The following is a 115,343-nucleotide window of genomic DNA, read 5'->3' as shown; positions in this document are numbered from 1 at the left end:
GAACTGCTCGAAAAGGCAAACAGCCGAAAGCGGTTTTGCAGCGAACGATGAAATGGCTATATATGCGTGCTGCAAAAGAGCACGGTATCAATATCCCCGAAGATATGAAGCTAGTCGGTTTTGACGATATACATATGGCTGAATTGATGATTCCTAGGTTAACGACCATCTCCCATCAGAAAACAGGTATGGGTGAGTTAGCTGCACAAACATTGATTGATGCACTTAACGGTGAAAAGACCTGGAAGAATTACGCATCCACCAACTAAGCTGATCTCGAGGGAAACTTTGTAGGGTGATCATGAAGAAATGGTTAATCGGGTGCGCTTGCCTTAGCTATCAAACCGCGCGGCGGCTGCCACCAAGTTAGAGGTGATGACGCCTGCAGGTAACTATATGAACTTCGTTCGTCAGGAAGTGATTCCTGAATTTAATAAACGCTTTCCTGACGTGAAAGTGGTGGTATCGAACGATGAAAACCTAGAGACACGTATGGTTGCCGGTGACTTGCCAAACCTCTATGCAGGGTGTTTGGTTACCAACCGGCTATGCCAAGATGGGGAAATTGGCATATTTTGATCAATTCGAAGGTTATCAAGAATTGGTTGAGCGTATTGATCCGGTATTTATGCGCAAAATTTTGTCGCAGCTACTACATTCCATGGAATGTGACCACCCAGCTAATGATTTACAACAAAGAGCTATTTCGTGAAGCGGGATTAGACCCGAACAACCGCCTAAAACTTGGGATGAGTTTTGTTGCGGCGAATAAAATAAACCAACTGCCGCCAAGAGCCGATGGCAGCCCAGTCTATGGGACAGTGCTATGGAATGACGTCCTATCGACGGGAGCTGGTATTGGGGATGCTTGCTCAGTTGTATTACAACTTCAACGGTGGTGAATATACCTTGTTAAACCGTTTTGGTACTCATCCCATTTTCGATAAGCAAGACGCCAATATGGCGACGTTTCTCTCGACTATGCAGCGAGTACAGCAGTATGCCCCACTTACTATGGAGAAGAGCTTTTCTCAAGAAACATTGGTATGTGGCCACAGTTTGGTTTCGGTTGGAAAGCCAACTTGGCGGAAGCTGCAAAAGCCAATGGTGATTGGTGAAGATGTTGGGTTAGCGCCGATTCCAACTCTAAACAAAGGTGATCAATCTTATTCGACGTTAGATGGTCGCGCACTGATGATCTTTAAAAGTGATCAAGAACTAGAGCAGTTGAGCTGGCAGTTTGTCCAAGTCTTGATGGATGACGAGCTAAACCACAAAGCGAACATGACGCTTGGTCAGCTTCCAGCGTTGGTATCGTTGAAAGAGCGCCCTATTACAAGAGTGTTGAGGCAAAACCGTTTGTGGAGCAACTTCCTATACCATCATGAGTGAACCATTTGCACAGTCGGCAGATGTGGCCAATATCATTTTGCAGCAATACTCCAAAGTAGTGTTGAAAGAAGTGACACTCAACAAGCTGTCGATGCAGCAAGTCAACAGGCTAAAGATATATTTAAGCAATAATATATCAACGGATTAGTGTGGTAAAAATATGAAAAGAAATAATCTCATTATGGGATATGTATCTTGGTAACCTTGGATTATATATTTCACTGTTTTCTTTTGATGTATCCATCTTCCTTTCTTTCTTTGAAAGTAGTTTTTGAATGTGAATATTTTGCTTCCGGAAAACACTAAGTTTGTTGGTTTGGCAAACTGGATTTCTGTTGTAACAGATACGTTATTTGGAAGTCACTATTTAACGTGTTATTTAACCAGGTTATATTTGTATTTCTGAGCTTTATTATTGGCTTGGGTTTAGCTTTGCTGTTAAATGAATTAAATTTATGGCAAGTTTCTTCCGAACCATTATGTTTATACCAGTCATTACTTCGATCACGGTTGCGATGGTGATCTTGATTTTGTTTCTGGACCATCTGGTCCAGTAAAGCGATGGTCGAATCATCTATGTTAAGCGAGCCTGTTTTTGAAGTTTGAGCAATGGTTGCCAATGCCTGTGATTGCAGTGTTCAGCGCCTGGAAGTGGTTTGGTGTTCAGATGATCATTTTCCCTTGGCGGTATTGCAAGTATTGATCGTTCTTTGTTTGAAGCTGCTGATATCGATGGCGCTTCGTGGTGGCGTAAAACGAGCAAAATCACACCGCCACGATCATGCCGCAAATCATCTTTGTTATGACCATGAATATTAACGGTTTAAAATGTTCATTGAAGTCTTTATGAACTTTGATTTAAGTGGTGGTCCACTAATCAGCAGCACGCCGGTTTTATATCTCTATCAAACAGGTTTTGAGTAGATGAAGATGGTGAGGCGTCAACGATAGGCTTGATGCTTGCTGCTGCTATTTACTTGTTAACCATGATGCAGTTGAAGATCACTAGTAAGCGAAGATTAACGATGGAAAAGAATAAAAATAAAACCATATTAATTCTATGGCACTTTTGGTACTCCGTTTCTATATTGGTGATGTATCCATTCTTTTATATGATTATTAACTCATTCAAGACTGGTCCAGAAAGTATTTACCCGGAACAGTCTACCAAAAGAGTGGTCATTCAAAGGCTATATTGAAGTATTTGAGCCAGTGAATTTGTTTCATGGTTCTTTAATACTATTTTCATCTCAGTTTCTGTTACTGCACTAAATACTTTGTTCTCTCAATGGTTTGTATGCCATCGTCAAACTAATCTTCCAGGACGAGTTTTGTTAAAAGTTATTTTGGGTTCGATGATGATTCCAGCCGTACTTTTACCATTCCGACTTACATGATGATGTATGAGTGGAACTGATTAATACACACCGAGTGTTGATTATTCCAGGCTCGATCAGTGCGTATAACATCTTCTTTGTTGGTTCAGTTTATGGCGAGATTGACAACGCTTACCTTGGAAGCGGCACGCATTGATGGCGCAAGTGAATTCTGCATCTTTAGAAAGATTGTCTGCCAATGCTACGCCCAGCACTGGCTACTGTAGGTATTTGACCTTCATGGGGCGTGGAATGACTTTATGGGACCGCTACTGTACGTTCGTGATGAGTCATTAATGACGCTGCAATTAGCCTTGTATAACTTCCAAACTGAAGTTCCGGGAACGAACTTGGAGCAGTTATGGGCGATGACAACCATGATAGCGGTCCGGTATATTGTTTTCTTCTGTTTGCAAAAGAACTTCATTAAAGCGTTTACCGGGGTAGGTGAAGTGATGAACACAATCTGATCAAGTGGGCGCTTTGGCGGCACTGGTGCTGGTGGCGTATAGCGTGGCATGGCTTAAAACCTATAACCTTTCTCAGCAATACTGAGTTTGCAACTGAGCAACAAACAGCAAGGTAACGATTATTGCCTTAAAGGATGAACAAACCGGAGCTGCGCCGAGGTGATGAGTATTTAGGTGGCTATCAACAAGTTATCGAAACCTGAAGGGCGGTGCTCGGTCCTAAGCCTAACTATTACTACCAAGCCTTAGTGAAGCCAAACGAGATTATTAATCAGTTGAGTGCGAAGCAACTAGAAGAGTTTATTCAGATTTATGTCGAACTAGATTCTCGCTATACCAGAAGCGGCGGATCAACTTCAACAGGTAGCAAGTGATTCAGGTAACGTGCAACTTGCCAGCGAAATGAGAGAGTTTCTGACAGAAGCCTTCCTTACTACAACGCCAGGAGCAATATGGAGTAACCAATGGAAAGTATCAAGATGCGTCACTACCTCATCATGAGCGTAGAAGATCTCTTAGCGAAAATGACTGTTGGTGGAGAAAATTGGTCAACTTTGCCAGTCCCCGATGTTGGAATACGCTGACAACCGTGAGGTTTATTTAGCTAAAGTCAGCCGAGGTGAATGGGGCTCGCGTATTCTTGCCGATACCGCTTTGGGAATGCGCCAGGCGAAACGGTTGACCCAAATCAATTGAATGAAATCCAAACAGCGGCGGTTGAAGGCAGTCGACTTGGGATCCCAATTATTTTGCTCGTGATGTGATTTACGGGCAAAAACCGTGCTGCCAATCCCGTTAGCTCAATCATGTTCATGGAACCCTGAATTGGTTGAAAAGTTTATCGCTGTATTGCAGCGGAAGCGGCATCCTTAGGCATTAATTGACTTTGCCCGATGCTCGACATTTGTGCGCGATCCTCGTTGGGGTCGAGTTATTGAAAGTTCAGGTGAAGATCCGTTTTAACCAGCCAAATGGCAAAGCAGTCGTAAAGGTTTCAAGGCGACGATCCTGCCTGCGGCTGACAGTTTAGTGGCATGCGCTAAGCATTTTGTCGGTTATGGCGCTTCTGAAGGTGGCGTGACTATGATACCACCGAGATCTCTGCTAACACTTTTACATAACGTTTATCTGCCACCATTTAAAGCAGCAATTGAGGTGGTGTCGCAACGTGATGTCAGGTTTTAATGATCTTGGTGGCACGCCAGTGACAGGCTCTAAAGCGCTGGTTCAAGGTTGGTTAAAACAACAACAAAGATTTTCTGGCATGGTTGTTAGCGATTGGGGCTCAATTTCTGATCTGAGTACTTTGGCGTCGCAAAAATGGCACAGAAGCGGCGGTTAAAGCACTTCAAGCCGGCATTGATATGGCGATGACCCATGAAGCTTATGAGGATTTTGTCGCATCAGCGTTAGAGAAAAACTGAGTTGATGAACTATGTTGATGACTCTGTACGCCGTGTTTTGCTAACTAAGTTCCGAGCCGGGCTATTTGAAAACCCCTTATGTAGATCCTGAATCTCACAAACAGATGTTGGGTAAATCTTCCCACAGCGAGATGGCGCTTAAGCTTGCCGAGCAATGCTTGGTGATGCTGAAAACAACAAGGCATATTTACCGCTACAAGACAGCGGTTTGACAGTAGCCGTTATTGGTCCGCATGCTGACCAAAACGCCAGCATCTTGGTTCTGGTGTCTTGATGGTAAAGCCGATGATGTGGTCTCTATTATTGAAGGTATTAAACAACTGAGTAATGCGAAACACGGTCATCACCGATGATTGTGCATTTAGTGATGAGATGGTTGAGTGTGCGCATCGTGCTGATATTGTGGTGCTGTGTTGGAGAAAGCCACCGCAGAACGGGTGAAGCAAGAAATATTGCTGAGCTTACCTTACCCGCAGGTCAAGAGCAGATGATTGAAGCGATTGGTAGAACGGGTAAACCGTTAATCATCGTGCAATGTACTGGGCGTCCAGTGCCGTCTGCTGCGATTGAGCGTTATGCAGATGCCCAATCTATGCTTGCAAAGTGGCACTCAAACGGGCAATGCGGTAGCTCGAACACTCTATGGTATTAATAATCCGTCAGGTAAACTGACCATGACGGTACCAAGATCAACTGGTCAAATTCCAATTTACTATGCGCGTAAAGAGTTGGGTAGATGAGGGCGTTCAGGAGCGTATAAAGACCTCAGCATACGCCATTGTATCCGTTTGGCATGGGCTTAGCTTCAGTCAATCTGAATATTCCAATTTAGTTGTGAATTCAGAGCGCTATTCAGTGGGTGATGATATTGAAGTTGCTGTTGATGTACGCAATAGTTCAGCAGTCGATGGTTACGAAGTTGTTCAATGCCACATTTCGCAAACGGGCACTTCAACGACACGACCTAAGCGCGAGCTCAAAGGCTTTGCAAAACAGTTTATCGCAGCAGGTGAGGAAACTAAGGTTTGCTTTACCATTAAGGCAGATGAACTAGCGTTTTACGGGAATCAATGATCGTTTTGAGCAAGAAGCAACACAATTACAGATCTTTGTCGGTACCGACTCCAACACGAGTATGAGGATGTGAAGTAAGTACTAACAATTAGTCTGAATAGAAACCATATCCAATAGGGTAGCTGAGGTCACAAAGGGTGGATAGCCATGATCAGCCATATTGACCATATCGTGCTTACTGTTGCTGATATCGAACGGTCGGTCAGCTTTTATCAGCGGGTGTTATGCATGGAAGCGGTGACGTTTGCTAATGGCCGCCGAGCGTTAAAATTTGGTCAGCAGAAGATCAATTTGCAGCTTTTGGGGCAAGAGCCGAGAAATATTGCCAATGTAGGCTCAGGCGATGTGTGCTTAATCACCAATTGGCCGCTGGCTGACGTTATTGAGCATCTACAGAAAGAAAAGGTTGAGATTATCGAAGGGCCAGTAGAAAAGTCGGGGCTGTTGGTGCAATTCACCGGTATATTTGTTGATCCGACAAAATCTGATTGAGATCAGCGTTCATCCTAGTTGAGAATATCGATCATATAGAAAGCCCTGCTTACACAGCAAGGGCTTGTTTATAGAATGGGTATATTAGTTACCCACTTTGCTGAGTTTCAACCAAGTATCAATCACTGTGTCTGGATTAAGTGATACTGAGCTGATGCCTTGTTCCATTAACCACTGAGCGAGATCGTCATGATCCGATGGGCCTTGGCCGCAAATACCAACGTATTTACCTGCCTTGGTGGCCGCTTCGATCGCCATTTTCAACATCGCTTTTACCGCAGGATTGCGCTCATCAAACAGATATGCCACATCGCCAGAATCGCGGTCTAGGCCGAGCGTTAACTGGGTCATGTCGTTTGAGCCGATTGAGAAGCCATCAAAGTGCTTGAGGAACTCCTCGGCTACCACTGCATTGGATGGTAATTCGCACATCATGATCACTTTAAGGCCCTGTTCCCCACGGCGCAGGTCAAATTTTGCCAAGAGATCAATCACTGCTGCGGCTTCATCGGTGGTGCGAACAAATGGGATCATGATTTCTACGTTTTTCAGCCCCATCTCATTACGCACACGTTTAATGGCTTGGGTTTCAAGCCCAAAACAAGGCTCAAAGTCGGCCGCAATGTAGCGAGAAGCGCCACGGAAACCAAGCATTGGGTTCTCTTCATGTGGCTCGTAAGCTTTACCGCCAATCAGATTGGCATATTCATTGGATTTAAAGTCAGACATGCGCACAATGACACGTTTTGGCCAGAATGCGGCGGCGATAGTGGCAATTCCTTCGGTCAGCTTGCTGACGTAAAACTCGACGGGGTCTTTATAGCCACGAATATGTTGCTTGATTTGGGCTTTAAGTTCATCCGATTGAGCCTCGAAGTTAAGCAGGGCTTTAGGGTGAATGCCAATCATTTTGTTGATGATAAATTCAAGTCTTGCCAGACCGACCCCTTCGTTTGGGATTTGGGCGAAATCAAACGCGCGATCTGGGTTACCGACGTTCATCATCACTTTGGTAGGGAGGAGCGGCAGCTCATCGACCGCAGAGCGTTTTACTTCAAAATCGAGCTCACCTTTATACACATAGCCGGTTTCGCCTTCAGCACAAGAAACGGTCACCGTGCCACCGTCAGCCAGTGCCTCAGTTGCATTACCACAACCGACGATCGCAGGAATACCAAGTTCACGTGCGATGATGGCTGCATGACAAGTTCGGCCACCGCGGTTAGTCACAATGGCTGAGGCTTTTTTCATGACTGGTTCCCAGTCTGGGTCCGTCATGTCAGTGACGAGCACATCACCATCTTGCACCAGTGACATTTGATCGAGTGAGTCGACCAAACGCACCGGACCTGTTCCGATACGTTGACCAATCGCGCGGCCTTCAAGCAAAACTTCCGCTTTATTGTTCAACTCGTAGCGTTCGATGACGTTTTGCTGGCTTTGCGAACATACCGTTTCTGGGCGTGCTTGTACGATGTATAGCTGCCCATCAATGCCATCTTTTGCCCATTCAATGTCCATCGGGCGCTGATAGTGTTTTTCAATGATCAGCGCTTGTTTGGCCAATTCTTCGATTTCGGCATCGTTGAGTGAAAACTGGTTACGTTCATGCTCATCGGTATCAATAATTTCAACTTGTTTGCCAATCTCTGGATTTGGTGAGTAGATCATTTTGATCTGTTTTGAGCCAAAGGTCTTTTTAACGATCGAATGGTGACCCGCTTCCAGCATTGGTTTGTGGACGTAGAATTCGTCTGGGTTGACCGCCCCTTGCACCACCATTTCGCCTAAGCCCCAAGAAGAGGTAATAAAGACCACTTGGTCAAAGCCGGACTCGGTATCAAGGGTAAACATGACGCCAGAAGAGGCTTTGTCAGAGCGCACCATGCATTGAATCCCTGCCGATAATGAGATGCCACGGTGGTTAAAGCCTTGGTGTACACGGTAGGAAATTGCACGGTCATTAAATAGTGAAGCGTAGACATGTTTGGTTGCTTCGAGCACCGCATCGATGCCTTTGACGTTAAGAAATGTTTCTTGTTGGCCTGCAAAAGAAGCATCAGGAAGGTCTTCAGCCGTGGCAGAAGAGCGAACTGCCACCGACATTTCAGGCTTGCCGGCAGTCAGTTCGGCGTAATTATCACGAATATCTTGTTCTAAATCTGTGGGGAAAGGCGCATCTAGTACCCATTGACGAATTTGTGCGCCAGTTTTGCGCAGTGCGTCAACGTCTTCAACATTGAGTTGGTCAAGAAGTTGATGGATTCGTTCATCAAGTCCGTCATGATCGAGAAATTGGTTAAAGGCATAAGAGGTCGTAGCAAAACCGTTAGGCACGGAGACTCCGGCTTTGGCAAGGTTGGAAACCATTTCACCGAGTGAGGCATTTTTACCACCGACCTTATCAACATCTTCCATGGATAGGCCATTGAACCATAGGGTATTGTTTTGCATATCTTTCTCCAGATTGCAGCATTTAGCGTAGGGTTTTATATGGCAAACGTTTGGCTGAAAATTGAAAAATTTTTTAACATTTTTTTCAAAGCTGTGCTCAGCGTTATAGTCTGTTCGAGTTATTTATTTGTATTATGGAGTCATCCTAATCAAATAAATTTTAAAGCTTAAATAAAACATGCAAAACAATAGTCAAAGACGTGATGTATTCTACGTTTCTGATGGTACAGCCATAACATGTGAAACTTTAGGGCACGTTGTTCTGGGTCAATTTTCTTTCACGCCAAATGAAAAAACCTTTCCCTTTGTGGAAAGTGAGGAAAAGTTGAACAATGTGTTAAAAGAGCTGCATGTGTCTTATGCGCGTAGTGGGGAAAAGCCTTTAGTGTTTTTCTCTATTGTGGTGCCCGAATTAAAGACATTGCTACTGGAGGCTCCGGCTCATTGTTACGATGTTCTTGAGAGTGTGGTGCAAAAAGTTGAGCGAGATACGCAATTAACGCCGGTGCCAAAAATGCAGCGCTCACGTAGTGTGGGTAAAGATTCTGATAGCTATTTTGATCGCATAGCAGCCATTGAATATACCTTGGCTCATGATGACGGCATTACCCTCAAAGGGCTGGAAAAAGCCGACATCATTTTGCTTGGTGTGTCACGCAGCGGAAAAACACCGACCAGTCTCTACATGGCGATGCAGTTTGGTTTAAGGGTGGTGAATTACCCGTTTATTGAAGAAGACATTCAGCGTTTACGACTGTTGCCGGAGTTTGAGATTCATCGCCACAAGCTATTCGGGCTCACCATTGATGCAGAGCGTTTAACTGAGATTCGCGAGAGTCGATTGGCGGGGAGTGACTATGCAAGTACAGAGCAATGCTTGGCTGAGCTGGCCGGGGTTGAAGCGTTATTTCGCCGTGAAGCTATTCCCTATATCAATACCAGTCGTTTATCGGTGGAAGAGATCTCGACGCGAATTTTGGAAAAATCAGGCTTGAGACGGCGTTTACTCTGAACGAAGATAGGTTGGTATATAATTTAGAGTAGTTTGGGATGTAGGTATGAGTGAAATGGAAAAGGTCGTCGATCTCAATCGCTGGCAAAAGGCCCACGTAAAATCGCAAGCAGAGCTCAAAACATTGTTTGAAGAACTCGGTGCGCTTTATCAGACGGAGCCTTTTGCTGATGTGAACAAGCGTCTTGCGAGATTGGAGCAACTAAAACTGGCGTTGTTGCGCCATCAAGCTGATTTAGAGAAAGCCCTTAGCGAAGATTTTGGTTATCGCTCCGAGTTCGATAGCGTGATTTGTGATTTGTTGCCTGCCATCGAGCATATCAATTATACCGCGAAACATTTGAGCAAATGGATGAAGCCCTCTGGACGCCGAGCCGGTTTAATGCTCAGCCCGTCAAAACTTGAAGTGGTGTATCAGCCACTGGGTGTGATCGGGGTGATTGTGCCATGGAATTTTCCAATATTTCTTAGCATAGGGCCAATCGCAACGGCCATTGCAGCGGGTAACCGAGTGATGGTGAAGTTGAGTGAGTATACACCTGCTACCAATCAAATCTTAAGCCAAATTCTGGCAACGCTTGAATCCCACGTATTTGTTGTTGAAGGTGAAGTGGACATTGCGCAGTACTTCTCTCAACTGCCATTTGATCATTTATTGTTTACTGGGTCGACAACAGTCGGTCGCTTGGTTGCACAACAGGCGGCGAAGAACCTGACACCAGTCACGCTTGAATTAGGCGGTAAATCACCGGTGATCATCGCGCCAGATGCGAATTTAAGCAAAGCTGTTGATACAATTTTAATGGCAAAATCGCTGAATGCGGGGCAAATCTGTGTAGCACCTGACTATGTGCTGTTGCCAGAAACGTTGCAGCAGGAGTTTATTGACCTCTATTTAGAGCGGTTTAAGCAGCTCTTTTTAACGACTTCGCGCCCAATGACAAGCATCATTAATCAACGCCAGTATGACCGTTTACAAGGATATATCGAGGAAGCCAAGGAAAAAGGGGCGACCATCCATACACTTGATTGGTTAACGGAGGAGCGAGTAATGCTCCCGCACTTGATTACTAACTTAAGTGATGGGATGGCGGTGATGAATGAAGAGATTTTCGGACCGATATTGCCCATCGTCGGTTATCGTCATATTCATCAAGTGTTCGAATATATCGAGAATAAGCCAAGACCATTAGCGATGTACCTGATGAGTCAAGACAAAGCATTGATTGAACAAGTACGTAATCAAACCCACAGCGGCGGTCTATGTATTAACGATGCGCTAATGCATGTGTCTGCGAAGGATGCGCCATTTGGCGGTATCGGACAATCGGGTATGGGGCACTATCATGGCATTGAAGGTTTTCGCACCTTTTCTAAAGCCAAAACCGTATTGACCACGCCATATTGGTTACCTCGCAGTCGTTACTTGATGGAATATCAAGACAAGTTTAAGCACCTGCTTTCTCGTTTCTTGCTGCGTTAATTGGCAGATCTCGGGATAAAAAAAGCCCCAACCTAGGTAACGGGATTGGGGCAAATAAACGCACTTTATTGTTATATTTGAGCTGATTTACTTTCTATTAATTCAATGGCTAAGGTGCATCAGAAATCACTTCTGGTGCGTAGTGCTGAGGACCTAGTTTTGCCACTTCAGGAATAATGGTGGCGATAGTCATGGTTGACCAAGTACCTGCCACAATACCGATAAACATGGTGACTGAGAAACCGTATAGTGGTTCACCACCAAGTAGCCATAGCGATACGACAGAAATCAATGTTGTGCCAGAGGTGATTAATGTACGTGATAGCGTATTAAGAATCGCCTGGTTGTTTAGCTCAGCAATTGGCAGTTTCACATTGGCTTTAAGCAACTCACGAATACGGTCAGAGATGATGATCGAGTCATTGAGCGAGTAACCCAGCACCGCCAACAGTGCCGCCAATACGGTTAGGTTGAACTCCAAACCAGTAAAAGCGAAGAAACCAAGCAAAATGAATACGTCATGTAGCAGTGCCAGCAAAGCACCTGATGCTAAACGCCATTCAAAGCGGAAGCTTAGGTAAGCCAGAATCACCATTAGGGTGATAAGTACCGCCAAGCCACCTTGCTCAGCTAATTCTTGGCCTACCTGTGGACCCACTAAACTAACGTTAATCATTTCAACGTGTTTAGAAAAGCTCTCGAGTAGTGGCTTGATCTCAGGTTGCTGTTGTAGGTTTTCCGGTGCCGCGTAGCGAAGCATCCATTGGCCTTGATCACCAGTCGATACGACCGATACCGGTTGGTGTAGCGCCGCTTCCAATTTTGCTTGAATTTGTGGGCCTGTCAGTGTCTGGTCGAGGCGTACTTCGCTGATCATACCGCCGGTAAAATCTAGACCATAGTTAAGGCCTTTGGTCGCCAGCATGAAGATCGATGCAATAATAAAAAAGCACGATAGCAGAGTGCCGGCATGACGCCATTTAGTTAGTTTGCTCATTTTAGTCATTGTTATACCCTCACACCACGACGTGAATCTTTACCCCAAAAAATATTGATCACCGCACGGGAAGCGAAAATGCCGGTGAACATACTGGTCAATAGACCAAGACCCAGAGTTAAGGCAAAGCCTTGGATTGGGCCATTACCAATCGCATACAGCGTTGCTGCAGAGATTAGGGTAGTGATGTTTGAGTCAAGAATAGTGGCAAAAGCGCTGCTAAAGCCAAGGTCAATGGATTGCGCCATACTGCGACCTTCGCGAAGTTTTTCTTTAATTCGTTCAAAGATAAGCACGTTGGTATCGACCGCCATACCGATGGTCAGTACCAAACCTGCAATGCCTGGTAAGGTCAGTACCGCTCCTGGTAGCAGAGCAATGAGACCCAATAGCATCACCATGTTGATCACGAGAGCAAGGTTTGCCACCCAACCTAGTTTGCGATACCACACCGCCATAAATAGCAGCGTTAAGCTCAAACCTAGTGCCAGTGCTTCAAAACCATTTTTGATGTTTTCAGCACCAAGAGATGGGCCAATGGTACGTTCTTCAACGATAGTCACTGGCGCAGTGAGTGAGCCTGCGCGAAGTAACAACGCAAGATTTTGCGCATCAGCAAGTTGACCAACACCTGTAATTCTAAAGCGGTTGCCCAACTGAGATTGGATAGTTGCAACACTAATGATGGTATTAGATTGTTCAACATGGCCTTTCGCATCGCGGCTGTATTCGCTATAGCCAGTCGCCATTGGTTTACCGATGTGTTTACCTGAGAAGTCAGACATCATTTTGCCGCCAGCAGAATCCAGCGTGATGTTAACCTCAGGCATACCCATTTCACCCATTCCAGCTCGAGCATCAACGATGTGCTCACCACTTAGAACTGGTTTACGCACTACGTGGATAGGGCGACCATCTTGGTCAGGAATGGTAATCGTACCGACAGAACGCTCTGGTTTTACTTCGTAGAACGCAAGGCTTGCTGTCGCACCAATCACATTTTTCGCTGCTGCTGGATCTTGCACACCTGGTAGCTCAATACGAATACGGTGCTGACCTTGACGTTGTACCGCAGCTTCGGTGATGCCTAGTTCTTCAATACGGCTACGCATGGTTTGCAAGTTTTGCTGTACAGTGAGGCTTGTTAGTGTGTTTTCTTCATTTTCAGATAGCGCCATGGTGAGGTTAAGATCGCCGTCACCTCGTACAACCCATTGTGGAAATTGTTCACGCACATATTGACGAATTTCTGCCACAGCGTCTTCGCTTGGTGCTTTGATCTCAAGGATTGAGTCGTGACTGACGTCAACACGCACACCACGAATACGTTCTTCTCGTGCAAAGTTTTTGATTGAGTCTTGGGCTTGCTCGGCATGCGAATGGAACACCTCATTCATATCTACATCAAGCAAGAACTGCACGCCACCACGTAAATCTAGACCAAGTTTGATTGGTTTAAAGCCCATTTCCAGTAGCCATTTAGGCGCAGCTGGAACCATAGCTAATGTCACGATGTCGTTTTCAGGCACCAGATTGGAGATCAGCTCTTTGGCATGGTTTTGATCGGTCGCATTGGCGAGAACAATGGTCGTATGACCATCTTGTTGTGAAACACGAGCGACGCTCATGCCCTCAGATTCAAGTTTTTGTTTGATGGTTACAACAGACAGAGGGGCGTCTTTTTGATCAACGATAACCGCTGGGTCTTCACCAAACCAAGACGGTAAGGCGCTTAACAACATGATGATGACTGTGGCGACGAGTACCACATATTTCCATGCTGAATAATGGTTCAGCACGGTTCGATTGGTTTTCTTTTTATGCATAACATTCTTCTCTTTGGCTCAGGCCAATAGGAGTGCAATATCAAGTTCCATCACTCGGCCTAAGCGATATACGCGTAATACGAGGCGGGATGGAAATTCAAATAGCGCATCTGCTCAATCACAAGCATGATCGATAGATGTGCGAGTTCGCAGCTGCTTTAACACAGCGAAGAAGGTTAGGCGTCGGCTTGGGCGATAAACCGATAGATGATATTGGACTCTTTCCATCCGGCGATCCGGTGGAGAGTGGAAGGAGGGTTCAATGTCCAATCGTGCCAATGGTCAAGTGCGAGGTATACTCGCCAAACCAATGCAGAAGTAACAGACTGACTAAAATCAAACACCAATTCATAAGTTGGTTCTGCTTCGTGCAAACGTTCCGGAACAAACGAACCATTGCGCAAGATAGAAGCGAGACTTGGTGCTAAGGATTTTGCGGGCGCACGCTGCTCAACGTCAAATCGTCGAGATTCAGGTGAAGAATCTCTATTTTCAGCTGGTGGTGCTTGGGTATCATTTAAGTGGTTATCACTTATAAATGTATCAGTGAAGGCTGGAGAAAAAGAGATTGATGGGGCATGATTTGCACTGGCGATACCCGCGAATAAACAGGCGAGCAGAAGGCTAAGCATAACGCTTATCATTCGGCCTTGTTTAATCCACAGTCGGTTCATACCAATTCTCTATTCACTGATCGTCGCTATCATAAGCGCGGAATTGGAATTCAACAAGTGGCTAAATGGCATATAAATGCATTAATTTTTAACCGCAAACGTTATCGTTGCGTTGCACGACAAAGGTAGCCGAATGTAAATAAGGAAAATACGGATAACGTCGCAAAAAATTGCTCCGCCTTTTGGGGTTTACTTTGCACGGGAGTTGGCGCAATCTGCGGTCTTCTATACTTAAGTCCAATTAGCCAAAAAACGTAATTCAAATGTCTCTACATTCAATCAAATTTATCGCTTCAGATATGGACGGCACACTGCTTGATGCCTCTTCTCAGCTCAATCCAGAGTTTTACGATGTTTACCAGCAGTTAAGCGAGCAAGGCATCATCTTTGCAGCCGCTTCTGGTCGTCAATTCGCTAGCCTTGAGCAAACTTTTGCGCCAATTAAAGATCAAATGATGTTTATCGCTGAAAATGGCACGGTGGTAATGCATCAAGGTAAAGAGCTATATAGTTGCGCGCTAGGAGAGGGCGTTGCCCACGCCGTGATTCGCGTTACACGAGAGATTGAAGGCGCTTATATTGTTCTGTGCGGTAAGCGAACGGCCTATATTGAGACGCAAGACCCTCGAGCATTGGCGGAGATTTCTAAGTATTACCACGAGTGTCAGTACGTAGAAGATTTACTGCAAGTCGACGATGAGTTCATCAAAATTGCGATTTGCCATTTTGATGGTACTGAGGCCTTAGTTTATCCGAGCCTAAATGAACATTTTGGTGCGGATAATCAAGTGGTAGTGAGCGCTCACATTTGGTTGGATGTAATGCATGCAGACGCGTCTAAAGGCGCTGCAATCGAACATTTGCAGAAAACATTGGGCTTCACCCATGAGCAAACCATGAGTTTTGGTGACTACTTTAATGATGTGGAAATGCTGAAATCGAGTTACCACTCATATGCAATGGAAAATGCACACCCAGAAGTGAAAAAACTCGCTCGCTATAGTGCCCCAAGTAATACCGATAACGGTGTTCTTACCGTGATTAAGCAAAAGGTGCTTAATGTCGAGTAAGGCTTCAAAAATAAAAAGCCCCCGCCAGTATCGCGGGGCTTTTTTTATCCAATTTTCGTCATTTCATGCACGACAAAACTTTCAACCGCACCATCGGTGGCAGCGAGGTAACGTTCAATGTGTGAATTCGCCATATGCTGTTGCCATAAATCACGATCTACCCAGTTTTCATAAAACAAAAATATAGCTGGGTTGGTATTGTCTTGATGCAAATCGTAGTTAACACACCCCTCTTCATTACGAGTGAATTCAATTAAGTTCAACAGCTCTTGTTTGACCAAATCGATTTGGTCTGGTTTTGATACGATGTGAGCGACGATAGTTAAGTAAGCCATAATTGTCCTTTTGCTATTCGATGTTTAAGAGATAAGGCTTTTAATCATGTGTAAGTCTAGATGATGAAATGATAATTGAGAGCCAAATTACTCGCGAAACTGGATGCGATATTGTGTAGGAGATATGCCAACAATTCGCCTAAAGTGATGGCGCATGCTCACGACATTGTTAAAGCCTACTTTTCTTGCCTACTAAGACTATGCGCAGAGTTTAATCTGACTGTAATCGTCATGCATAAAATGCATAGTTAACCTGACAAAATGTCATTGGATGTTTTGTTTTTGCAACCATACACTCCGCGCTCTTTTAACTTCAGGACTCAGTATGTTCTCTCAATCTTTGGCTGCTCAGCTAACCCGAATGGCGTTACTGCTTGGTATTACGCTGGTTGCGGTTCATCACTGCGAACCTTTGCTTGAGCTACTCGCTCAACAAGCGGTTGATATGGGCTGCCATCAAAGCAGTTCAGAAGGACACTCTTCTCATTCTCATCATCATTAAGGTTGTCATGAGTATTTTTCGTTTTCCACTATTAGTGTGGTTAGGGATCGGTATTCTGATCACTAGCCTAGGTATCCGACAGTCATTTGGTATTTTCATGATGCCAATTTCAGAGCACTTTGGTACCGGCCGTGAATTTTTTAGCTTTGCTATCGCACTGCAAAATCTTTTGTTTGGTGTTTTCCAACCATTTATTGGTATGGCGGCAGATAAGTTCGGATCGAAACGCATTATCTTTTTAGGTGCACTTTCTTATGCGTTAGGTTTGTACTTCACATCGATTACGGCTGAATCCAGCATGTTATACCTGACTTTAGGGGCATTAGTTGGTTTGGGTCTAAGTGCGACAAGTTACGTGATTGTGCTTGGTGCAGTCGCTAAAGTCGTACCCGCAGAGCATGCGGCAAAAGCATTTGGTTTAACCACCGCAGCGGGATCATTTGGCATGTTCGCGATGATCCCAGGCGCGCAATACCTGTTGAATGATTTTGGTTGGCAACACGCGCTGCAAGTGTTTGCAATGTTATGTACCGTGATGATGGCACTGAGCATGTTTATGAAAACGGCCAAGCCAGCGGGCGTACAAGCGACGACTCAAGCAGCCAATGACATCACTCTTTCTCAAGCAATAAAAGAGGCGTTTAGCCACCGCGGCTACTGGTTGATTCATGCGGGTTTCTTTGTTTGTGGCTTCCACGTGATGTTTATTGCCACCCATTTGCCAAGCTATTTAGCCGATAAACACCTCCCAGCGTCGAGTGCGGCAATGGCACTTGCCTATGTTGGTATCTTTAACATCTTCGGCTCTTACTTTTGGGGCGTGATGGGTGACAAATTCAATAAGCGTTACGTTATGTCTGCGCTTTATTTGATGCGTACAGTCGTGATTGCTGGATTTGTATCACTACCAATTACTGAGCACACCGCTGCTATTTTTGGTGGGGCAATTGGCTTTTGTTGGTTGGGTACCGTGCCACTGACTTCAGGTCTAGTTCGTCAGATTTTTGGTGCTCGTTACCTGTCAACCTTGTATGGTTTAGTGTTCTTTACTCACCAAGTTGGCAGCTTCTTGGGCGCTTGGGCGGGTGGCCGAATTTATGACTATTACGGCAGTTACGAGCCAATTTGGTGGTCAACCGTGGTATTGGCATTTGTAGCAGCACTGCTGCATATTCCAATCAACGATAAACCAGTTGCGCGTCTGGCTGCGGCTTGATAGCAAAGCTGGTCTGAAGACGATATGCGTTTGATTAAAAGCGCATAATTATTAAGCGTAATAAAGAGAGCTGGGTTATACTCAGCTCTCTTTCCTTTTCTTGTAGAATTCATCGATGATTTCTGAGTGGTTCACGTCAGAAGCGCTTTTGGCTGCGTTTCTTATTTTCGTTGGCGCTTTTGTACAAACCTCAATTGGTTTTGGGCTTGCTATTGTTGCCGCACCGCTACTTTTCTTAGTTTCTCCTGATTATGTGCCGGCACCTATCGTATGGCGCTTTTCATCTCTATTCTTAATGCCATGAAATATCGCAGCAATATCGAAATTGGCGGGCTTAAAATTGCGTTAATGGGACGTATTCCGGGCTCTATTGCTGGTGGTTTGTTGCTGCTGTATGTGTCTGGTGATGTCTTGGCATTGTGGCTAGGCGTATTAGTGCTGCTTGCGGTTGTTATTAGCCTGATGCCGTTTCGTATTGAACCAACGCCAACACGTATGGGCATTGCGGGTTTTCTTTCTGGATTCTTCGGCACCAGCTCGGCGATCGGTGGCCCGCCAATGGCGCTACTGTTGCAGCACCAAGATGCGGATAAATTGCGCGGAAATCTATCGGCATTTTTTGTCTTTAGTTCTATGATTTCGCTTGCTGTTCAAGCTCCCGTTGGTTTTCTAACTTTGCATCACTTATGGATCACGATTCCACTTATTCCGGCGGGTTGGGCCGGGTATCAATTAGCTCGCATGACAACTGGCTCCTTACCCAAAGAAAAGATTCGTTTAGGGGCATTGATGCTATGCTCAATAAGCGGAGCAACTGCGGTTTGGCAGGGTATTGCGGCGATGTGATTCATGTTAGGTTCATGAACACTATGAATACTGGTTGGCTGAGTATAACCACTAAAGTAAGAAACAAAGAGGCAATTTACATGCGTACACTAGGTAACATCATTTGGTTTATTTGTGGTGGTGTAGTGATGGGCTTAGCATGGTGGCTAGTAAGTTTGATCGCGTTCATCAGTATTATTGGCATTCCATGGGGCAGGGCTTGTTTTGTCATCGGTAAGTTCTCTTTCTTCCCATTTGGCCAAGAAGCGATTTCGCGCAATGAGTTAACCAATGAGATAGATATTGGTACCAGTCCATTCGGTATTGTCGGTAACATCATTTGGTTCTTCGTAGCCGGTATTTGGTTGGCAATAGGCCATATTCTGTCTGCGGTAGCGTGTTTCGTTACTATCATCGGTATTCCATTTGCGCTGCAACACTTGAAACTTGCGGTGATTTCATTGGCACCCATTGGTCAGACAATCGTTTCTAAAGAAGAAGCAGCGGCAGCCCGCTACTCACTAAGAAAGTAATCTAGCGCCATTTACTGAATACAAACTGAAAAACGCCACGTTGAGTGGCGTTTTTTATTGTCATGTACAGCATCGAATCAGGTAATGGGCATCACTTACTTGTTGTTGAACTGTCGATTTGGTTAGTAAGCATGAATGCCATATTCACGTAAGCGGCTTGGTAGAATCTGATCGAGTTTATCTATCTCATCAACAAACAGTTCAATTAAGGAAAATTGGTATTGTTGGTAGATTTGGCGTACGCGATCGATCTCGTTGTCAGACAATGGGCCATGCTCGTCACCCCAATACTGAATATACACTTTTCCGCTCGGCAGATAGAAATCACTGAGTTGATCTTGTTCGATAGGGAGTTGTCGATCGTAGGCATGCACAATGCCGTTCATATATAGCCAGTTATCGATAATTAATTCGGCTTGAGTGCGAACATAATGCCCATCTAACGTGCGATGTTTAGCCGCGAATTTGTGCTGAAAACTAGCAAAAGATTTATCTGTCGCATTGGCGTCAGCATCTTGCCCCCGATATTCAACCACACTTTGTCTGAGACGTTTATTGCGTACGATGGTTTCATGCCAAGTGACAAAATGCTGCTCACTCTCACTATCCACTTTTTGCTGCGCACCATGTGTCAGCCCTGTTGGAGTGACCATCCAGCCTTGTTCGGTTTTTTGTATCCACCCGAGTTCACTTAATAGCTGATTGATACGTTTAGCGCTAAGGTTAAGCCGTTGACCTAATTGAGTGGCAGAGAGGTGCTTACTACTACTCAGTTGCTCGTCAATTAACAGATTGGCAGGCCAAACAATAAACTGACCAAACTTGCTATGTTGAACGTACTCACCACCAAATTTAGCGCCGATTTCAGTCAATACCCAACTCTCATCGCTGCGATTGATGTATCCCGCTCGCTTTAATTGATTAAACAGCTCTTTCGCGCTGCACTCTCTCAGCTTTGCGAGCTGTGAGGTGGAAATTTTAGATTCACTCATCGTCTTTCCTTAAGAGTTGGGCAAGCTATATTCTCGCAGTCCATGCTTGCGATACCTAATGAATTTTTCTTTCAGGGTGAGGTTATGAGGCTAGTATCACCACGATGGATCGCGGGGTTAAAAAAAAGAAGGCAGAGCCTTCTTTCATTGATTGAGAGTCACTACATAGCAAAAGCGCTAAAACTCACCTGATTACGACCTGCGCCTTTGGCTTTATACAAAGCTCTCTCGGTGTAGCAGAGTGTTTCTTGATGGGTGTTTTCAACCAAACCACCGCCAATACTTACGGTATAAGGGACGGTGAGTTCGCCAATTCTTACTGGGTTTTTCTCAATGAGCTGGCGCAATTCGTCACATTTGGTCAGTGCATCGGCTTTATCATGTGCATGAAACAGCAAACTGAATTTATTAATACCATCTCGAGCTAAGCTGATCGCCCTCGGTTTAGGGAAACAGGTTTGCATCAACTCGGCAGTCGAAATAATAATTTTGTCGGCACATTGAGAACCATGATGATTCAGGATTTGCTCGAAAAAGTCGATCTCCAGTTGCGCGAAATAGATGTTTTCAGAATGTTGGTGACAATCAATAGAAGCATTCATGGTGTGCTGACTATCGAGTTTGGTCATCACATCTTTACTCATTAGGCTCTTGTGTAATAACAGGTTACAAAGCGCTACTTCACTGTAACCGCGGATCATGTGAATAATCGTGCTGCTGCATGGAAACCAAGTTTGAATATAGATGACGCCAACTAATTCGGTGTTATTACGCAGTGGAATGGCGTAGTGATTGCTGCGAATTTGCAATTTAGCCGCGAGTGGATCAGCCAATTTTTTACTGATCATGTGAATTTTGCTGTAAACCAATTGCTGCGCAAGTTGCTTGTCACACAGCACCACTCGATTGTTTCCATGGAAATCCACTACCGAGAATTGACCGTGTTGCTCACTGTATAAACAAAGCTGCACGCCTTTATGTGGAATAAAACGGTCAATGACAGAACGCAACTGGCGTTTAAAACCTGTGATATCACTCTGTCCATTTAATGTTGAGAGCGAGCGACCGAGTTGTTTAGACAAATAGCCTAGTGCGCCAGCAATGTAGAGTAACGACAGAATAAACAACGCAGTGAGTGCGAATTGAGAAGACGCAGTGAAAAACTCTGAGCGGTTTGTGCCTGCGATAAATACCCAATCAAACTCATTGTTGGCATCAAATATCGATACTTTATGTTCCGAGCGGTATAAGTACTCGTGCTCTGCAAAGCTAATCCCCGAATCAAGCATGCCATCGATGCCACTTTCATAGCTTAAAGAAGGCGTGCCAATGCGGTTCGGATCCGGGTGGAAAACCAATCGACCTGTATGGCGATCAACCACAAACACGTAGCCACTGTCTAGCGTACGTAATCCACGTAGGCTTTGTGTGGTGTGTTTTAGATCGAACTCTAGCCAGATCTGTTGAATTGCGTTTGGTGTGTATCTTACGGCAAACACCCAATTTCCTGGTGACTTTTCATAAAGAGATGAAATCGCGACATTCGCCGAGAAAGCGATTAATGGCGTCCAAAGAATGTGCGAGTTTTTCTCTGTATTCGTAGGCAGCATTTGTGCCGAGCGGTATTGTCCAGTCTCTTGGTTTACGTGAATGATATCTGCGTAGATAGGGGAGTGTTTTAGAATTTCGCGCGCAGTAATATCAAACTCTTTGATTGATTTTGCATTGTCGAGCAAGAATAGTTTGCTCGATGCGGCTTCTACTTGAGCGGAAACAAGATGAGCGGCCGTGTTCAAATTCGCAATAGATTGAGATTGAGCATTGTGCTCAGAATGCTTCATTTGTTGATATGCAAGATAAAGCATACATAGTGATAGAAGGATTACGTACGGTTTGATGCTTCTTGTGACGAACTTAGGTAAAGCCATGATGTGAATTGCTAAAATATGACTAAATATTGTGATTTATGTCGTATTTTAAATTGATCTATTCAAATTAGCAATCCGTGCTACAGGCACAAGGACATAAGAATTAAGCATCAAGCTGTATCGATTTATATACAACTTGATGCTTTTTAGTTTATAGCTTGGCTGCTGTTGCTGATGAGAAAAAAATCGCGATTGAAACTGGCTCTAAAACGATACTCTTTTTATCCACGGCCTTATGCATACTCGTACCACTTGTGTTGCATATCATGGTCCATTTTTGCCCGGTTTTATTCGGTAAACTAAACCTGGCGGGAGCATCGGTTTGGTTTATCGCGTAGAACAGCTCATCACCATCGTCATCAATTCCCATATGTAAGCCCACAGCCGTCACTTTGTTCCAATCTTCATGACTGAGAGCATTGCCGTCGAGCTGGCGCCAATAGACTCGGTTATCGTTGCGTGTCTCTCCGCTAAATGCATCGATAAACGGCAGCATATATTGCTCCCGCGCGGCAGCCATTTTGGCTAACCAATCTCGGAATGATTGCTTACGATCGTCGAGTTGCCAGTCAAGCCAACTCGTCGGATTGTCTTGGCAGTAGGCGTTGTTATTGCCCTTTTGGGTGTGAGATAGCACATCAGCAAATAATATGTGCGGAATACCAAAGGAAAACAGCAAAGTCGCCATAAAATTACGCTTTTGCTTTTCACGTAGCTCGATGATCAACGGGTCGTCAGTTTCCCCTTCCTTGCCATAATTGGCGGAACGGTTATCGCCATGACCATCCCGGTTTTGCTCACCATTACTCTCATTGTGCTTAGACTTGTAAGAGACTAAATCTTGCAAACAAAATCCATCATGATAAGTGATGTAGTTAACGGTAAGGCGATAAGGCCAATTAGCTGCACTATAAAAATCTCTCGAGCCCATCATGCGGGTCGCCAGTTCAGTGAGAAAGCCCTGGTCGCCACGCCAGAAGCTGCGGCTAATATCACGTAGGCGATCATTACATTCACTCCAACCAAATGGGAAATTACCTACTTGATAACCGTTAGGACCAATATCCCAAGGCTCGGCAATCAGTTTGACCTGTTTAAGAATCGGGTCTTGTGCCACTGCCTTAAAAAAGGCGCTATTGGGGTTAAATTGATCGCCTTCTCGGCCTAATGTCGCGGCGAGATCAAAGCGGAAGCCATCAATGTGAAATTCATTCACCCAGTATCGCAGGGTGTCCATGACGAGGTTTAAAGCCGGTTGATAAGTAAGGTCAACGGTGTTGCCACAACCGGTATAGTTAGCCAAGTGCTGACCATGGGTTAAGTAGTAATGTTTATCTAAGCCGCGCAAATTAAAGGTAGGGCCATCTTGACCGCCTTCTGCGGTATGGTTGTAGACCACATCTAATATGACTTCGATACCTTGTCTATGCAGTTCTCGCACCGCAGTTTTCAGTTCTTGAACGGCGTCTTTTGCTGCGTAGCGAGGATCGGGTGCCATAAACAAATAAGGGTTGTAGCCCCAATAATTTACTTTTCCCATATCAAGCAAATGGGGTTCATGCATACAGACGGCAATGGGCAAAAGCTGCAAGGTATTAATGTTTTGCTGCTGGTAGAAGTTCAACATCGCTTCGCTAACCAAGCCGAGATAAGTACCTTGTTGTTCGATTGGCACTTCAGGATTGAGTTTAGTGACGCCTTTTACGTGAGTCTCATAGATCACCATTTCTTGCTTTGGTCGTTTAGGCGAACAAACGCCTTGCCAGTCAAATTGGTCACTGGTCACGACACATTTGGCAAGTTGAAAACTTTTACGAGCATTAAAAGGAGGAGTGTAATGCAAAGGCTGATCGATCGCCTTGGCATAAGGATCGGCTAAGTAGTGCTCCTGTCCTTTGATGATGGTGATGTACCCATAACGTTGCCCTGCTTGTATATCAGGGACGAATGTATGTTTTATTCCCGCGTATTCGTGTTTGAGCGGGTAGGTTTGACGCTGTCCTTGATGGTCAAAAAGGGCAAGTCGAATATCATCACAATCAGGTGCATAGATTGAAAAATTACAACCCTGTGGAGCTAAAGTTGCACCGAGAGGATATGGGCTAGAAACGGCTGTTGTCATAGTTATCATTGGTTACCAATGCAGTACAAGCGCGAATTGCTGTGACTTTTCTCGTTCTATTTTTATAGTCGCTAACAATGGGTGCTTATCGTTATTATCATTGTGCTTACGTCGTTGTAAATGAGAGCGCTTTTGGTCGTTCTCATCCATATATTCATAATAGTGAACTATAGGACATTAGCTTTGACAAAAATTTGTTCATTCCCCAAGAAATACGTTTATAAACAGTGATCCACCTCCAATAATTTAGGTTTTTAGAGAGACAAATTCGCTGGGATAGATCGTTGCAGGTGGTGAAAAAATATTCGCGAATTGAGTGCAAACTATACGTGGTGGCGTAATTAAAAACAAAAGCAAAATTTTGTGTGGAAAAGTCATTAAAGATAAAACAATAAAAAACAGCGTGTTAAATGGATTTGTTGCTGGTAATGATTCTCAACATTACTCTAACGCTTTGACTCTTTTAGTCCGTTATCTACGCTTAAAAGTAACGTTAAGCCAAATGAAAGGAGAACATAATGGCGACTTTTAAGCAGGATATCCCAAATCGAGTCACGGTTTACCATGATGATATCGAGCAAGAGAAAGCACTGAAAAACGCATTAGCACCAGAAAAACCTCGTTACTTCAACGGCTCACCTACTTATCAGGCAGAAAGCGTCGATGCTTTTAAGCAACGCCTTGAAGACATTGGAATGTCGATTGAAAAATAAAGCTTAGCACCCGGGCCACTATTTCTTTAGTGGCCTTTTTGTTTGACAGAATCCCATCCTTTCAGTACCAATAAACCTAGGTGTTAGTCAAAGCAGTGGTATATATGGAATTGTCAGTTGGGGAAGTTGCGAAGCGAACGGGTGTGAAGGTTTCCGCATTACACTTTTACGAGCAAAAAGGCCTCATATACAGTTGGCGTAATGAGGGTAACCAAAGACGTTATGATCGCAGCGTGATACGTCGTGTGTCGGTAATCAAAGCAGCGCAACAAGTGGGTCTATCACTGGAGGAGATCGCTAGCGCGTTTGAATCTTTACCTAAACACAAGGCACCTTCCAATAAGGAGTGGCGTGAGATGGCTACTGCTTGGCGCGATCAACTTGAGCATCGCATCAATCAGTTGAAAGCACTGCAAAGTGACCTTGATGGGTGCATCGGTTGTGGTTGTTTATCACTTGATAGTTGTAATCTTAGAAACCCAGACGATGAGCGAGCGAAAGCGCACATTGGTGAGTCGCTGCTAACCAATCCTGAAGATCCTCTTTAACTCATTGATATGTTGAAAGCAAACGCACACGACAAAACCTATATGCTCAGTAGGCGTAACTCGAATAGGAAGACGAATTTTTGCTATCGAGTCGAGTGTAAGTTCTGCTAATGTAGCGCAATCGAATTGGGATGGAAAAGGCAAGTATGAACACGGTTGATCAAGTTGGTCGCTCGGCTTTAATTGTTGAAGGCGGAGCGATGCGTGGTGTATTTTCCTGTGGAGTTTTGGACCATTTTTTAGCGGAAAACTTCTCTCCATTCGATAGCTTTTGGGGTGTCTCTGCTGGTGCTAGTAATTTAGCCGCTTATCTGGCAAAAATGCCTAAGCGCAACCTCAAGATCTATCTTGATTACAGCCGCAGAAAAGAATTTCTCAGTCTACGCCAATATTTGCGTGGTGGTGATTTTATGGATCTCGATTGGATGTGGAAAATCACGCTTGAAGAGTTGGGGATCGACAAACAGGCTCTGCAGGCAGATTCACGTCCGTTTTTTATGGTCGTGACCGATCGTAACTCTGGTAAAGCTTGTTATCCCACACCAAACGTTGAGATTTTAGCGGACACGATGAAAGCATCGAGCGCATTACCCATACTATATCGCCATGGTGTTGAACTCGACGGTCAGCGCTATGTTGATGGTGGTGTTGCTGACGCTTTACCCGTCGCTGAAGCGATTCGTCGAGGGGCGAAAAAGATCATGTTACTGCGTAGCCGTCCGCAGAGTTATCGTAAAGGGGCGGATAAACATAAAGCGTTACTAAAATATTTGTTGCGTGATACTCCTGATTTGATACCTGCGATGCTGACGCGTTCTGAACGTTACAATCAGAGTTTGGAACTGATTGCCAACCCTCCGCAAGGGGTGGAGATCATCCAAATTTGCCCACCAGAAGAGTTTAAACTTAAGCGCTTAAGCCAAGATTGTCGTTCATTAGAGCAAGCATACGAGTTAGGTTTAACGACAGGTAAAGCTGCGATTACTCGTTGGCAGCAAGGTTAACGTTGATGAGCCTTTAGCAGTTGGAGCAATTCTTCGATACTTTCTTGAATTGACTTACCTGCAGTGTCGATTTTAACCAAATTGATGCTGTTTGAGTTCCAAGGATGGTATTCACGATCAACTACCTGTTGCCAACTGGGTAGTATAAGATTGGTCACTTCACTGACGCGTTCTTCTACCCTCTGTTTGTGCTCGGTTTTATCACTACAGCGTACTTCGATATTGATAAATTGGGCGTTTAGATTGTTTGCAACGTCTTGCCATTCTTCGCGAGTTAACTCGATCGGATTGCAGCTGTCGGCAATCACACTGTTGCCCAGTTCGAGATTGTCACTGGCGACACGATAACTGAGCCGATAGCCTTCACCTTCTACTTTAAACTGACATAAGTCACGGATGCCCTGTTCGACCGTGTCGATACGCAGGTAGCTAGCCTTGGTTACTCGGGCTAGGGCTTTAGCCAATGTTGATTTTCCGCTGCCCGGCAAACCAGAGAAAATGTACAAAATAGGTGAGGTCATTTCAGTTGCTCCGCCGCAATTTTTTCCAACAAAAAGTCGATTAATACACGGACTCGTTTGGCTTTTTGCGCGTCTTTATGGAAGTAAACATACAGGCCAACGTAATCGTACCAATAGGACTCAAGTATAGGGACTAACGCGCCTGTTTCTAGGTGTTTTGCTACTATAGGCTCGATAATTCGGCATAAGCCGATGCCATTTAGTGCTGCGTCAATGAGAAGATCGGTGTCATTGACTATCAGAGCTGTATTGGTGGCAACAGTGACGGTTTCACCCTCCACATTTAAGCGTAGTGGGGCTAATTGATGGGAAGTAATAAACCGGTATTGAATAAACTTATGTTGACGCAGTTCATCCACGTTGGTGGGAACGCCGTGTTGAGCAAGGTAACGTGGTGAGGCAAATAGCGCTTCAGGCTGATTGGCTGTGAGTGGGCGCGCAATCATGCCATCTTCAACTTTGTCACCAAAGCGAATTCCGACATCAAAACCCTCAGTAAGAATGTCTACAGTGGCATCAGAAACCGAGATCTCAAGTTCTATTTCTGGATAGCGTTGGCAAAATTCGCTGTAGATTGGTGCTATGTAAATTTGGTAAGCAAAACGCGGCATAGTAATGCGCAGTTTGCCCGATGGTACTTTGCTTAGGTCACTCACGCTTTCAAGCGCTAAACTCAGTTCATCCATTGAATCTTTGGTGCGCTCAAACAGTTGTTGCCCTGCTTGGGTCAATTCGATGCGACGGGTGGTACGAGTAAATAGTGGTAGTCCGAGGCTCTCCTCCAATGACTTTAACGCTTGGCTGACCGACGGTGGTGCAATCTCTAGTTTGCGTGCAGCACCCGAAATACTGCCTTCACCAACGATGGTGTGAAACATCATAAGCTGATTATAAGTGGTACCGTTCATTTGCAGATAACTCGCCTTTTAGAGGTTATTGTTAGTCTATAGCTAATAATTATTTAAGCAAACAACATCTAAAACTAATAACGAGAGGGTATGCTTTGTTCATCGCTTAGCAGCCACTTTTTTGAGGACAGAGTTATGAGCCAAGTATTAGTTATTTCAGGTCATCCAGATTTAGATTCTTCTTACACGAACAGTGTGGTGTTGCAGCAAGTTTCTGAGCAATTGGATAATGTGTCAGTGCGCCGTCTCGATGAGCTTTACCCAGATTATCAAATTGATGTGGCTGCCGAGCAGCAAGCATTGATCGCTGCTGATGTCGTGATTCTGCAGTTTCCTTTTTATTGGTATTCAGTCCCCGCGTTACTGAAAAAATGGATCGATGATGTCTTTAGTTTCAATTTTGCTTACGGCACGCATGGCGACAAGTTAAAAGGTAAAGACTTAATTTTGTCGTTTACCATTGGTGGCCCGGCCGAGTCGTATGAACCACTTGGTTATAACCACTTTACGATTGAGCAATTGATTCACCCACTTCAGCAAACAAGTTATTTAGCGGGTATGAATTTTCAAAAGCCAATCTATAGTCATCGAATGGTTTACATTCCTAGCGTGTATAACGAATTGGAAGACGTACAGGCTCGAGCAACTGAACATGCACAGCGTCTCATTACCAGTGTGCGCCACTTAACGGAGTCGCCAGAAGCCAAAATTACCGCTCTAGTTAAGCAGTGGTTTGCTCAATTTGATCAGTTAGCAGAGGATACCGCGCAATATACACGCTACTTGGCTTCTGATGTGCAATGGCAATCGCCAGAAGGTATTTTTGTTGGGCATCAAGGTTTCAATGATTGGTATGGTGTTGCGCGCGCAACATTCAAACCAAATTGTCAGCATAATGTGCATCAACTCAGCATTAAAGAATTGGGTGATCAGTATCAAGTTGATTTACATATTCGTCTTATTGCCGAAACTTACCCAGAGTCGATGATGCAAGGTCAACCGGTTGATATGGCCGTTGATGAAACATGGTTAATGAGTCTTGATGATAACGGAACACCAATGATTCATAGCTATGATGTGCGTCCAGTTGTCGAGCAATAATCATAGCTGTCATCAATGAAAAGCAGAGCTAAGCCTCTGCTTTTTGCATTTTTTGAATGTTGGCCTTGGGTGTTTGGTTTTGCACTGCGTTTTGGATTGAAGCTAACACATGAGAAGAAAGAAATGAGCGCTAGGTTATAAGTTTTGCTCAAACTGCTTGGATATTGTCCTGTTTTAAGGCTTATTGATAACTAATCAAATAAATTAACTTATAGGGCTAGTCATGTACAAACTTGTGTGTGGAATCTGCGCATTAGTGATTGGCTTACTGCTTTTTGGTGCCTATAGCGCAGTGTTTGCGAGCGCATGGTATGCCAATTATTCTGAGCAACTGCTGCAAGGTTGTTTAAATCTTTTCCCTTCATTCCAGCAGCACTTAAACAGTAATCATTGGATTGACATGACTATGCTGATTAGTCTGTGTCAGTCGGTCGTGCTGAGTGTGGTTTTTGCCATGACATTTGGCGTGATATTGGGAGTGTTTACTGGCCTGATTAGCGTCGCTCAATACGCTTTACTCGGAGCGTTATTCGGTTTTTTGTATGTGGTCGCTCCATCATTGATGGTGTTTGTTGATGAGCAATTATTTGCCGGAACACTAAACTTACCGATATTATCCCAACACCAGTTAGTGGAAGTCTTAACTTGGTATTTACCGCTGATGATAGGGTTCTTTTATATCGTGGCATCAAAACGTAAAAAGCATGCTCGCACTGAGCGGTTTTGGTTTCGAGAATCAATCTAGTAAAAAAAGAGGCGTTATCGCCTCTTTTTTTAATTACTCAACAGACACGAGCTCATAGCTGATCATGTACAGTTCATTCAAATTTGGGTAAATCTCAGCAATCAGACGTTTTAGCTCATCTAATGGTAGCGCTTCTTGCTCAGCGTGGAACTCATTAATCTCATCGTATTTTAGTGGTTCAACTGACAAAATTTTGATTTCACCAACCTTGCGATCGGTTTCTAAGGTAAATACCTCAACTTGTGTACCCGGTACGTAGTGGCTTTCTGCTTCATCACGAATGGTAATGGTTTTTTTTCCTGCCGTGATAAGCGGAGTGAGGAATTCAAAGAAAGTGATTTTGGTTGGCGCTTGGCTCATGGGTTATCTACCTATCAATTGTGAAAGGCGATTGTATCGTAAGAATATGTGCTAAAAGAGGCATAGAAGGCTTAAAAATAAGAAGGGCACTTGAAGATGAAAGGGGTAAAAATAATATGACCTGCCGTTGTTACTCACCAAGAGTCGGGCAGGTCATAGGATAGATTAACGCGAATACTCGTTTACGCGGTTGCGGAGCGTTTTAGCCAAATATTTGCGTTGATGTAAGAGCCGACAACTGCAATGAGCATTAACGGGCCAAGTACACATGAGATAAGTCCGCAGCAAACTTGCTTAACCGTTATAGCTTTCGTTGGTGTAAGAAATTGAGCGATGAAAAAGATAACCAAACCTGCAATCGACCATACAATCATAAAATATCCTAGTTTTGTCATGAAGCTTATTGCTCCACTAACTAAGATAATGACTTCTACCAAAAGATGGTATGCGAATTGTCACATTTTTGTATCATTTGTCGAAACAGATGACAGAAATGGGCGCTAAAGGGGCTGATTACAGCCCTTTTAGGTATTGAGCGTTGGCCGTCGGCTGAATCGCTTTAGCAATTTGCTGACGCTCTGCCATATTTCCTTCTTGTAGTGCTTGGCTAAACAACTGTACAAGCGCGAGTTTCGTTGCTTCAACTTTGGTTTCAGTTTGAATATCACGCAGATCGATCATCACATCCGTAAACAGCAGGGGTAGATCGCTAAGCACTTCGAGGTTAAGCACGTTGTGTTCACTGTATATCGAGTTGTGGCTGCCGCGCTGTTTTTGAATTACGTATGGATTGTCTTTCAAGTTGATGATTGAGGTGCGCTTGTTACAGCGCTTCAAACAGCCTTTGTTGACTTTAATTTTCTTGCACCCTTCGGTTTGTTGGAACAAACACTGACGGCTTGTAAGCAGCGTATTTGGGTGGTAAATGCTGTAGAAAGTGCGCATTGATGGTGCACGTTTGATGTGGCGCATCTGCTTCATATTTAGCTCGTTAGAGATAAATGCGCCGCTTGCAGCAAACTCTTGTTGCAAACACTTTAACGCATAAGAGTTAGTCGTGTTCATTTGTGGGCCGGCAACCCAATTCAAGCCAAGATCTTTCGCAATCATACCTACACCGGAGTTATTGGTGATAAGCATGCTTGGTTTCAATGTCGACAAAAATTCATGAGCGGCCGTAAAATCGTCGCCAATCAAAATCGCTGGGAACCAAGGTTTAAGTGTTGGTTGTGCTTGGAATAGCGCAATCAGGGATGCGCATTCATCGGCTAAGCCCATTGGCAATTGCAGATACACATCAATGTTTTCCTGCTCGCATAGGTAAGCGTCTGCTGGATCGGAAATGAGCACAGATAATTTAGGGGCAGCAGTGGCAGCTGAATGTTCTAATGCAGGCAGTGTTGGCGCATCAATCGCCCCTTTGAGGCTCGCTTTGGCGATGTTACTCGTGACATCGAAATCGGCCGTTTTGTTAGCAACGGTTTCGATGATCGCAGTCTTATCGTCGTACAATTTTTTCTTTACTTGCTGCACGTCATCAATGCTTTGGCACTGATAAACTTGCGCGAAGTGTTTTACAGCATGGTCGCGAGGGTTGTCGATATACATTGCTTTCCCGTATTCGCCTTGCAAAAATGCATTGGAAAAATCACGGTTAAATACGGTGTATAGCTCTCGAGTATCAGTCGATAGCGCTTCGCCATCACACAAACGGTCGATTTGTTTACGCCAGTTGTTCACCACGGTATAAACGTAGTGTGATTTCTTGATGCGGCCTTCAACTTTAAGTGAGTAAACTCCGGCATCAGCTAGCGCCTGTAGATCGCCAAAGGCGGAGTTGTCTTTTAAGTTCAGTGGGTAATGGTTGCCAGTTTTAGTCGGTTCATATTGCTCGCGACAAGGTTGGCTACAACGACCACGGTTGCCTGATGCACCATTGCGCGCAGAGCTGATATAACAAATACCGGAAAAGCCAATACAGTAAGAACCGTGAACAAACACTTCCATCATCACATTGTGCTGTTTACCAAATTCGGCCAGATGTTTGATCTCATTGATATTAAGCTCTCGAGAGAGGTTCACACGACTGGCCGTTAATTGATTGAGAAAACGAATCTGCCCTTCATTGTGAGTATTGAGCTGCGTTGAGGCATGTACATCTAAGTCAGGAAAATGATGCTTGAGAATGTACGCTAATCCTAAATCTTGCACGATCACACCATCGATTTGAGTGGTGTTGAGTTGGCTAAGTAGACGCACGATTGCAGGAATTTCGCTCTCGAGGATCAAAACATTTAGGGTCAGAAAAATTTTGCAGTTGTGCTGGTGTGCAAGAGTTAACACGCCGTTCAAGTTATCTAAGGTTAAGTTGGTCGCGCGGTTGCGAGCGTTAAAACGGTCAAGGCCGCAATATATTGCATCAGCACCCGCGGCAATCGCAGCTTTGATTGAATCCAAATCTCCACCAGGAGCCAATAACTCAAATTGATCGCGTGTCACTATTTATCTCTTACACAATAAAAATAGGCGCGCATTTTACGTGTTTCGTAACCAGGATGCGAATTTAATTGGAGTTTTGTCTCTCCCTCTTTTTGAAGCCTCGTGAATGTTGGTTGCCCTCAGCCTAGAGAGTGTGTCGATGGATTTGCTGTTATATCAATAGGCTGAGTGAGAATGGAAGGCTAATACGAGGAAAACTAACGGCGTTTAGCTTTTGTCTTTGCGTTTCGTAGTAACAAATCCAATTCATGTTGTTCGATAATTTGGATGTTGGTTATCGATTCTAAATAGGCTTTGCAAGTATCCCGAGTTTTACAGCGAAAGCATTTAAACCCTAATTTCATATCTCTCCTTGAATGTCGTGTTATGCGTTGCGAGCGAGCCTACGTGCAATGTGGACGTGGCTGTATTGTCGCTTTCTGAGTCTGCTGCTCAGATTATTCGCGGCGTATTGTAGGGTGAAACTTAGCCATACAGATAGGAAGCAAGATCTCAATTTGAAATGCTTTTATTAATGATTCTGTAAGAAATTTCCTAAAAGTGCATTAGCTAATGGGCGTGCGGAAACTCGCTGGTTTGAGTGCGACCAATGAACAGGTGAGCGACTGGCAAATATTCTCTGCGGTATTTCCCATGACTAAACCTTTTACGCCGCCCCGCGCAACGGTGCCCATGACGAGGATATCTATTCCTAGTTCATTGACGCTACGTGGTATTTCTTCGTCGGCTCGACCATTGATATGGTGAATGGCAATCTCACATTCTAGATTGGATTTGTCGATCAACTCATTGAGCAAGTTGAGATGATTGTGTCGTGCAAGCGCCACTTCGGCATTCAGTTCTTCATCATCGACTTGGATCCATGAGTGATGACGAAGGTAATGTTCCAGTTCATATTGCCAGCAGGAGATGATGTGTAAGTGGTTATCGTGCTCGCGAGCCAACGCATGACCAGTGTGCAGTAATTGCAGCGCTAATGCTTGCTCTTCTTTCGTTGACGCAACAGGGTCAATTGCAACCGCGATACGCTGTTTAAGTTCGGTTTTGGCACTGGGGCGATGGAGCCAAACCGCGCAGGGACATTTACGTAATAACTGCATATCTAATGCTCGAAACCCGCGAGAATCTGTGTCATTGAGCTCAATATCTTTTATCAATAAATCATGTTGATGGGTTAAAACGGTTTCAATAGCTTTGACGACAGGCTTATCGCCGCTCCCGATCTCAATATTGAACGGAAGTTCATCATTTATTTGTTCTTCAGCCAGTAAATATTGTATCTGCCGCGCAAGATGATCTTCCAGCGATTGCTCATACAGATGCTCGTATTTCTGCATATTCGATGGGAGGGTAGGGCAGAGTATCAGCCCGCGTAAATCCGCCTGATTGCTATGTGCCAGTTTGATTGACTGCTCTAAAGCGCGATGTTCATCAGATAATCCTTGGCTCACAAATAGAATGTTTTTGTACTCTTTCATACTCGCCCCCGAGACGGATTGTTTGGCTATAAGTGTTGTTCCGCTTTGGTGATATGTCCACCTGATTTGCAAGGTTAATAAGTCACATCGAGGTTTGTGGTTATCGTTGCTAGTGCGTGGCTTTGTAGCTGCGGGCTTGGCGTTTGATTTTACAGTGTAAAATTTCCTCTTAGGCGTAACCATTTGACTGATTGATAAAATGAGAAAGCCCCTGGCTATCGAATGATGAGCAGGGGCTTTTTAGTTTATTGGGCTAAATGTTGATTATCGATTGTTTACCGCATTCACAAATACCTTTTGGGCATCCTTGATGCCGATGGATTTGGCTTCCTCTAACAGAGCAAGCGCCTTAGGTATATCATCCGCTGCAACGGCTGCTTTGATGGATGAGTGGTAGTAGTTTTCTGTTTCAGGTAATGCAACAACGGCTGTTTTGGTCGCAATTACCGGAATTTCTGGTGCGGATGCCGATTTTGATGACTGTATAAAACTCGATAGGCCGCTGTCACGTTTGAGCGCAATTCGAATCTCACCTTGCTCAACATGCTGAGCAATCGGATTATCAATTTGTGGCGGCACAGTACGCTTGGCGATAGCCATGGCTTTAGCTGGGTGAAGAAGTTCGGTGGTGTCTGCCAGATCTTGCTTCGTGGTATAAATCAAACCGTAAATTTTGGTTGTTTGAATTGGTAGGTTGAGCACGATATCGCCAAATAAGACATCACCGCGAATAAAGTCGGTGTCATCGTAATCAAAATAGGATGCATTGTAGTTTCTGATTAAATTGAAGTTTTGGTCGTAAAGGGCGAGGTTAGGTGCGAATACTTTTAGTTGCTTAACGATGCCAGATACTTCAATGGTGATTTCAGGTTCGGTGACTTCAAAAGCAAAGCCAGCAACAGGGCTGGAGAAATCTTGGTTGGTGAGATACTGCGTGTTACTACTGATATGGAATGAAAAGTTTGCTGGAATATCAACCTGCTGCCATTCAATCTGCTCAATTTTTGAAATAGATTGCTCGGTAGGATTATGGCTACCAAAGTCTTGATGGCTTGAGCAACCGAATAAGACCGAAACTCCAAGTAACACTGTGGCTATTTTTTTCATTGATATACTCCTGCAAGCAAGATAGCCAGACTCGCTGGCTATCTTGTTCTAGACAATACTGACGTTTAAGTGAGTGCTAATGGGTTTACCACCAAGCTTCAACTTGTGCGCCGAACATTAGATCGTTGTCATCAACCGCTTTGTCGCCAGAGTAGCTAGAAGCGAAAACTCGGATTGCTGGACGTGCCCAAAAATTTGAGCCAGCTTGCCATTGTTGAGCGATAGTAAACTTAGTGAGATCTTGTTTATCTGCCCATGGGTATTCATCTTGATGGTAACCCATCTCAACGATTGTGCTCATCGTTTCAGACCATTTGTAGCCAGGACGAAGTACAACACTTAGTGCTTTACCGTCGCTGTTACCGTTACCGTCGTCTAGCAATTGAGCGTAAACAAATGAGTAACCAAGGTTCCATTTGTCTGCTTCGATCACACCCCAATCGATAAAGCGTACCGATTCACGACCCTCTTGGTTGTCGCCACCAGGTCCTCCCATATTGTATGAGTCACCAGTGTGGTTACCAACGAAGCCTGCCATGCGTAGCCCTCGGTAGCGTATTGAAGCACAGCTTTGTTAAAACCTAAATCAAATCCTTGAGTGTGCTCAGCGGTAAAGAAGAAGCCTGTTTTATCAAGGCTGTAATCACCTGAATTTCCGATGCCGTTATCGATGGCATTTTTTGTACATCAGTGTGTGATGGTTTTGCTGCTAAGAAGCTCTAAGCTACCTTTATCGTTAGTTTCAATGCCGGTTAGACGTAGGTCAATGGAGTTAGCAGTCGAGTAAACTTGTGTGCCTTCCAAAGGTGTTTTTGTCAACGTCTAGTAGAGGGTTTTCCATTTATGTTGTACTGCTGCCATATGGAATTTAGCAAAACCTAGATCGATGTTTCAAGACCAATACCAGCGCCAGAGTTGTTCACGTAGTAGAAGTCCATGATATGTACATCTTTACGGCCATAGTAACGCTCACCCGCCCAAAGACGCTTGCCATCAGCCATGGTGTAGTCTGCCCATGCTTCGCGGAATGATGCACGTTCACCTTCCCAAGGGCCATCAGGGTCTGTACCGATAGCTTGGAAAGAGTTACCGCGACCGTCTAAACCGCCATTTTCATAGGTACCGTAAGCAACTAATGTGTGAATGTTGAACGAGCCACCTTCACTGCTTTCCCATACTTTATTCACGTTTAGAGCGAGTTCAGCGTAGTTATCACACTCATCACCCAAACGACCTACAGCATGACCAAATGTTGTTGGGCCACCGTTACCGTAACAAAATTGTGAGCCGCCATCAGCGTTTGCGCCAAAGCCTGCACGCATATAGCCATGAAAGTCTGCTTCTGCAGCAGCAGCGGTTCCGACTGCTAAAGTAGAAAAAATAGCAGCAGCGATTGCACTTACTTTTTTCATTCTTAACTCCATTAAGGTTTTTATCATTATTTGGTCTCTGCTTGCTTTGGGTTAATTGGGGGAAACACCAAAGCAGAGAGGTCGTTGGGAATGCTTTCCCGTTTGTATTTGACGAAAATAAGATTACCGAAGGAGTAGATAAGAAACGTCATCCAATCGCGCTAAATATAGGGAGGGCGTAGGGGGGAGTAGATGAATAAGTAGTGGGTGGAAAATGATGAATATCACTAAAATAAGGATGAGTTAGTGGTTTTCTATCTGTTTAATGCCTGTTTTTGTTACCTGTATCAAACTTATCAATCGTTCTTAATGGATTAGTAATAAAATTACCAATAAAAATAATAAAAGATAAGGTGAATATTTATCAGATTGAGATGCAGGTCATATTATATTAATTGTTAATTTTTATTCATATTGTTGTTAGGTAGAAATTATATGTCAGCTCTTTTTCATGAGTTTGGATATTAATTACGTTGAATTGATAATGTTGGTGAGCTAGATTTCAAATTTGATTGCGTATTATATCCCTAAGCATTCTGAGGCTACTTAGGTATGGATTGTTTTTGTATCAGAATCATCTTGATATTAAACAGCATTAGTAGAAGTGGAAAAGAAGCTCAGTGGCTGGGTTTATAATCCAGTGACGTTAATAGGTTAGATTGAGAGGATTGTCACTGGCTTGAGTGGTGAAGATAAAGAAAAAGTCAGCAGAAAACTGCTGACTTTAAATCATGAATTTAACGGTTAATGATTGAGGTTGTTAGCCTTTTACGCCGCCTGCGGTTAATCCGCCTACCAACCAGCGTTGAGCGAGTAAGAACACGATGGTAATAGGCAGTGCCGATAATACTGCTGCTGCTGCGAAGTCACCCCATAGATAGTTTTGTGGGTAGAGATATTGCTGCATACCAACGGCTAGCGTATAGGACTGGACATCAGACAACAACAGCGATGCAACTGGTACTTCACCAACGGCGCCAATGAACGACAGAATAAACACCACCGCAAGAATCGGCACTGACAGAGGCAGCAATACCAATCGGAATGCTTGCCAAGGGGTTGCGCCATCCAGTGCAGCGGCTTCTTCTAGTGAGTTATCAACCGTTTCAAAATAACCTTTGATCGTCCAGACGTGCAGTGCAATACCGCCAAGATAAGAGAAGATCAAACCACCGTGGGTGTTTAATCCCAAAAACGGAATGTACTGACCTAGTTTATCGAACAGTGCGTACAGTGCGACAAGAGCAAGCACGGCTGGGAACATTTGGAAAATCATCATTGCTTTCAAAATGGTGTCTTTTCCTTTGAAACGCAGTCGCGCAAAAGCGTAAGCCGATGTGGTAGAGAGCGCGACAATTAAGATTGACGTAATACCCGCCACTTTTACTGAGTTCCATAACCAAGTGAGAACTGGGAACGGTGGTGGTGTCACCGTTCCATCAGCATTGGTGACCGAGAACCCTAAAGCCAGTTTCCAGTGCTCTAATGAAGGCTTGTCTGGAATAAGACTACCGGTCGCGAAGTTACCTTCACGAAACGAAATTGCCACGACCATCAACAGTGGGAAAATGATCAATGATAGGAAGATCCACAACGCAATATGCGTTGCCCACACGCGGTATTTTAAGGATTTACCTTGTACCATCGCCATGTTGATTACTCCTTAATCCTGAGAAAGTTTAGTGAAGCGCAAGTTCAATAGTGCGAGCGCGCCTACCAGTAAGAAGATGAGTGTTGCGATAGCACTCGCCAAACCAAAGTCTTGACCACCAGAACCTTCAAATGCGATTCGGTAGGTGTAGCTTACAAGTAAGTCTGTATAACCTGCCGGCTCTGACGTACCGATCATATTTGGACCACCGGTCGTCAATAATTGAATCATAACGAAGTTGTTAAAGTTAAACGCAAAACAAGCGATTAATAACGGTGTGAGCGGTTTAATCATTGTTGGTAACGTAATTTTAATGAAATTATCAATGAAATTAGCACCATCAATAGCTGACGCTTCGTATAAATCATTCGGTATCGCTTTTAGCAATCCCATACATAAAATCATCATGTAAGGAAAACCAAGCCAGGTATTAACAATGAGCACCATTGTTTTTGCTAAGAATGGATCGGAGAACCAAGATGGACTGATACCAAATATCGCATTTAGTACCATGTTTATTTCACCAAAGCTTTGGTTGAATAAGCCTCTAAAAATAAGGATGGAAATAAATGCTGGTACCGCGTATGGAAGAATTAAAATAACACGATAGACTGCGCGGCCTTTCAATTCTTCCCACTGAACGACACTTGCCAAAACTAAGCCGATAATTAATGTAAATAATACAGTCAGAGATGCAAAAATAACGGTCCAAATAAAGATGCTAATAAAAGGTTCTTTAATACCATCATCTTTCCATACACGTTCAAAGTTATGAGTGCCAATATTAACGATAAAACCAGGTGAGACGGTGTTACTAATGAATTGGCCATTCTCGTCGATTGGTTGGTAGTAGCCCACATCCATATTTGGACGCAATGTTTCTTGCGTACGGTTGTTGTATAAGGTTTCGCCATCGGCTTGTAGAGTGTATAGAGGTACTACCGCCGCAAACTTACGCAAACCGCTCATACGAATATCATCACCGTCTTCGATGTGTAGATCGAGCTTTCCGAGTTGATCACGGTTGCTGACGATAGTCTTGATAGGCTCTTTGGTGCCTTGTGGCTCGGTAATTTCAGTTAGGTCTAAATCAATGTTGTTTAGGCCATTGATTTGAAATACTGGTGTCGCGAGTAATTTATCACCTTGTTTAATAACAATTTGGTGACCGTCACCGGTTTTGTATAGTGTAAATGGGTAGCTTTCACCGCTTTGGTAAGTTCTATCAAGTAACACTTGTTGTGCGCGTTCAAAAGAAAGCTGATTTTTAGCACTGTAGTTTGTGAATGCGAGGCCAACCGTATACGCCAGAGGGAAGAGGATGAACAAAATCATCCCTGCAATACCTGGATAAATGTATCGGTGGGCGTAAGTCTTTTTGCTACTGAAAATGTAAAGCGCTAGCGCTGTTAAAAGAATAGTAAGTAGGGCAAATGCAATCTCGCCACGAGAATACATAAGAATTGTCGCGTAGCCATTGATCGTACCGACAGTGGCTAATAGGGCCCACTTAGTGAATATTTTTTTGCTACCCGGAAGGATGGCTTCTGGTGCGTGCATCGCATCTTTGCCTTGAACTGACTGCATAGGAAACCTGCTAGCTAAATCGGGGAAATACTGATAATCAAAGGAGGAGGAAGCCTCCTCCTTTAAGTGGTGCAGAAAAATTAGTTAACGATCTGTTTTTCTGCATCCGCTAACGCTGCATCAACCGTTTGTCGTCCTTCAACAACGTTGATGATTGCGTTTTTCGTCGCTACCCAAAATGCGTTCATTTGTGGGATGTTTGGCATGATTTCACCGTTTAGCGCGTTATCCATGGTTGCCGCGATACGTTTGTCGGCATCAAGCTCACGTTGGAATGAGTTTAGTGCTACTGCGCCTAGAGGTTTGTCATTGTTTACCATACGTAGACCATCGTTAGTCAGTAGGTAGTTTTCAAGAAACTCTACTGCAAGATCTTTGTTTGGTGACGCAGTACTGATGCCCGCGCTCAATACACCAACGAATGGCTTAGAAGATTGGCCTTGGAATTTTGGCAGTGTTGCAACGCCGTAGTTGATGCCTGACTTGTCGATATTGCTCCATGACCATGGACCGTTGATGGTCATCGCTACCGTGCCTTGGTTAAAGCCTGACTCTGATACAGAGTAATCCATGTCAGGAGAGATAACGCCTTTATCTACTAGGCCTTTTACGAAGTTCATCGCATCTTTAACGCCTTCTTTCTGAATGCCAGAGTTTTTCGCATCGTAGCCTTCAGAAGTGTATTTAAATGCATAGCCACCATCAGCCGCCATTAGTGGCCAAGTAAAGTAAGGTTCTTTCAGGTTCCACATAATGGCAGATTTGCCATCTTTCTTCAGTTCCGCATCAATCTTAGCCACGTCTTCCCAAGTTTTTGGTGGGTTTGGAACAAGGTCTTTGTTGTAGATTAGAGACAGTGATTCAATTGCGATAGGGTAGCCGATTAGCTTACCGTTGTAACGTACTGCGTCCCATGCAAAGTCAACGATACCTTGTTGAATCTCTTGAGAAGGTTTGATCTCAGTTAACAGGCCAGCTTCTGCGTAACCGCCGAAACGGTCGTGAGCCCAAAATACGATGTCTGGACCGTCACCTGTTGCTGCTGTTTGTGGGAACTTGTCCTGCATTGCGTCTGGGTGAGCAACTGTGACTTTAATACCCGTTTCTTCTTCAAACTTTTTGCCAACTTCTGCAAGGCCGTTGTAGCCTTTATCCCCGTTTATCCAAATCGTAAGTTGTCCTTCTTCAATAGCTGCGTGAGCACTGAAAGTCCCTAAGGCAACAAGTGTGCTAATAGCAATTGCACTTAATTTTTTCATTTTTTACGTCCTTTAATATACTAGATGTAGGGCCACAACTATGAGGTTCTGGCATGTTCTAACCGTTATAATTAGAAAAAAACCAGCTAATCTCATCCTCCTACCTCCTACGCCTCTACGCCTATTAGATTTTTTCGAGAACTAGCCATCATTAATATAGTGATCGAGATCTAATATTTGGTTCTTATTGAGATCTGGTTCAAATTAAATAAGGTTAATAATGTGACTTAATTCTAAATTGCATCTTGGCGCTTAAATTTTGCTCATCCTTTTCTACTCCCCCTTCTAATTATTTTTTTGGGAGGATGTCTCTTTTTATCATGTGTTACAAACTTTACAAGCAGAGGGTTAGGTAAGAACCAGCCTTTCCAGCGCTCCTGTATTGCTGGAGTATTATGGGCACTAGTGAGTAGATTATATGCTTTTTATTTGGTTTGGGAGCGGAATGAAAAGAATAATTTATTACGTAAACTCGCTTGTTGCTGATTGGGGTAGCTTTCGTGAGTAAAATGAAAGACTACCCGTTTTTTTCCTATTACTTTGGCTATTGCTCGCTGGATAAATATATTGAATGATCAGCAGCGATTGGAATTTATTGTTCGAGGATAAGCTATATGGCTAGTGTCACGTTAAAGAACGTTTGTAAAGCATATGGGGACTTAATGATTTCTAAAAATGTAGATTTAGAAATCAATGAAGGTGAGTTCGTGGTGTTTGTTGGTCCATCAGGATGTGGTAAATCGACTCTTTTGCGGTGCATAGCTGGCTTAGAAGACATTACATCTGGCGATCTCTATATTGGGGATAAACGCATGAACGATGTAGAGCCATCAAAGCGCGGTGTAGGGATGGTGTTCCAATCTTACGCGCTTTACCCTCACCTGAATTTATATGACAACATGTCGTTTAGCCTAAAATTGGCAAAGGCAGATAAAGCCGAAATCGACAAACGTGTCTCTCATTCTGCTGAAATTTTACAGCTTGGTCATTTACTTGACCGTCTACCAAAAGCACTTTCTGGTGGCCAGCGTCAACGCGTAGCCATTGGCCGTACGCTGGTTTCACAACCAAAAGTCTTCCTATTAGATGAACCGCTATCAAACCTAGATGCTGCTTTGCGCGTTAATATGCGCAGCCAAATCACCAAGCTACAACGTCAACTTGGTTGCACCATGATCTATGTGACTCATGACCAGGTTGAAGCGATGACCATGGCAGACAAAATCGTAGTATTAGATGGTGGCTCGGTATCACAAGTTGGTAGACCGTTGGAGCTTTACCACTACCCAATAAATCGCTTTGTTGCTGGTTTTATTGGTTCGCCAAAAATGAACTTTATGAGCGTGCACGTGGATGAGGTTGAGTCAGAACGCGTTAAAGTGCGTCTGATGAATGGGGTGAGTTTCTGGATTCCAGTTGATGGCACCACGGTCAACGTAGGTGACCGCATGTCACTGGGTATTCGACCAGAGCACCTGGTGCAAGCAAGTGAAAGTGACGCATCTATTCATGGCGATATCACCATCGTTGAAAAGCTTGGCAATGAAACTCAAGTATATCTGAGCCTAGAGGGCGCAGATGCAGACGTGATCTTCCGCCAGCCAGATACCCTGCCTGTAGACGTTGGGGATTGCCTAGAGATTGGTATCCCAGCTCACCGCTGTCATCTATTCCACCGAGATGGGCGTGCATGCCAACGTTTATACAAAGAGAACGGTGTGGACTAAGTTAGCGGAGGCATACCTGTAAATGACGATAGTTGCGAAAAAACGCCCTACGGTTGGGGTAATTCTACCTCTGTTAAGTGGATTTTATATGGGGGAGATAAGCGCAACATTACGCACGATGGCTAAGTCGTACGATGTTAACTTAGTCTTAGTTCGCAGCGGAGAAAACCACGAGTTTGATTATCCTGCTGCATTACATCATTTCGATGCGCTAATCGTCATTTTACATACTGCCTCAGACTCTTATATTCAAACTGCTTTGGCGCGTGGTATTCCCGTTATTTCAGTCGGTGGCAGCTACGCCCCACTAGAAGTCGAGCAGTTTACCAGCAACCAAAGTCTCGGAGTGGAGCTGTTATATCAATGGCTTGTCGAGCAAGGACACCAACACATCGGCTTTTGCGGTGATTTAAGTGTCAATGATGTTCGAGCAAGGTTTAAAGCCTACCAACGAGTGGTCGCTAGCCATAATAACGATTTTGATATTGGTCGCTTCTTTAGTGTGAGCAGTTGTTCTATCGCTGGTGGTAGAGAAGCGGCAAATGAATTTATTCGTCGTGAATCACCATGTACGGCCGTTATTTGTGCGACCGATCATAACGCTATCGGTATGATTGAGCAGTTCAAAAACAGCCGAATTCAGGTTCCCCAAGATGTCGCAGTGGTCGGCATTGATAACATCTTTTTTGGCCAGCACGTCCAGCCTGCCCTAACCACGGTAGATCAACAATTAGAGCGCCTTACAAGGCAAGCATTTGTGCGTGCTCTTGAACGTATTAATGGCTCCTCATTTTCGGCAAAGATTCATCCCATTTCTCAAAAACTGATTGTTCGTCATTCATGTGGCAATGCACAACCAGACTGCATTGTGAATGAAAACCAAGGATCAATTCGCCATCAATTGCTTAACGTTGCTGGCCGCTCACCGGCGGAAGTGTTTGAGAACTTTTATGCACAAGCGCAAAATGGATTTGGATCCATTCTTGATGCGCATAGTTTGTATGGGAATAATCTTGATTGGGCCTGCCTCGCGCACGGTGAACAGAATAATTATCGCGTCGAAAGTTGGATAAATGTGGGCATGATTAAGCCTTGTCATAACGACATTAATCAGCAAAGTTTCAGTGACGTTCGCGATTTTCCTAATCTGAGCAATGAAGAGCATTTTGTAGCGACAATCCTACCCATTGCGACCGGACGTAAAAACAGTTGGAAACTCATTGCTGTAGTAGACGGGCTCAAACAAGAACAAAATATCGGCACTCAATCGGTGTTCTGTAGCTATCTAGATATGCTCGCGCTGTTTATCGAAAGGGGAGAGTTGCTTAATACAAGTAATCTTCGTCAACGAAACTCAGAGCAGTTGCTAGAGCTACTGAATGTGGTTTCCAATAGTTCCAACGATGGCATTTGGGATTGGTCGATAACGGATAACACACTGCGACTCAATGAACGATTGGTCAATATGCTGGGGCATAGTGAGCTAACGCACAATCACGATATTGATAGCGATTTATTGTTTCGCTTGATTCATCCGGAGGATTTATGTCTTTTTGAGGAGCATGTTGAGCAGCACCTCGTAAATCAAGCGCCACTGAAAATCGAACTGCGGTTACAAAAACAAGACAATAACTACATTTGGGTATTAGTAAGCGGTGCTTCAATCACATCAGACAGCGCACAATCCAGTCGTATCGTCGGTTCGATAACCGATATTACCCACCAAAAGGAGAGTGCTGCCAAAATCCATCACATGGCCTATTTTGATGTTTTGACGGGCGTTCCCAATCGACGCAAAGTGATGGAAGACATTGCAAAACACATTGCGGATGATGGCGCTACGCCCGTTGCCGTGATGCTGATGGATTTAAACCGTTTCAAGAGTATTAACGATACATTTGGTCACCATGTTGGTGATGCTTTGCTTTGTCATGTCACGGATGTACTTAAAGACATTGTCAAAAAACCTCATACCATCGCACGTTTAGGGGGGGATGAGTTTTTATTCTTTTGTCATACTCGCACTCGCATAGAGGCTGAAACCATTGCTCATCAAATTCTGCGTGCGATTGAGAGCCCAATGTTGCATGAAGAGATCGAACTGGTGGTGCAAAGTAGTATTGGCGTGGCGTTTTATCCGTTTGATGGACAGAGTGCTTCGGCGTTAGTAAAAAAAGCCGATATCGCAATGTACCAAGCCAAAAAGGCGGGTGGAAATCAGGTTGTTCATTTCCACGAAACGATGCAGGTCAATGGCCAAAATGCACTCAAAATGGAGTATCACCTAATTCGTGCGATAGATAAGCAAGAAATCTCTTTTCTATCAACCTCAATTCTGCCATTCGTCTGGAGCGGTCATTGGTGTTGAGGCTTTAGCCCGATGGCATTCTCCTGAATTAGGTGAGATCTCGCCAACTCAATTTGTCAAATTGGCCGAAAAAATTGGCGTCATCAATCGACTGGGTGAGTATCTTTTGCATCGCACCTGTCAGGATGTCGTGAATTCGACATGGCTGCGTTCCTTAAGAAGGATCTCGATTAATGTCAGTGCCAAACAACTCATTAGCCCCCATTTTGCGCAAGAGATAATTGAGACCATTACTCAGTATCGATTGCCACTCGCTATTTTGTATCGAGATAACGGAAACTGCGGTGATTGAAGATTATGACGTTTGTGTTGCGTCATTATTGAAGCTGCGTAATGTCGGTATCGATATTTCTTTAGATGATTTTGGTACGGGTTTTTCTTCATTATCGCTGCTCAAACGCTTACCGCTCAATGAGGTGAAAATCGACCGTGGTTTTATCTCAGATGTGGTGAATAGCCAATCCAATTTAGCGTTTGTTTCAACCATGGTTTCGATGGGGCAGAGTCTGGGTTATCGCATCGTGATGGAAGGGGTTGAGACTCAAGAGCATGCGAAAAAGCTGTCTACCCTAGGTGCTGAAATCTCACAAGGTTATTACTACAGTAAACCTCTTTCTCTAGCCGAGCTAGAGCATAAGTACGCTTGTGCAACAGAGCCTATGTCACAGCGAGTCTGCGTACACTGTTCTTAATGCATTCTTTGCCATGCAGGATACGCTCTCATCTTTTCAGCGCTTAAATTCAGTTTCCAGCTGCGATATTAAGACCTAGCAATCGATATACACTGGTCATCGCATACCTCATCTTGCTTTCATGTTTTCACTGTTCAATCGCCAATAAAAAAGCCTGAGCAAAGCTCAGGCTGGTTACAAAACAGTGAATCAATAAGTGGTAAGGCACGTCATTCACTGCCAGCTATGCGTAACGCCAAACTTGTTTCTGCTTAGCTGTTCGGCGGCCAAACCAATAGCACTAAGCGAGAAACAAGAGTACGACAAAGTCGCGTATTATTATGGAGATAGGTTTAATTTGTCTCTTTTACAGTTTGAACTGTCCTACCAGTTCATTTTGTTGACCGACCAAGCGCGTTAATGACTCACTGGATTCTGCAATCTCTGACATTGCTTGGTAGCTTTGCTCGGTCACTTTATTGATGTATTCGATGCTGCTAGCAATCTCTTCCGCCGTTGCACTTTGCTCCACAGTTGCTTGAGAAATATGCGTGCTCATATCGCTGATTTGGAGAATCATGGATTGGATTTCTTCCATGGTATTGTTGGCGGTGGAGGCTTGCGTTACAGAGATTTCCATATCATGCATACAACTCTTAATTACTTCATTGACCGCAAGCGAGCTTGCTTGTAACTCTCCAATCATTGACTCAATGGTGCTGGTCGATTGCGATGTTTTTGAGGCCAACACGCGAACTTCATCTGCGACCACGGCAAATCCACGCCCTTGTTCCCCAGCGCGTGCCGCTTCAATGGCTGCATTGAGAGCGAGAAGGTTGGTTTGCTCAGCAATATTACGAATCACGTCTAAGATTGAGCCGATTTGTTCACTGCGCTGTTGCAGTTCATTGACGGTATTGACGGAGTCATTAAGGCGTATACCTAATTGATTGATGGTCGATATGTTGGTACTCATGATGGTGCGCCCCTCATTTGAGGCGGTCTCGACTCGCTGAACCATATCTAAAGAGCCTTTCGCACTGCGTGCAATTTCTTGTACTGACTGAGACACTTCTGTTGCGGCCGTTGCTAGTGCGGCGGTTTGGTCGCGCTGTGCGTCGAGTTGCATTCGTCCTTGTGACGATGTTTCTTCGTTTTCACGGGCAGTGGTCGCCAATGCAGCAGAGGCATGAGAAAGTTTGACTAATATACTATGAAGGTTATCCGCAAGCGTATTGATATGGCTGCTGACGCGGCTAAATTCATTGTTGCTCTGCAGTTCAATTCGTTGTGTCATATCGCCTTTGGTTAAGCTTTCCAGTACATCGAGGATACGGGTGAGCGGCGTACGAACACTGTGTGCGATGTGGTAACCAATCGCAGCGGCAAAGAAGATGACGATGCCTGCGATGATCAAGGCTTTTGTTATGCCTGAGGCGTAGATGCTCCCCGCCTCATCCAGAGAGTGCTGTAGCCTGTCATCCACAATGCGGTTAAAGTCTTGGAATACCAGTAGAGTTTGGTCAATCATGGTCGCTAAACTGGCGATTTTGTTGTAAAGCGATGTGCGCGCATTGAGATAATTACTATGAAGATCTAATGCTCCAGAACCAGGTTTAATCTCAGATGAGAATTGAGTCACTGAGTCACCGAAAGCATCATTGAGGCCGGGAATTGCTTTAGCCAATGACCCATAAGCATCATTGAGTTCGGGCGCGATTTTTTTATTTCGCTCTACTGCTCTTTTTACAAATTCAGGATCATTGCTTGCGAGCGCATCTGAGATCAGCAGCTCGATCTCGCCAAGTTTAATAAAGTAGGTCTTGGCTAAAAATTTGCTCGAAATGGTCGATTTGTCCGCAATGTACTCTTTCATATTTACGGAGAGTTCATTGTATGACTTTTGAAATTCGCGAGATGACTTTTGCACTGCCTCCTGAGCTGTGAACATCTGCTGATAGTCAGACATTGCTTGTTTGGCTTCACCAAAATAACGCTGTTCGATTTCAAGGATCGTCGCATAAGGTTGTGCGAGTGCAGGGTATACGGCGCTCGCTGTCTCTAACTCGGCTAAAGTCAGCAAAAACTGCTCTTGCGAGTCAAAAAAGTTTTGGCGGCGAATGTTCATTCGTTCCTGATTTTCTGTGGTCAGGAAATCCTTAAACGATTTGTCAGCGTACAGCAGTTGCTCACTGGTATGATTTGAGAGAGCAACAAGGGGCAAAGACGTCTTAGAGACAGATTCGAATTTGCCGTGAATATCATTCATGCCTTTGAGCATGATGGCGACCGTTATCGCGAACAGGATAATGATTAAAATGAAGCCGGTATACATCCTATAAATGACTGAACTTCGCATGGTTTATTTCCTTTCTATAAGCCTAAACAACGGTAGAAATGACTAAGTGCGCTATTTTTTCGAATTGCCAACGAATGCGATGATGACTTTGTCGTCTTGGTAAGTTCGAGAAAATACAAACGCGTTTTTTTGTTTGATAATTTGTTGTTCACCAGCACCAACAGCCGGGTGAGCTTGACGGAACTGGCCAATTTTTTGCCAATGTTCTAATAGTTTTTGCTGTTCGAGACTGAGCTGCCAGGCCATGTCTGAACGTGTGCCTTGATGAAAATCGTCGGCATATGGGCCAATGTCACGACCTACTTCATCACCATAAAAGACTTGGATGGCTCCAGGGCTCAGTAATAGCGCACTTGCCGCATTGCGTTGCAGCTCATAATTCTTAAATCGAGAGAAAAAGAGCTCGGTATCGTGAGAAGACATGTAGCTAACTGGGTTAAAATCAGGCTCCTTCTTCAATGTGTTGGCGTAGTGTTGATAGGTGTCTGCCATCTGGCTAAAACATGCCGCGCCTTTATCGAGTTTTTTTTGCATGTCAAAGTTGATTAACGCGTCGAAACCGTCATCAAAATAGGGACTACGGTAGGCAGCATGACCCCACACTTCACCCATCATCCAGAACGGCTGGCCTGTTTGAGCGTGTTGTTCTCGCCATTGCTCAAGGCTACTACTTGCCTCTTGTTTTAGGCGCAGCCAAACATCGCGCTCAACGTGTTTAACGGTATCAACGCGGTAACCATCAATGCCAAATCGTTTCACCCAATCGGTTTGCCACTCAATTAAATAATCAGCGACAGTGAAGTTCTCTCGTGCTTCTACGCGCGTGCCCGGATTTGCGAGAAGCCAATTTGGAGGGGTGACACTTTGTGCTGATTCGGTTTTAAAATCAGGCAAACCAGCAAGCGTCATAGTGATATCTGAACTGCCTGGGGCGTCGTAGCTGGGCAGTCCCGCTCTCACCCAATCAGGGCCCCACCAATTGGTCCAATTAGGGTTCTGATAATCGATGAATTGGTGCACATCGTGCCAGCTTTGCTGAGCATTCGGTTGCCACTGCGATGCGCTTGGGGTGTTGGCTGAGGTAACTTCAATATTATCGAGTTGCAAATCTGCCAGTGTCGCGTAGCCAGAATGGTTTAACACCGCATCAAGCAAGACTTTAATCCGGCGTTTATGGGCTTCAGTAACGAGGGTTTTTAGGTCCTCTTCGTTGCCTAAGTTAGCGTCAATTTTAGTAAAATCACGGGTCCAATAGCCATGGTAAGCGTAAAAAGGAAATGACCCTTTTTCTCCGCCACCGACAAAGCCATGTACTTGTTCAACAATCGGTGACAACCAAATGACGTTAGTGCCCAAGCTAGCGATGTAATCGAGCTTTTCGATCACACCTTTAAGATCGCCACCGTGAAATGTGCCAACTTCCTGCAGGTCATCTTTTCTGCGTCCATAACTGTTGTCGTTACTTGGATCGGCGTTGTTGAATCGGTCAATCATGACAAAGTAAATATTGGCATTGCGATAGGTAAATGGCGTGTTTTGTTGTGAGCGCTCAACGGGCTCAAGCAATACCAACCCTCCGGATTTCGGGCTAGGTAGGATAGAAATTTGTTGATTGCGTACCGTGACAATTTGATCGGAGTAAGCATCACGAAGTAGCGTTCCATCAGCAAAGCTATCGCCAAGACTGAGGGTGACCTCACCGCCTTGATAAATTTCACATTCAACACTCGGGATAGGGCGTTTAAATACCGATTCTTTGGCTTTTTTAGCTTCACGTTTAAAGAGCAGAGTCTGCTCATTTGCGTCATAACGAAATGAGTAATCTCCAGTAAAACGAATTTTTAGGGGAATAGAAGTGGTTGCACCGCAATTGAGTTGAATCGGCTGATTAAACAGCACTTTTTGCGGCTCCGTTGCTTCGCAGTTGCCATCAATACCGATGACATCAATGGTGTAACTGTCTTTGACCAATGGCACAACCAAAGGTTGATCGGGGTTAAGAGGGAAATTGCGACTATTGGTGGTGGTCGAAATAGTAATGGTAGGCTCCGCCACAACGCATGCTGATGCCAGTAAAGTAGAGATGGTTAGCAAGTCTGCTTTTAATTTCATTGCATTAAACCCCGATATGAAAAACGAACGACAGGAACAAGTTGCCTTGTTCCTGAGATGTTATTTACTGCTGTCTGATCGAACTTCTGTTAAGCGTTTTGCGATTCGATTAATCTTGCCGAGATGGAACATCTCTTCAATGTCCATCGAGAGCTTACGTCGCCAGTTTGGATATTCATCGACCGTTCCCGGAATGTTGACGGGATCATCCATCTCTAACCAGTCTTCGAGTTGCACGCTAAGCAGGGCACTGTCACCCGCTGCGACATGAAGCTGAAGTGCTTCACTCAAATAGGAATCCATAGGAACGTACTGGGCATCATGGCCAATGCCATCAGGCAATAAACCATGCCAACGAACGCTGTCTAATACCCCTTGCTTGCACTTGAGTCGAGCGTCGAACAATCCTTTTAGTTGTTCCTCGTCTGGATATAGCCCCAACTTCTGACCGGTTTTCAAATCATCACAATTCCAAAAACCGCGCATGGTTGGCATATCATGGGTGCAAAGTGTCGCAATAGATTGCGGAGCGTAATGTTTAGGGGAAATGAATCCACCATCCTCTTTAGATGTTTCAAAGAAAAACACCTTATAAGAATGCACGCCCGCATCACGAAGAATGCCAACAATGTCATCTGGCACTGTGCCAAGATCTTCACCGATGACTGAGCATTGCAGACGGTGAGACTCTAGCGCCAAAATCGATAGCATTTCTTTCACTGGGTAGTAGAGGTAGGCACCTTGAGTTGCATTTTCGCCACGCGGAATCCACCAAAGGCGAAGTAACCCCAGTACATGGTCGATTCGTAGCGCTCCGCAATGCTTCATGTTGGCACGCAGCAATTGAATATAGGCTTCGAATCCGGTCGCTTCTAATACTTGTGGGTTAAGTGGTGGTAAGCCCCAGTTTTGCCCTAGAGGTCCAAGAATATCCGGTGGTGCGCCAATGCTTGCGTCTAGCACAAGGTTGCCTTGATCTGCCCATGTTTCGCTGCCAGATTCAGCAACACCCACAGCTAAGTCGCGGTAGAGACCAATCGACATTCCTTTCTCGATAGCGAGGTTTTGCGCTTCTTGAATTTGTTCATCAGCAAGCCATTGCAAATACATGTACAAATGGATTTTGTCTTGATTTGCGGTGATGTATTGCTGAGTCTCTTTCGAGTGGAAAGAACGGTATTGCTCTGGGAATACTGGCCAACCCCAAATGCACTCATCGCCCTGATTTAAGTCAGCATGCAGCGCATCGAATGCCGCTTGGTGCAATAGGCTTTCGCCACCCAATTCAATAAACGTGATAAAGGCGCGAGCTCTTTCGCTTTGTTTGCTTAAATGGCGTTGCTTAAACTCTTCATAAAGCAGAGGAAGAATGCTCATTTTTAGCTCTGCGACTTCGCTGTAGTTGACCCATTCAGATTCGCGTGTGCGTTTTAGGTGTTGTTGGAAATCACCGCTGCCAACACGGCGTTGCGCTTCTGAGCTCAAAGAAAACTCTGGTACAGAGCAAACATCGATATACAGAATATTTAGCCAGCGACGTGAAGAAGGGCTATAAGGACTCGCGCTTTCAGGCATTGCAGGGAACAGCGAATGAATTGGGTTGAGACCGATAAAATCACCGCCACGAGACGCCAATTCACTGATCAGAATTTTCAAGTCGCCGAAGTCACCAATGCCCCAGTTATGATGAGAGCGTAGAGTGTAAAGCTGAATGCTTGGGCCCCAAAGTTTGCGCTGTTGGTTGAGCGCCGTTTGCTTAAAGCAAGCACTAGGTGTAATGATCAGTGTGCTTTGATTTGGTGTTTTACGCCCTTTGCGATGAACCTGCAGTGTGTGGTAGCCCCAGGCCAAATTGTCAGGCAATACAAACACTAGAGGGCCACCCTCAGCTCGCTCATCTCTTACTATTTGCGATTGAAGATAGCCTTCAAGTACTTCTCCTTGTTCTGTGGCTATCCGCCAACTAAATTCACTGATGCGAGCACTCGTTCCCAATTGCAGCGCCACTTCTTTTGCTTCGTGGTCTTGAAGGACCAAAGTAGGCGCGAGCATAGGTGTTTTGTGCTTTTTGCGTGCTGACTCGAGTAGTGCCTCATCAGTGCTAGTATCATAACCAAGCGCGGAGAGTAGGCGAGTGAGTGTGCTATCACTAATACCAACTTCTTCCCCACAAGCATTGATGTAGCTGTCAGCCAATTTGGCCATATGCGCGACTTTATGTAATGCCGATTGTTCTTTCATCGCTCTCTCCGAAGGATAACCTTCTAAATAAATGTATAGAAAAAGGGCCAAGGTAGACGGTGCGCTACCTTGGCCATTGTTGTTAGCGTTTCACCGCTTCAAGTTTCCAGATGTTGTTCACGTAGTCGCGGATACTGCGATCTGAGGTAAATTTGCCCACTAAAGCCGTATTGAGAATGGCTTTCTTAGCCCAACCAGATTGGTCTAAGTATTGTTGGCTCATGTTGTCATGAGCTTCGACATAAGAGGCAAAGTCAGCTAGACACATATACGGGTCGCCACCATCAAGCAAACTTTCGTATGTCGCTTTCAACAAGTCTGGTTGACCCGGTGTAAACTCTTCACCCAGTAACAGATCAAGTGAGGCTTTGAGCAGTGGGTCGTTGTGGTAGTATTCGTATGGGTTATAGCCTTTCGCGTTAAGGGCTTTTACTTGCTCGACATCCAAACCAAAGATGTAGATATTGTCATCACCTACTTCTTCGCGAATCTCAACGTTTGCACCATCCATTGTGCCAATAGTTAATGCACCGTTAAGCGCCATTTTCATGTTGCCTGTGCCAGATGCTTCTTTACCTGCCAGCGAAATTTGTTGCGATACATCTGCTGCCGGAATAATGATCTCTGCCATGCTGACGCGGTAATCTGGGATAAATACCACTTTAAGCTTGTTACCAATACGAGGGTCATGGTTGATCTTCTCGGCAATCTTATTGATGGCGAAGATGATCTCTTTAGCTAGGTGGTAGCCCGGTGCCGCTTTCGCAGCAAAAAATACTACGCGAGGCGTGCACTCAAAATCAGCGTCATTAAGAATACGGTGGTAAAGCGATAGCACGTGTAGCAAATCAAGGTGTTGGCGCTTGTACTCGTGTAGGCGTTTAATTTGCACATCGAAAATGGCATTGGTATCAAGTTCAATACCCATGTTTTCTTGTACCCAGTTTGCCAAACGTTGTTTGTTCTCTTTCTTCACCGCCATGAACGCTTTCTGGAATTTTGCATCGGTCGCGTATTGCGCCAAGCTTTCTAGTTGCTCAAGTTTGGCAGGCCATTGTGAGCCAATTTTCTCGGTGATCAGTTTTGATAGCCCTGGGTTACAGAACTTCAACCAACGACGTGGTGTGATGCCGTTCGTGACATTGAGCAAACGAGTTGGGTACATCTCGTGGAACTCAGGGAACAGGTCACTTTTCACTAACTGAGAGTGAAGTGCCGCTACACCATTGACCGCGTATGAGCCGACAACACAGAGGTTTGCCATGCGAACCATACGATGGAAGCCTTCTTCGATGATCGACAGCTTCTTCAACTTCGCAACATCATTTGGCCACAGAGCGCGAACCTCTTCCAAGAAGCGATAGTTGATCTCGTAAATGATTTCCATATGACGAGGGAGTAGATGCTGAATCAACGATTCAGACCATGTTTCTAGCGCTTCTGGAAGAAGCGTGTGGTTGGTGTAAGCGAAGGTGTTTGAACTGATTTGCCACGCATCTTCCCAACTTAAGCCTTTCTCATCGATCAAGATGCGCATAAGTTCAGGGATTGCGATGGTTGGGTGTGTGTCGTTTAGCTGAATGGTTTCTTGTTTTGGTAGTTCAGCAAGCGAGTATCCGGCGGCTTCATGACGACGCAAAATGTCGCGCACTGAAGCTGAAGAATGGAAGAATTGCTGCATTAAGCGCAATGTTTTTCCTTTCTCATGGTTATCGTTTGGATAGAGAACCTTCGTGATGTTGCCAGCATTGATGAGTGCGTGCTGCGCTTCGAAGTAATCGCCATTGTTAAAGCTTTCTAGAGAGAATGGTGCAATCGCTTGGCACTCCCACAAACGCAGTGGGTAAACGGTATTTGACTCGTAGCCTACGATTGGTAAATCCCAAGGCATTGCTTTTACGCGCATACTTGGAACCCATTGACGAACTTCTTTGCCGTCAATGTTCTGAACTTCAACATGACCATAGAAGCCAATTTCTTGTGCATACTCAGGGCGAGCGACTTCCCATGGGTAGCCTTCTACGCCACGCCATGCATCTGGTGCTTCTTGTTGGCGTCCATCGACAAAAGACTGCTTAAATAGGCCGTACTCGTAGTGTAAGCCGTAGCCAATCGTTGGGAATTCTTGTGCGGCACATGAATCCATAAAACATGCGGCAAGGCGACCAAGACCACCATTGCCCAGTGACGGATCACGCTCTTCTTCAAGCAGGTCAGTTAGGCTATGTCCCAACTCAGCCATCGCTTCTGAGATCTGCTCATAAAGACCCATGCTGATAAGGTTGTTGCCCGTTAGACGGCCAATAAGAAATTCAAGCGAGAGATAGTTGAGGCTCTTGGCTTTTTGAATTCGAGGATCGTGTTCAGTCTCAAGTAAATCACAAGTTGTAATTTCAGCGAGAGCGCGACCCATCGCTAAATACCAAGCACGGCTACTCGCCGTTTCTTGTGATTGAGCGTAAGTTGCAGAGAGATGCTGTAGCACTCGTTGCTGAAAAAGGTTTTTATCGAAATTTTGCTGTTGATTAGGTTTCATTAGAAATCTCACGTTATAGCTAATTCATCTGCCCATATCGTGTATTTCCAACCATGAATAAACATCCTCCCGTTTCGAGGATGACATGGGAGTAGTGGGGTAGGCGTAGAGAATGAGAAAGGACTGAAACGCTCGATAAAGCCTAGATATACCTAGAGGATGAGAGTGATTAGATTTGCAAGCAGGGTTCTAATATGACGGCGAGAGTGAAGGTTTGTAGTAATAAATGGTTTTATAAGATATAAAAATGTCGTTTTGGTCACATCGGTAATTTGTATTTTTTAAACAGACAAGTTTGAATGTTTGTTGGTGAATTTAAAGAATTGAAACAAATTTAATTATTTTGCAGCACTAATTAAGAATATTCTAATTTAGGAAGAAATATGGATTTTGATCAAAGTAAACGGTGATTGCCTTATCGTAACATTTGTTACGTTAGTGAGTATTATCCTCACTAATAAACAATACGTAATCTTATAAAATAAATACTAAAAACAGAAGTTAGACCGGCATGTCGATAAAAAATCATATCTTAACTATTTTGCATTTTTCATCATCAGGTTAACTTCTCACTATCCCACTAATATAAAGGTACTTATAAAAATGTGGATTCCATCGAAACTCACCCGACCAGGTCGTTTTCATAACGCTATCTATCGCCCGCGAGTTTTGGAGTTACTTGAACAAGCTTGCTGTCAAAAACTGGTATTATTTCGCTCTCCTGCCGGTTATGGTAAAACAACAATGGCGGCGCAATGGCTAGCAGATAAGCCGAACGTTGCCTGGTTTAATATTGATGAAAATGACAACGACAGTTATCGCTTTATCAATTACCTACTGCAAACCATCAATAAAGCAACAAACTTTAGTTGCTCGAACACACTGCAGCTTGCAGAAACGCGTCAGTCTTTTTCGATACATTCTTTGCTAAGCGAAATGTTTTCTGAGTTGTCTGCGTTTACGCAAGAGTGCTTTATCGTTCTCGATGACTATCACTTGATCACAAATGATGAGATCCATGATGCCGTGCGCTTCTTGCTTAAGCACATGCCAGAAAACATCACTTTGGTTGTCACCAGTCGTTCAGCTCCGCCACTTGGGACAGCAAACCTACGTGTGCGCGATTTAATGATTGAAATCGATAGCGACATGCTTGCGTTTGATGTGGAAGAAACCGCGCGTTTCTTTGACCAGCGTATGGCAGAAGCCATTGATGAAGAGACGGTAAATAACCTGCGTCTTCAAGTTGAGGGTTGGCCTTCAGCATTGCAACTGATTGCTTTGCAAGCGAAACATCAAAATGTCACGCTAGCGCAAACTAACGAGACACTATCTAATCTCAACATGACCCATCTATGGGATTATTTAGCGGAAGAAGTGTTTGATATTTTGGAGCCTGATACGCGCAGATTCTTAATGCAATTGTCAGTCTTGGATCATTTCAATGATCAATTAGTCTTTGAGTTAACTCAGCGTGAGGATGCGCTGGGCATGATTGAGTCACTTAACCGCTACGGCTTGTTTATCTATCCTCTTGAAGGTGAAAACAACTGGTTTAGATTCCACAATCTATTCAAAGAATTTTTATCGCATGAACGTCATTCAAAATTGATGTTGCATGAGCAAGAGTTGCATTTGAACGCTGCTCAAGCATGGTTAAAGCTTGAGTCACCACACCAAGCACTGTGTCACGCACGAAAAGCACAATCTGATCCATTGATGGTAGAGATCCTAGATAAATTTGGCTGGGATATGAATAACCACGGTGAGTTTGCGATTGTGGAAGGGGCAATTAATCAATTGTCTCCGGATGTTTTGTTCACTCAGCCAAAATTGACGTTAATGAGAGCATGGCTAGCTCAGATACAGCATCGCTCGAACGAAGTTCGAATGTTACTTGAGGAAGCAGAACAAGAGTATAAGAAGCGTAATATTGAGCTTGATATTCAATATCATGGTCAAGCGAATACACTGCTTGCTCAGGTAGCCATAAATAGCAATCAACCAGAGATGGCGCTTGAACTGGCCGAATTGGCGTTGAGTCAATTAGAGACAACCAACTATAACAGCCGCATCATCGCGACATCGATTGTTGGTGAAGTGAATCACGTACTCGGTAAGTTGGATCAAGCGCTGACCATGATGCAGCAAACTGAGAAACTTGCACGTCAATATCAGGTTTATCATCAGGCGCTTTGGGCGATTGCTCAGCAAAGTGAAATCATGGCGGCACAAGGTTATGTTCAGGCGGCTTATGATGTTCAAGAGTCGGGTTTCCGTCTGATCGAAGAACACAATCTACAACAGTTCCCTTTGCATGAATTCTTGTTGCGTATTCGCTCGCAGATATTGTGGTCTTGGAATCGTTTGGACGAAGCAGAGGAGTGTGCTTACAAAGGTTTGAAGGTTCTGGGTAACCAATCACCAAGTGAGTTGCTTAACGTCTATTCAATGCTTGCTCGTGTTGCGATCAGCCGTGGTACGGTTGATAAGGCAACGAAACATATCAAGCATATTCAACATTTGATGGAACAATCGAATTACCATGTTGATTGGGTTGCGAATGCTTCATTGTCATTGATTCTTTATTGGCAAGAACGAGGCGATACAGAAGCGATGCAAGATTGGCTGGAATCGGCAGTGAGACCGGTTTCGGCAAGTAATCATTTCTTCCAACTGCAATGGCGTAATATCGCTCGAGTATACATTAACTTAGAGCAGTATGATGATGCGCGTAAAGTGCTTGATTTCTTAGCCGAGGAGGCAAAGAAATCCCAGCTTATTGCAGACACGAACCGTAACTTAATTGTTGAAGCGATTTGGGCGTATCGTCAGAATCAAGATGAACTCGCTAAAGCACGATTGAAAGAAGCATTAACGCTAAGTAATCAGACAGGTATGGTTTGCAATTACTTGATCAATGGCGCTGACGTTGGTCATATTTTTGAAAAGATCAGTATGCGTAGCGAACTCGATGATTTAGAACGTCATCGTGCTCAGCAGCTACTCAAAGATATTTCGTTGAGCCAACATAGCCGTTCAGGGCACTTTGACGAGGAGTTTGTTGAACGCTTGATTGATCATCCTAACGTACCAGAGTTAGTACGAACTAGCCCATTGACTCAGCGCGAGTGGCAAGTGCTAGGCTTGATCTATTCTGGTTTTGGTAATGAGAAAATTGCTCATAAATTGGATGTCGCGAGTACCACGGTGAAAACCCATATTCGCAACCTATATCAAAAGCTCAATATCACTAATCGCAGAGAGGCGATTGAAACCGCTGAGAAACTGCTACAGTTGGTTAATCGCTAATATCGTTTCACGTTCTCAAATGAATAAGCCCCTAACTGGAAGGGGCTTATTTTTTAGCGTTATTTATTAGAACTCACACTGCGCAGTAAACGTTAATCGTTCGTGGCTATATGGATGATCAAATGAGAGTTGTTCGGCATGTAGATGCAGACGAGAATCTTTTTCGCCATACAGTCCGTCACCAACCATGGCCATATTCAGCCCTTGATAATGCGCACAATGAACGCGAAGTTGGTGTGTACGACCTGTTTTTGGGTACATTTTTAACTTACTGCGGCCGTCTTTCACTTCAACTAACTCCCAGTAGGTTGTAGCTGGCTTGCCGTGTTCGAAACAGACTAACTGACGAGGACGATCGTCGGGATCACCGCGCATTGGCAAATTAATCTCACCGCAAGGCTGATCAACTACGCCCTCAACCATCGCAAGGTATCGTTTTCTACGCCTCGAGTAATAAATTGCTTCTGTAGGCTCTTGTTGGCACGACGAGTGAGGGCAAATACCAGCAAGCCAGAGGTTGCCATATCAAGTCGGTGTAGAACAAAAGGCCCTTCAACGTCTGGGAATAGCGCCTGCACGCGTGTATACGCTGAATCTTTAATGGTTTTGCCCGGCACGGATAGTAAACCTGATGGTTTGTTTACTACGACGATAGCTTCATCTTGATAAATGACTTCCAGCTCTTTGTCTTTACCCCAGTTGTCTTCAAGTGGGTTCGGATCAACCTCTAGGCCTTGCAGCATATGCCCTAAAATCGGATTACATTTCCCATGGCAAGATGGGTAAAACTTCTGGTGTTGGCGCACTTCAGATTTCGGTGAGACTCCCCACCAAAACTCAGCCATTGCCAGCGGAGTAAAGCCATTTAGGTAAGCGTAATGCAACAGTTTTGGCGCAGCACATTCACCAGCACCTGCTGGTGGTGTCGGTGTCGTGGTTTGTGCAAAAATCGCTTTTAGCGATTTACTCTCACCCTTGGCATTCAAAAAGCAGTATTGCTCGAACAACTTATTTTGCAGGGCATTAGAGAGTACTTTGCGCTGCTCTTTCGCACCATCAATCGCTTGATTGAGCTGGTTTAGCTCGTTTGCAACCAGAGCAATTTTTTCATCCCACTCTAGCTTGAGGTATTTAAGGACGTTCTTCTCTGCTACGCTTTGCTTTGCAAGATCGTCAATAATGGCTTTAAGTGCTTCGCCCTCAATGGTTTGCTCGGCTTGTTGGCGCTGCTGTTTGCGCGCTGCGCGGCCATCAATCATCGCTTGGCGTTGTTGTTGTTCTTGTTGCTGATAGTCTGTTTGAAACTGCGCCAATGTTTGCTGCAGCTCGTGTAGTTTTGGGTTAGCGGAGAGCTCTGTAACCTTGGTGTTAAGTTCTGTAATCTCGCTTAGTTCTGCACGGAAAAAACACTCTTCTGCCAACATGTCGAATACTGGTGGCACAAAGTGAGGCAGCAAATTTGAGTCAGCAATTTTACCTGAGAAAGCACTAAGATAGCCAAGTTCACCTTGAGGTGAGCGCACCAAAAGTACACCGAACATTTTGCCCGTGCCTGTTGCTTCGTTATCGACGCCAAAGTCATGCTGCCAATCAGTTTGCTGCATTAAGTGAGTTTGCAGCTCTTTTGCGGCAATGACACAAAGCGGATGAGGCTGATAGTAAAACGGAAAGGTAAACGCAATTGGCAATTCGATGCCAGTAATGTCAGCGTTAAAATGAGTAAACAGTTGCTCAGGGTGGTGCATGGTAAAACTTCTATCAGCGTTATTTCAGAGCCGAGATTTTACCTATTTAAGAAAGGAATGCCACCTTAGTCGCCAAGTTGGCAAATAAGGTGACAAAAAGAGAGGCGTTATCGAATGTAGCTTGAATCTAGGCTGATAAACCAGTGCTCAACGGTACCGTCTGATTTTTCTACCCAAGCGTCGTTTCGGTATTGCTCGATGCGGCCTTTAACACTGAGTTTAAAGGTATTGTCTTTCACATTTTCAACCAGCAGGAATTGATCAGAAGTCGTGATGATTGGATCTTGATCGTCAATCTCAGTGCCATTGGCAATGAGATAATATTGGTTAAGCATGTTGAGTTTTTTTTCAGTCGAGATGACTTTAAAGCCAATCAACGTCATATTTTCACCTACCGGCGTCTCGCTGATTTGGCGGCCAACGGTGGTGTGAGTTGGAATAAATACCCAAGCCGCAACCGCACAAGCGATCACAAACAAAGAGATAACAGTAATTTTTAGTTTAGACATGTTAAGCCACGTGATTTGGCAAGCAAACGAATAGTGGTAAGTGTAACGCAGGCTTGAAGCGTCGCAAAGTGATAAGGGAGCGCCCCGTGCTTCAGATGAGTCAAACTAAGTAAACTTGTCTTTCTGGAGCAAGCTACCGTTCCAAATTCTTTATCGTGAAGTGCCTTGAGGATAGTGAAAAGCCACGACTTGATACCAAATCGTGGCTTATTGTTGAAGATTTTGGGGATTTAGCTTAGGTCGATATCTTTAGTGCCAAAGAATAGCGTGGCAAAGAAACCGGCAACATACGAAATCAGTAGGCCGCAGACAAACACTGCCATGCCAAGGAAAATGCCTTCGTTTGATGTCATTAATGGAATCGCCACAATACCTGATGGACCAAATACCGTGTTGAGACCCACGGGTAAACCAAGGTATGAGATCAGACCGATAAAGAAACCACCCGCTGCGCCACCAATACATGCGGTCACAAATGGTTTTACTCGCGGTAGGGTTACACCGTAGATGAGTGGTTCACCGATACCTAAAATACCCGGAATGATGGCGCCACGAATTTGTGTGCGCAGAACCGATGATTTTTCTGATTTCCAGTAAAGCGCGAGTGACGCGCCCACTTGGCCTGCACCTGCCATAGCTAGGATAGGGAAGAGCGAGTTAAAGCCCTGAGCTTCCATCAGTGCGAAGTAAACTGGAACAAACCCTTGGTGAATACCAAACACCACTGAAATTAGGAACAAACCTGCCAAGATTGCAGCGCCAATTGGGTTGTCATTGAGGTTTAAGAACAACCAAGACATGCCTTTAAATAGCACACCACCCACAGGCATGATAACCACAAAGGTAATTGCACCCATGATGAGTAGCGTCACCATTGAGGTTAAGATCATATCAAGATCATCTGGCATATATTCACGAACTAAGCGTTCAACCTTAGCACCGATGATGGCCGCGAGCAGTACGCCAATAATGTTACCGCGTGGATCAATGGCAAAGCCAAAGAAATCACTCATGCCGGAATAAATACCGGAAGTGGCATCAGGGTTGTAACCCAACACAAACAGTGAGGCGAGGATGGCACCGTTAACGCCAGAACCACCAAATGCCTGCTGGGCGTTGTAACCGATAAGAATACTTAGGAAAGCAAATAAGCCTTTACCGAAGATCTTCATATAAGCAACCAAGCTGACCACAAAGCTACTAGGATCGTGGCCAATGATCATAGTTTGCTCAATGAGCGTTGCAAGCCCCAACATTAAGCCAGCAGCGATAAAACCAGGAATAAGCGGGGTAAAAATAGTGGCAAATTTGCTTAAGAAACGTTGAACCGCGCTGGTCTGTTTGCTTTTCACTTGAGATTTTTGTTGTTTCGCAATGGTCTCGAGATCTTGAGTTGGGATGGCAGCAGAGCCAGAACCTTGACCGAGTAAGTCGTTCATGATTTCTGAAGCTTGCTGTGCTTTACCTGGGCCTAAGATGATCTGAAGTTGTTCATCTGATTCCACTACGCCAAGTACTGCGGCCATGGCATTGAGTGTATCTTTCTGTACCGCACCAAAATCCGCTAAGGTCAGACGCAGACGAGTCATACAGTTGCCTGCTTTTACGATATTGCCATTGCCGCCTACAGCAGCGAGGATATCTTGAATGGTATTACTATTTATTTTCGCCATAGTGCTGTCCTCTCGTTATTTCTCGAGTGCTGCGCGCAGAAAGCCTTGTTTCTTGTTGAGTAGTTCTGTTGCTTGCGCAGCATCTAAGCCCGCAAGCAGCATTAGAATTGCCGTTTTACAGTGGCGATTACACGCTTGCAGAGCTTCTTCAGCCTCTGTATCGCTACAGCCTGTAGCTTCAACTACGATATTGGTTTGACGTTGAATGAGCTTCGCGTTGGTTGCTTCTACGTCCACCATTAGGTTGCCAAACACTTTACCTGAGCGGATCATTGCACCAGTAGTAAGCATGTTCAGTACGAGTTTTTGCGCTGTACCTGCTTTCATTCTTGATGAGCCAGTAACGATTTCTGGGCCGACAACAGGCACAATCGAAACATCGGCTTCATGCGTCATCGGGCTTTGCGGGTTGCATACGATGCACGCAACAAATGCCCCTTGTTGTTTAGCGAACTTCATTCCGCCAATCACGTAAGGTGTGCGACCACTCGCCGCGATACCTACCACTACATCTTTGTCGGTGACGTTAAGTTGTTTAAGATCTTGCTCGGCTAACTCCGGTGAGTCTTCGGCATTTTCTACTGCTTTGAAAATCGCAGTATGGCCACCGGCAATCAGACCAACTACTTGTTCTGGTGAGGTGCCGTACGTTGGTGGGCACTCACTAGCATCTAAAATACCCAAACGACCAGAAGTGCCTGCTCCCATGTAGATTAAGCGTCCACCTTGGGAAAATGCCTGCGCAATTTCATCAACCACAATTGATATTTCATCAATGGTTTTCTCTACCGCGTAAGCGACAGTTTTGTCTTCGTTATTGATCACTTTCAACATTTCAGTGGTTGAAAGGTTGTCGATTTCTTGGCTCGCAGCATTGCGCATCTCAGTCACTAGATGGCTAATTTCTAATTTCATAACTTCTCTCTAAATCGGAGGATTTGACGATATGGTAGGGGTTTAAATCTTTGAAATAGGTGATGAATATCACAAGATAAATTATTCCAATTTTCTGATTTTTGGAATAATTTGCATGATAAATCGGTTTAATTCCATCGCTATCTTATTTGCTTGACCTACATAGGGGAAAGGGATGAATAACGCAGGAACAAAATGGAATAGTTAATTCCTTCATTATTGAGAGGCTGTGATGTCGATCACTCACAAAATTCTAATTAACCGCGATAAATTGTCAGCAAGTGGTAGAAAGATTGCTGATTGGATTGTGACAGAGCCAGAGCAAGTGCTTCATCTCACCAGCCAAGAATTGGCAGCGAAGATTAACGTCAGCCAATCGAGTATTGTTAAATTTACCCAGAAGATCGGTTTTTCAGGTTTTAGTCAGTTTAAACAGGGATTAATCGAAGAACTCAGTAGAAAAAGCGCCATTCAAAACTCGCCACTTCATACCAATATTACTAATGACGATTCGACATCGACCATCATTCAAAAGCTGATCGCCGCGAAATCAGAAGCCATTTTTCAAACTAGCCATGCACTAATTAGTGATAAGTTTGAGACTGTCGTTGAGTGGGTGAATCATGCATCGAGAGTACAAATTGTCGGCATGGGCGGCTCAGCGCTTTCTGGAAAAGATTTAGCGTATAAGCTGATCAAACTCGGTATCGGCGTAACGATGGAATTTGATAGCCATGTGCAAATTGGCATCGCACACACGCTCACACCAAACGATGTGCAAATCGTGATTTCGTTTCTTGGTGAGACCAAAGAAATTAATGCCGCTGCCCACGCGGCCAAGGAGAAAGGGGCGAGAGTGATCGCTTTTACCTCACCAACGGCAAGTGAGCTACGTAATATTGCGGATATTTGTCTAGAAACTATCGCCGATGAATCACAACATCGCGCCTCTTCGATGATCGCGCGTACCGCACAAAATGTGATTACTGATGCGCTGTTTATCAGCTTAGTGAAACAGCGCGGAGACTCAGGACAAGAGATGATTCAAGATATCGCGTCGCACATTCGTTTGTTGAGTTAACTCGGTAAGATCTTAAGCGTCATCGTCGCGTTGAGTGTATCTATCAATAAACGCTTTGAGCGCTTCAATTCCATTTTTACCTTGTTGCTCTTGCTGCCAACAATGGAAAATGGCGGTTTCATGCTCAGCGATTATGGTGAAAATTTGGCGATGTTCGTGTGCGGTATCTTCCCATTGGCAATACATGTTTTCGTATGGCTCAATCCAAGGTAGCAATGTATCGATGAGATCTTCCCAAGGAAGGTTTATCCATTGCTCTGCTTCAAGCTGACCTTTGTGCTGCATGGATTTTGGATCGGTCTCAAAGGTTACGTCTGACGTGGTTAACCAACTATGCAGAATATCAGCAGTGAGCTTTTCTATCTCGATTAGCTTTTGCCAAAGTACGCGATTGGAAGGGTGTGGATAGTGAGCAAGGAAGTACTCAAAAAATGCGATGCCATACACTTCGCCGTTGTAGGCTCGAATGATTTTATCGACAGAGGTTGAGTGAAACTCTTCGTTATGCGGTTGAGCAGAAGTCATGTTTTTCTTTTGGTTTGTTATTTCCTTTCATCATAGAACACTTGGCTAATTGGGGATAGCCGTTAAGCGGAGTTAATGATTTAGGCTTTCATGCCCCTTTCCTTGCGTGACACAATTCTTGTTTTATCAAAATAACCGTCACTTGGGACAAATGTCCTATTTGTCATGCGCTGAACGAATCAAGCATGACTATTGAATCTTGAAGTGAAAAATTTGGCAAAGCTCACCAATTGAGTCGCTTTGCCAATGGTCTGAACGGAGTTATTTGCTCTATTTGCCGGTTATAGTTGAACGACCTTTGTGATTCCTGACTCCTCTGCAAAATCTTGATCGTGGCTAATCAGGATAAAGCCGCCGCAATACTCTTTTAGTGCACGGGCTAGGATTGTTTTGCCGTCAATATCGAGGTGATTGTCTGGCTCATCGAGTAACAGCAGCGGCTTGCTTGGCTGGTGGCTAACGATCAGCATCGCAAGCTTCATTTTTTCCCCACCACTTAATTGCTCACCGAGGCGAAACACGTTATCTCGACGAAACCCAATGCCAGCCAACAGAGTTCGAGCTTCGCTTTCTATGATGCCTTGGCAATGGTGCAATAAGTTCTCGAGCAAAGATAACCCTGGTGAAACCACCGCAAAATGTTGGTCAAGATAATAGAGTGGAGTGTTGACCTTGAGCTCTCCGTTGCAAAGCGAGACATCACCAAGCAGAGTTTTAAGTAGCGTTGATTTACCGCAGCCATTCTCTCCGGTGAGGTGGGTCTTTTCGTTGGCGGAAATTTGTAAGCTAATCGGTGATGTACGGCCATAGGTAAGTTGTGCCTCGAGTAGCGAAATGACCTGCTTTGAACTGCTTTCCCCCGTTGTTAGGTAGATTTTTTGTGTTTTTAGCTGCTCTTTGCGCACGATGAGGCTTTGCTCTTTTTGTTGCAGATTAGCATGGCGCAACTGCTCGTTCTTGAGGCGGTTTGATACGCCAGCAGTAGCTTTATCTTTTTTGGCGTCGAGCAGTATTTTCGGTTGGCTCCCATCTTTGCGTGCTTTGTTACCTTGTGCGGCTCTTTGTTGTGCTTTTTCATGATTGCGTTGAGCTTGTTCTGCAAGTTGCTTTTTGTCTTTGGCAATCGTGGCGAGTTGGCGCTCTACCGCTTGTAATTCAATATTTTTCTGTTTGGCGTAATCATCATAATTACCACCAAACACTTTCAGCCCTAATCCAGAAAGCTCCAAATTTCGTCCATTTCGCGTAGTAATTGGCGGTCGTGGCTAATCAGTAGAATCGCCCCGTCAAATTGATGTATTCGCTCAATCAGCCATTGTTTGCTCTCGCGATCAAGGTGGTTAGATGGCTCATCAAGTACCAATAGATCTACATGCTGTTCAAACAGTTGCCAGAGCTGTAAACGTGCTAGTTGGCCGCCGCTAAGTTGCGCACAAGGAAAGTGAGGGTCGCTTGGCAGCTTCATATCAACCAACTGCTTTTTAAGGCGAGATCCTAAATCCCACTCATCACCAATCAGGTCAAACCAATGCTCGTTGCAATCACCAGATTCAACCTGATGGATAGCGTTGAGAATGGCATCTTTACCCAAATACTCAGCGATTGATAATTTGCTTTGCAATAGGTGCGATGCTTGCTGACGATAAATGGCAAAAGAGCTTGGCGAGTTGACCACGCCGCTTGATGGCATGAGTTCGCCCAACAAGATAGCGGAAAATAGCGATTTTCCGACCCCGTTCCGCCCAACCAGGCCGACACGTGATTTGGTCATAGAGCATGAGATTTGAGAGAACAGCGTATCGCCGTTGTCGAATTGATGGCTGATATTCATCGCTTGTAATGTTGGCATAGTTTGCCTCCTGTATGACAGGGACAACAGCCGCAGCTAACGTTGGTATTTGAATGATGCAAAAATCCACGAGTCTTCGTGTAAAGCAGTCAATTTGCAAATCAATAGCGGAAAGTGAGCTACGCCTACTAACCCTGTATATCCAAAAAAATAAAAGTGAAATGGACGACAGGCTTAGATTTCCATGATGGCGTAAACTCCAAATGAGGTGATGGCGAGATAGTAAGCGTTTTTGATTGGTGTGGTCAAGTAACGAACAATGGTGTTCTTATCAGATACAGAGACTGATCCCACTCCGACGAGAATCGCGTCGTTTATCCCGATGCTTAGGCCATCCTTTCTATGTTCTCGACGAGATAGTCAATCAACAATCTTACGCGCATTGGTAAGTATTCTCTGGATGAATAATAACCCCAGATAGTGGTCGGTTCTCCCCAAAATGGCTGCAAAATAGGTCTAATAGCGCCACTGGCGATCTCATCTCGAAACATCCAACTACCGAGCATGGAAATTCCAGCGCCTGCGAGCGTGGCGTTTTTCGCTGCAGCGAAATTATTGACGATTAAGTTGCCACTCGGAGTGAGTAACTTCGCATGATCATTTTCTTTGATACGCCAATTATGAAAACGTCCCGTCGTGAGAGAACGAACGGGAATGCAACGGTGGTTAGCCAGCTCCGCAATGGTTGAGGGTTCCCCAAATTGGTCAAGGTATGCAGGCGATGCGTATATACCGATATCTTGAACAAGTAACGGTCGGGCCACTAAGCGGGAGTCTTGGTTGATCGCGACCCCAATTCCCAAATCAAACCCATGCTCAACAAGATCCACGTTACGATCATCAAAGTGCAGATCACAGGTTATTTTGGGGTAGAGCGCCATAAACTCGAGGATAAGAGGGAGAATATGCTCTTGACCAATCGAACTGGCTGGTAAGTTGATTTTAATCGTGCCGCCGGCACTTTGAGTGGCATCGGATATTTGCTCAATAGTGTTTTGAATTAACGCCATTGAGGGTGACAAAATATCAACGAGTTGCTGACCTGTTTGCGTCAGACTTAACGAGTGTGAGGAGCGAAAGAACAGTTTCACTTGCCAGTCATCTTCTAATTTGGTGATGGCTTTACTTACCGCAGGGGCAGAAATACCAAGTGCTCGAGCTGCACTGGCAAAGCTGCCACTTTTGGCAACTTGAATAAAAATGGGTAATTGGCTTGGCAGTGATTTCATTAACTTTTGGTTATGTTAACTGTAAGTAAATGCACACTACAAGTTAACAATGGTTTGGTCAATACTATGGTCAAGCAAGCAAAGATTATTCAATTACTGGAGAAGGCACATGAATGTATTAGTTGTTTACTGGCACCCTGAACCACAGAGTTTTAATGGCGCTATGTTCCAGCGTACTGTTGAGACATTGAAAAGTGCTGGGCATGAGGTAAAAACGTCGGATTTGCATGCGATGAATTTCAATCCAGTTTCTGGTCGACACAATTTTACTCAAACTCAAGATACAGAATTCTTCAAACAACAGCTTGAAGAAATGCATGCCGCAGAACATGACGGCTTTTCTGTCGACATTGAAGCAGAAATAGAAAAGCTTGAGTGGAGTGATTTGGTTATTTTCCAATTCCCGTTGTGGTGGTTTGGTTTACCCGCGATGTTGAAGGGTTGGGTTGACCGAGTTTTTGCCATGGGGCGAGTGTATGGCGGCGGCCGTTTTTATGAAAATGGTGTCTTTAAAGGCAAAAAAGCTATGTTAAGTGTCACGATGGGCGGGCCAGAAGAAATCTATGTCAAAGATGGTTGGAACGGCGATCTTGATGCGATTTTACGCCCCATTCATCGAGGAATATTGGAGTTTACGGGTTTCTCCGTGCTCGCTCCACAGAAAGTGTTTGGTCCAGCACGTATGTCTGAACAACAGCGAGTCGATGAGTTGACGCGTTATGGTGAACGTCTAAAAACCATATTCTCTGAGTCAGCCATTGAAGTAGGGCAGTATTGATATTGCCTCGTTGATATAAATTGAAACACGGCAAGAGGTAGTGATGAATACGATCAACTATGCGGCTAACATTTTGCGTGATTGGGGTGTGTCTGAAAATACAGTCAATACCTTAGTGGCGAGTCAGTTGGACTTGGATCAAGCCAAACATATCATCGCGATTGAAGAGTGTTTGCAATTGCTCTATCCAGATTTGAATGCCAAAAGGCAATTTCTTAAAACGGCGAGCAAAAGCGTTTTCTTTCACGGCCGCAAACCACTCGATGTCATCACCTCTGGCCAATTGTCTGAGGTTGAAGAGGCGCATCAAATCATTCGTAGTATGTTATGTATCTAACTGAGTGCACTTGGAGTAAATGCATGCAAACGCTGAATGTTAACAAGGGTAAGTAAGCAAACACTTACACTTGGACTCTATATTGCTTTGGTGCCCTCTGGTAGGCGGCTCGAAATTTTTTACCAAAGTAGGCTGAGCAATTAAAACCACTCTGCTGAGCAACATCGGTAATTGGCAGGTTGGTTTCAAGCAGTAGCGACGAAGCGTGACGCAGGCGATAGTTAAGCAAGTAGCCATTTGGGGTGGAATGTAGGGCGGTGCGAAATAGGCGAAAACATTCACTGGCGCTGATGTTGGCAGATTGACCAATGGCTTGAACGGAAATGTCTTCAGTAAAATGACAATGGATAAATTGCAACATGGTCTGAATGCGTTTTTCTTTCGTCGGTGAGACCTGCTTTACTACCAATAAATTTGGCTGGTTTTCGCAAAGTAGTTGCCAGCATTGCATGAGTGATTGAGTGAGGATTAACTCATAGCCCGGTCGAGTGTGTTGCCAAGCGACGAATGCTTGCTTAAGGATAGAAATAACCTGTTGTTGCCATTCAACACTTGCTGAAAATTTGAAAAACGTAAACTCAGCGTTGTGAATAATCGGTGAGACATACTTTTGATAGATGCGGCTAAAGTGCGCTCCACCGAGCAGTTTAGGATCAAAGACCACATTGAGAATATGACAATCCTCTGCAGATTCATTGGTTAACTTGTGCAGGGCTCCGGAGTTAACTAAGATTACATCGCCTTGTGTGACAACGTCACTTGAGCCGATGCATTCCAATTTAGTAGCACCCGCGACGACGAGTACAATCTCAATTTCTTGATGCCAATGCCAAGGCACTTCACCGTTGAGAAATTCAGAAAATTTTTCATCATATACCGCACAAGGAAAGTCATTGGAGCCATGCACAGTGAGCTCTTTTCCTTGCTCATCGGTTTTAATGTGATAAATCTGCATATCTGCATTCTGATAGGATCGTTATATTTCTGAGCAGTATAGCCATATTTTATCAAGAATTTAGCAGTATCTTACCTATTCTTTTGATTAACTCTCATTTTACGTATGTTGCTACTTGTCATTATCTATTTGGCGTTTATCAGCTTAGGCTTGCCTGATGCTGTGCTTGGTTCCTCTTGGCCGGTGATCAGTAAAGATCTCAATGCCAGCCTTGAATTTGCTGGGGTGGTATCAATTGTGATCACCTCTGGTACCGTCATTTCTAGCTTATTAGCGACCAAAGTTATCGACCGTTTTGGTACTGGGAAAGTTGTTGCTGTCAGTGTGGTGATGACCGCGATTGCGCTACTTGGTTTTAGCTTCTCAAACTACGTGTTAGCGCTAATTTTGTTAGCGATTCCTTTAGGGTTAGGCGCGGGGGCTGTCGATGCGGCGTTAAACAATTTTGTCGCGTTGCATTACCAAGCGAAACACATGAACTACCTGCATTCATTCTGGGGCGTAGGCGCGACTGCCGGGCCTTTAGTAATGGCCACCTATCTAACATTAGAGGGCGGTTGGCGCTATGGTTATGCGACACTGGCAGCGCTGCAGTTTGTGCTGGTGGTGGCATTGTTTGCAACTTTGCCATTGTGGAAAAAAGGCACCTTTACTACCCATACAGGAGATGATGATCAAGAATCATTATCGCTGCTCTCTAATCGTCAAGCGCTGAAAATTGAGGGTGTTAAGAAGCAGCTGATCCTATTTGGTTGTTACTGTTCGTTAGAGGCGGGTACAGGTCTTTGGGCGGCAAGTTATTTAACCGTGATTAAAGGTGTATCCGCGGTCGATGCTGCATTTTGGACTGCTGTCTACTATCTAGGTATTACCGTGGGTCGTTTTATTTGTGGTGTGTTGGCATCACGAGTGAAAGAAGAACATCTCATCCGTTTTGGGGTTGTAACCATTTTAGTTGGGGTGTTGGTATTACTCGTGCCTGTTTCAACCACGATAAACCAAATGGCACTGCTACTGATTGGCTTAGGTTGTGCGCCAATTTATCCCAACACGATTCACCTAACACCAAAACGGTTTGGTAAGCAGGCCTCACAAGCGGTAATTGGCTTATCGATGGCTACGGCTTATACCGGCGTTACGCTTGTTCCGCCAATGATAGGCTTGTTAATGGGTAACGTTTCGTTTGCTCTATTCCCTTATTTATTAGTCGTTATGAGCGTTTTGATGATTGTCATGAGTGAGCGTTTAGTTCGTCAGCATCAAGCGCAAATAAAACTCGCAAAACAACAAGGATAATTTATGACAGTGTCTGGCGGTGGTGCATTGAGTCAATCAACAATGACTCAACATATTGGTGATTTGGTATTGAGTACTGAGCAAATTGAAGCCGGAGTTGAGAAGGTTGCGCACATGCTCAATCAAACTTTTTCTCAGGCGGTCATTATCAGTGTTGTTCCTGGTGGAATTCTGTTTACAGCAGACTTAGTTCGTAAGCTGAACTTTGATATTGAGATCGACTACATTTCCTGCCCACATACTCCGGGTGATCGCAACAATATGTCGCAGATTGTCTACCACAGTAATATTGATGTTACCGGCAAAGATGTGATTGTGATTGATGATGCGATTGAATCAGGTGGCACGATGAAACGTCTCATCGAGCACTTGGCGACCAACTACGCAGTGAAGTCTCTCTCTATCGCGACCTTGTTTGTTAAACCCGGCCGAGTGGATATTCCGGTCACACAATATTTTGCTTACGAAATGCCAAATGATGACTTACTAGTAGGTTATGGTTTGCCGTGGCAAGACAAGCTAAGAAACGTGCCTTACGTTTCTAAGCTAGTGAAATAATCCGATTTACCAAAGTGGCTGAGCTTAAAGGTCTCCCCGACCATGTTGTTTATGCTCCTGAAAGGCGAAATACCATGCTTGACCACTTTGGTGTCGATTTTTAGCGTTTTCTTGTCTTTACCGTGATTGGTTATGTGAGCTCAGAGTGACTCAATTGCAGCAAGATATTTTAAACTCGCCGCTTTCGCAGCATCGTTAATCATAACGTCTTCATTTTCGCGCAATTCCAAGTAGATCGTGACGCAATGTTCAAGGGCGCTCAATAATGCGGCTTTCTCAGGTAGAGCGACAGTTTTCAGCAGCTTCTCGGCAAATAACGGCAGTCTTTTCTCAAGAGTGCGCACACCTGAAGGGGTTAACCCTGCTTGTTGTAGCGCCAGTGGTGAAAGAACGTTTTGGCGTAAGAACGAAAGAAACTCCAGAGCTTCGAAGTATTCACCACGAGCGATTTTTGTTGCGGCGTAATGGGTCCAAATCCAAAAACGATCTTCAATCCATTTTGGGTTTGGTTGAGGGTAGTGAGGTTTGGCCGTCGCAAATACATCGCTGAGCATAGTGCCACGTTGCCAAACAACTTGCGTGTCATCAACACGCGTGGCGGCATCTGGCAAAGAGACAAACTTAAAGTCTACATGCACCAAATCACTGCCAGCAAATAGCGATATAATCAGGCGTGGCTCACCCACATGCTCACCGGTAAAAGCAGCCAGCATGGCATCAAATTGATTTAAGATCGTAAAGCGTTCTGCCATTACCTGCGGGTAGTGCTCAGGTTCGATCGCAATCACAATATCAAGATCACTGAATTGATCCATGGTGTTAGAAGCATAAGAGCCGCTACAACCCAGCCCGCAAATACGAGAGTCTTGAGATAGCGTCGCAATAATGTGTTCAAGTACGGTTTGATGAGCCGCTGGAAGTGAAGTTGGGAATTTCATATTTTACCTTTCTTTATTTGATTAAAGCTGCTGCAACAGCTAGTGCGGTAAAATTAACGCAGCATTATAGAATCGTGTTTTTATTCTTTTTTGTCAATCATTTTGAGCGTGAATCCTGCATCTTGAAGTCACTTGAGTATAAAACTATCTCAGCTCTTCAAGTCGAGCGACAAACTGCTTGGGTGTCAGTGCTCTTTGTTTCTTAAACATACGATTAAAGCTCGCAACGTTTTGATAGCCTAAGCGCTGAGAAACTTCTTCAATACTTACGCCTTTATCCAGCAGGCCAACTGCAATATTACTCAATACATAAGCCGTGATACTGGTGAAGTTCATACCGATTGTATGTAGGCGGCGTTGAAATTGTTGAGGCGATAAACCAACTAAACTGGAAACACGTTCGACGGTTGGAAAACCATAGTGACAACTGTAATTCAGCACTTCATACAGTGCTTTTACTTCATCGCCAGCTTCCGGCATGTTTAGAAACTCATCCAATTCGGCGAAGCTCATCGCCAGTGGTGCGGCACTGCTGCGCAAATTTGATTGAGTTGTAAGACGTAAATCAGCAGGGAACCATACCTCAGTTTTTGAATGGTTCCAGCCGATATCGCAACCGAAATATTCTTCATACCGTGCTCGATTGTCGCGATTTCCAGGCAACATCAGGCGCATTGGAACAAAATCATCGCCCACATAATGTCGAATCACTTTGCACATAAAAATCGCGGCACGAACGCCATCATGAGCTTTGTTGTTAATGTCAATAAACGGGTTTTGATAAGCCCATTTAATGATGCGTCCACTTTGTGAGGCAGCAAGATACGCGCCTGACTGAAGGCTCGCAATGCCATAGTTTAAGCGGCGAATCGCAGAGGCGAGATCGATACCTGAAAACAGCCAACGAGCGATGGGGCCTAAATTGTGTGGGCGTATACCGGCTGCAACCTCCAAGATGATATCAGGATTCTTGGTTTGAATTTCTAGCTGTTGATACCAACGGTTAGCCTCTGACATTGGGATTAATGCCATAGGATTGACCAAGACAGAGTCAGCGATAGCCAAAGAATTCTCAGGCAATTGATAGCGTTGCTGCACTTGAAAGTGAATATTTCTTAGCCCTAGGGCACGTATAAATCGAACATTGTTCATAACAATTTAAATCAATATTTAGCTCAATTTGATTGAATCTGTTATACAACAAGACATTTTTAAAATCTAGATCACAATCCTCTAGCGACAACTTAGAGGAGCCTTACATGAGTCTAGTTAGCGTGCCATTTGTTGGTACCGGAGCAGACACTGCACTACACATCTTTGCGACCATCGTTTTGGTCGGCACTATTGGTGCTGCCGCTTACGGCTTTTGGCGTTTTCATGAATTGCCAATTAATAAAGCCCATAGCAAAGACCACCATCAGATAGGTTTAATAACCGCTCTCACATGGATCGGTTTTATTTGGCATTGGGTCTGGGTGTTGGCGGTGATATTAGCTTTTGTTGATATGGACAAAGCGATTATCAATTTCCGAGACACTTGGCGTCATGGTAGCAACGACAGTAAAAAGAATGAGGATGCATCATGTTAGAAGGCTTGGCGATTTGGGCTCTGTTTATTTACTTGCTGCGTTTCGTCGGCATGCCTTGGAACAAGTTCACTAAAGCATTCGCGTATTTGGGTGGGACGGGTTGGCTATTGTTTGTTTGGGTTGGCCTGATTAACTACACGCCAATGGATCTTTCGGGCGGCTCAGTTGTGCAATCTCCGCACATTCAATTACGACCAGATTCGACCAATGTGAAAGGCAAAGTGACGGCGATTCATGTTGAGCCCAATCAGCAACTCACCAAAGGTCAGCTGATTTATGAAATTGATGATACGCAATACCAAATTGCTTTGCGCCAAGCTGAGGTCGCTCAGCATGCAGCTCAGGTGGCGCTAGATGTGGCGATTCAAGACGTGGATGTCGCCAAAGCGAATTACGAGTCGATTAAACAAGATTTGCAGACCAGCCGAGCACAATTAGCCACAGCACAAGCTGACTATAAATTGCAGTTGAATACACTGAATCGCTATCAAAAGCAGAATCAGATGGTAAATAACACCATCACTGAGAGCGATATGGAGAAACAACAAACCACGGTGATCAAAGCCGAGCATTCTATCGAAACGATTGAATCACAAATTGCCACCAAGCAAGTGGAAGTTGAAAAAGCCAATTTAGCGATAAATAAAGCAAAGCTGAATATCGAGAGCCGTAGAAGCGATCTTCACACAGCAGAGCAGAAAGTGGCAAAAGCGCAGTGGGACCTAGACAGTACCAAAGTGTATGCGCCTGCTGATGGTTTTGTGACCAACTTTATTTTGCGTGAAGGGCAGCGAGTATCCATGATGCCAAGATTGCAGATGTATACCGATGAAAAGTATGTACTGATGCGAGTCAATCATCAGGCAATACGTAACATTAAGCCTGGTCAGGCAGCGGAATTTTCATCATCAGTGTATCCGGGCAAGATTTTCTCAGCGCACGTAGAGGGTATTGTTGAAGCGACGGGTGAATCACAAAGTAACTTGCTTGGCGTTGACCAATCTGTACGTGCAACGACGGGGAAAAACCTGCAAAACAAACATCACTTTGTTCGCCTGAAAATTGATGAACCTGAGGGTTACGATATTCCCGTTGGGTCGGTGGGGCTTGCTTGGGTAAGTGCGGAAAAACCGATTGGTTTTTTGGCTTTTCTCGACGTGATACGTGGCATCATCATTCGAATGAAGTCCCAGCTTTACTTCTTCTATTCGATTTAATGGAATAAACAAAACTGATGGCTCAGCTTAGGCTGAGCCTTTTTGTATGAAATTTGTCGACGCCTTTAACGAGCATTTGAATTTACTCACAGTTTCAATAAGTTTCATATCAAACAAACAAGAATGGACTAACTTTATAAAAGGAAACCATTTTATGGAGAAAAGGCAGTGTCTTGTACGAAAACACATTCACATAACGAGCATGCACACGGTAAAGACTGCGGTCATACTGCAATCCGCCATGGTGATCATATTGATTATCTCGTGGATGGTGTATTGCATCACCCTCATGGCGACCATTGTGATGAACACGTGATAGAAGCGAGTGAAGTCAACCCGAATGCGTGTAATCCGGTACACACATGCCAAGGGCATGTGCATGGACCTGGTTGTGGGCACGAGGCGATTCAACATGGTGACCACATCGATTACATCGTTGATGGCCGTTTGCATCATCAACATGGCGAACATTGTGATGATCATGGCCCAATAGAAGTCGCGTGATTACTTAGAATAGACAGCGACCAATGAATTGAATCAAGAAAAAGCAGTCGGTATTAAAGTAAAAAAGCCACATAAAGTGGCTTTTTTGGTTTGATTGTCGACTAACGTGATACCACACCCGTTTTAACCACAAACTCGCGTGATTCTTGAGGTGCCAAGTAAAGCAGTGTGCCGTTATTTTTAGCGGCGGTGAAGCCTTCAGGACGGCAAGTGGCCGGTAATACGTAGGCGCCCACGGATTGGTCAGCATTGTATAGGATCCAACGCGTGGCATAGTTGAATTGCGCTGTATCAAATTCAGTCACCAGCTTGTGCTGTTCAGAGACTGCCATCTCAAATTGCGCAATTTGAGTATGCTCCGAAAGCTTATCCATAAAGTAGACAATCTCAGGATCGTACATCTCTGCGTGCTCAAGCACTTCAATGGCAGGCGACGCTTTTAGAGTCTCATTGTAATCAAGCCATTGCGGTGTTGGCTTGACGTGATTTGGAATCGATTCACGAAGCTTAATCACATCGCTAGGAATATTTTGTGCAAACGTCGCTTGGTCAAAGTAGGCGGCATTCATATGACACATGTATTGCAATGGCATAGGCTGAGCACCTAAGTTGGTGACGTGCATTTTGATTTCAAATGTGCTTTGTTCAGCGTTTAAATGGAGGCTAGGCTTCGCAACATAGTGGTCACCAAAGCCCATTACGTATTCGTAACTACCCCATAAGGTGATACTCTCGTCGTTGATTTCAAGCCAAGCGCTATCCATTGTTGCACATGCCATTTCACCATGCAGAGGGTGGTCATCTTCTGGTCCCGGGCAACCATTACGCAGCAAGCCCGAATGGAAAGAGAAACAGCCGTACGTTTCAACAATGCTATTAGCAGGCTTTGGCTCTGAGAACATGTTTTTCATACACATGTCGATACCTAAAAACTCGGCATCCCAAATCATTTGTCCCATAAATGGCAATACAACAAGTTTGCCTTTTGCGTTTTTGATTTCTAATGCTTGTACGCCGGAGTTATACACAAAACTCGACACCTCAAATTGCTCAGAATGCAAAATGGTGGTTTTTGCGGTTTTAAATTGATCTTTGTACAAAGGAATTGTGAACATAATAACATCTCGCAAAAGGCCGCCTTTAAGGCGGCCGAGGGATTTATACCGTGGCAGTAACAACAGGTTTATTTTGTGCTTTGAATTTCATCTCACTAACGAAGTAGTAAGCGACGACACCAAAGCAGACGAAGTTAACCATGAATGACATTTGTAGGCCGACCATATCAGCGACAAGGCCTTGGATTGCAGGCACACATGCTGCACCAACGATAGCCATTACGATAACCGCACCGGCCGTTTCCGTGTATTTGTTATCGACAGTTTGTAGTGTTGCTGCGTAGATGGTTGCCCAACAAGGGCCGAACAGAAGCGATACAACGATTGCCATCCATACCGCAGAGAAGTTAGGTACAAACGAGACATAGACTAAGCAAAGCATGCCAAGCAACGAGTACGCGATCAGCACTTTCTCTTGAGCGAATTTGGTCATTAATACGTTGGCAATAAATTTACCGATAAAGAATCCCATGAATGAGAAGATGAGGTACGTTGATGCATCACGCTCGTTAAGGTTACCCATTTCTAGCGCAAGTCGAATAGTGAAACTCCATACCGCTACTTGCATACCCACGTAGAACCATTGTGCAACGATGCCTTTTTTGAAGCGTGCGTTGGTTGAAAGGTACTTTAGTGTTTCGCCAACCGATGGCGCTTGTTTGGTATGGTCTGTTTTTACCTTACATTTCGGGAATGCAGTCAGTGCGAACAATGATGCTACGCCAAGCAATACAAAGATCATGTATTTGTACGGCTTAAGTGTGTGTTGAAGCATTTCTAGTTTGAACGCATGCAATTGTTCAGCGTTCATCACCGCCATTTGTTCTTCCAAGCTTGCACCGTCTTGGAACACTAAGTATTTACCTAAAAGGATGCCCGCAATCGCGCCAATAGGGTAGAACGTTTGTGAAATGTTTAGGCGTAGCGTGGCTCTAGAAGGCTCACCAATCATTGAAGAGTAGGTGTTAGCGGCGGTTTCTAGGAATGACAGGCCGATTGCAATTGAGAAAATTGCCGCTAGGAACATGGTGTAAGTTGCCATAGTCGAAGCAGGGTAGAACAATGAGCAACCAACAATGTATAGCGATAGGCCCGCTAAAATGGTCATTTTGTAGGAGGTTTTCTTGATCACCAATGATGCTGGAATAGCAATCAAGAAGTAACCGCCATAAAAGGCAGATTGCACCAATGCACTGGCGAAGTTAGACAGTTCAAACACCGATTTGAACTGAGTAATAAGGATATCGTTTAGGGATGCCGCAGCACCCCATAACGGGAATAAACACGATAAAAGGATAAATTGGAAATAAGGAGTTTTATCTAAATATCCATCATCGCGCTGTGTAGTATTATGTTTTATCAGCATTTTAGATCACTCTCGTAGGGTTAGAGGTTTGAATTAATTTGCGTGTTTTTCAGCAAATTCGTTAAATTGTTCAATGCTTGGGTAAGAGAATTGAGTTCCTTTCTCGGTTACGCTCATCGCAGCAAACATAGAGGCTTTTTTCATAGAGAATTCGACGTCACCGCTTTGTACAAAGTAATGAGAGAAACAACCAATGAAGGCATCGCCGGCACCGGAAGTATCAATCGCATCGACTTTGATTGGGTCAACAAGTAGCTCGGAACCATCTTTGGTTAACCATAGAGAACCGCGCGCACCTAGCGTCACGATGATGTTGCTTAGGCCTCTATCGAGCAGAACTTTGGCGGCATCGCGAATCTCTTCAATCGTATCTACCGGTTTACCAACCAAAATTTCTAGCTCGGTTTCATTTGGAATGAAGAAGTCACAGCGACATGCGTATTCGATATCGAGTTCAGGAACCGCAGGCGCTGGGTTTAGTAGCACTTTGATATTGTGTTTATTGGCAAACTCAATCGCGTAGTAAACGGTTTCTAAAGGCACTTCTAGTTGTAGGACGATCAGTTCTACTTTCTTAAGTGTTTCTGCTGCTTTATCAATGTCTGCTGGTTTTAAGAACTCATTGGCACCTTTGATGATCAAAATCGAGTTCTGAGAAGATGGGTTAACAAAAATTGGCGCAACACCGCTTGATGTATGGAGTACTTTTTGTACGTATTTGGTATCAATACCGTAAGATTGGAAGTTACGAATGGTGTTGTCAGCAAACATGTCATCACCAACTTTACTTACCATCACAACGCTAGAGCCCAGTTTGGCGGCCGCTACCGCTTGGTTAGCACCTTTACCACCACAGCCCATACGAAACGATGGTGCTTCGAGAGTTTCCCCTTCTTTTGGCATGCGATGAGTGTAAGAGATTAGGTCGACCATATTAGAGCCGATAACAGCAATAGATTTCATAATGCACCTTGTTATAATCACAACATTAAGCGTTTGCTTGATGTCTTTTCGTTAGCTTGTGAACATATAATACTCACAAATAGCAAATTGGATGCGATGAAAATCACATATCGTTGTTATGATAATCACAAAATGAGCGAATTCTTGTTTTGATCACAAATATTAATGTTAGGATTATAACAAATCTAATTACTTAAACTTGAGGTATAACAACATGATTCATTCACTAATTGACCACACTTTGCTACTCCCAACGGCAACAGAAGAACAAATCACAACGTTGTGTAATGAGGCTATCGAGCATTCGTTTTTCTCGGTATGTGTGAACCCAACTTATATTGCGACTTGTGCGGATCTGCTAAAGAATAGTGACGTCAAAGTATGCACGGTGATTGGCTTTCCGTTGGGTGCCAATACAGCGGCAGTGAAAGTATTTGAAACGCAAAATGCGATTGAAAATGGCGCGGATGAGATTGATATGGTTATCAATGTTGGTCATGCATTGAATGGAAAGTGGAATGAGATCGAAAAAGAAATCTCAGCGATCAAAACTGCTTGCCAAGGTCGCTTGCTAAAAGTTATTTTTGAAACATGCCTGTTAACGGATGAACAAATTACTAAGCTATGTGAAATCAGCAAACTAGCGGGGGCTGATTTTGTGAAAACCTCAACAGGTTTTAGCACGGGTGGTGCGACGGAAGCCCACATTCGCCTGATGCGCACCAACGTAGGTAGCGAGATGGGTGTGAAAGCGTCCGGCGGGGTACGAACGCAAGCCATTGCACAAGCGATGATTGATGCTGGTGCATCACGTATTGGTACCAGCGCTGGTGTTTCGATTGTGAATGGCACTGAAGCAAAAAGCGGTTATTAACAAATAAGGAATGCCCGTTTGTCGGGCATTATTAATATGGTCTCAAAACAATTAGAGCGTTTACGACGCATTTCATCTTGTCTTGATCACATGGATAAAATTCATCTGCGAGAAATTGCTCGATTGCTCGAAGTTTCCGAGATGACGATTCGTAGAGATATTAACTCTCCAGCTGCAGGTAGTTTCAACCTCGAATCCTATGGCGGCTTTGTGCGTAAATCGATTGAAGAGGCCAGCGAAGATAGTGTTTTAAAGCCCGTTAAGCAAAATATCGAGCCTGAAGAGATTTCTTTGTGCCACATTGCTGCCAAGCAGGTGCATAACGATGACATGGTATTTTTTGATAATAGCGATTATAACAACGAGATAATCTCGGCTATCGATAAAAGTATTACCTTTACAGGTGTTACCTTTTCACTTACCACTTTCCTTGAGCTTAAAACTAAGCCCAACTGCAATGCGGTTTTGCTTGGTGGTAACTACGACCCAACTGCTGACGTATTTAAAACCGATACACCACCTAGCTGGTTTGAATCGATCATCTTCACCAAATTATTTATCACGCCTGATGGCGTGCATCATGATTTTGGTGTGACGTTTAAAGACAGTTATTGTGCATCGATGTTCAATGAGGTGATGAAGCGTTCGATTGAGAAATACTTGATTTGCCCCAAAACTACGTTAGATAGCATCTCTTCCTATAGTATTGGCTTCACTCATTTTGATTTCATGATTGCATCAGAATCACCATCAAAACTGATTGATACTTTGGCATCGAGTAAGATTGCTTTGATTTTGGCGCAAGACTAATCGATAGCATATGGAATGTAAAAAGCCGCTTTTCAAGCGGCTTTTTCATGTTTTATCTCTGTCCGTTAACTGACATGGCAACGGCAAATAGTGCAGCGATATTCGCGCAATTCTGGTGATTGAGAATTGGAGTTATACATCATGTTCGCGAGCATTTCTCTGATCCGAAAAGACATGGAGGCTTTGTGAGCATCGATTTCTTCGCGACTAAGATGCTCATGCATCGTTTGCTGATTGCATCGATGACAACGAAGTAACCTTAAATTTGCCATGCCTTTACTCCTTTTGACAGATCGAGAACTCAACGTAAGAACAGACATTCAGGGTTGAAGAATTTGGCATAAAGGTATATCGATTAATTATTAATCAGCAATCTGTAATTTTACGTAATGCGTGCTTTCTCTCTTGAATCGGTAAAATTAACGAGAGAGAAAGCCGCTTTGAACGAGTTGGCAAATTAGTTATCCATATTCGGGTTGACTGCCCAGCCGCCCGAGTGATTTATGTTGAGGGCATCGTCAGTATCGCAGAAACAACAAAGGCGACTAACTCGTCGCCTTTGTGAATTCAAAATGGACTAAATATATTGATTAAGCCCTTGTGCGAGACGGGTAACAGCTTCGGTTAGCTCGGCTTCTGTTGCATTGGTGAAGTTCAAACGCAGGGCAGCGCGTGCTTGCTCTGGTTGAGGGTAAAATACTGGGCTTGGCACGACCGCGACTCCATTAGAGAGCAGTGATTTTGCAAGTTCAAACGTGTCGCAGGCTGGAATTTCTACCCATACAAACATACCGCCGTCTACTGGATACGCTTTGCAACTGTTTGGCAATTGCGTTTGCAGTTGCTCAATCATCACGTTGTAGCGTGCTTGGTAAAGCGAGCAGATACGTTCCATATGTTGAGGAAAATCCTCATGCTCCAATAGGCCTAACAGCAGCGCTTGCATCGGTACACTCGAGTGCAAATCGGCGCCTTGTTTCACTTTTATCAGTGGCGCGATAAAGCTGCTTTTACCACTTACCGCACCCAAGCGAAGACCCGGCGACGCAATCTTTGAGAATGAACGCAAGACAATCGAATCGTTCGGGCAGAAGTCAGACACCAATGGTAGCGCTTCACCGCTAAAACGCAGTTCACGGTATGGTGCATCTTCGATAAATGCTACTTGGTATTGAATACAAAGTTCGGCGACTTTTTTACGTGTTTCCAGTGACCAACAAACGCCAGTTGGGTTATGGAAATCAGGCACGGCGTAGAACATTTTTGGATTGTGAGCCTTAAAGCACGCTTCAAGCGCTGTAAGGTCAGGGCCAAATTCGCATTGAGGAACGGTCTCAATTTTTGCTTGCACCAAACCAAATACTTGCATTGCACCAAGGTAGCTTGGCGCTTCCATGACCACGACATCATTGGGGTCAATATAAGCGCGGGCAATCAAATCAAGCCCTTGCTGTGAACCTGTTGAGATCATCACGCTGTGCGTTTCTGGTAATGCGAAACGTTCGGTAAGGTGCTTAATCAGTGGCGCATATCCAGCTGTTGAATCGTATTGAAATACGCGTGGCATTTCTGTCAGTTTGGCCAACGTTGGCGCCATCAAATCAATTGGAAAGGTTTGTTCATCTGGCAATCCACCTGCAAGAGAGATAACGCTCGGATCGCTCGCAGCGGCGAGAATTTCACGAATGTAGGAGGAGGGAATACGGCGAAGTGATTGCGAGATTTCCATGTGTTGTGTTTGTCCTGTCATTATATTCTTGCTTCGATATTACATGGCAACGCTCAAATTTTAGTTGTCCATTTATGCTATAAAAGATGTCCAAATATGCTATTTTGAATCTTGGATTCGGTACGAGCATCAATTAAGCCTGCTTTGCCGTTATGGCTATATTGCGAGTGAAGATTATGGACAAACTATCTCGTCAGCATGTATCACGTATCAATGATGCACTTTTTCATATTCATAAAGACATTACGCAAGATCTCCCGGCTAAATTATTAGCTGATGTCGCCGCGTATTCTGAGCAGCATTTTCATCGGGTTTTCAAACACGTTGTGGGTGAACCTGTACATTCCTATGTGCGTCGAGTTCGAATGGAGTACGCAGCCAACCAGCTGATGTTTGATGTACATACTTCAGTGGTCGATGTGGCAAACAAATGTGGCTTTAACTCGGTTTCGTCATTTAGCCGTGCGTTTAAGGCGACCTTTGCTATGTCACCGGGTGAGTGGCGTAATCCAATTAGACATAGCGCCGAAAAGCCCTATTTAAAAGACCCAGAAATTGCAGCGGCCTATTTGCGCGTCGCTGAGCGGAATCTACCAGAGCCTTTGGTGATAGATGTGCCAACTCGTTCGGTGGCTTATGTCCGTCATCAAGGTTATGGTCGTTCGATTGCCAAAGCATGGTTATTGCTAAAAGCTTGGGCGGAAACAGAGCAGCGTGACTTTTCACTGCAATTTGGTTTGCATCACTCTAACCCTGCCTGGGTTGAGCTGGATAAGTGTCGTTATGTAGCGTGTATTGCCATTGATAAGCCGGTGCAACGTCGCAGCGTGGTGAATCAAATGACGGTTCCGGGCGGTCTACATGCAGTGTTTCGTTTAACGGGAGTGTATGGTGAGTTGCTGCCTCAACTGAGTATGATTTTAGAGCGTTGGTTACCTCAATCTGGGTTTAAGCAACGGTCAACACCCGCGTATGTGCAGTACCATCGTAATCATTTTCTTAATAACGATGAGCAGTTTGAGCTCGATTTTTATCTGCCAGTGAGTTTTGATTAGCCAGCGATAAAGAAAAAGGCCCTTACTTGTAAGGCAGTGGAGAACAAGTAAAGGCCCATTATTTGGTTACGTTGCTTTTAAGTCACTTGAACATATCTGTCGACTCAAATTGCAGAATTCTTGATTTGCTCAGTCAGCTCTCAGCTGTTAAACAAATGCTTAGCATGGAAACGCAGATGCTCTTCGATAAAGCTCGAGATAAAGTAATAGCTATGGTCATAACCCGGTTGCATGCGCAGGGTTAGATCGCTGTCATGCATCTGTGCTGCATTCACTAACGCTTCCGGTTTTAGCTGCTCGTGTAAGAAGCTATCCGCATCACCTTGATCAACCAAAATTGGCAGCGGAGAACGACCTTGTTTTAGTAACTCACTGGCGTCGTATTGTTTCCAATCTTCGATGGAGTTACCTAGGTAGGCGCCAAATGCTTTTTGTCCCCAAGGGCAATGTCTTGGGTTACTAATCGGGCTAAATGCCGAAATTGAACGATAGTTAGCGCTATTTTTCAAACCAATCACCAAAGCGCCATGGCCGCCCATGCTGTGGCCGAAAATGCTTTTCACACCAGAAACAGGGAAGTTTGCTTCGATCAGTTGTGGTAGCTCCTCCACAATGTAGTCATACATGTGGTAGTGCTTAGACCAAGGAGCTTGGGTTGCATTCACGTAGAAGCCCGCGCCTTGCCCCAAATCGTAGTTGTCGTCATCAGCAACGTTTTCACCGCGTGGGCTGGTGTCTGGAGCGATGATGGCAACGCCAAGCTCTGCTGCGACGCGAAATGCCCCTGCTTTTTGCATAAAGTTTTCATCGGTACAAGTTAGACCCGATAACCAGTAAACCGCTGGGACAGGGTTACTTGGTGTTGCATTTGGCGGTAAAAAAATCGCAAAGCGCATAGCGCAATTTAGACTGGTTGCTTGATGTGAGTACTGCTTATGCCAGCCACCAAATACTTTTGCTTGGCTGAGGTTTTCGATGGTCATGGATAATCTCTCGGTCGGTTGTTAGCGTTGAACGTTATTATGATAAGCCCCCTAGGCTAGGCCTAGAGAGCTTGATACTTAAGGTTAAGCGATGATTATTTATCCATATGAAGAACAGTACGGATAGACTCACCTTTGTGCATTAGTTCAAATGCTTCGTTTACGTCTTGTAGACCCATGGTGTGAGTGATGAACTCTTGAAGACCAAATTCACCTGCCATGTAACGTTCTACGATTTCTGGTAGCTCAGAGCGGCCTTTAACGCCACCGAATGCGCTACCACGCCATACACGACCAGTCACTAGTTGGAATGGACGAGTTGAGATCTCTTGGCCAGCACCGGCTACACCGATGATTACCGATTCGCCCCAACCTTTGTGACAGCACTCTAGTGCTTGACGCATCACGTTAACGTTACCGATACATTCAAATGAGTATTCAACACCACCGTCAGTCATCTCCACGATTACGTCTTGGATTGGTTTGTCAAATTTCATTGGGTTGATGCAGTCAGTTGCGCCAAGTTGTTTTGCAAGTTCAAATTTGCTTTCGTTGATATCAACACCGATGATGCGGTTTGCACCAGCCATACGAGCACCGATGATTGCAGATAGACCGATACCACCTAAGCCGAATACCGCAACGTTGTCGCCTTTTTCAACTTTAGCAGTGTTAAGAACTGCGCCCATACCAGTGGTTACGCCACAACCTAGTAAACAAACTTCTTCTAGTGGTGCTTCTTTATTAACTTTCGCCAGTGAGATTTCTGGAAGTACAGTGTACTCAGAGAAAGTAGAACAACCCATGTAGTGGAAAATAGTTTCGCCGTTAATAGAGAAGCGGCTAGTACCATCAGGCATTAGACCTTTACCTTGAGTTTCACGAACCGCTTGGCATAGGTTAGTTTTACCTGATTTACAGAATTTACATTCGCCACATTCAGCAGTGTAAAGTGGAATAACGTGGTCACCTACTTCGACGCTAGTTACGCCTTCGCCAACCATTTCAACAATACCGCCACCTTCGTGACCTAGGATTGAAGGGAAGATACCTTCTGGATCGTCACCTGATAGCGTGAATGCGTCAGTGTGACAAACACCCGTCGCGACGATGCGAACAAGCACTTCACCCGCTTTTGGAAGTTGTACATCCACTTCTTCCATTTTTAGCGGTTCGCCAGCTTTCCAAGCAACCATAGCTTTTGATTTAATGTGAGTTTGACCTGGTTTGATTTCAAGCGCCATTGCGTTTTCCTTTTTAGTGTTACCTGCCTTGAGGCAGACAGCGAATATTGTATTAAAGGTAGTTGAGGATTTGCTGTGTTGCTGCCTCAACAAGATGGTGCCTATTTTAGGTATTTCATTTCAGATGATAATCCCGCTATCATGTAAATGATTTTTACGTATTTGCAATAATGAGAGTGAACGATGGCGAGTTGGGAAGGGGTCAGTGAGTTTGTTGCCGTGGCAGAAAGTGCCAGTTTTACCGGAGCAGCGAAGAAACTCAGTACATCTGTTGCGCAAGTGAGTCGCCGTGTATCGGCGTTGGAAGAGCGAATTGCGGTCAAACTTTTTAACCGCACGACACGCAAAGTGACATTGACTGAGGCAGGGCAAGTGTATTTCGAGCAATGTAAATTGCTGGTGGAAGGGCTAGAGCTTGCCGAACTCGCCGTGACGGATTTGCAGGCTGTGCCAAAAGGAAAGATCAAAATCACAGCACCAGTTACCTACGGTGAAATGCACGTTGCACCACTATTGAATCAATTTCTTTCCCACTACCCACAAATTGATCTTGAACTGGAACTGACCAACCAAACGGTTGATTTGATTGAAGCGGGGTTTGATGTGGCGATTCGCCTTGGTCGATTGAGAGATTCGACACTGGTTGCGAAACGACTTGGCTCACGCCAGCTCTATGTTTGTGCGAGCCCTGACTATATACAAAAATACGGTGCCCCTCACAGCCTGTCAGAATTAGGTCATCATCAGTGTTTAGTCAGTAATATGGCGCACTGGCGTTTTAGACAAAAAGGTAGTGAAAAATCGGTGCGAGTGAGTGGCCGAATAAAATCGAACTCAGGATTTGCGCTGTTGGACGCTGCTAAGCGTGGTTTAGGATTGATCCAACTGCCGGACTATTATGTGCAAAGTGGTTTGGATAGCGGTGAGTTAGTGGAAGTGCTTCAGGAATTTCGCGATGAACGTGAAGGAATTTGGGCGTTGTATCCGCAAAACCGTAATCTATCGCCAAAAGTCAGATTACTTGTCGATTTCCTTGCCGAGCAAATGGCTGAGTAGCAAGACGCTCAATAAATACCAACAACCTCCCACACGACTTGCCGTGTTGGGAGGTTTTCTTCAAACACTTGGATTTTCTTTTTGCACTTATAAGCCGTAAAAGAACTTAGTCGTTTTCTTGTGCGTCTTGCTGTTTGATCACTTTATGGCCATCTTCTGCAACGCCTTGTTTCCAGTAGCTGCTGATGTAGATGTAGTCTCGGTCAATGTTCTTTTCGTTACGCAGGTATTGGCGCAGACCGCGCATTGAGTCGAACTCACACGCTACCCAAGCTGATGCTTGACCGTCCAACCAAGGCAGAGATCGGACTGCCTGTGATAACTCTTCAGTAACCCAATGGACCTCGATACCGACAGGAGCATCCAAAGGTTGAATGTCATCTTCACTGATGACCTGAATAACCACATAACCTTTCGCATCAGCAGGCAGTTGTTTTACTTTTACTGATAGCGCAGGTAGCGCCGTCATGTCAGCCGCTAACGCAAACCAATCTGCATTGTGGTTTAGGTTTGAGATTGAGCCTGGACCACGAATTTCAATGGTGTCGCCAATGTGAGCATTCATTGCCCAACGTGATGCAAAGCCGCATTGGTTGTCTTCGGTAATATGGCGCACAAAATCCACCTCAATCGCATTTTCTTCTGCCATAAAGCGACGAATAGTGTAGGTGCGCATAGTTGGGCGTTGACCTTCAGGAACGGAAGATAGGTCTGTTTCACCTAACTCATTAAACAGCAGTTTGATGTACCCGCCTTCACAATCAGCAGGGAAGGTAGACAAAATGTCACCTTGTAGAACAAGGCGCTGCATATTTGGCGTGATAGTTTGGGTACTAGTTACACGAACTAGATGAGAAATGTTTGCTTGCATGGGGTACTCGATAACTATTCTTCTTCTCATTTAGAGTATCACCTTGCTTGCCGACTCCCCAGCATCTTTAAACTAATTTACATTCGTCGTGTTTGTATCAGCAAACTATGTGCACATTTCAACGCCCACCACGAGCCGATTGAGGTCATGGTTGTGACATCGTCACTGCAAGGCGAATGCAGCTAATGTCATAAAAATAAAACAAAAGTGTAGTTTTAGTGAAATAATAATAATTATCATTTGCAATAAATTTGTAATATTTTATTGTTAGATTGCTTACAGTTCAATTGCGGGCATATAGCTCAAGTTAATCTAATAGGAAATTAAAATGAAATATACAGCAGTGACACTCGCGGTTTTGGCCGGTTTAACATCAGGCTCGGCATTAGCAGCTAAAGTGTATAGTGCAGATGGTACAGAGCTAAAAGTTGGCGGTCGTGTTGAATTTCGTGGTGATTTTATTGGCGATGATGGTGCTGAAATTGAAGGTACTATGGCTGATAGCACACGAGCTCGTGTTAACCTCAAAGGTAAATCTCAAATCACGGATTCTTTGACAGCATTTGGCGTGTATGAAGCTGAGCAAGATACGGGTTCTAACGAGTTTGAAAACCGTTACATGTATGCGGGTATTGAAGGAGCGTTCGGTGTGGTGTCATTTGGTCGTCAGGATATGGCATCAGTGATTGTTTCAGATTTCACGGATATCACGGAATTCTCAGGCGTTCAGCAAGTTATCGATACGGCAAGTGATAAAGAAGATAGTGTATTTTCTTATGCGTATGAAGCCGATGCCCTTGTTGTTCAAGCAACCTATCAAGCGCAAAGTGCAGAAGATACTGATGGTTACAGCTTAGCAGGTGTCTACTCAGCACCGTTTGGTCTTGATGTTGGCCTCGCCTTTTCAGGTGGTGATTTAGGAAAAAATGCAGGCAGTGAGTCTGAAGTCCTATTTGGTCTTGGCTTTAGCATTGAAAATTTATACTTAGGTGCAACCTATTCACAGGGTGATTTCAATGACAAAGCAACGGGTGTGGCTGCAAAAGAATTCGAAGCGATGGAGTTTGTTGCTGAGTACCAAGTAACCGATGCTGTTACAGCAGCGGCTCTTTATACCAAGCTTGAAAGCGAAGCGGGTAATGGTAGTAAGTCTGACGAGACTGAAGGTGTCGAACTTGTTGGTTACTACCAATTTAATTCTCATTTCCGTACCTATGTTTCTTACTACATCAATGGACTTGATGAGGTGAAAACGGCAGGCGTAGTGACTCAAGGTGAAGATACATTGCGTTTAGGTGTGCGTTACGACTTCTAAGTCGATTCTACATCGAATATAAAAACAGCAACTCATAGAGTTGCTGTTTTTCGTTATGAAATTTGAAAGGGCAGTGGAATGATTCGTTGACTTAACTTAGCCAAAAATCATGGTGTAAAGGAAGCCTGCGCCAATTGCCATACCCAGAATAACTACCAAGAATGCGGCAATCATTTGGTTTTTAAAGATTGATTTTAGCAAAATCACTTCGGTTAAACTTGCGCCAGCACTACCAATGATCAGTGCCATTACTGAACCCAATGCCATCCCTTTTTGTACAAGTGCAGCACTCAATGGAATCACAGCCTCAGCACGAATATATAGTGGAATACCAATTACTGCTGCCACTGGAATTGCGTACCATTTACCGGCACCTGCGTATTCTGCAATTAAATCCGTAGGGATAAAGCCGTAGATAAATGAACCAATCGCAATACCAAGCATTAGGTAAGGAAGCACTTGTTTAAAGTCTTTCCATGTTGATAGCCAAATACGCATCCAACGGCTTGGTTGTTTGGTTTCTATCATGGTTGCCGTCGCACTACCATCTGTTGAACAACAAGACACTTTTACTTCTGGTTCAGGTTGTTTTGTACAGCAGCTCGTTACAGGTGCTGGCTCTTCTTTGGTGCAGCAGCTGGTCGCAGCAGCCACCGGCTCTGGTTTACTACAACATGAAGTTGCTTCTACAGCTGGTTTACTTTCTCCACAGCTCGAGCCAGTTGAACAACTAGACGTACCGGTAGACTCATAAGCTTCAGGCTTTACATAACGCTCAAAGCCTAGTTTCTCAAGCACAAAGCCAGCAATAACAGAAACAGTCAGTGCAATCGCAAAGTAGAACAACGCCACTTGCCAACCGAAGGTTACGACGAACAAGCCAATAATCACTGGGTTTAGTAGTGGACTAGCGAATAAGAATACCATCATCGGTCCAAAGCCTGCTCGAGCGCGCAATAGACCTTTTAAGAAAGGAATGGTTGAGCACGAACAAAACGGCGTAATAGAACCTAACAATGCAGCCACAAAATAACCTTTACCGTTACGAGAACTTAAGATCGATTGGATCTTCTCTGGGGTAAGGAACTCTTGCAGTACACCGACAATGTAGCTGATAGCAAGAAATAGGATGATAAGTTCGACTGCCAAAAATGCGAACATATCTAGAGCATCGCGTGCCATGGTGATCAATTCATTACTCATAGGAGCCTCAGAATGTGTTTAATTTCTAAGTTTCTCGAATTATAGAAATGTTTTCGTTTGGGTCAATGTTTATTTCGGTAAATATCGAAATAAATTTGCAAGGTGTTTAAGAACAATAGGTTATGGATATGTATTTGTCGGGTTACATGTGAAGACAAGCGAAAGATTGCATTTTTCCATATTTCGATTAACTTGGAAATATATAGAGAATTGGAGATAACCATGGAACTTGAATCTGTCGCTAAAGCGCTGAAAGAGTTAGGGCACCCAACACGCTTATCTATTTACAAAAGTGTTGTAAAAGCCGGCCATCAAGGCATCGCGGTCGGTGGTTTACAAGAACAGCTTGATATTCCGGGCTCTACGCTTTCACATCATATTGCCAGTTTGGCATCTGCAGGTTTGATCAGTCAGCGAAGGGAAGGGCGCACTTTGTTTTGCGTTGCTGAATACCAATGCCTAGAGGGCGTTATTGGCTTCCTGCAAGCGGAATGTTGCGCGGATGAGCAGTGCTAGTAAGACGATGACGCTAGAGCAGGTGTGGCGCGAATATCAACATTCGTTAAATGCGTTCCTTCATAGTAAGGTGGCAAATGAAGCGGATGTTGAAGATTTGCAGCAAGAAATCTTAATTAAGACTTATCAAAATTTAGGAGAGGTGCACAATCAAGCCAGCGTTAAAGCTTGGTTGTTTCAGTTAGCCAACCACACCATTATTGATTTTTATCGTAAGCGCGCACGTGCTCGACGTGATGGAAAGCTGCAAGCAGAAGATTTGTGGTTTGAGCAAGAAACGCGTGATGTACAACAAGAGTTTGAACAGTGTTTAGCACCTTTCATCCAAGCCTTACCGAAGGACAGCGCTGACTTACTTAATACGGTGGAATTGGAAGGGGTTAGTCAAAAGCAGTTGGCTGAGCAACAAAATATCAGTTATTCAACATTAAAATCACGGGTACAAAAAGGACGAAGTGAACTAAGGAAGCTATTCGAAGAGTGTTGTGATTTAACCCTCGATAAACGCGGCAACGTGATAGATTATCAGCCGAGGGGTCAAGGCTGTTCGGGGTGCTCTAATAAATGAAAGCCAGTCAGCAGAACTGACTGGCATAGAGTAAATATTTTGACTTGGTTATTTGTAAATGGTTACTGCCAACCAATGACGATGTTTTGAAGTAGAATATTTGTTCTTCTTTGCCGTCACCTCCACGGCGATAAATATTAAAGTCCGCTGTAAATGTCGTTGGTATTTCGGACGCTTTGTTTGTTAGCTGTAGTTCCTTTTCATGCAGTGCTATACCATCTAACTTTGCGGGATTCGGCTTAAAGTACGGTTGGCCATCCAAAATGTAAGCAAGCTTACCTACGCCCGCATCATTAAATGAAATCGTCTGTTTTGTTGTATGCCACTCACTAACCACTAATCGAGTATTGTCACCATCTAACCAACCTAAATCTTTGTGTGGTGCATTGGTGAAGTTAGTGGAGATACGACTGTATTTGTTTGTTGAGTATTGCATTTTCATCCATACGCTAGTGCCATTCTTGGTGGTAATGTACGGAACATAAATTTCGTCATGGTTATTTGCTTGATACAACGCTTTATCATATTTGAAATCGTATGCAAAACATGCACTTTTTGGTGTTGGAACACTAACTGGAAAATCAATTTGGAAATTCGTCCCATTATCTGCAACATTGCCCTTAGCGTTCGCAGGATATTTAACCGCTAACAGATACTCACCAGCTCGTTCTACAACACTCATGTTGTTTCGAACGACGCTCCAAGTTGATAGGCCATTTTTTTTGTCACCAAGTTGCTGAGCGATTCCATCGACCAGAGCTTGGCCAGTAACATCAACCAGTTTTGAAAGATCCAATGTGCGTGAGTTTTCACCTGTTGGACTACATGCATTGGCGTCAAATCAGGATCTGGCTCTGTTGGGACATCAGGTAAAGTTACAACTTCATCCCCACGCGATGGTTGATCTCGAATAATGACAGCTTGTTCCAACAGAGATTCTGGTTTATCTGAGCTGTGTTTGTAATGGCGATAAAACTCAAACAGAACATTTAAATTGTAATTATGTTTCGCATCGATTTGATTACGATTGACCACAGCAACTGAGTTTGGTGTAACAACGTCATTGTTACTCAATACTTCCAGTGAGCCATTTGAATTAGGTACATTGACTACAAAATCATTGGCTTTAAGTTTTGTCTGGATGAGATTCCATTCGTTATAGTTTGGTCGAATATCTTTATTCAGAGACACTTCTAAAGGCGCATCGGCAAACTCTCCGCCAGTCGCATCAACAAATTGAGCTTTGAGATTTCCATAACGATCGGTTGAGAACTTATAGGTAAAACCTGCACCATTCGTTGTTGCTTCATTGATAACAGCAGGATTACCACTAGTAAATCCGCCAAAATAAATATAGTCAGGTGATTTGGTGACATGATTGTAGCCAATAGGCGTCAGTAGTTTATAGCGATACGCTAGTGTCGCATTACGAACTAATCCATTCGGCAATGTAATTAAGAGACTAAACCCGTTGATTACATTGTTCCCATCAGCTGGCTTACCCAAAGCGCCTGCGTCAATTGTCGCTTTAAGTACATATTTACCATCTTCATCTTGAACAACTTGAAGGTTAGAGGTGTCCCAAGGGTTGTCTACATTGCCTAAGCCCCAATTGGGTGTCACTGTAAATTGACCGGTTATTGAAGGATTGCCATTCAATGTTCCATTGAGTAGATCTTGTATACCAATCACGAGATCGTTATCTACTTTACCGGCTAACGAATCCAAGGGAATCTGCGTTACATTCGTGTAATCGGTCAGATCCGGCTGGGCTTCTGGGTCAGGCACTGGTGGTGCTGTCGGTAACTGTACATCTTCACCACTCCAAGCAATTACAATGTCTCTAATCTGAATCGCTTGGTTGAGTAGCCTGTCTGAAGGCGTGCTACTTGGTTTATAGTGACGGAAAAATTCAAACAATACATCCAAATCGTAACTATGCTCAGTGTCTATCTGTCTGCGCTGATTGACGATTTTTGAGTTTGGTAAAATTTCTTTGTTATTTTGAATGATTTCTAACGATCCATCATCTGTTGAAGTATTGTTGAGATAAGTATTGGTATATAAGTGTGTTTGGATTAAGTTCCAGTCGTGATAAGTCGGCTTTACGGTTGTACCTGCAGTGAAGGGTGAGTTGAAGAATTGACCACCTACATTCGGTGTTGCATCAACGAACTTACTAATCAAATTGCCATAAAGATCCGTAGAGAATTTATAGGTAAACCCTGTCCCACTTGCTGAAGGACTATTCGAGATTGCTGGTTGACCACTGTTGAATCCGCCCAGAAAAATATAATCTGCCGATTTGCTCTTATCCGCCGCGTTACCAATTGGTTTGACAAATTTGTAGCGGTAAGCAAACGTCGCATTACGTACTTGCCCATTAGGTAGCTTAATAGAAAAACCAAAACCATTGTTTTGACCAACTGAAGTTGGTTTACCAACCATACCCGCATCAATGAGCGATTCTAAATAGACTTTTCCTTTCGCATCTTTAGAGACAACTAAGTTGTTTGCCCCCCAAGCTGAAACGATCTCAAATTTTGCAGAAGCATCAGAAATATTGGCATTCAATTGATTTTCTAACGCTGTAATTAGTGCATCACCCTTTAGACCAAGTGCAAGCGCTTTTAGATTTACGTTTGCTTGGTATTGGTAACCATTGAGGTCTGGCTGGATCTCTGGTGGCAATTCAACGATATTATCATTCCAAGCAACCACGAGATCTCGCAGTTGAATGGTTTGCTCTAAGAGCTTCTCTTCGCCATCAAGCTTATTTTTGAAGTGACGAAAAAACTCAAAGTTGACGCTCAAATCATAGTTATGAGTTGCATCAATTTGAATACGATCGCGAATATCCAGTTTATTTGATTTCACCAAATCACCATTTGAGAAAAGATCAATAAACCCGTTTGCATGCGGAGTATCCACGTTAAAATCGTTGGTTGTTAGCTTCATTTGAAGTAAATCCCACTTGCCTGATTTCACAGCAACGCGGTCTTCACCCAGAAATAACAGCTTGTTATAGAAATCACCTGTCGATGTATCTGCAAAATAGCTATTTAAAGTACGATCTCGGGTGGTAGAAAACTTATAGGAAAAACCAGAGCCTGCTGCCGCAACACCATTCGATATGCTTGGCTGTCCACTTGCTAAACCGCCCATAAATATATAATCAGGAGATTGCTGATCCGCAGTGCCTAATGGCGTCGTATATTTATAGCGATACGCCAATGTGGCATTGCGTACTAAACCATTGGGTAGTTTGATTGAGAAACCAAAACCGTTTTTTAACGAACTGGCGCTATCTGGTATTCCTACGACGCCAGCATCAACTTTTGTTTCTAAATACACTTTACCTTTCGTATCACGCGCGACGACTAAGTTGTCACTTCCCCATGTCGAAACGATGGAAAACTGATTCACAGATCCATTTGGTAAGTTGCTATTAAGTTGTTGCTCTAATGCGGTGATAAGTGCCGACCCTGTTAATCCGGTCTCTAACTTATCAAGTTGTAACAAGGCACTGTGGTCATAGCCACTTAAGTCTGGTTGCAACTCAGCTGGTAATTGAGCGTTTGCATCTTCCCATGCAACGGTTAAATCTCTAATCTGCAGCGTTTGAGCGCGTAGGCGTTCATCGGCATCGATTTTGTTTTTGTGGTGACGGTAAAACTCAAACAGTACATTTAAATCATAGTCATGGGTTGCATCTATTTGCACACGGTTATTGATAGTTGATTGGTTTGGTTTGACCTGCTCACCATTGTAGAACAGAGTAACAGAGCCATTTTCATTTGGTGTTCTATCTGAAAAATTGTTCACTGCAAGATTCATTTGCAGCAAGTTCCACTTGGTTGGTTGAACATACACTTTTGTATCGTCGAAATTGAGTGGTTTATTGAAATGTTCACTGTCTTTCGCATCGACAAAATAGGTATTAATCGTTTTATCTCGAGTGGTTGAGAATTTATATGTAAAGCCTGAGCCAGGAGATGTCGGCTTATTGATCACATCCGGGTTACCACTGGTGAAGCCACCCATAAAAATGTAGTCAGCCGATTGTCCCGCTTCCAGGCCAAGCGGTGTAGAGAGTTTATAGCGGTAAGATAAAATCACATTTTTCAGTAAGCCATTAGGCAGTTCAATGGTAAAACCAAAACCGTTATTGTTACCGCTAATAACATCTTGTTTGCCGTAAACGCGGGCATCCATTTTAGTCTCTAGATAAGAGATACCGTTGTTGTCTTGCTTTGCGATTAAATTTTCTGTGCCCCAAGCAGAAACGATTTTGAATCTACCAACATTGGCACGAGTTGTTAGGCCTGCGTTAAGTTGACTTTCGATCCCGCTGATTAGCTCGTCGCCACTTTGGCCAACTAAGGCAGATAGATTGATGGTGGTTTTTTTGTGTCCTGCTGGAATGACGGCACTTTCACTATTTGGGGTGGCCGGTTTATCACCACTCTCATTTCCACACCCAACCAAAGCAAGCGATAGGCTAGCAGCTAATAAGTGTTTAGCGTTTATATTTATAATACTCATAGACTTAGCGTTCATAGAGAGACCTTCGACATTTTAAACGTGTAACTTTCGCCGGCTAATTCACTCAAATCGACAGAATGAATACCGTGCGAGGTGGTTACGCGTTGATTTTTATCTTCAATAACTTGAGAAGTACCCGTGATTTTGAATTCCACAGGGGTAGGGGAGCGTGTAGGGTCTGAAATAGACACAGCATACTGCTCACCGAGATCTTGAATCAGTATCGACATTGGTGTTTTTGTTTCGATGATGCCGGCTATACCCGCTGCCCAAAAATTTGCAGATGTAATGCTAAGTTCAGCATGCTCAACTGAATGGGCTACGGCATCATTTCGAATCACCGAAATAGGGGAGATGTAATCGGTATCTACTTTGGTGTTTGGTAAAATGACGTATTGGTATGTGTCGTTTATGCCGTGACTAATCGTTGCTTCGACAAAACAGGTGTTCTCAACATCGCCATTACCCGTCCCGACTTCAGACCAATTGCCACTTCGAGAACACTGCTTTGAAACCGACACATCTTGCTCTACATCACCAAGCAACAAATAGGTCATTGGGTTAGCTTGGCTATCAATTTTGATCTCAACTTTTGCGACCGAACCAACGAGAGCATCATTTGAATCATGGCGTTCGTCGTTTAGATAAAGATCATCAGCGGCGTTAATTTTTCTGTTTTCGATTACGGTATAAGCGTTGGTGTTTTCAATATTCGAACCAAGAGCAACGATTTCGTCATCAAACATAAACCAAGATTTTTTGGCTTTAAGCGCGCCGTCGTGGTTGGTGAAATCAAAACCGGCAGCGCCGTATTGGTGTAATTGAGTACCTCCAGCCCACTGAATATCCGTTTGTCGCCCACCACTTTGCTGGCTACGTTGACCGTCGCCTGCCGAAAGTTCTTCAGGAACAACAGTTGTGCCGGGAAGCTTTTTAGAATCTACCGTCACCCAATAATTGGTATAGTGATCTTGTTGGTTGTATAGGTAGGTCACACCATCGCCCGTATACCAACCTTTTTTATTTTCGTTCCCCATGTATTCGTAGTTTCCAACGCGAGATGAGTGCATCGCGATACCAAAGGTGTAATCATCGCGGTGGTGTACCACTCGGTCCATACTTGGGAAGTGCTTGTGTGAATCTCGATTCGTCGCTAATTGGATAGTGCTATCTGCAAGGATCTCTTTTGCTAATTGGTAATGGCCGAATGCCAGTCCAAACTCACTTAAGTCATGTTGAGAATCGCTGTTAATTTGCTGTTTGATGAATGCTTTCAGTGGTTGCTTAAACTCGCTTGGTGCAGTTTCAACATAAGAAAGCATGGAATTAATCACCGCATGACCCACTTTGTGGGTTTGACCTGACTGGCGAGATATCGCGCGGCCATTAACGAAATCCATCATACGGCCGTCAACCATCAAAGGGGCGAATGAATTAAGCAGGATGGGATAAATACCATCGAGGCTTTCGGTCTGAATATCGGTTGCTTTTACTGCGCCGATGATCATTCCTAGCCCTTTGATTAATTCATTGCCATAAGTTCCGGTATATGGGATATCTTCATGTTGAATAAACGAACCATCGCGGTAAAAACCATCACCTGACTCGACAACATCGAGAACGGGCACAATGGCTTCAACTGCGCGATGAAATTCGTTGAGGTCGTCACTTAGAACGCCGCGCAATAACACCACTTGAGCAACATCAATTAAGTTTGCTCCAGTTGCTGGCTTAGCTTTTCCTCCCACCATGATTTGGTCAGGATGCGGTACAAAATGCTTAGTGGCATTGTGGTAATGGGTTAAAACAGATTGTTCTACATGTTCGCCCATTAACAACAAAATGGTGTTCGCATTTTTAGGGATACCGATTTGCCAATTCCACCAGTTATCTGATTCTGCCGGTGTGGTATTTTCGCTGTAATAGCGACCCAAAATATCTAAGCTCGCTAAAATAGCTTGTTTTAGGTCTTCATCTTGGTACAGCGCGCCACCAAAAATGTTGTAAACCCGAGCCATTGTAAGGAGACGTTGATAGGCACTGTTAATACTTGAGCCTGGTGCAGAGCTTCTCGTATTCAGTGAAATCCCAAGCCATACGCCATCTTGATATAGCGGATAGGTCGTTAACCAACCTTGAACATCAGCATTCAAGTTATCAACGGTCTGTTTAAGATCTGGATCTAGACTCGAAGAATGTCCGATATAGTAACTATTCCAATGTGTCGAGAATTGGGAAAATTGTGTCGTGGACTGTTTGCCGTCAACACAATCACTGCCACATCCAACGAGCCCAATTAGGGCAACCGTAATCGCACTCAATCTAAAAGCGTTCATGATTTACTCTTACTTAATACGTTTTAACTGGAATGTGTAGCTAGAACCGTTGAGATCAGAGAGTTCAACGGACACTTGGTTGTCGTCTATAGAGACACGATTTTGCTTGTCTTGGGCAATTTCAAATTGACCATCAATGGTGAAATCACTATCAAACCAACTACGGGTTGGGTTAGAAACGGAGATAGTGACCAAGTCATTTTTCTCTTGGGTCATAATTGAAATATTTGATGCTTCAATTTCACCGGCTTTTGCACTATCAAAAAAGTTAGCGGCAAATATCCCGAGATCAATATGCTCAACGGCATGTACTGATTCTGTGTTCGCAACGACCTTTACTGGCACACTGCTTACAGGCTGTTGGTTAGAATAATCGCATACGCATAGCTGTCATTTTCAGAAGTATGAGTAATTGTTGCTTCGACAAAACACGCCTCGACGCTACCTCTATCCGTACCGATGTCTGACCAATCTGCGCTGCGGCATTTTTGCTGAACATCAATCGGCTGTGCGTCTAACATAACGTACTGAATCGGGTTGGTATCAGCTTGATAAGTGATGGAAAGTACACCGTTCTCTATTTTTGCGGCATTGTTGCTGTCCACAATGCGGTTTTCGATCGTTGTTATCGCGCTATAGTCACTGCTGTTATCAATTGCAGAACCAAGGGCAACTACCTCATCGTCAAACATAAACCATGATTTCTTCGCAGAGAGGGCTCGGCTTGCATTCACAAAATCCATACCAGCGACACCGTAGTGATCTAGAGAGGCACCACCCGTCCAAGACATCGCACCATTTCGACCGTCACGTTGAGCGGATAGCTGTCCGGTTGCATCGTCAAGATCGGCGAGTAACACGGTGGTTCCGGCATGCTTGTATGGGTTAACCGCGACCCAATAGCCATTGTTGTAATGGTTTTGGCGGTTGTATAAATACGTCATGCCATCGGCGGTATGCCAACCTTTCAAGTTCTCGCCATTAATCGATTCGTAGTTACCAACGCGATCAGAGTGCATCGCAATACCAAATGACCAATCTGGGCGATGGTGAATAACACGATCCATTTCGGCAAATTGCTTATGTGACACCGTAGGAATGTCTTTCACGTTAGGTGTCATCATCAAAGATTCTGCGATCTGGTAGTTGCTCATGATACGTGTCGCTTCTAAACCGCCTTTTGCAGCTAATTGCGATTGAACAAATGCCGATAATTGGTTTTTGTATGGCTCTGGTGCTCCATCGATATAAAGCAGCATCGCACTGATAATTGATTCACCAACACGATCGTTTTGACCGCTTTTACGAGAAATTGCACGACCATTAACCATGTCAGCCATGCGACCGTTAATGAGTAATGGAGCAAACGTGTCTAAGATTAGCGGGTAGATCTTTTGTAGGTTCGGATCGTTAGCCTGGTATTTGGTGTTTGCTACTGCTCCAAGCAACATGCCTAAACCTTCGACCATCACTTGTCCGTACGTGCCGCTATATGGAAGATCTTTATGTTGGATAAAAGAACCATCTTTATAGAAACCATCACCAGTCTCTACGTATGGGATCACACTCGACAGTGACTCGATTGCTCGAACAATCTCGTTCGCATTGTTTTCGAGCAGGCCACGCACTAGCACAACTTGGGCGTTATCAGTACGGTTACCCCCTGTTGATTCGAAAGCAAGCGGGGCGCTGCTATATGGAGCACCATAACCCTCACTCAAATGTGTTGGATTTGGAACGAAGTAACGAGTCGCATCGATATAATTGCTAATAATTTCATAGGGCAGATCGTCATACAGAATAACCAATGTATTCTGTACGGAACGCGCAATACCGAGTTCCCAATGCCACCAGTTACCATATTCAGGAGAACCAACTTGATAGTAGGTTTCGTTGAGGAATGCCAAGCTTTCCGTAATTGCATTTAGGAGAGTTGGGTTTCCTTCTAACTCGCCACCTTTTAATTTATAGGCTCGTGCCAGCGTGAAGATTCGGTTATAGGTAGCGTATAGATTCACACCTAACTTTTGTTGGTCTTCCATTGTCTTTGTCGACAAGGGAGCGTCAGACCAAAAGCCAGATTCCTCTATGGTCAGGTTTGCCAGAAGATCCTTTGCCTCTGCGTTGACATCCGCTATCTGGTTTTTCATATGTTGTGTTGTTGGGCGGTTCTCATCCCCTAAAAAATAGGAAGCCCAACGTTGACGAATCAGCTGCATTTGGTTTTGTTCGCTAACAGCATTAGTCGGTGTTGCTTCATATGTGGTGGCAGAGACTGGTGTAATGACACCAAGGCATCCTAAAACAAGAGATGCCGCAAGAGGGGTAAAGTTAAATAGTTTCACGGTACATCCTTTAGAATACATATTGAACGCCAAGCTTCGCAAAGAACTTATCTCTATCTGGTAAAGGCAGAACTTCACCGCCATTCGGGTGGTCGCCAGCAACTTTGAAATACTCGTTATTTTCTACTTGCCAGTACGTTTCATAATTGAGGGATAGACGGCCAGAGATGCCTAATGAGCCGTAGACGCCATAGCGTGAATAGTTTTTATCCATCTCATTACCCCAACGAATGGGATCAACATGAGAACGTTCCACGGTATCGCGGCCTAATCCAATGCGAACAAATGGATTAACGACCATTCGTCCGATTTTACGGGTATAGACCAAACGCAATTGCCATAGATCTACGTCATAGTTATTTTCATAACTGTCGAACTCGGTATAGATACTTGGTTTGATGAAAGAGACGGCGTTGATTTTATGTATTAAGCCAAACTCAGCTTCATAACCCCAATCGGTGTAGTTTTGAGCGGACTCATCTCCAGAACGTCGACCTCGACTATCGCCTAAGTAGTAGTGCCCGTTTAAAAACAACTGGTTGTTGGCATTCAGGAAATAGTCAAACTGGGGATATAGTCGATATTCTGTTTCATAACGGTCAATCTCGTACCCGTTATAGCGAACTCCGGCTCCATAACGTAAACGTAAATCGCCAGTACGTTGAGCTCTGATATAAAACAGCTCATAACGTTCAGTCATCAGATTGATACCTGCAGGGCCGAACATGTCTTCATTCGGGTATTCTTTTCTCAAGTAACGACCAGATAAATTCCACTCATTACTATTTGGTGCGTATGAAAACTTGATATATGGGACATAGGCATTCAGTTTTTCATATTGCTCCTGCTTACCGGACAATTTGTCACACTCATTGAAATACTGTTCGTACTCTGTACCAGCTTCAACAATAGTGCGGGCTGCAACAGGAACGGCTACAGATAGCCCGAGCAGCGCTACGATTGCAGCATTTAGCTTCATAGTTTCATCCTTCAAAAAGAGTCTACGACTAGATGTGCGTAGACCCATTTTCATTTATTGTTTTCATTTGTTTTCATTTTCAGTAATGCAGCGGATTATCTATGACAACTTTTTGCGAGCAAGTAGGTGAAAATAGAGGATCTTATTATTGATAATTTAGTCACGTTTAGGGTGAGGTTTGACGATTGAAGATGTGATCTGGTTTGCATTAATTAGGATTATTTTAATTCATCTTTATGATTAGCATGGTTGATGGTTGGTTAACTTGTTGATTTTATTCGGTTTAATTTGATTCTGAAGTGATTTGAAATTAGAGGTGCATATGCCTGGATGGCATGGAACATGAGTTACGTTATAATGCGAATAACCAAATTGCGGAAAATTGTGAGTTTAGTCAAGCTTACAATAAAAGTAATTGCTCAATAAAAAATCTTGAAAGAGAATTGCAGCAAATGAAAACAAATGAAAATTTATTAGTTAGATTATGTGCGTCGATAAACCTAAAGGAGACGCAGTAATGAAAACAGCCATAGAACGTAGACTCGAAATCGCAAATATGGTTGGTGTGCGTGGGAAAATGCACGTAGATGAGCTAGCAGAGTATTTCAATGTTACAGGAGCGACGATTCGAGCTGACCTCCGCTTTCTTGATGAGAATGGATACATTGTTCGCTCACATGGATTTGCCTTAGTTAATAGAGATGTGTTGTCGAAACTTGCGATGTCAGCGACATCGAAAAGCCAAAGTGGTAACTCTGATTTTTCTCAATCCGTTGCGCATTCTTTTTACAACGGACTAGAAGACAAGAGCACAGTATTTGTTGACAGCAGCCCATTGATTCGCAAATCACTGAAACAGCTAAAAGATCTCAAAGGGGCGACTGTTATTACTCGAGATCTGAATTTGATTCAAAATCTCCCTCATATAACGGATTGCAAATTTTTCGTTACTGGCGGCCGTGTGAACACTGAATTTATGAAAATGACAGGTTCACATATGATTAACAGCTTAAACAATACCGTTTTAATAATGTTCTTATTCACGTTGATAGTTTCAATACCAAATTAGGTATCTTCTAAGAGTGAATTTGATGCAGATATGATTCGTTTATTATGTGACTTATCAGAAAAGATAACCGTTATTGTTGAATCTTCAGCATTCCATCATAACGATTCATTTTGGACTTAGAAACAAGCAAAATAGATACAGTGATTACAGATTATAATTTAGATGACGAAACGAGAAAGTCACTTGAATTAAATAATGTAAGAATAATAAAGACTTAAATCTAATAATTAAATTAAGGAAAACTGCATGGCTAATATCGTTTTAGCACGTATTGATGAACGTCTAATTCATGGTCAAATTCGTTTACAGTGGGGCAAACATTCAGGCGCAAATACGATTCTTGTCGCTAATGATGAAATTGCTCAAATGGAACCACTTCAAGCTCCGTTTAAGGCGTCAGCGGGTAGTGACTTTGCTGTCTTGTTCCGAACGATTGATCAAACGATTGCGAATCTACCTAAAGCAGGTATGGACCGAAAGATTCTATTGCTATGCAAAAATCCAACTGATTTTGCTCGTATTGTCCAAGGTGGAATTAAATTACCTGAAATTAACATTGGTAATATGCATTTTCACGAAGGAAGAGTTGTCGTTAATAAATATATTAACGTAGATAAATCTGATATGGCTGCGTTCAATATTCTGCGTGACCATGGAAGTGTAAGTACTATTCAGCATATGCCTGAAAGTGATAAAGAATGCATTTTTGAAATGACGAAAGATTTACAAATCTAAGGTGAAATAAAATGTTAATGGAAGCTATTTTAGTTGCTGTTTGGGCAGCGCTATGTGGCATCGATAAATTCGATGTATTTACGGGTATCCACCGACCTCTTGTTACCGGTACGGTAGTGGGTTTAATTCTCGGTGATTTACAAATGGGTCTTATTGCAGGTGCAACATTTGAACTTGCATGGCTTGGTCTAGTTGCGAATGCTGGTGTACAGCCGCCAGATACAACAGTGGGTGCAATCGTAGGTACTATGTTTGCCATCAAACTGGATATGACACCAGAAGCCGCAATTGGTATGGCGATTCCTTTTGCTCTTGCGATGCAAACATGTGTACTTTTCCTATTTACTTCTTGTGCTCCAATGATGCAAAAAGCGGATCAATATGCTGAAAGTTTAAATCTAAAGGGTATTGATAAGCTAATTTATATCGGTCTAAGTGCTCGTGCATTGTTATACGGTGTTGTTGGTTTCTGTGCGATTTACTTTGGCGTTGCAGGTGCAGACTTTATTCAAGAATACTTGCCTCAGAGCATTGTTAAAGGCATGGCGATTGCCGGCGGTATGATGCCAGCAGTAGGTTTTGCAATGTTACTTCGTACTATGTTTAACGTTGCAATTTTACCTTATTTTTTCTTAGGTTTTGTGTGCTCAACTTATTTCAATATGCCAATTTTAGGTACAGCACTTGTATTTACGTGTGTCGCTGTTCTGGATTACATGAACAATAAAAAGTCTGACACTCCTCAAGCAACGACTCAAACACAGGTATTTGATGATGAACTCTAATTCTGAAATGACAATGAACCCTGCTCATTACCATGAAGACTCTGTAAGCTCAGTAATCAGTAATACAGATAGCTATAGCGATCAGTCGGTAAAGAAAGTAATTACAAAACAAGATCTTTGGAAAATTGGTTTCCGCGGTTTGTTGATGGAAGGTAACTTTAACTTCAACCGTATGCAAGCGGGTGGTTTTTGTTACTCAATCAGCCCAGCGTTGAAGAAAATTCACCAAAATCCAGAAGACCTTAAGAAGGCGTTAAAGAACAACCTACAGTTCTACAATGCCAACCCTAAGATGTTTACTTTGCCACTTGGCCTTGCGATAGCAATGGAAGAAAGCAAAGAGAAGCCATCGACTATTGCTTCTGTGAAAGCGGCAACGATGGGTTCTGTTTCGGGTGTGGGTGATGCGTTGGATCACTCGGTAATGTTACCGCTAACGCTAGCAATCGGTAGTTCGATTGCATTGCAAGGTAACCCGCTAGGTGTGTTGGTATTCTTCATTCTATATCAGTCATACCGTATTCCAATGTACTTCTGGCTACTGTTTCTTGGTTACAATGCGGGTGTATCTGCGCTTGAAAAACTCTCAGACCAAGCAGAAAAACTAGGCCGTGCGGCAAACATTGTCGGTCTTGGTGTTATTGGTTCGATGGTTGCAAAATATGTAAAAGTGTCAACGGTGGTTGAGCTTGAAGCCGGCGCTGCTGATATTAGTTTGCAAACAGGTATGCTAGATAAGCTAATGCCTAACTTATTGCCAATGGCTCTCGTGTGGTTAATGTACTATCTCGTTAAGAAAGGTAAATCACCAACTGCACTTATCTTCGGTATTTTATTCGCTGGTGTAAGTGGTCACTTAATCGGTATCTTCTAATATAGGCATATTATGATTGGTATTATTGTCTCTGGACATATTAATTTTGCTACTGGCATGCAATCAGCTGTTGAAGCAATTGTTGGTGAACAAGATTCTTTAGCTTTTATCGATTTTGTTCCACCAATGACAACTGAACAGCTTGAAGACAAGATGTTGTCTGCTATTGAGCAAATGAATGATGGTTCCGGTGTATTAATCTTGACTGATGTTCCTGGTGGCTCTCCTTGCAACCGTGGGGTATCAATCATGCTAAACCGCAATGATGTAAAAGTTGTTGCTGGTTGTAATCTACCAATGATCACCAATGCGTGCTTTGAACGTGATGGTGTATCGCTGGATGAATTGGCTGATATCGTGTGTGAAATTGGCGCTCAGTCAATGAAAGATATGGCTAAAGAGCTTGCTCAATTAGAAAATAATAATTCTGATTCTTTCGAAGACGAATTATAGAAATATTCTCCTGAAATAAATAAGGCACTACTAAGTTAAATTCAATTTAGCCCCTATATTGGATTTGTTTAGTCGGGTTAGTAGTGCCTATTTTTACCAATATTATATTTACTACTCACCAATCTAGATATTTAAATAAAGAGTTTTTATTTAAATAAATAAGGCTGCCAAATGAATAACAGTAAAATATTAGCCCAAATGAAGCGTGTGTACCGTTGGCAACGTGATAACCGCACTCGTTACGTTACGCGCAGTACCGGTAAGAAACGCTTCTTAAAAGCGACAGACTGGGAGCGTGGTGTATTCTGGTTATCTGTTGCTGATGCGTGGCAAGCAACTAATGATAATGAATACCTAGAAGGCTTACTCGATTTTACATTGCATACTGGTTTTAGACCTGGTCCGCTGCCACGCTTTGCTGACGACCACGTTTGTATGCAAGCTTACCTGCCATTGTATCCGCTTATTGATGTGCCAGAGTCGATTGAATATGCGACGAAAGCGCTTGATATCATGGTCACAGAACCAAAACCAGGTCGCGAAGATTGGTGGTGGTGTGACTCACTATTTATGGCACCGCCTGTTTTTGCTGGCTTAAGTGTGGTTACTGGCGATGACAAATATCTAAATTATATGGATAAAGCATGGTGGGATGCGGTTGATAACCTATTCGATCCAGAGACTAATCTTTACTACCGTGACAAGCGCTACATCCCAAATGCAGAAGGAACAGAACTGCGAGAAGCCAATGGTGAAAAAGTATTTTGGAGCCGCGGTATTGGTTGGGTTCTAGCGGCAGTGCCGAGAATTTTGGCCTACATGCCATCGAATTATCCAACGCGTCAGCGTTACATTGACATGTACTGTGCTTTAGCCGCTGAAGTGATTAAGTATCAGCAGGCGGATGGTTTTTGGCGTACTAGTCTGCTTGATCCGAAAAGTTTCCCTGCTCCAGAGAGTAGTGCGACATCACTGTTCTGCTACGGCTTAGCATGGGGTATTGAACAAGGGTATCTAGAACGAGATACCTACCTTCCGGTGGTTAACGAAGCTTGGTCTGCATTGGAAGATTGTATTCATGAAAATGGCATGATCGGTTGGGTTCAATTACCCGCTTTCAACCCACGCGATGTCGAGTTTGACCACAATATCGATTACGGCGCAGGTGCTTTCTTACTTGCGGCGACCGCAATGTTATCACTAACAAAATAATTGCTCTTCAACTTTGGCTGGCCGCCGCGAAGTTAATGGATATAGCAAATAATTAGGATGGTTATAAATGAGTAAATTAGTTTACGTAACAGCGCTTTTACTAGGTAGCAGCCTAGCAACAAATGTTTATGCTTCTACAAACAGTGAATACCTAATTGAGTATTCTGCTCAGTCACCAGTTATCGATGGAAATCCAACGGACAAAGCTTGGGATGAAGCAAATACACTAACCCAGTTTAGCTTTCCGTGGCGCAGCCAACTTGCTCCAGCGACAGAGTTTAAAGCGTTGTGGAACGAAGATGGTGTGTATTTCCGCTACCGTGTCAGCGATGAAAATATCGCCATCGGTACAGACCCAAAGCGCGCCATTTTAGATTCTGATCGTGTAGAGATGTTTTTAGCGAAAGATAAGCAGCTAACGACTTATTACACGATGGAGATAGATCCGAAAGCGAGGGTTTTCAGTGCTAAGGCATCTTATGATTCAGAGAATAAAAAAATTGGTCAATTAGATAGCACTTGGAGATGGCCTGGATTAGAAACTCAAGCAACAATCGTTGACGGTGGTTATATCGTTGAAACCAAGATTCCAGTCTCAACATTGACATCACTGGAGCTTTGGCAAGATGAGCAACAAACCGAATTAAATTGTGCATTGATGCGCGCTGAATTCACGCAACAAGCAGATGGCAAATTGGATATGGGCTGGATGACTTGGATAGATCCAAATACGCCAAAGCCAAACTTCCATAACCCATATACATTCGGACTGTGTAAGTTAGTTAAATAAAACAGTTCATAAAACGGCTTATTTATAGACATATAAAACAAATTAATTGAGAACTAAAATGAAAATCGCTCTAACTATGGAAAACAGCCAAGCGGCTAAAATGAAATTATCCTAAAAGAACTTCAATATGTTGCTGCACAAAGCGGCGATGAAGTATTTAATGTTGGCATGTGTGATGCAGACGATCATCACCTCACTTATATTCACCTAGGCATTCAAGCTTCAATTCTTCTTGCTGCAAAAGCGGTTGATTTTGTATTCACAGGTTGTGGTACGGGCCAGGGTGCTTTAATGGCATGTAATGCGCATTCAAATGTTGTGTGTGGTTATGCTTTAGAGCCTTCTGACGCATTTCTATTTACGCAAATTAATAACGGAAACGCATTGTCATTGGCGTATGCGAAGAACTTCGGATGGGCTGCTGAGCTAAACGTTCGTGGAATCTTTGAAAAAGTGATGATGTCTGGCTGTGAGCGTGGTCAAGGTTATCCAGTTGAACGTGCGGTACCGCAACAGCAAAATGCAGCAATTCTAAACGATGTGAAACGTGCGGTTGCGAAAGATTACCTTGAAGGTTTAAAAGCGATGGACGTTGAGCTAGTTAAAACTGCTTGCCTTGGTGAACGCTTCCAAAAATGTCTATTTGAAAACAGCCAAGTTGATGAAATCTCAGATTTCGTGCGCGAAATTCTGAACTAATCAGTTGCGTTAACTTATAGAGAAAAGACCAATCAATTTGATTGGTCTTTGTGTTTTTGTTCGGTGGAATTATACCTATATACACCGTTTGGAGGTGGAATGACGAAGATTATTCAGGCTTCTGAGCGCCCACATATTCCATGTGAGCACCCAGATTTCAAGCAGTACGTTGAGCTATTTAAACAAAACCTCATTCGAGAAAAAATGAAGCGACGAGATTTTGTTGAGCGTGATGATCAAATTAAAGCGTTTTTTTGTGAGCCACATGAGCTGAAAGAGCAGTGCGAGGCGATGGTCTCTTATGTCGCTGAGGCTTTTCAACATTACGCTGTTTGGGATTACACTCATGCGTATTATCCTGGGGTATCTAGTCAACAAAATGCACGGCTAGATGCAATGGAAGGATGCAGTCGAGTTATGCCGACGTTAGCGTCATGGTTACATGCAAACCAAGAGACAAACAAAAAACTTTATTCGCTTAATTGTGAAGTCTTAGACATCGCTGAATGGATTAAATCAGCGTTTATAGCGGGAACTGATCCGCAGCACTCCGGCTATTGGGGAAAGGTAGAAGATTACGATCAACGTATCTGTGAAAGTGCGGATCTGGCTTTAACGTTATGGCTAAGTAAAGCGCAAGTTTGGGACACGTTATGCCCAAAACAAAGGCAGCCGATTATCAATTGGTTCCAGCAAATTAATCATGTTAAGACCGTAGATAACAATTGGCATTTGTTTCCTCTAACGGTGCAAGTGGTGATGAAAGCGCTTACCGGCGTCGATGAAATTCAATACGAACGTTACATTCGGACGAAAGAATTTTATGTTGGAGATGGATGGTTTAGAGATGGCGCAAAAGGTAATTACGACTATTACAATGCATGGGGCTTTCACTATTCCCTATATTGGATAGATCAGATATCACCTGATTTTGATCCTCAATTTATTCGCCACGGACTGCGAACGTTTAGCGATAAGTTCCGGTATTTTTTTACTCCCCATGGTTTTCCGCTCTTCGGACGTAGCGCTTCATATCGGCTGTCAGCGACAGCGCCGCTATTAGCGACATTGGATATATGTCATCCGAGTCAAATGAAAGAGTATGCAGGCCAATTTAAGCGAGCGCTCAAGACAAATTTGGCGTTCTTTATTAATCACGGAGCACTAAAAAAAGGGCGTCCGACCCAAGGGCTTTTTTCTGATGACTCACGTTTAACTGACAACTATAGTGGCCCCGCAAGTAGCTTTTGGTCGTTACGAGCTTTAAATATCGCTATTTATAGTGGAGATAGAACAGGGTTATGGGAAGCAGATGAGCAACCATTAGAGATTGAAAAGGACAGTTTTATGTTCTCGCTCAATGCGCCCAATATGTTGGTGATCGGAATTCAAGAGACTCAAGAAGTGACGGTGATTTTCAAGGAAGAGTACACCACAATGCAGTCACCGTTATCAAGACGGTTAGAATCGCAAAACAAATACAAGAAGCTTTTAGAGCGAATGACAGGCCGGGCTGAGCGACCAAAAAACAATTTGTTGCGTAAAGGTGTGACAAGCTATAGCTCAAAGCTGTTTCACTTTTTCTAGGGTTATGTAACGGAAGTGCACCGTTAGTCAAAGAATATCGGTGCACTTTTGTCATCGTTATTTTGCTACTCGCTGGTAACCAAGTTGCATTGAGACTTTATTTGCTGCGGTTTGCAGAAGTTCAACGTAATAAGAAAGGCGATCTTCATCAAAACGAATGGTTGGGAAAGATATTGATAGCCCTGCGATAACATGCCCAAAGCGATCGTAGATAGGTGCGGCAATGCAACGAAGTCCGGGTTCTTGTTCTTCATTGTCCTGTGCGAAATTTTGCTCACGCACCATTGTGAGTTCAACAAGCAATTGATCGACACTATTTAGTGTTTTTTTAGTGTGCTTTATGAAAGTAACATCAGCTAATGTTTGGCGGACAAAGGATTCATCACGTTCAGCTAAAAGTACTTTGCCAATGGCAGTACTGTACAGAGGATTACGGCGGCCAATTCGTGACTGCATACTTAAGTTGTAACCCGAATCAATTTTGTGAATGTAGATAATGCCATCTTCATCTAACGCACCAAGATGAAGCGCTTCATTTGTTAGTTCAGAAATAACGCGCATTTCTTTGTCAGCTAATGCGATGAGATCCACATACTCTAATGATTTAGCGCCAAGCTCGAATAGTTTGAGTGTTAAGCCGTACTTATCCGCTTCCTCTTCTTGAGAAACATAGCCCAGAGTCTTCATCGTTTGTAAAAAACGATAGGTCGTCGCTTTTGACATCATCAAACGTTGTGAAAGCTCTGAGACACCAATGTCTTTTTGCTCACCAAGAGCTTGAAGAATACTGAATACCTTCATTACCGAAGAGACGGCTTCTGGCTGAGTGGCTTTTTCCATTGTAAACCTTGTGTATGTTGGACAGGCTGAATTGGCCTCATTATACATTGCGCACATAGCGCTGCTAGTCATTTAAGTTGCAATCAAAGAAATTTGAAACGACGTTTCGTTTATTTTGGTTGTTTTTGTGATCTTTACAGTTATTTTTGAAACGATGTTTTAAAATAACTGTACGGCTTTTCATGTTGTTGTTATTTTGCCTACACAGAGTGAAATGTGTGCTGAAATTTCTCAGCACCTGATGCAGTTTTTAAGGAATAGACATGATTCTTAATTCGTTCAATCTTCAAGGTAAAGTAGCGATCGTAACTGGTTGCGACACAGGGTTAGGTCAAGGTATGGCGCTGGGTTTAGCCAATGCTGGTTGTGATATTGTTGGCGTAAATATTGTTGAGCCAACGGAAACAATCGCACTTATCGAGCAGACAGGACGTAAGTTCGTAGATGTTCGTGCTAACTTGATGAAGCTTGATGATATCCCTGCAATTGTTGATCGAGCGGTAACTGAGTTTGGTCGTATCGATATTCTTGTGAACAACGCAGGCATCATTCGCCGTAACGATGCGATTGATTTCTCAGAGCAAGATTGGGACGACGTCATGAACATCAACGTTAAGTCAGTGTTCTTCCTGTCTCAAGCTGTGGCAAAACAATTTATTGCTCAAGGTCAGGGCGGTAAGATCATTAACATCGCATCAATGCTATCGTTCCAAGGTGGTATTCGTGTTCCTTCATACACAACGTCAAAGAGTGGCGTAATGGGCGTAACGCGCCTAATGGCGAACGAGTGGGCTAAGCACAACATTAATGTCAATGCGATTGCTCCGGGTTACATGGCAACCAATAACACGGCAGCGCTGCGTGCTGATGAATCTCGTAATAAAGAAATTCTTGATCGTATTCCTGCTGGTCGTTGGGGTGAGCCTTCTGATTTGGCTGGTCCATGTGTTTTCCTCGCATCAAACGCCTCTGATTACATTAATGGCTACACCATTGCAGTTGATGGCGGCTGGTTGTCTCGCTAATCACTAATATTTTGTTTGGTTCGATTGGCGATTTGAGAACGAGCGTCGATCGAACTCAACACTTTATCGGGAAATAAGTTCAAGCTAGCCTCCGCGCTAGCTTTTTTCTTAATCGATGATCTCGGCTTCAAGAGTGCCTTCGTTTGTTATTAGCCGATGATTTCAAAGAAAATACGAAAAGAATTAGTAGGTGTTTTATGAATCAAATTCAACGCATCGCCATTATTGGTGAATGCATGGTCGAACTGCGGAAAAATCAAGGCCAATTGGAGCAAGGTTTTGGTGGCGATACTCTTAATACAGCCGTGTATCTATCTCGCTTGACCCACCATCAAGGCGTCACCACGTCATATGTTACTGGGCTCGGCCAAGACCCATTTAGTAAAGACATGCTGGACTTATGGAAAACGGAGTCACTCAATACTGAGATGGTGTTTATCTCGAGCCAGAAATTACCGGGGATTTATGCAATTGAAACAACGCCCCAAGGAGAGCGCAGCTTTTTCTATTGGCGTAATGATTCTGCGGCAAAATATTGGTTACAAGATCATGCACAATCTCAGATTGCTGACGCATTGTGTCAACACCAAATGATTTACTTAAGCGGGATTAGCCTAGCAATCTTGCCGTCTGATTGTAGAGAAGTGTTATTTCAATTGCTGCATCACTGTAAGCAACAAGGTCTTATGATTGCTTTCGATAATAACTACCGCCCAGGGTTATGGTCTAGCAAGGAAGAAGCGCAACAAGCATATCAGCAAATGTTGTCACTAACTGATATCGCATTTTTGACCTTTGATGATGAGCAAGCGTTATACGGGGATGTTGATGAGCAGCAAGCCATAGACCGAACTCAATCTCTAGGCGTGCACGAAATCGTGATTAAACGTGGTGGTGAACCTTGTTTAGTGGTGACAAAGCAGGGGATTGAAGAAATTGCACCTGAACCGGTAAATCAAGTCATCGATACGACCGCCGCAGGTGACTCTTTTAGCGCTGGGTATTTAGCGAAACGTATTCTCGGGGGCACGGAGCTGCAGTCTGCTATGTCGGGACACTCACTAGCTGGAACCGTGATTCAACATCGTGGAGCATTGATTGCTCCAGAATTGATGCCAACAATTTGATAAGGGAAAAATGATGACAATTGATCAACAACTAGAACAGATAAAAGTAGTGCCTGTGATTGCTATTAAAGATGCTTCTAAAGCGGCGAAATTGGCGCAAGTACTCAGTGATAATGGCTTACCTTGTGCTGAAGTAACGTTTCGTACAGAGCAGGCTGCGCAAGCAATCAAAAATATGCGCGAGGCTTATCCGGAAATGCTGATTGGTGCAGGGACAGTATTAAATAGTGCACAAGTCGACCAAGCGATTGAAGCTGGGGTAGATTTTATTGTGAGCCCTGGTTTTAATCCAACGACTGTCAAATATTGTCAGCAACGTGGTGTTACGATTGTGCCGGGTGTGAATAGCCCAAGTTTAGTTGAACAAGCAATGGCGATGGGGCTGACTACATTGAAATTTTTTCCTGCTGAACCTTCGGGTGGCACAGCAATGTTAAAAGCTTTGTCAGCGGTTTACCCAGTTAAATTCATGCCGACAGGAGGCGTTAGTCCAACTAACGTAAAAGAGTATTTGTCTATTCCTTCAGTGCTTGCTTGCGGCGGTACTTGGATGGTGCCAAATGACTTGATTGAAAATGAACAATGGGAAGAATTGAGTGCGCTTGTTGCGGATGTGAAACAGCTGCTGCTTTAATACAGCATTCTCTCTTTTCGAAAGGCGATGTACTCATCGCCTTTTGTTTTTTTAAGGTAAAGCGATTTGCGCTAAATGTGTGACTTTGATTGTTATTTTTAATACTTGAGTTACAATGTGCGCTTGTTCGCCGGACGGGGCATCCGTATTTGTCTACTAAAGCGAATAAATCAAACCAATTTTTATAATTGTTTCATGTGTTTGAGACGATTAAACCAGCAAGTGTTGCTTGGTGTGCAACACCACTGTAAGGATAAAAAATGCCTATTATTACACTTCCTGACGGCAGTCAGCGTCAATTTGACAACCCAGTATCTACTCTTGAAGTGGCACAATCTATCGGCCCAGGTCTTGCGAAAGCAACCATCGCTGGTCGTGTAAATGGTCAACGTGTTGATGCATGCGATCTTATCGAAGAAGATGCAAGCCTTGAAATCATCACGGTTAAAGATGAAGTTGACGGTCTAGAAATCGTTCGTCACTCATGTGCTCACCTTCTTGGTCATGCGCTTAAGCAGCTTTACCCGCATGCTAAAATGGCGATCGGTCCAACGATCGACAACGGCTTCTACTACGACGTTGATCTAGAAGAGTCGCTAACGCAAGAAGATCTAGACAAGATCGAAAAGCGTATGAACGAGCTTGCAAAGACCAAGTACGAAGTTGTTAAAAAGAAAGTAAGCTGGCAGGAAGCGCGCGACACATTTGAAGCGCGTGGCGAATCTTACAAGATGGAAATCTTGGATGAGAACGTATCTCGCGACGATCGTCCAGGTCTATACCATCACGAAGAATACATCGACATGTGTCGTGGTCCACACGTACCTCACATGGGCTTCTGCCAACACTTCACACTATTGAATGTTGCAGGTGCTTACTGGCGCGGTAACAGCGACAACAAGATGCTACAACGTATCTACGGTACGGCTTTCCACGATAAGAAAGCACTAAAAGCGCACCTTACTCGCCTAGAAGAAGCGGCTAAGCGTGACCACCGTAAAATCGGTAAGCAACTAGACCTATTCCACATGCAACAAGAAGCACCAGGCATGGTGTTCTGGCATCACAATGGTTGGTCTATCTTCCGTGATCTAGAAGTATTTGTACGCGACAAGCTAAACGAATACGGTTACCAAGAAGTAAAAGGCCCACTAATGATGGACCGTGTACTATGGGAACGCTCTGGTCACTGGGACAAATACGCTGATGCGATGTTCACGACTTCTTCTGAGAACCGTGAATACGCGATCAAACCAATGAACTGTCCAGGTCACGTTCAAATCTTTAACCAAGGTTTGAAATCATACCGTGATCTACCGCTACGTATGGCTGAGTTTGGCTCATGTCACCGTAACGAACCGTCAGGCGCACTACACGGCATCATGCGTGTACGTGGCTTTACTCAGGATGACGCTCACATCTTCTGTACTGAGAGCCAAATCCAAGAGGAAGTGACCAGCTGCATTAAGATGGTTTACGATACGTACCAAACCTTTGGTTTCGACAACATCGTAGTGAAACTGTCT

The 115,343-nt window shown here is 44.0% G+C and carries 102 protein-coding genes and 4 pseudogenes (2 of these 106 cut by a window edge); 56 read left to right on the top strand and 50 right to left on the bottom strand.

Features of this window, described 5'->3' with window-relative positions; genetic code table 11:
* The 11 genes from Vt282_RS21025 to Vt282_RS18975 all read left to right on the top strand — a co-directional run.
* On the top strand, window positions 1-269 hold the 3' portion of the coding sequence (locus tag Vt282_RS21025; RefSeq protein WP_232055219.1) for a substrate-binding domain-containing protein. The gene continues 127 nt to the left of window position 1, outside the view; only the last 269 of its 396 coding nucleotides appear in the window; its start codon lies off the left edge, out of view; it ends in the stop codon at window positions 267-269.
* Between the two features lie 127 nt (window positions 270-396).
* Window positions 397-579 (top strand): hypothetical protein, encoded by a 183-nt coding sequence (locus Vt282_RS21020; protein WP_232055218.1) that lies wholly within the window; start codon window positions 397-399, stop codon window positions 577-579.
* Entirely contained in the window at window positions 549-902 is a 354-nt protein-coding gene (locus Vt282_RS21865; RefSeq protein WP_232055217.1) for an extracellular solute-binding protein, read from the top strand. Before Vt282_RS21020 ends, Vt282_RS21865 begins: the two co-directional genes overlap by 31 nt.
* A complete protein-coding gene (locus Vt282_RS21010; RefSeq protein ID WP_232055304.1) occupies window positions 814-1,392 on the top strand; it encodes a type 2 periplasmic-binding domain-containing protein in 579 nt (192 codons plus the stop codon). Before Vt282_RS21865 ends, Vt282_RS21010 begins: the two co-directional genes overlap by 89 nt.
* 1,636 nt (window positions 1,393-3,028) lie before the next feature.
* Window positions 3,029-3,238 carry an ABC transporter permease family protein gene (locus tag Vt282_RS21005; protein WP_232055216.1) on the top strand — a complete coding sequence of 70 codons (210 nt, stop codon included), beginning with the start codon at window positions 3,029-3,031 and terminating at the stop codon, window positions 3,236-3,238.
* A gap of 534 nt (window positions 3,239-3,772) precedes the next feature.
* Complete coding sequence (locus Vt282_RS21000) at window positions 3,773-3,934, top strand: hypothetical protein (RefSeq protein ID WP_232055215.1); 162 nt, start codon at window positions 3,773-3,775, stop codon at window positions 3,932-3,934.
* Window positions 3,935-4,409: 475 nt separating this feature from the next.
* Complete coding sequence (locus Vt282_RS20995) at window positions 4,410-4,580, top strand: glycoside hydrolase family 3 N-terminal domain-containing protein (RefSeq protein WP_269472638.1); 171 nt, start codon at window positions 4,410-4,412, stop codon at window positions 4,578-4,580.
* A gap of 431 nt (window positions 4,581-5,011) precedes the next feature.
* The gene (locus tag Vt282_RS20990) at window positions 5,012-5,314 is read left to right on the top strand and encodes a glycoside hydrolase family 3 C-terminal domain-containing protein (RefSeq protein WP_232055214.1); all 303 of its coding nucleotides are present in this window, start codon (window positions 5,012-5,014) and stop codon (window positions 5,312-5,314) included.
* Window positions 5,238-5,402 (top strand): glycoside hydrolase family 3 C-terminal domain-containing protein, encoded by a 165-nt coding sequence (locus Vt282_RS20985; RefSeq protein WP_332057973.1) that lies wholly within the window; start codon window positions 5,238-5,240, stop codon window positions 5,400-5,402. Before Vt282_RS20990 ends, Vt282_RS20985 begins: the two co-directional genes overlap by 77 nt.
* Before the next feature lie 115 nt (window positions 5,403-5,517).
* Complete coding sequence (locus Vt282_RS20980; protein ID WP_232055212.1) at window positions 5,518-5,736, top strand: fibronectin type III-like domain-contianing protein; 219 nt, start codon at window positions 5,518-5,520, stop codon at window positions 5,734-5,736.
* A 147-nt stretch (window positions 5,737-5,883) separates the two neighbouring features.
* Window positions 5,884-6,228: a VOC family protein gene (locus Vt282_RS18975; protein WP_415663457.1), complete on the top strand. Its 345-nt coding sequence runs from the start codon at window positions 5,884-5,886 to the stop codon at window positions 6,226-6,228.
* An 84-nt stretch (window positions 6,229-6,312) separates the two neighbouring features.
* On the opposite strand, the gene ppsA is transcribed toward Vt282_RS18975, so the two are convergent.
* Complete coding sequence (gene ppsA / locus Vt282_RS18970) at window positions 6,313-8,682, bottom strand: phosphoenolpyruvate synthase (protein WP_162064404.1); 2,370 nt, start codon at window positions 8,680-8,682, stop codon at window positions 6,313-6,315.
* Window positions 8,683-8,860: 178 nt separating this feature from the next.
* On the opposite strand from ppsA, the gene ppsR reads away from it, so the two are divergent.
* Both ppsR and Vt282_RS18960 read left to right on the top strand, forming a co-directional pair.
* The gene (ppsR, locus tag Vt282_RS18965) at window positions 8,861-9,694 is read left to right on the top strand and encodes a posphoenolpyruvate synthetase regulatory kinase/phosphorylase PpsR (RefSeq protein WP_162064403.1); all 834 of its coding nucleotides are present in this window, start codon (window positions 8,861-8,863) and stop codon (window positions 9,692-9,694) included.
* 55 nt (window positions 9,695-9,749) lie between these two features.
* Entirely contained in the window at window positions 9,750-11,177 is a 1,428-nt protein-coding gene (locus Vt282_RS18960; RefSeq protein ID WP_162064575.1) for a coniferyl aldehyde dehydrogenase, read from the top strand.
* Between the two features lie 109 nt (window positions 11,178-11,286).
* Here Vt282_RS18960 and secF read toward each other — a convergent pair whose 3' ends face one another.
* From secF to Vt282_RS18945, 3 genes are all read right to left on the bottom strand, one after another.
* The gene (gene secF, locus Vt282_RS18955) at window positions 11,287-12,183 is read right to left on the bottom strand and encodes a protein translocase subunit SecF (protein WP_162048462.1); all 897 of its coding nucleotides are present in this window, start codon (window positions 12,181-12,183) and stop codon (window positions 11,287-11,289) included.
* Between the two features lie 2 nt (window positions 12,184-12,185).
* Window positions 12,186-14,000, bottom strand: coding sequence for a protein translocase subunit SecD (gene secD / locus Vt282_RS18950; protein ID WP_162064402.1), 1,815 nt, complete (start codon window positions 13,998-14,000; stop codon window positions 12,186-12,188).
* A gap of 176 nt (window positions 14,001-14,176) precedes the next feature.
* A complete protein-coding gene (locus Vt282_RS18945; protein ID WP_232055211.1) occupies window positions 14,177-14,674 on the bottom strand; it encodes a hypothetical protein in 498 nt (165 codons plus the stop codon).
* Between the two features lie 263 nt (window positions 14,675-14,937).
* On the opposite strand from Vt282_RS18945, the gene Vt282_RS18940 reads away from it, so the two are divergent.
* Entirely contained in the window at window positions 14,938-15,744 is an 807-nt protein-coding gene (locus tag Vt282_RS18940; RefSeq protein WP_162064401.1) for a Cof-type HAD-IIB family hydrolase, read from the top strand.
* A 44-nt stretch (window positions 15,745-15,788) separates the two neighbouring features.
* Here Vt282_RS18940 and Vt282_RS18935 read toward each other — a convergent pair whose 3' ends face one another.
* Window positions 15,789-16,079 (bottom strand): putative quinol monooxygenase, encoded by a 291-nt coding sequence (locus Vt282_RS18935; RefSeq protein WP_162064400.1) that lies wholly within the window; start codon window positions 16,077-16,079, stop codon window positions 15,789-15,791.
* A 325-nt stretch (window positions 16,080-16,404) separates the two neighbouring features.
* Here Vt282_RS18935 and Vt282_RS19940 point away from each other — a divergent pair, with 325 nt between their 5' ends.
* The 4 genes and pseudogenes from Vt282_RS19940 to Vt282_RS18920 all read left to right on the top strand — a co-directional run bounded on the left by Vt282_RS19940 (window position 16,405) and on the right by Vt282_RS18920 (window position 19,155).
* A complete protein-coding gene (locus Vt282_RS19940) occupies window positions 16,405-16,581 on the top strand; it encodes a hypothetical protein (protein ID WP_167515616.1) in 177 nt (58 codons plus the stop codon).
* A gap of 7 nt (window positions 16,582-16,588) precedes the next feature.
* Window positions 16,589-17,797, top strand: a complete 1,209-nt coding sequence (locus tag Vt282_RS18930; RefSeq protein ID WP_162048458.1) for an MFS transporter — start codon at window positions 16,589-16,591, stop codon at window positions 17,795-17,797.
* Between the two features lie 115 nt (window positions 17,798-17,912).
* A pseudogene (locus Vt282_RS18925) lies at window positions 17,913-18,643 on the top strand (sulfite exporter TauE/SafE family protein).
* An 80-nt stretch (window positions 18,644-18,723) separates the two neighbouring features.
* Entirely contained in the window at window positions 18,724-19,155 is a 432-nt protein-coding gene (locus Vt282_RS18920; RefSeq protein WP_162064399.1) for a YccF domain-containing protein, read from the top strand.
* Between the two features lie 122 nt (window positions 19,156-19,277).
* Here Vt282_RS18920 and Vt282_RS18915 read toward each other — a convergent pair whose 3' ends face one another.
* The 3 genes from Vt282_RS18915 to glgX all read right to left on the bottom strand — a co-directional run bounded on the left by Vt282_RS18915 (window position 19,278) and on the right by glgX (window position 24,197).
* A complete protein-coding gene (locus Vt282_RS18915; RefSeq protein WP_162064398.1) occupies window positions 19,278-20,147 on the bottom strand; it encodes a glycerol kinase in 870 nt (289 codons plus the stop codon).
* A 161-nt stretch (window positions 20,148-20,308) separates the two neighbouring features.
* Window positions 20,309-21,988: a sensor domain-containing diguanylate cyclase gene (locus tag Vt282_RS18910; RefSeq protein ID WP_232055210.1), complete on the bottom strand. Its 1,680-nt coding sequence runs from the start codon at window positions 21,986-21,988 to the stop codon at window positions 20,309-20,311.
* A gap of 238 nt (window positions 21,989-22,226) precedes the next feature.
* Window positions 22,227-24,197: a glycogen debranching protein GlgX gene (glgX, locus tag Vt282_RS18905; protein WP_162064397.1), complete on the bottom strand. Its 1,971-nt coding sequence runs from the start codon at window positions 24,195-24,197 to the stop codon at window positions 22,227-22,229.
* Window positions 24,198-24,715: 518 nt separating this feature from the next.
* Here glgX and Vt282_RS18900 point away from each other — a divergent pair.
* From Vt282_RS18900 to Vt282_RS18890, 3 genes are all read left to right on the top strand, one after another.
* The gene (locus Vt282_RS18900) at window positions 24,716-24,910 is read left to right on the top strand and encodes a hypothetical protein (RefSeq protein WP_162048452.1); all 195 of its coding nucleotides are present in this window, start codon (window positions 24,716-24,718) and stop codon (window positions 24,908-24,910) included.
* 104 nt (window positions 24,911-25,014) lie between these two features.
* Window positions 25,015-25,458, top strand: coding sequence for a redox-sensitive transcriptional activator SoxR (gene soxR / locus Vt282_RS18895; protein WP_162048451.1), 444 nt, complete (start codon window positions 25,015-25,017; stop codon window positions 25,456-25,458).
* Window positions 25,459-25,604: 146 nt separating this feature from the next.
* Window positions 25,605-26,462, top strand: a complete 858-nt coding sequence (locus Vt282_RS18890) for a patatin-like phospholipase family protein (RefSeq protein ID WP_162064396.1) — start codon at window positions 25,605-25,607, stop codon at window positions 26,460-26,462.
* Here Vt282_RS18890 and Vt282_RS18885 read toward each other — a convergent pair.
* Window positions 26,459-26,983, bottom strand: a complete 525-nt coding sequence (locus tag Vt282_RS18885; protein ID WP_162064395.1) for a P-loop nucleotide/nucleoside kinase family protein — start codon at window positions 26,981-26,983, stop codon at window positions 26,459-26,461. The two genes, Vt282_RS18890 and Vt282_RS18885, sit on opposite strands and share 4 nt — an antisense overlap.
* Window positions 26,980-27,891: a LysR family transcriptional regulator gene (locus Vt282_RS18880; protein WP_162048449.1), complete on the bottom strand. Its 912-nt coding sequence runs from the start codon at window positions 27,889-27,891 to the stop codon at window positions 26,980-26,982. The genes Vt282_RS18885 and Vt282_RS18880 overlap by 4 nt, the downstream gene beginning before the upstream one ends.
* A gap of 135 nt (window positions 27,892-28,026) precedes the next feature.
* Here Vt282_RS18880 and Vt282_RS18875 point away from each other — a divergent pair, with 135 nt between their 5' ends.
* Window positions 28,027-28,992, top strand: coding sequence for an NAD(P)H-dependent oxidoreductase (locus Vt282_RS18875; protein WP_162064394.1), 966 nt, complete (start codon window positions 28,027-28,029; stop codon window positions 28,990-28,992).
* A gap of 223 nt (window positions 28,993-29,215) precedes the next feature.
* On the top strand, window positions 29,216-29,737 hold the full coding sequence (locus Vt282_RS18870) for a hypothetical protein (RefSeq protein WP_162064393.1): 522 nt from the start codon (window positions 29,216-29,218) through the stop codon (window positions 29,735-29,737).
* 33 nt (window positions 29,738-29,770) lie between these two features.
* Here the strand turns inward: Vt282_RS18870 and yqfB are convergent, their stop codons facing one another.
* From yqfB to malE, 11 genes are all read right to left on the bottom strand, one after another.
* Window positions 29,771-30,097: a N(4)-acetylcytidine aminohydrolase gene (yqfB, locus tag Vt282_RS18865; protein ID WP_162048446.1), complete on the bottom strand. Its 327-nt coding sequence runs from the start codon at window positions 30,095-30,097 to the stop codon at window positions 29,771-29,773.
* Between the two features lie 182 nt (window positions 30,098-30,279).
* Window positions 30,280-30,471 carry a hypothetical protein gene (locus Vt282_RS18860; protein WP_162048445.1) on the bottom strand — a complete coding sequence of 64 codons (192 nt, stop codon included), beginning with the start codon at window positions 30,469-30,471 and terminating at the stop codon, window positions 30,280-30,282.
* A gap of 139 nt (window positions 30,472-30,610) precedes the next feature.
* The gene (locus Vt282_RS18855) at window positions 30,611-32,596 is read right to left on the bottom strand and encodes a U32 family peptidase (protein WP_162064392.1); all 1,986 of its coding nucleotides are present in this window, start codon (window positions 32,594-32,596) and stop codon (window positions 30,611-30,613) included.
* A gap of 545 nt (window positions 32,597-33,141) precedes the next feature.
* On the bottom strand, window positions 33,142-34,074 hold the full coding sequence (locus tag Vt282_RS18850) for a universal stress protein (protein ID WP_162064391.1): 933 nt from the start codon (window positions 34,072-34,074) through the stop codon (window positions 33,142-33,144).
* A 264-nt stretch (window positions 34,075-34,338) separates the two neighbouring features.
* Window positions 34,339-35,181 carry a MalM family protein gene (locus Vt282_RS18845; RefSeq protein WP_162048442.1) on the bottom strand — a complete coding sequence of 281 codons (843 nt, stop codon included), beginning with the start codon at window positions 35,179-35,181 and terminating at the stop codon, window positions 34,339-34,341.
* A gap of 85 nt (window positions 35,182-35,266) precedes the next feature.
* Window positions 35,267-35,719 carry a carbohydrate porin gene (locus Vt282_RS20975; RefSeq protein WP_269472637.1) on the bottom strand — a complete coding sequence of 151 codons (453 nt, stop codon included), beginning with the start codon at window positions 35,717-35,719 and terminating at the stop codon, window positions 35,267-35,269.
* A complete protein-coding gene (locus Vt282_RS21390; protein WP_269472666.1) occupies window positions 35,611-35,841 on the bottom strand; it encodes a carbohydrate porin in 231 nt (76 codons plus the stop codon). The genes Vt282_RS20975 and Vt282_RS21390 overlap by 109 nt, the downstream gene beginning before the upstream one ends.
* A 218-nt stretch (window positions 35,842-36,059) precedes the next feature.
* Window positions 36,060-36,593 carry a carbohydrate porin gene (locus tag Vt282_RS20970; RefSeq protein ID WP_232055209.1) on the bottom strand — a complete coding sequence of 178 codons (534 nt, stop codon included), beginning with the start codon at window positions 36,591-36,593 and terminating at the stop codon, window positions 36,060-36,062.
* Window positions 36,594-37,353: 760 nt separating this feature from the next.
* Window positions 37,354-38,244 carry a maltose ABC transporter permease MalG gene (gene malG, locus Vt282_RS18835; protein ID WP_162064390.1) on the bottom strand — a complete coding sequence of 297 codons (891 nt, stop codon included), beginning with the start codon at window positions 38,242-38,244 and terminating at the stop codon, window positions 37,354-37,356.
* A 12-nt stretch (window positions 38,245-38,256) separates the two neighbouring features.
* The gene (gene malF / locus Vt282_RS18830) at window positions 38,257-39,831 is read right to left on the bottom strand and encodes a maltose ABC transporter permease MalF (RefSeq protein WP_162064389.1); all 1,575 of its coding nucleotides are present in this window, start codon (window positions 39,829-39,831) and stop codon (window positions 38,257-38,259) included.
* Between the two features lie 80 nt (window positions 39,832-39,911).
* Window positions 39,912-41,090, bottom strand: coding sequence for a maltose/maltodextrin ABC transporter substrate-binding protein MalE (malE, locus tag Vt282_RS18825; protein ID WP_162064388.1), 1,179 nt, complete (start codon window positions 41,088-41,090; stop codon window positions 39,912-39,914).
* Between the two features lie 614 nt (window positions 41,091-41,704).
* Here malE and malK point away from each other — a divergent pair.
* From malK to Vt282_RS20965, 4 genes are all read left to right on the top strand, one after another.
* Window positions 41,705-42,817, top strand: coding sequence for a maltose/maltodextrin ABC transporter ATP-binding protein MalK (malK, locus tag Vt282_RS18820; protein WP_162064387.1), 1,113 nt, complete (start codon window positions 41,705-41,707; stop codon window positions 42,815-42,817).
* A gap of 88 nt (window positions 42,818-42,905) precedes the next feature.
* Window positions 42,906-45,185: a diguanylate cyclase domain-containing protein gene (locus Vt282_RS18815; protein ID WP_232055208.1), complete on the top strand. Its 2,280-nt coding sequence runs from the start codon at window positions 42,906-42,908 to the stop codon at window positions 45,183-45,185.
* The gene (locus tag Vt282_RS21385; RefSeq protein ID WP_332057989.1) at window positions 45,118-45,477 is read left to right on the top strand and encodes an EAL domain-containing protein; all 360 of its coding nucleotides are present in this window, start codon (window positions 45,118-45,120) and stop codon (window positions 45,475-45,477) included. The genes Vt282_RS18815 and Vt282_RS21385 overlap by 68 nt, the downstream gene beginning before the upstream one ends.
* Entirely contained in the window at window positions 45,407-45,877 is a 471-nt protein-coding gene (locus tag Vt282_RS20965) for an EAL domain-containing protein (protein WP_269472635.1), read from the top strand. The genes Vt282_RS21385 and Vt282_RS20965 overlap by 71 nt, the downstream gene beginning before the upstream one ends.
* 346 nt (window positions 45,878-46,223) lie before the next feature.
* Here the strand turns inward: Vt282_RS20965 and Vt282_RS18810 are convergent, their stop codons facing one another.
* The 4 genes from Vt282_RS18810 to Vt282_RS18795 all read right to left on the bottom strand — a co-directional run bounded on the left by Vt282_RS18810 (window position 46,224) and on the right by Vt282_RS18795 (window position 55,104).
* Window positions 46,224-48,215 carry a methyl-accepting chemotaxis protein gene (locus Vt282_RS18810; RefSeq protein WP_162064386.1) on the bottom strand — a complete coding sequence of 664 codons (1,992 nt, stop codon included), beginning with the start codon at window positions 48,213-48,215 and terminating at the stop codon, window positions 46,224-46,226.
* 51 nt (window positions 48,216-48,266) lie between these two features.
* Window positions 48,267-50,327 carry an alpha-amylase gene (locus Vt282_RS18805; RefSeq protein WP_162064385.1) on the bottom strand — a complete coding sequence of 687 codons (2,061 nt, stop codon included), beginning with the start codon at window positions 50,325-50,327 and terminating at the stop codon, window positions 48,267-48,269.
* A 60-nt stretch (window positions 50,328-50,387) separates the two neighbouring features.
* Window positions 50,388-52,568 carry a 4-alpha-glucanotransferase gene (gene malQ, locus Vt282_RS18800; protein WP_162064384.1) on the bottom strand — a complete coding sequence of 727 codons (2,181 nt, stop codon included), beginning with the start codon at window positions 52,566-52,568 and terminating at the stop codon, window positions 50,388-50,390.
* 82 nt (window positions 52,569-52,650) lie between these two features.
* Window positions 52,651-55,104, bottom strand: a complete 2,454-nt coding sequence (locus Vt282_RS18795) for a glycogen/starch/alpha-glucan phosphorylase (RefSeq protein ID WP_162064383.1) — start codon at window positions 55,102-55,104, stop codon at window positions 52,651-52,653.
* Window positions 55,105-55,707: 603 nt separating this feature from the next.
* Here Vt282_RS18795 and malT point away from each other — a divergent pair.
* Window positions 55,708-58,416: an HTH-type transcriptional regulator MalT gene (gene malT, locus Vt282_RS18790; RefSeq protein ID WP_162064382.1), complete on the top strand. Its 2,709-nt coding sequence runs from the start codon at window positions 55,708-55,710 to the stop codon at window positions 58,414-58,416.
* Between the two features lie 66 nt (window positions 58,417-58,482).
* On the opposite strand, the pseudogene Vt282_RS18785 reads toward malT, so the two are convergent.
* From Vt282_RS18785 to murQ, 4 genes and pseudogenes are all read right to left on the bottom strand, one after another.
* Window positions 58,483-60,161 (bottom strand): annotated as a pseudogene (locus Vt282_RS18785) (RluA family pseudouridine synthase).
* Between the two features lie 107 nt (window positions 60,162-60,268).
* Window positions 60,269-60,670, bottom strand: a complete 402-nt coding sequence (locus tag Vt282_RS18780) for a hypothetical protein (protein ID WP_162064381.1) — start codon at window positions 60,668-60,670, stop codon at window positions 60,269-60,271.
* 230 nt (window positions 60,671-60,900) lie between these two features.
* A complete protein-coding gene (murP, locus tag Vt282_RS18775; protein WP_162064380.1) occupies window positions 60,901-62,343 on the bottom strand; it encodes a PTS N-acetylmuramic acid transporter subunit IIBC in 1,443 nt (480 codons plus the stop codon).
* A 15-nt stretch (window positions 62,344-62,358) separates the two neighbouring features.
* A complete protein-coding gene (gene murQ / locus Vt282_RS18770; protein ID WP_162064379.1) occupies window positions 62,359-63,258 on the bottom strand; it encodes an N-acetylmuramic acid 6-phosphate etherase in 900 nt (299 codons plus the stop codon).
* Window positions 63,259-63,490: 232 nt separating this feature from the next.
* Here murQ and Vt282_RS18765 point away from each other — a divergent pair, with 232 nt between their 5' ends.
* Window positions 63,491-64,339, top strand: a complete 849-nt coding sequence (locus Vt282_RS18765) for a MurR/RpiR family transcriptional regulator (RefSeq protein WP_162064378.1) — start codon at window positions 63,491-63,493, stop codon at window positions 64,337-64,339.
* Between the two features lie 12 nt (window positions 64,340-64,351).
* Here Vt282_RS18765 and Vt282_RS18760 read toward each other — a convergent pair whose 3' ends face one another.
* The 3 genes and pseudogenes from Vt282_RS18760 to Vt282_RS18750 form a co-directional block, all read right to left on the bottom strand.
* Complete coding sequence (locus tag Vt282_RS18760; RefSeq protein WP_162064377.1) at window positions 64,352-64,864, bottom strand: hypothetical protein; 513 nt, start codon at window positions 64,862-64,864, stop codon at window positions 64,352-64,354.
* Window positions 64,865-65,145: 281 nt separating this feature from the next.
* Window positions 65,146-66,713: pseudogene (locus Vt282_RS18755) on the bottom strand (ATP-binding cassette domain-containing protein).
* Window positions 66,714-67,039: 326 nt separating this feature from the next.
* Window positions 67,040-67,942, bottom strand: a complete 903-nt coding sequence (locus Vt282_RS18750) for a LysR family transcriptional regulator (protein WP_162064376.1) — start codon at window positions 67,940-67,942, stop codon at window positions 67,040-67,042.
* A gap of 109 nt (window positions 67,943-68,051) precedes the next feature.
* Between Vt282_RS18750 and Vt282_RS18745 the strand changes: the two genes are divergently transcribed.
* Both Vt282_RS18745 and Vt282_RS18740 read left to right on the top strand, forming a co-directional pair.
* Window positions 68,052-68,720: an NAD(P)H-dependent oxidoreductase gene (locus Vt282_RS18745; RefSeq protein WP_162064375.1), complete on the top strand. Its 669-nt coding sequence runs from the start codon at window positions 68,052-68,054 to the stop codon at window positions 68,718-68,720.
* Between the two features lie 43 nt (window positions 68,721-68,763).
* Window positions 68,764-69,057 (top strand): hypothetical protein, encoded by a 294-nt coding sequence (locus Vt282_RS18740; protein ID WP_162048425.1) that lies wholly within the window; start codon window positions 68,764-68,766, stop codon window positions 69,055-69,057.
* A gap of 64 nt (window positions 69,058-69,121) precedes the next feature.
* Here Vt282_RS18740 and Vt282_RS18735 read toward each other — a convergent pair whose 3' ends face one another.
* Window positions 69,122-70,012, bottom strand: coding sequence for an AraC family transcriptional regulator (locus tag Vt282_RS18735; RefSeq protein ID WP_162064374.1), 891 nt, complete (start codon window positions 70,010-70,012; stop codon window positions 69,122-69,124).
* A gap of 105 nt (window positions 70,013-70,117) precedes the next feature.
* Between Vt282_RS18735 and Vt282_RS18730 the strand changes: the two genes are divergently transcribed.
* Window positions 70,118-71,308 (top strand): MFS transporter, encoded by a 1,191-nt coding sequence (locus tag Vt282_RS18730; RefSeq protein WP_162064373.1) that lies wholly within the window; start codon window positions 70,118-70,120, stop codon window positions 71,306-71,308.
* A 3-nt stretch (window positions 71,309-71,311) separates the two neighbouring features.
* Complete coding sequence (locus tag Vt282_RS18725) at window positions 71,312-71,866, top strand: phosphoribosyltransferase (RefSeq protein WP_232055207.1); 555 nt, start codon at window positions 71,312-71,314, stop codon at window positions 71,864-71,866.
* A gap of 140 nt (window positions 71,867-72,006) precedes the next feature.
* Here the strand turns inward: Vt282_RS18725 and Vt282_RS18720 are convergent, their stop codons facing one another.
* Window positions 72,007-72,804, bottom strand: coding sequence for an aminoglycoside 6-adenylyltransferase (locus Vt282_RS18720; protein ID WP_162064372.1), 798 nt, complete (start codon window positions 72,802-72,804; stop codon window positions 72,007-72,009).
* A gap of 144 nt (window positions 72,805-72,948) precedes the next feature.
* Window positions 72,949-73,956 carry an AraC family transcriptional regulator gene (locus Vt282_RS18715; RefSeq protein WP_162064371.1) on the bottom strand — a complete coding sequence of 336 codons (1,008 nt, stop codon included), beginning with the start codon at window positions 73,954-73,956 and terminating at the stop codon, window positions 72,949-72,951.
* A 107-nt stretch (window positions 73,957-74,063) separates the two neighbouring features.
* Here Vt282_RS18715 and Vt282_RS18710 point away from each other — a divergent pair, with 107 nt between their 5' ends.
* The 3 genes from Vt282_RS18710 (at window position 74,064) to Vt282_RS18700 (ending at window position 76,114) form a co-directional block, all read left to right on the top strand.
* On the top strand, window positions 74,064-74,393 hold the full coding sequence (locus tag Vt282_RS18710) for an MFS transporter (RefSeq protein ID WP_162048421.1): 330 nt from the start codon (window positions 74,064-74,066) through the stop codon (window positions 74,391-74,393).
* Window positions 74,387-75,610, top strand: a complete 1,224-nt coding sequence (locus Vt282_RS18705) for an HlyD family secretion protein (protein ID WP_162064370.1) — start codon at window positions 74,387-74,389, stop codon at window positions 75,608-75,610. Before Vt282_RS18710 ends, Vt282_RS18705 begins: the two co-directional genes overlap by 7 nt.
* A 168-nt stretch (window positions 75,611-75,778) precedes the next feature.
* A complete protein-coding gene (locus Vt282_RS18700) occupies window positions 75,779-76,114 on the top strand; it encodes a hypothetical protein (protein WP_162064369.1) in 336 nt (111 codons plus the stop codon).
* Window positions 76,115-76,215: 101 nt separating this feature from the next.
* Here Vt282_RS18700 and Vt282_RS18695 read toward each other — a convergent pair whose 3' ends face one another.
* Genes Vt282_RS18695 through rbsK form a run of 3 tightly spaced genes read right to left on the bottom strand, consistent with a single transcriptional unit; the run spans window position 76,216 to window position 79,558 of the window.
* The gene (locus tag Vt282_RS18695) at window positions 76,216-77,229 is read right to left on the bottom strand and encodes an aldose 1-epimerase family protein (RefSeq protein WP_162064368.1); all 1,014 of its coding nucleotides are present in this window, start codon (window positions 77,227-77,229) and stop codon (window positions 76,216-76,218) included.
* A gap of 43 nt (window positions 77,230-77,272) precedes the next feature.
* Window positions 77,273-78,595, bottom strand: coding sequence for an L-fucose:H+ symporter permease (gene fucP, locus Vt282_RS18690; RefSeq protein WP_162064367.1), 1,323 nt, complete (start codon window positions 78,593-78,595; stop codon window positions 77,273-77,275).
* Between the two features lie 33 nt (window positions 78,596-78,628).
* Entirely contained in the window at window positions 78,629-79,558 is a 930-nt protein-coding gene (gene rbsK / locus Vt282_RS18685; protein ID WP_162064366.1) for a ribokinase, read from the bottom strand.
* A gap of 214 nt (window positions 79,559-79,772) precedes the next feature.
* On the opposite strand from rbsK, the gene deoC reads away from it, so the two are divergent.
* Both deoC and Vt282_RS18675 read left to right on the top strand, forming a co-directional pair.
* Window positions 79,773-80,432 (top strand): deoxyribose-phosphate aldolase, encoded by a 660-nt coding sequence (deoC, locus tag Vt282_RS18680; RefSeq protein ID WP_162064365.1) that lies wholly within the window; start codon window positions 79,773-79,775, stop codon window positions 80,430-80,432.
* Window positions 80,433-80,450: 18 nt separating this feature from the next.
* Entirely contained in the window at window positions 80,451-81,242 is a 792-nt protein-coding gene (locus tag Vt282_RS18675; RefSeq protein WP_162064364.1) for a DeoR family transcriptional regulator, read from the top strand.
* A 577-nt stretch (window positions 81,243-81,819) separates the two neighbouring features.
* Here Vt282_RS18675 and Vt282_RS18670 read toward each other — a convergent pair.
* Complete coding sequence (locus tag Vt282_RS18670) at window positions 81,820-82,971, bottom strand: aminotransferase-like domain-containing protein (protein ID WP_162064571.1); 1,152 nt, start codon at window positions 82,969-82,971, stop codon at window positions 81,820-81,822.
* Window positions 82,972-83,147: 176 nt separating this feature from the next.
* Here Vt282_RS18670 and Vt282_RS18665 point away from each other — a divergent pair, with 176 nt between their 5' ends.
* Window positions 83,148-84,026, top strand: a complete 879-nt coding sequence (locus Vt282_RS18665; protein WP_162048412.1) for an AraC family transcriptional regulator — start codon at window positions 83,148-83,150, stop codon at window positions 84,024-84,026.
* Between the two features lie 140 nt (window positions 84,027-84,166).
* On the opposite strand, the gene fghA is transcribed toward Vt282_RS18665, so the two are convergent.
* Together fghA and Vt282_RS18655 are read right to left on the bottom strand one after the other, a co-directional pair.
* Window positions 84,167-85,009: an S-formylglutathione hydrolase gene (fghA, locus tag Vt282_RS18660; protein ID WP_162048411.1), complete on the bottom strand. Its 843-nt coding sequence runs from the start codon at window positions 85,007-85,009 to the stop codon at window positions 84,167-84,169.
* Window positions 85,010-85,104: 95 nt separating this feature from the next.
* A complete protein-coding gene (locus Vt282_RS18655) occupies window positions 85,105-86,253 on the bottom strand; it encodes an S-(hydroxymethyl)glutathione dehydrogenase/class III alcohol dehydrogenase (RefSeq protein WP_162048410.1) in 1,149 nt (382 codons plus the stop codon).
* Window positions 86,254-86,436: 183 nt separating this feature from the next.
* On the opposite strand from Vt282_RS18655, the gene Vt282_RS18650 reads away from it, so the two are divergent.
* Window positions 86,437-87,309, top strand: coding sequence for a LysR substrate-binding domain-containing protein (locus Vt282_RS18650; RefSeq protein ID WP_162048409.1), 873 nt, complete (start codon window positions 86,437-86,439; stop codon window positions 87,307-87,309).
* Window positions 87,310-87,415: 106 nt separating this feature from the next.
* On the opposite strand, the gene Vt282_RS18645 is transcribed toward Vt282_RS18650, so the two are convergent.
* Entirely contained in the window at window positions 87,416-88,180 is a 765-nt protein-coding gene (locus Vt282_RS18645) for a siderophore-interacting protein (RefSeq protein WP_162064363.1), read from the bottom strand.
* A 328-nt stretch (window positions 88,181-88,508) separates the two neighbouring features.
* Here Vt282_RS18645 and Vt282_RS18640 point away from each other — a divergent pair, with 328 nt between their 5' ends.
* Entirely contained in the window at window positions 88,509-89,495 is a 987-nt protein-coding gene (locus Vt282_RS18640; protein ID WP_162064362.1) for a porin, read from the top strand.
* Between the two features lie 96 nt (window positions 89,496-89,591).
* Here the strand turns inward: Vt282_RS18640 and Vt282_RS18635 are convergent, their stop codons facing one another.
* A complete protein-coding gene (locus tag Vt282_RS18635; RefSeq protein WP_162064361.1) occupies window positions 89,592-90,698 on the bottom strand; it encodes a permease in 1,107 nt (368 codons plus the stop codon).
* Window positions 90,699-90,920: 222 nt separating this feature from the next.
* Here Vt282_RS18635 and Vt282_RS18630 point away from each other — a divergent pair, with 222 nt between their 5' ends.
* Both Vt282_RS18630 and sigZ read left to right on the top strand, forming a co-directional pair.
* Window positions 90,921-91,214, top strand: coding sequence for an ArsR/SmtB family transcription factor (locus Vt282_RS18630; protein ID WP_162048405.1), 294 nt, complete (start codon window positions 90,921-90,923; stop codon window positions 91,212-91,214).
* Window positions 91,201-91,782, top strand: coding sequence for an RNA polymerase sigma factor SigZ (sigZ, locus tag Vt282_RS18625; protein ID WP_162064360.1), 582 nt, complete (start codon window positions 91,201-91,203; stop codon window positions 91,780-91,782). Before Vt282_RS18630 ends, sigZ begins: the two co-directional genes overlap by 14 nt.
* 7 nt (window positions 91,783-91,789) lie before the next feature.
* Here the strand turns inward: sigZ and Vt282_RS18620 are convergent, their stop codons facing one another.
* From Vt282_RS18620 to Vt282_RS18600, 6 genes are read right to left on the bottom strand one after another with little or no spacing between them, the layout of a single operon-like run.
* Window positions 91,790-92,464 (bottom strand): hypothetical protein, encoded by a 675-nt coding sequence (locus tag Vt282_RS18620; protein WP_162064359.1) that lies wholly within the window; start codon window positions 92,462-92,464, stop codon window positions 91,790-91,792.
* Complete coding sequence (locus tag Vt282_RS18615; RefSeq protein WP_162064358.1) at window positions 92,461-96,327, bottom strand: hypothetical protein; 3,867 nt, start codon at window positions 96,325-96,327, stop codon at window positions 92,461-92,463. The genes Vt282_RS18620 and Vt282_RS18615 overlap by 4 nt, the downstream gene beginning before the upstream one ends.
* Window positions 96,328-96,338: 11 nt before the next feature.
* A complete protein-coding gene (locus Vt282_RS18610) occupies window positions 96,339-98,663 on the bottom strand; it encodes a polysaccharide lyase 8 family protein (RefSeq protein ID WP_162064357.1) in 2,325 nt (774 codons plus the stop codon).
* A 9-nt stretch (window positions 98,664-98,672) separates the two neighbouring features.
* Complete coding sequence (locus Vt282_RS20230; RefSeq protein WP_197740099.1) at window positions 98,673-99,008, bottom strand: polysaccharide lyase beta-sandwich domain-containing protein; 336 nt, start codon at window positions 99,006-99,008, stop codon at window positions 98,673-98,675.
* Window positions 99,009-99,013: 5 nt separating this feature from the next.
* Window positions 99,014-101,008: a polysaccharide lyase 8 family protein gene (locus tag Vt282_RS18605; protein ID WP_197740098.1), complete on the bottom strand. Its 1,995-nt coding sequence runs from the start codon at window positions 101,006-101,008 to the stop codon at window positions 99,014-99,016.
* A 10-nt stretch (window positions 101,009-101,018) separates the two neighbouring features.
* The gene (locus tag Vt282_RS18600) at window positions 101,019-101,987 is read right to left on the bottom strand and encodes a hypothetical protein (RefSeq protein WP_162064356.1); all 969 of its coding nucleotides are present in this window, start codon (window positions 101,985-101,987) and stop codon (window positions 101,019-101,021) included.
* A gap of 517 nt (window positions 101,988-102,504) precedes the next feature.
* Here Vt282_RS18600 and Vt282_RS18595 point away from each other — a divergent pair.
* The 9 genes and pseudogenes from Vt282_RS18595 to Vt282_RS18555 all read left to right on the top strand — a co-directional run bounded on the left by Vt282_RS18595 (window position 102,505) and on the right by Vt282_RS18555 (window position 110,191).
* The gene (locus Vt282_RS18595; RefSeq protein ID WP_232055206.1) at window positions 102,505-103,056 is read left to right on the top strand and encodes a DeoR family transcriptional regulator; all 552 of its coding nucleotides are present in this window, start codon (window positions 102,505-102,507) and stop codon (window positions 103,054-103,056) included.
* A gap of 246 nt (window positions 103,057-103,302) precedes the next feature.
* Window positions 103,303-103,791 carry a PTS system mannose/fructose/N-acetylgalactosamine-transporter subunit IIB gene (locus Vt282_RS18590; protein ID WP_162064355.1) on the top strand — a complete coding sequence of 163 codons (489 nt, stop codon included), beginning with the start codon at window positions 103,303-103,305 and terminating at the stop codon, window positions 103,789-103,791.
* A gap of 11 nt (window positions 103,792-103,802) precedes the next feature.
* Window positions 103,803-104,576, top strand: coding sequence for a PTS N-acetylgalactosamine transporter subunit IIC (agaW, locus tag Vt282_RS18585; protein ID WP_162048398.1), 774 nt, complete (start codon window positions 103,803-103,805; stop codon window positions 104,574-104,576).
* The gene (locus Vt282_RS18580) at window positions 104,563-105,450 is read left to right on the top strand and encodes a PTS system mannose/fructose/sorbose family transporter subunit IID (protein ID WP_232055205.1); all 888 of its coding nucleotides are present in this window, start codon (window positions 104,563-104,565) and stop codon (window positions 105,448-105,450) included. Before agaW ends, Vt282_RS18580 begins: the two co-directional genes overlap by 14 nt.
* A 12-nt stretch (window positions 105,451-105,462) precedes the next feature.
* Window positions 105,463-105,903, top strand: a complete 441-nt coding sequence (gene agaF, locus Vt282_RS18575) for a PTS galactosamine/N-acetylgalactosamine transporter subunit IIA (protein WP_162048396.1) — start codon at window positions 105,463-105,465, stop codon at window positions 105,901-105,903.
* A 171-nt stretch (window positions 105,904-106,074) separates the two neighbouring features.
* Window positions 106,075-107,115, top strand: coding sequence for a glycoside hydrolase family 88/105 protein (locus Vt282_RS18570; RefSeq protein ID WP_162064354.1), 1,041 nt, complete (start codon window positions 106,075-106,077; stop codon window positions 107,113-107,115).
* Between the two features lie 67 nt (window positions 107,116-107,182).
* On the top strand, window positions 107,183-107,905 hold the full coding sequence (locus Vt282_RS18565; RefSeq protein WP_162064353.1) for a CBM9 family sugar-binding protein: 723 nt from the start codon (window positions 107,183-107,185) through the stop codon (window positions 107,903-107,905).
* A gap of 58 nt (window positions 107,906-107,963) precedes the next feature.
* Window positions 107,964-108,604, top strand: a pseudogene (locus tag Vt282_RS18560) (RpiB/LacA/LacB family sugar-phosphate isomerase).
* A 204-nt stretch (window positions 108,605-108,808) separates the two neighbouring features.
* Window positions 108,809-110,191, top strand: a complete 1,383-nt coding sequence (locus tag Vt282_RS18555) for a DUF2264 domain-containing protein (RefSeq protein ID WP_232055204.1) — start codon at window positions 108,809-108,811, stop codon at window positions 110,189-110,191.
* A 57-nt stretch (window positions 110,192-110,248) separates the two neighbouring features.
* Here the strand turns inward: Vt282_RS18555 and kdgR are convergent, their stop codons facing one another.
* Complete coding sequence (kdgR, locus tag Vt282_RS18550; protein ID WP_162064351.1) at window positions 110,249-111,031, bottom strand: DNA-binding transcriptional regulator KdgR; 783 nt, start codon at window positions 111,029-111,031, stop codon at window positions 110,249-110,251.
* A gap of 263 nt (window positions 111,032-111,294) precedes the next feature.
* Between kdgR and kduD the strand changes: the two genes are divergently transcribed.
* The 4 genes from kduD to thrS form a co-directional block, all read left to right on the top strand.
* Window positions 111,295-112,056 (top strand): 2-dehydro-3-deoxy-D-gluconate 5-dehydrogenase KduD, encoded by a 762-nt coding sequence (kduD, locus tag Vt282_RS18545; protein WP_162048391.1) that lies wholly within the window; start codon window positions 111,295-111,297, stop codon window positions 112,054-112,056.
* A 197-nt stretch (window positions 112,057-112,253) separates the two neighbouring features.
* Window positions 112,254-113,183, top strand: a complete 930-nt coding sequence (kdgK, locus tag Vt282_RS18540) for a 2-dehydro-3-deoxygluconokinase (protein ID WP_162064350.1) — start codon at window positions 112,254-112,256, stop codon at window positions 113,181-113,183.
* Between the two features lie 10 nt (window positions 113,184-113,193).
* A complete protein-coding gene (locus tag Vt282_RS18535; protein ID WP_162064349.1) occupies window positions 113,194-113,817 on the top strand; it encodes a bifunctional 4-hydroxy-2-oxoglutarate aldolase/2-dehydro-3-deoxy-phosphogluconate aldolase in 624 nt (207 codons plus the stop codon).
* Between the two features lie 260 nt (window positions 113,818-114,077).
* Window positions 114,078-115,343, top strand: partial view of a threonine--tRNA ligase gene (gene thrS, locus Vt282_RS18530; RefSeq protein WP_162064348.1) — the 5' portion only. 663 nt of this gene lie beyond the right edge of the window; 1,266 of the gene's 1,929 nt are visible here — the first part of the coding sequence; the start codon lies at window positions 114,078-114,080; its stop codon lies beyond the right edge, outside the window.

Origin of the sequence: Vibrio taketomensis (assembly GCF_009938165.1) — a bacterium.
In the GTDB taxonomy this organism is placed as follows: domain Bacteria; phylum Pseudomonadota; class Gammaproteobacteria; order Enterobacterales; family Vibrionaceae; genus Vibrio; species Vibrio taketomensis.
This window is presented reverse-complemented; position numbering and strand designations above follow the sequence as displayed.

Bases quoted from the DNA above. Each gene is read 5' to 3' on its own strand.
- sigZ (WP_162064360.1), top strand. From the start codon at position 91,201: ATGAGCAGTGCTAGTAAGACGATGACGCTAGAGCAGGTGTGGCGCGAA.
- Vt282_RS18810 (WP_162064386.1), bottom strand. From the start codon at position 48,215: ATGCGAAGTTCAGTCATTTATAGGATGTATACCGGCTTCATTTTAATC.
- Vt282_RS18600 (WP_162064356.1), bottom strand. From the start codon at position 101,987: ATGAAGCTAAATGCTGCAATCGTAGCGCTGCTCGGGCTATCTGTAGCC.
- Vt282_RS18805 (WP_162064385.1), bottom strand. From the start codon at position 50,327: ATGAAATTAAAAGCAGACTTGCTAACCATCTCTACTTTACTGGCATCA.
- malF (WP_162064389.1), bottom strand. From the start codon at position 39,831: ATGCAGTCAGTTCAAGGCAAAGATGCGATGCACGCACCAGAAGCCATC.
- Vt282_RS18695 (WP_162064368.1), bottom strand. From the start codon at position 77,229: ATGTTCACAATTCCTTTGTACAAAGATCAATTTAAAACCGCAAAAACC.
- Vt282_RS18870 (WP_162064393.1), top strand. From the start codon at position 29,216: ATGTACAAACTTGTGTGTGGAATCTGCGCATTAGTGATTGGCTTACTG.
- Vt282_RS18740 (WP_162048425.1), top strand. From the start codon at position 68,764: ATGAATACGATCAACTATGCGGCTAACATTTTGCGTGATTGGGGTGTG.
- yqfB (WP_162048446.1), bottom strand. From the start codon at position 30,097: ATGAGCCAAGCGCCAACCAAAATCACTTTCTTTGAATTCCTCACTCCG.
- Vt282_RS18710 (WP_162048421.1), top strand. From the start codon at position 74,064: ATGAGTCTAGTTAGCGTGCCATTTGTTGGTACCGGAGCAGACACTGCA.
- Vt282_RS21865 (WP_232055217.1), top strand. From the start codon at position 549: ATGCCAAGATGGGGAAATTGGCATATTTTGATCAATTCGAAGGTTATC.
- Vt282_RS18780 (WP_162064381.1), bottom strand. From the start codon at position 60,670: ATGTCTAAACTAAAAATTACTGTTATCTCTTTGTTTGTGATCGCTTGT.
- Vt282_RS18910 (WP_232055210.1), bottom strand. From the start codon at position 21,988: ATGAAGCATTCTGAGCACAATGCTCAATCTCAATCTATTGCGAATTTG.
- Vt282_RS18635 (WP_162064361.1), bottom strand. From the start codon at position 90,698: ATGAGTAATGAATTGATCACCATGGCACGCGATGCTCTAGATATGTTC.
- Vt282_RS18930 (WP_162048458.1), top strand. From the start codon at position 16,589: ATGAGTATTTTTCGTTTTCCACTATTAGTGTGGTTAGGGATCGGTATT.
- rbsK (WP_162064366.1), bottom strand. From the start codon at position 79,558: ATGAAATCTATTGCTGTTATCGGCTCTAATATGGTCGACCTAATCTCT.
- ppsR (WP_162064403.1), top strand. From the start codon at position 8,861: ATGCAAAACAATAGTCAAAGACGTGATGTATTCTACGTTTCTGATGGT.
- Vt282_RS18900 (WP_162048452.1), top strand. From the start codon at position 24,716: ATGGCGACTTTTAAGCAGGATATCCCAAATCGAGTCACGGTTTACCAT.
- Vt282_RS18860 (WP_162048445.1), bottom strand. From the start codon at position 30,471: ATGATTGTATGGTCGATTGCAGGTTTGGTTATCTTTTTCATCGCTCAA.
- Vt282_RS18650 (WP_162048409.1), top strand. From the start codon at position 86,437: ATGGCGAGTTGGGAAGGGGTCAGTGAGTTTGTTGCCGTGGCAGAAAGT.
- Vt282_RS18670 (WP_162064571.1), bottom strand. From the start codon at position 82,971: ATGGAAATCTCGCAATCACTTCGCCGTATTCCCTCCTCCTACATTCGT.
- Vt282_RS18890 (WP_162064396.1), top strand. From the start codon at position 25,605: ATGAACACGGTTGATCAAGTTGGTCGCTCGGCTTTAATTGTTGAAGGC.
- malK (WP_162064387.1), top strand. From the start codon at position 41,705: ATGGCTAGTGTCACGTTAAAGAACGTTTGTAAAGCATATGGGGACTTA.
- fucP (WP_162064367.1), bottom strand. From the start codon at position 78,595: ATGCTGATAAAACATAATACTACACAGCGCGATGATGGATATTTAGAT.
- Vt282_RS19940 (WP_167515616.1), top strand. From the start codon at position 16,405: ATGTTCTCTCAATCTTTGGCTGCTCAGCTAACCCGAATGGCGTTACTG.
- Vt282_RS18935 (WP_162064400.1), bottom strand. From the start codon at position 16,079: ATGGCTTACTTAACTATCGTCGCTCACATCGTATCAAAACCAGACCAA.
- Vt282_RS18960 (WP_162064575.1), top strand. From the start codon at position 9,750: ATGGAAAAGGTCGTCGATCTCAATCGCTGGCAAAAGGCCCACGTAAAA.
- Vt282_RS18595 (WP_232055206.1), top strand. From the start codon at position 102,505: ATGAAAACAGCCATAGAACGTAGACTCGAAATCGCAAATATGGTTGGT.
- soxR (WP_162048451.1), top strand. From the start codon at position 25,015: ATGGAATTGTCAGTTGGGGAAGTTGCGAAGCGAACGGGTGTGAAGGTT.
- Vt282_RS18565 (WP_162064353.1), top strand. From the start codon at position 107,183: ATGAGTAAATTAGTTTACGTAACAGCGCTTTTACTAGGTAGCAGCCTA.
- Vt282_RS18610 (WP_162064357.1), bottom strand. From the start codon at position 98,663: ATGAACGCTTTTAGATTGAGTGCGATTACGGTTGCCCTAATTGGGCTC.
- fghA (WP_162048411.1), bottom strand. From the start codon at position 85,009: ATGACCATCGAAAACCTCAGCCAAGCAAAAGTATTTGGTGGCTGGCAT.
- kdgR (WP_162064351.1), bottom strand. From the start codon at position 111,031: ATGGAAAAAGCCACTCAGCCAGAAGCCGTCTCTTCGGTAATGAAGGTA.
- Vt282_RS18795 (WP_162064383.1), bottom strand. From the start codon at position 55,104: ATGAAACCTAATCAACAGCAAAATTTCGATAAAAACCTTTTTCAGCAA.
- Vt282_RS21020 (WP_232055218.1), top strand. From the start codon at position 397: ATGAACTTCGTTCGTCAGGAAGTGATTCCTGAATTTAATAAACGCTTT.
- Vt282_RS20970 (WP_232055209.1), bottom strand. From the start codon at position 36,593: ATGAAAAAAGTAAGTGCAATCGCTGCTGCTATTTTTTCTACTTTAGCA.
- Vt282_RS18975 (WP_415663457.1), top strand. From the start codon at position 5,884: ATGATCAGCCATATTGACCATATCGTGCTTACTGTTGCTGATATCGAA.
- Vt282_RS18765 (WP_162064378.1), top strand. From the start codon at position 63,491: ATGTCGATCACTCACAAAATTCTAATTAACCGCGATAAATTGTCAGCA.
- Vt282_RS18880 (WP_162048449.1), bottom strand. From the start codon at position 27,891: ATGAACGGTACCACTTATAATCAGCTTATGATGTTTCACACCATCGTT.
- Vt282_RS18875 (WP_162064394.1), top strand. From the start codon at position 28,027: ATGAGCCAAGTATTAGTTATTTCAGGTCATCCAGATTTAGATTCTTCT.
- Vt282_RS18570 (WP_162064354.1), top strand. From the start codon at position 106,075: ATGAATAACAGTAAAATATTAGCCCAAATGAAGCGTGTGTACCGTTGG.
- Vt282_RS18745 (WP_162064375.1), top strand. From the start codon at position 68,052: ATGAATGTATTAGTTGTTTACTGGCACCCTGAACCACAGAGTTTTAAT.
- Vt282_RS18720 (WP_162064372.1), bottom strand. From the start codon at position 72,804: ATGAAATTCCCAACTTCACTTCCAGCGGCTCATCAAACCGTACTTGAA.
- secF (WP_162048462.1), bottom strand. From the start codon at position 12,183: ATGACTAAAATGAGCAAACTAACTAAATGGCGTCATGCCGGCACTCTG.
- Vt282_RS18845 (WP_162048442.1), bottom strand. From the start codon at position 35,181: ATGAAAAAAATAGCCACAGTGTTACTTGGAGTTTCGGTCTTATTCGGT.
- malT (WP_162064382.1), top strand. From the start codon at position 55,708: ATGTGGATTCCATCGAAACTCACCCGACCAGGTCGTTTTCATAACGCT.
- Vt282_RS21010 (WP_232055304.1), top strand. From the start codon at position 814: ATGGGACAGTGCTATGGAATGACGTCCTATCGACGGGAGCTGGTATTG.
- Vt282_RS18735 (WP_162064374.1), bottom strand. From the start codon at position 70,012: ATGCAGATTTATCACATTAAAACCGATGAGCAAGGAAAAGAGCTCACT.
- Vt282_RS18920 (WP_162064399.1), top strand. From the start codon at position 18,724: ATGCGTACACTAGGTAACATCATTTGGTTTATTTGTGGTGGTGTAGTG.
- Vt282_RS18705 (WP_162064370.1), top strand. From the start codon at position 74,387: ATGTTAGAAGGCTTGGCGATTTGGGCTCTGTTTATTTACTTGCTGCGT.
- Vt282_RS18915 (WP_162064398.1), bottom strand. From the start codon at position 20,147: ATGAGTGAATCTAAAATTTCCACCTCACAGCTCGCAAAGCTGAGAGAG.
- Vt282_RS18580 (WP_232055205.1), top strand. From the start codon at position 104,563: ATGATGAACTCTAATTCTGAAATGACAATGAACCCTGCTCATTACCAT.
- Vt282_RS18665 (WP_162048412.1), top strand. From the start codon at position 83,148: ATGGACAAACTATCTCGTCAGCATGTATCACGTATCAATGATGCACTT.
- kdgK (WP_162064350.1), top strand. From the start codon at position 112,254: ATGAATCAAATTCAACGCATCGCCATTATTGGTGAATGCATGGTCGAA.
- Vt282_RS18640 (WP_162064362.1), top strand. From the start codon at position 88,509: ATGAAATATACAGCAGTGACACTCGCGGTTTTGGCCGGTTTAACATCA.
- Vt282_RS18760 (WP_162064377.1), bottom strand. From the start codon at position 64,864: ATGACTTCTGCTCAACCGCATAACGAAGAGTTTCACTCAACCTCTGTC.
- Vt282_RS18655 (WP_162048410.1), bottom strand. From the start codon at position 86,253: ATGGCGCTTGAAATCAAACCAGGTCAAACTCACATTAAATCAAAAGCT.
- malG (WP_162064390.1), bottom strand. From the start codon at position 38,244: ATGGCGATGGTACAAGGTAAATCCTTAAAATACCGCGTGTGGGCAACG.
- Vt282_RS18620 (WP_162064359.1), bottom strand. From the start codon at position 92,464: ATGAGTGTTGTAGAACGAGCTGGTGAGTATCTGTTAGCGGTTAAATAT.
- malQ (WP_162064384.1), bottom strand. From the start codon at position 52,568: ATGAAAGAACAATCGGCATTACATAAAGTCGCGCATATGGCCAAATTG.
- Vt282_RS18535 (WP_162064349.1), top strand. From the start codon at position 113,194: ATGATGACAATTGATCAACAACTAGAACAGATAAAAGTAGTGCCTGTG.
- Vt282_RS18815 (WP_232055208.1), top strand. From the start codon at position 42,906: ATGGGGGAGATAAGCGCAACATTACGCACGATGGCTAAGTCGTACGAT.
- Vt282_RS18645 (WP_162064363.1), bottom strand. From the start codon at position 88,180: ATGCAAGCAAACATTTCTCATCTAGTTCGTGTAACTAGTACCCAAACT.
- deoC (WP_162064365.1), top strand. From the start codon at position 79,773: ATGATTCATTCACTAATTGACCACACTTTGCTACTCCCAACGGCAACA.
- agaF (WP_162048396.1), top strand. From the start codon at position 105,463: ATGATTGGTATTATTGTCTCTGGACATATTAATTTTGCTACTGGCATG.
- Vt282_RS18750 (WP_162064376.1), bottom strand. From the start codon at position 67,942: ATGAAATCACTGCCAAGCCAATTACCCATTTTTATTCAAGTTGCCAAA.
- glgX (WP_162064397.1), bottom strand. From the start codon at position 24,197: ATGACAACAGCCGTTTCTAGCCCATATCCTCTCGGTGCAACTTTAGCT.
- Vt282_RS18630 (WP_162048405.1), top strand. From the start codon at position 90,921: ATGGAACTTGAATCTGTCGCTAAAGCGCTGAAAGAGTTAGGGCACCCA.
- kduD (WP_162048391.1), top strand. From the start codon at position 111,295: ATGATTCTTAATTCGTTCAATCTTCAAGGTAAAGTAGCGATCGTAACT.
- Vt282_RS18725 (WP_232055207.1), top strand. From the start codon at position 71,312: ATGACAGTGTCTGGCGGTGGTGCATTGAGTCAATCAACAATGACTCAA.
- ppsA (WP_162064404.1), bottom strand. From the start codon at position 8,682: ATGCAAAACAATACCCTATGGTTCAATGGCCTATCCATGGAAGATGTT.
- Vt282_RS20995 (WP_269472638.1), top strand. From the start codon at position 4,410: ATGTCAGGTTTTAATGATCTTGGTGGCACGCCAGTGACAGGCTCTAAA.
- agaW (WP_162048398.1), top strand. From the start codon at position 103,803: ATGTTAATGGAAGCTATTTTAGTTGCTGTTTGGGCAGCGCTATGTGGC.
- Vt282_RS18885 (WP_162064395.1), bottom strand. From the start codon at position 26,983: ATGACCTCACCTATTTTGTACATTTTCTCTGGTTTGCCGGGCAGCGGA.
- Vt282_RS21005 (WP_232055216.1), top strand. From the start codon at position 3,029: ATGGGACCGCTACTGTACGTTCGTGATGAGTCATTAATGACGCTGCAA.
- Vt282_RS18590 (WP_162064355.1), top strand. From the start codon at position 103,303: ATGGCTAATATCGTTTTAGCACGTATTGATGAACGTCTAATTCATGGT.
- malE (WP_162064388.1), bottom strand. From the start codon at position 41,090: ATGAAAAAATTAAGTGCAATTGCTATTAGCACACTTGTTGCCTTAGGG.
- Vt282_RS18730 (WP_162064373.1), top strand. From the start codon at position 70,118: ATGTTGCTACTTGTCATTATCTATTTGGCGTTTATCAGCTTAGGCTTG.
- Vt282_RS18615 (WP_162064358.1), bottom strand. From the start codon at position 96,327: ATGAGTATTATAAATATAAACGCTAAACACTTATTAGCTGCTAGCCTA.
- secD (WP_162064402.1), bottom strand. From the start codon at position 14,000: ATGCATAAAAAGAAAACCAATCGAACCGTGCTGAACCATTATTCAGCA.
- Vt282_RS20990 (WP_232055214.1), top strand. From the start codon at position 5,012: ATGATTGTGCATTTAGTGATGAGATGGTTGAGTGTGCGCATCGTGCTG.
- murP (WP_162064380.1), bottom strand. From the start codon at position 62,343: ATGGCGAAAATAAATAGTAATACCATTCAAGATATCCTCGCTGCTGTA.
- Vt282_RS18555 (WP_232055204.1), top strand. From the start codon at position 108,809: ATGAAGCGACGAGATTTTGTTGAGCGTGATGATCAAATTAAAGCGTTT.
- Vt282_RS20985 (WP_332057973.1), top strand. From the start codon at position 5,238: ATGCAGATGCCCAATCTATGCTTGCAAAGTGGCACTCAAACGGGCAAT.
- Vt282_RS18850 (WP_162064391.1), bottom strand. From the start codon at position 34,074: ATGAAAGAGTACAAAAACATTCTATTTGTGAGCCAAGGATTATCTGAT.
- Vt282_RS18715 (WP_162064371.1), bottom strand. From the start codon at position 73,956: ATGAACAATGTTCGATTTATACGTGCCCTAGGGCTAAGAAATATTCAC.
- Vt282_RS20975 (WP_269472637.1), bottom strand. From the start codon at position 35,719: ATGGCAGGCTTCGTTGGTAACCACACTGGTGACTCATACAATATGGGA.
- Vt282_RS18945 (WP_232055211.1), bottom strand. From the start codon at position 14,674: ATGAACCGACTGTGGATTAAACAAGGCCGAATGATAAGCGTTATGCTT.
- murQ (WP_162064379.1), bottom strand. From the start codon at position 63,258: ATGAAATTAGAAATTAGCCATCTAGTGACTGAGATGCGCAATGCTGCG.
- Vt282_RS18940 (WP_162064401.1), top strand. From the start codon at position 14,938: ATGTCTCTACATTCAATCAAATTTATCGCTTCAGATATGGACGGCACA.